This is a genomic window from Micromonospora saelicesensis (genome assembly GCF_900091575.1).
GTDB classification, from domain to species: Bacteria; Actinomycetota; Actinomycetes; order Mycobacteriales; family Micromonosporaceae; genus Micromonospora; species Micromonospora saelicesensis.
Map to the genome: position 1 here is coordinate 286,325 of NZ_FMCR01000003.1, position 112,304 is coordinate 398,628.

103 protein-coding genes, 5 tRNA genes and 1 pseudogene (2 of these 109 running past the window's edge) are annotated in these 112,304 nt (G+C 72.0%); 48 read left to right on the top strand and 61 right to left on the bottom strand.

Features of this window, described 5'->3' with window-relative positions; all coding sequences use genetic code 11:
• Together GA0070561_RS14330 and GA0070561_RS14335 are read left to right on the top strand one after the other, a co-directional pair.
• Positions 1–379, top strand: partial view of an ABC transporter ATP-binding protein gene (locus GA0070561_RS14330; protein WP_091400684.1) — the end only. Its footprint begins 617 nt before the window's first position; 379 of the gene's 996 nt are visible here — the last part of the coding sequence; its start codon lies beyond the left edge, outside the window; the stop codon is at positions 377–379.
• A gap of 11 nt (positions 380–390) precedes the next feature.
• Positions 391–1,116 (top strand): ABC transporter ATP-binding protein, encoded by a 726-nt coding sequence (locus GA0070561_RS14335; protein ID WP_091402086.1) that lies wholly within the window; start codon positions 391–393, stop codon positions 1,114–1,116.
• Between the two features lie 185 nt (positions 1,117–1,301).
• On the opposite strand, the gene GA0070561_RS14340 is transcribed toward GA0070561_RS14335, so the two are convergent.
• Complete coding sequence (locus GA0070561_RS14340; RefSeq protein WP_141710372.1) at positions 1,302–1,805, bottom strand: hypothetical protein; 504 nt, start codon at positions 1,803–1,805, stop codon at positions 1,302–1,304.
• A gap of 64 nt (positions 1,806–1,869) precedes the next feature.
• A complete protein-coding gene (locus GA0070561_RS14345) occupies positions 1,870–2,322 on the bottom strand; it encodes a GNAT family N-acetyltransferase (protein ID WP_091400686.1) in 453 nt (150 codons plus the stop codon).
• A 74-nt stretch (positions 2,323–2,396) separates the two neighbouring features.
• Here GA0070561_RS14345 and GA0070561_RS14350 point away from each other — a divergent pair, with 74 nt between their 5' ends.
• Positions 2,397–2,909 carry a potassium channel family protein gene (locus GA0070561_RS14350; protein WP_091400687.1) on the top strand — a complete coding sequence of 171 codons (513 nt, stop codon included), beginning with the start codon at positions 2,397–2,399 and terminating at the stop codon, positions 2,907–2,909.
• Here the strand turns inward: GA0070561_RS14350 and GA0070561_RS14355 are convergent.
• Both GA0070561_RS14355 and GA0070561_RS14360 read right to left on the bottom strand, forming a co-directional pair.
• The gene (locus tag GA0070561_RS14355; RefSeq protein WP_091402088.1) at positions 2,836–4,407 is read right to left on the bottom strand and encodes an alpha/beta hydrolase; all 1,572 of its coding nucleotides are present in this window, start codon (positions 4,405–4,407) and stop codon (positions 2,836–2,838) included. The two genes, GA0070561_RS14350 and GA0070561_RS14355, sit on opposite strands and share 74 nt — an antisense overlap.
• 58 nt (positions 4,408–4,465) lie before the next feature.
• Positions 4,466–5,581 carry an ATP-dependent DNA ligase gene (locus GA0070561_RS14360; RefSeq protein ID WP_091400688.1) on the bottom strand — a complete coding sequence of 372 codons (1,116 nt, stop codon included), beginning with the start codon at positions 5,579–5,581 and terminating at the stop codon, positions 4,466–4,468.
• A gap of 135 nt (positions 5,582–5,716) precedes the next feature.
• Between GA0070561_RS14360 and GA0070561_RS14365 the strand changes: the two genes are divergently transcribed.
• On the top strand, positions 5,717–5,929 hold the full coding sequence (locus GA0070561_RS14365) for a hypothetical protein (protein WP_091400689.1): 213 nt from the start codon (positions 5,717–5,719) through the stop codon (positions 5,927–5,929).
• Positions 5,930–6,098: 169 nt separating this feature from the next.
• Positions 6,099–6,521 (top strand): SRPBCC family protein, encoded by a 423-nt coding sequence (locus GA0070561_RS14370; protein WP_091400690.1) that lies wholly within the window; start codon positions 6,099–6,101, stop codon positions 6,519–6,521.
• Here GA0070561_RS14370 and GA0070561_RS14375 read toward each other — a convergent pair.
• The gene (locus GA0070561_RS14375; RefSeq protein ID WP_091400691.1) at positions 6,496–6,990 is read right to left on the bottom strand and encodes a GNAT family N-acetyltransferase; all 495 of its coding nucleotides are present in this window, start codon (positions 6,988–6,990) and stop codon (positions 6,496–6,498) included. The two genes, GA0070561_RS14370 and GA0070561_RS14375, sit on opposite strands and share 26 nt — an antisense overlap.
• A gap of 97 nt (positions 6,991–7,087) precedes the next feature.
• On the opposite strand from GA0070561_RS14375, the gene GA0070561_RS14380 reads away from it, so the two are divergent.
• Positions 7,088–7,591 (top strand): DUF1990 family protein, encoded by a 504-nt coding sequence (locus GA0070561_RS14380; RefSeq protein WP_181539321.1) that lies wholly within the window; start codon positions 7,088–7,090, stop codon positions 7,589–7,591.
• Between the two features lie 18 nt (positions 7,592–7,609).
• On the opposite strand, the gene GA0070561_RS14385 is transcribed toward GA0070561_RS14380, so the two are convergent.
• The 9 genes from GA0070561_RS14385 to GA0070561_RS14425 form a co-directional block, all read right to left on the bottom strand.
• Positions 7,610–8,530: a DNA-3-methyladenine glycosylase family protein gene (locus tag GA0070561_RS14385; protein WP_091400693.1), complete on the bottom strand. Its 921-nt coding sequence runs from the start codon at positions 8,528–8,530 to the stop codon at positions 7,610–7,612.
• A 139-nt stretch (positions 8,531–8,669) separates the two neighbouring features.
• The gene (locus GA0070561_RS14390; RefSeq protein WP_091400694.1) at positions 8,670–9,320 is read right to left on the bottom strand and encodes a hypothetical protein; all 651 of its coding nucleotides are present in this window, start codon (positions 9,318–9,320) and stop codon (positions 8,670–8,672) included.
• Between the two features lie 202 nt (positions 9,321–9,522).
• Positions 9,523–10,305: an anti-sigma factor family protein gene (locus GA0070561_RS14395; protein ID WP_091400695.1), complete on the bottom strand. Its 783-nt coding sequence runs from the start codon at positions 10,303–10,305 to the stop codon at positions 9,523–9,525.
• Positions 10,302–10,994 (bottom strand): sigma-70 family RNA polymerase sigma factor, encoded by a 693-nt coding sequence (locus GA0070561_RS14400; RefSeq protein WP_091400696.1) that lies wholly within the window; start codon positions 10,992–10,994, stop codon positions 10,302–10,304. Before GA0070561_RS14400 ends, GA0070561_RS14395 begins: the two co-directional genes overlap by 4 nt.
• A 125-nt stretch (positions 10,995–11,119) precedes the next feature.
• Positions 11,120–11,977: a spermidine synthase gene (locus tag GA0070561_RS14405; RefSeq protein WP_091400697.1), complete on the bottom strand. Its 858-nt coding sequence runs from the start codon at positions 11,975–11,977 to the stop codon at positions 11,120–11,122.
• An 18-nt stretch (positions 11,978–11,995) separates the two neighbouring features.
• Positions 11,996–12,955: a hypothetical protein gene (locus GA0070561_RS14410; RefSeq protein WP_091400698.1), complete on the bottom strand. Its 960-nt coding sequence runs from the start codon at positions 12,953–12,955 to the stop codon at positions 11,996–11,998.
• Positions 12,952–15,426 carry an AAA family ATPase gene (locus GA0070561_RS14415; RefSeq protein ID WP_091400699.1) on the bottom strand — a complete coding sequence of 825 codons (2,475 nt, stop codon included), beginning with the start codon at positions 15,424–15,426 and terminating at the stop codon, positions 12,952–12,954. Before GA0070561_RS14415 ends, GA0070561_RS14410 begins: the two co-directional genes overlap by 4 nt.
• Entirely contained in the window at positions 15,426–16,574 is a 1,149-nt protein-coding gene (locus tag GA0070561_RS14420) for an exonuclease SbcCD subunit D (RefSeq protein WP_091400700.1), read from the bottom strand. The genes GA0070561_RS14415 and GA0070561_RS14420 overlap by 1 nt, the downstream gene beginning before the upstream one ends.
• Before the next feature lie 18 nt (positions 16,575–16,592).
• Positions 16,593–18,344 (bottom strand): ATP-binding protein, encoded by a 1,752-nt coding sequence (locus GA0070561_RS14425; RefSeq protein WP_091400701.1) that lies wholly within the window; start codon positions 18,342–18,344, stop codon positions 16,593–16,595.
• Between the two features lie 233 nt (positions 18,345–18,577).
• On the opposite strand from GA0070561_RS14425, the gene GA0070561_RS33940 reads away from it, so the two are divergent.
• Entirely contained in the window at positions 18,578–19,012 is a 435-nt protein-coding gene (locus GA0070561_RS33940) for a sigma factor (protein WP_091400702.1), read from the top strand.
• A gap of 4 nt (positions 19,013–19,016) precedes the next feature.
• Here GA0070561_RS33940 and GA0070561_RS14435 read toward each other — a convergent pair whose 3' ends face one another.
• Complete coding sequence (locus GA0070561_RS14435; RefSeq protein ID WP_091400703.1) at positions 19,017–19,763, bottom strand: pyrimidine reductase family protein; 747 nt, start codon at positions 19,761–19,763, stop codon at positions 19,017–19,019.
• Positions 19,764–19,913: 150 nt separating this feature from the next.
• On the opposite strand from GA0070561_RS14435, the gene GA0070561_RS14440 reads away from it, so the two are divergent.
• The 6 genes from GA0070561_RS14440 (at position 19,914) to GA0070561_RS14465 (ending at position 26,568) form a co-directional block, all read left to right on the top strand.
• Positions 19,914–20,477, top strand: a complete 564-nt coding sequence (locus tag GA0070561_RS14440) for a plasmid pRiA4b ORF-3 family protein (protein WP_091400704.1) — start codon at positions 19,914–19,916, stop codon at positions 20,475–20,477.
• Between the two features lie 320 nt (positions 20,478–20,797).
• On the top strand, positions 20,798–22,087 hold the full coding sequence (locus GA0070561_RS14445; protein WP_091400705.1) for an ABC transporter substrate-binding protein: 1,290 nt from the start codon (positions 20,798–20,800) through the stop codon (positions 22,085–22,087).
• Between the two features lie 109 nt (positions 22,088–22,196).
• Complete coding sequence (locus GA0070561_RS14450) at positions 22,197–23,168, top strand: carbohydrate ABC transporter permease (RefSeq protein WP_091400706.1); 972 nt, start codon at positions 22,197–22,199, stop codon at positions 23,166–23,168.
• Positions 23,169–23,178: 10 nt separating this feature from the next.
• Complete coding sequence (locus tag GA0070561_RS14455; protein WP_091400707.1) at positions 23,179–24,021, top strand: carbohydrate ABC transporter permease; 843 nt, start codon at positions 23,179–23,181, stop codon at positions 24,019–24,021.
• Positions 24,018–25,439 (top strand): GH1 family beta-glucosidase, encoded by a 1,422-nt coding sequence (locus tag GA0070561_RS14460; protein ID WP_091400708.1) that lies wholly within the window; start codon positions 24,018–24,020, stop codon positions 25,437–25,439. Before GA0070561_RS14455 ends, GA0070561_RS14460 begins: the two co-directional genes overlap by 4 nt.
• 82 nt (positions 25,440–25,521) lie before the next feature.
• Positions 25,522–26,568, top strand: coding sequence for a LacI family DNA-binding transcriptional regulator (locus GA0070561_RS14465; protein ID WP_091400709.1), 1,047 nt, complete (start codon positions 25,522–25,524; stop codon positions 26,566–26,568).
• Between the two features lie 156 nt (positions 26,569–26,724).
• Here the strand turns inward: GA0070561_RS14465 and GA0070561_RS14470 are convergent, their stop codons facing one another.
• On the bottom strand, positions 26,725–27,936 hold the full coding sequence (locus GA0070561_RS14470) for an acyl-CoA dehydrogenase family protein (RefSeq protein ID WP_091400711.1): 1,212 nt from the start codon (positions 27,934–27,936) through the stop codon (positions 26,725–26,727).
• A complete protein-coding gene (locus GA0070561_RS14475) occupies positions 27,936–29,015 on the bottom strand; it encodes a phosphotransferase family protein (protein ID WP_091400714.1) in 1,080 nt (359 codons plus the stop codon). Before GA0070561_RS14475 ends, GA0070561_RS14470 begins: the two co-directional genes overlap by 1 nt.
• A 150-nt stretch (positions 29,016–29,165) precedes the next feature.
• Here GA0070561_RS14475 and GA0070561_RS14480 point away from each other — a divergent pair, with 150 nt between their 5' ends.
• Positions 29,166–29,867, top strand: coding sequence for an ACT domain-containing protein (locus GA0070561_RS14480; protein ID WP_091400717.1), 702 nt, complete (start codon positions 29,166–29,168; stop codon positions 29,865–29,867).
• Between the two features lie 89 nt (positions 29,868–29,956).
• Positions 29,957–31,033 carry a GNAT family N-acetyltransferase gene (locus GA0070561_RS14485; RefSeq protein ID WP_091400719.1) on the top strand — a complete coding sequence of 359 codons (1,077 nt, stop codon included), beginning with the start codon at positions 29,957–29,959 and terminating at the stop codon, positions 31,031–31,033.
• Between the two features lie 35 nt (positions 31,034–31,068).
• Here GA0070561_RS14485 and GA0070561_RS14490 read toward each other — a convergent pair whose 3' ends face one another.
• Complete coding sequence (locus GA0070561_RS14490) at positions 31,069–31,467, bottom strand: VOC family protein (protein WP_091400722.1); 399 nt, start codon at positions 31,465–31,467, stop codon at positions 31,069–31,071.
• A gap of 76 nt (positions 31,468–31,543) precedes the next feature.
• Positions 31,544–33,109, bottom strand: a complete 1,566-nt coding sequence (locus GA0070561_RS14495) for an aldehyde dehydrogenase family protein (RefSeq protein WP_091400724.1) — start codon at positions 33,107–33,109, stop codon at positions 31,544–31,546.
• Positions 33,110–33,541: 432 nt separating this feature from the next.
• On the opposite strand from GA0070561_RS14495, the gene GA0070561_RS14500 reads away from it, so the two are divergent.
• Both GA0070561_RS14500 and GA0070561_RS14505 read left to right on the top strand, forming a co-directional pair.
• A complete protein-coding gene (locus GA0070561_RS14500) occupies positions 33,542–36,445 on the top strand; it encodes a glycoside hydrolase family 9 protein (RefSeq protein ID WP_244166229.1) in 2,904 nt (967 codons plus the stop codon).
• 149 nt (positions 36,446–36,594) lie between these two features.
• On the top strand, positions 36,595–37,107 hold the full coding sequence (locus tag GA0070561_RS14505) for a DUF488 domain-containing protein (RefSeq protein WP_244166286.1): 513 nt from the start codon (positions 36,595–36,597) through the stop codon (positions 37,105–37,107).
• Between the two features lies 1 nt (position 37,108).
• Here the strand turns inward: GA0070561_RS14505 and GA0070561_RS14510 are convergent, their stop codons facing one another.
• Genes GA0070561_RS14510 through bioB form a run of 3 tightly spaced genes read right to left on the bottom strand, consistent with a single transcriptional unit; the run spans position 37,109 to position 38,812 of the window.
• Positions 37,109–37,615, bottom strand: a complete 507-nt coding sequence (locus GA0070561_RS14510; protein ID WP_091400729.1) for a GNAT family N-acetyltransferase — start codon at positions 37,613–37,615, stop codon at positions 37,109–37,111.
• Positions 37,616–37,619: 4 nt separating this feature from the next.
• The gene (gene bsaP / locus GA0070561_RS14515) at positions 37,620–37,811 is read right to left on the bottom strand and encodes a biotin synthase auxiliary protein BsaP (protein ID WP_091400731.1); all 192 of its coding nucleotides are present in this window, start codon (positions 37,809–37,811) and stop codon (positions 37,620–37,622) included.
• Positions 37,812–37,816: 5 nt separating this feature from the next.
• The gene (gene bioB / locus GA0070561_RS14520; protein WP_091400734.1) at positions 37,817–38,812 is read right to left on the bottom strand and encodes a biotin synthase BioB; all 996 of its coding nucleotides are present in this window, start codon (positions 38,810–38,812) and stop codon (positions 37,817–37,819) included.
• A 156-nt stretch (positions 38,813–38,968) separates the two neighbouring features.
• Between bioB and GA0070561_RS14525 the strand changes: the two genes are divergently transcribed.
• The 4 genes from GA0070561_RS14525 to GA0070561_RS14540 are packed head-to-tail and all read left to right on the top strand — an operon-like array spanning position 38,969 to position 43,130.
• Positions 38,969–40,105 (top strand): 8-amino-7-oxononanoate synthase, encoded by a 1,137-nt coding sequence (locus tag GA0070561_RS14525; protein WP_091402092.1) that lies wholly within the window; start codon positions 38,969–38,971, stop codon positions 40,103–40,105.
• On the top strand, positions 40,102–40,827 hold the full coding sequence (gene bioD / locus GA0070561_RS14530) for a dethiobiotin synthase (RefSeq protein WP_091400737.1): 726 nt from the start codon (positions 40,102–40,104) through the stop codon (positions 40,825–40,827). Before GA0070561_RS14525 ends, bioD begins: the two co-directional genes overlap by 4 nt.
• A 54-nt stretch (positions 40,828–40,881) precedes the next feature.
• Positions 40,882–42,453, top strand: a complete 1,572-nt coding sequence (locus GA0070561_RS14535; RefSeq protein WP_244166231.1) for a sensor histidine kinase — start codon at positions 40,882–40,884, stop codon at positions 42,451–42,453.
• Entirely contained in the window at positions 42,453–43,130 is a 678-nt protein-coding gene (locus GA0070561_RS14540; RefSeq protein WP_091400742.1) for a response regulator transcription factor, read from the top strand. The genes GA0070561_RS14535 and GA0070561_RS14540 overlap by 1 nt, the downstream gene beginning before the upstream one ends.
• Positions 43,131–43,166: 36 nt before the next feature.
• Here GA0070561_RS14540 and GA0070561_RS14545 read toward each other — a convergent pair whose 3' ends face one another.
• From GA0070561_RS14545 to GA0070561_RS14565, 5 genes are all read right to left on the bottom strand, one after another.
• Positions 43,167–43,943, bottom strand: coding sequence for an ABC transporter permease subunit (locus GA0070561_RS14545; protein ID WP_112640070.1), 777 nt, complete (start codon positions 43,941–43,943; stop codon positions 43,167–43,169).
• Positions 43,940–44,872 carry an ABC transporter ATP-binding protein gene (locus tag GA0070561_RS14550; RefSeq protein WP_091400745.1) on the bottom strand — a complete coding sequence of 311 codons (933 nt, stop codon included), beginning with the start codon at positions 44,870–44,872 and terminating at the stop codon, positions 43,940–43,942. The genes GA0070561_RS14545 and GA0070561_RS14550 overlap by 4 nt, the downstream gene beginning before the upstream one ends.
• Before the next feature lie 89 nt (positions 44,873–44,961).
• Positions 44,962–45,810, bottom strand: a complete 849-nt coding sequence (locus GA0070561_RS14555) for a polysaccharide deacetylase family protein (RefSeq protein ID WP_244166232.1) — start codon at positions 45,808–45,810, stop codon at positions 44,962–44,964.
• Between the two features lie 33 nt (positions 45,811–45,843).
• Positions 45,844–47,022, bottom strand: a complete 1,179-nt coding sequence (locus GA0070561_RS14560; protein WP_091400749.1) for a cytochrome P450 — start codon at positions 47,020–47,022, stop codon at positions 45,844–45,846.
• Between the two features lie 9 nt (positions 47,023–47,031).
• Positions 47,032–47,700 carry a class I SAM-dependent methyltransferase gene (locus GA0070561_RS14565; protein ID WP_091400752.1) on the bottom strand — a complete coding sequence of 223 codons (669 nt, stop codon included), beginning with the start codon at positions 47,698–47,700 and terminating at the stop codon, positions 47,032–47,034.
• A 150-nt stretch (positions 47,701–47,850) separates the two neighbouring features.
• On the opposite strand from GA0070561_RS14565, the gene GA0070561_RS14570 reads away from it, so the two are divergent.
• Positions 47,851–48,756: a hypothetical protein gene (locus tag GA0070561_RS14570; RefSeq protein ID WP_258395540.1), complete on the top strand. Its 906-nt coding sequence runs from the start codon at positions 47,851–47,853 to the stop codon at positions 48,754–48,756.
• A 99-nt stretch (positions 48,757–48,855) separates the two neighbouring features.
• On the opposite strand, the gene GA0070561_RS34525 is transcribed toward GA0070561_RS14570, so the two are convergent.
• The 3 genes from GA0070561_RS34525 to GA0070561_RS14585 form a co-directional block, all read right to left on the bottom strand.
• Positions 48,856–51,786, bottom strand: a complete 2,931-nt coding sequence (locus GA0070561_RS34525; protein WP_208603768.1) for a M36 family metallopeptidase — start codon at positions 51,784–51,786, stop codon at positions 48,856–48,858.
• A 140-nt stretch (positions 51,787–51,926) separates the two neighbouring features.
• Complete coding sequence (locus tag GA0070561_RS14580) at positions 51,927–52,508, bottom strand: TIGR03086 family metal-binding protein (RefSeq protein ID WP_091400756.1); 582 nt, start codon at positions 52,506–52,508, stop codon at positions 51,927–51,929.
• Between the two features lie 82 nt (positions 52,509–52,590).
• Positions 52,591–53,193, bottom strand: a complete 603-nt coding sequence (locus tag GA0070561_RS14585) for a TetR/AcrR family transcriptional regulator (RefSeq protein WP_091400759.1) — start codon at positions 53,191–53,193, stop codon at positions 52,591–52,593.
• A gap of 387 nt (positions 53,194–53,580) precedes the next feature.
• Here GA0070561_RS14585 and GA0070561_RS14590 point away from each other — a divergent pair.
• The 3 genes from GA0070561_RS14590 (at position 53,581) to GA0070561_RS14600 (ending at position 53,846) form a co-directional block, all read left to right on the top strand.
• Positions 53,581–53,653 (top strand) — tRNA-Gly (locus tag GA0070561_RS14590).
• Positions 53,654–53,687: 34 nt separating this feature from the next.
• Positions 53,688–53,758 (top strand) — tRNA-Cys (locus GA0070561_RS14595).
• Between the two features lie 13 nt (positions 53,759–53,771).
• Positions 53,772–53,846, top strand: a tRNA-Val gene (locus GA0070561_RS14600).
• Between the two features lie 63 nt (positions 53,847–53,909).
• Here GA0070561_RS14600 and GA0070561_RS14605 read toward each other — a convergent pair.
• Both GA0070561_RS14605 and GA0070561_RS14610 read right to left on the bottom strand, forming a co-directional pair.
• Positions 53,910–54,383 (bottom strand): winged helix-turn-helix domain-containing protein, encoded by a 474-nt coding sequence (locus tag GA0070561_RS14605; protein ID WP_091402095.1) that lies wholly within the window; start codon positions 54,381–54,383, stop codon positions 53,910–53,912.
• A 177-nt stretch (positions 54,384–54,560) separates the two neighbouring features.
• Positions 54,561–55,295, bottom strand: a complete 735-nt coding sequence (locus tag GA0070561_RS14610; RefSeq protein ID WP_091400761.1) for a GNAT family N-acetyltransferase — start codon at positions 55,293–55,295, stop codon at positions 54,561–54,563.
• A gap of 116 nt (positions 55,296–55,411) precedes the next feature.
• Here GA0070561_RS14610 and GA0070561_RS14615 point away from each other — a divergent pair, with 116 nt between their 5' ends.
• Both GA0070561_RS14615 and GA0070561_RS14620 read left to right on the top strand, forming a co-directional pair.
• A complete protein-coding gene (locus tag GA0070561_RS14615) occupies positions 55,412–55,993 on the top strand; it encodes a TetR/AcrR family transcriptional regulator (protein ID WP_091400764.1) in 582 nt (193 codons plus the stop codon).
• 47 nt (positions 55,994–56,040) lie between these two features.
• Positions 56,041–56,997 carry an NADP-dependent oxidoreductase gene (locus GA0070561_RS14620; protein WP_091400766.1) on the top strand — a complete coding sequence of 319 codons (957 nt, stop codon included), beginning with the start codon at positions 56,041–56,043 and terminating at the stop codon, positions 56,995–56,997.
• A gap of 170 nt (positions 56,998–57,167) precedes the next feature.
• On the opposite strand, the gene GA0070561_RS14625 is transcribed toward GA0070561_RS14620, so the two are convergent.
• Positions 57,168–57,410: a DUF6458 family protein gene (locus GA0070561_RS14625; RefSeq protein WP_091400768.1), complete on the bottom strand. Its 243-nt coding sequence runs from the start codon at positions 57,408–57,410 to the stop codon at positions 57,168–57,170.
• A 147-nt stretch (positions 57,411–57,557) separates the two neighbouring features.
• Here GA0070561_RS14625 and GA0070561_RS14630 point away from each other — a divergent pair.
• Positions 57,558–57,630 (top strand) — tRNA-Gly (locus tag GA0070561_RS14630).
• Positions 57,631–57,656: 26 nt separating this feature from the next.
• A tRNA-Val gene (locus GA0070561_RS14635) sits at positions 57,657–57,731 on the top strand.
• Positions 57,732–57,817: 86 nt separating this feature from the next.
• Here the strand turns inward: GA0070561_RS14635 and GA0070561_RS14640 are convergent.
• The 4 genes from GA0070561_RS14640 to GA0070561_RS14655 are packed head-to-tail and all read right to left on the bottom strand — an operon-like array spanning position 57,818 to position 65,394.
• On the bottom strand, positions 57,818–60,577 hold the full coding sequence (locus GA0070561_RS14640; RefSeq protein WP_091400770.1) for an FtsX-like permease family protein: 2,760 nt from the start codon (positions 60,575–60,577) through the stop codon (positions 57,818–57,820).
• The gene (locus tag GA0070561_RS14645) at positions 60,574–63,735 is read right to left on the bottom strand and encodes a permease (protein ID WP_091400772.1); all 3,162 of its coding nucleotides are present in this window, start codon (positions 63,733–63,735) and stop codon (positions 60,574–60,576) included. The genes GA0070561_RS14640 and GA0070561_RS14645 overlap by 4 nt, the downstream gene beginning before the upstream one ends.
• Positions 63,736–63,742: 7 nt before the next feature.
• Positions 63,743–64,465, bottom strand: coding sequence for an ABC transporter ATP-binding protein (locus GA0070561_RS14650; RefSeq protein ID WP_091400774.1), 723 nt, complete (start codon positions 64,463–64,465; stop codon positions 63,743–63,745).
• Positions 64,462–65,394, bottom strand: a complete 933-nt coding sequence (locus GA0070561_RS14655; protein WP_091400776.1) for an ABC transporter ATP-binding protein — start codon at positions 65,392–65,394, stop codon at positions 64,462–64,464. The genes GA0070561_RS14650 and GA0070561_RS14655 overlap by 4 nt, the downstream gene beginning before the upstream one ends.
• A 239-nt stretch (positions 65,395–65,633) precedes the next feature.
• Between GA0070561_RS14655 and GA0070561_RS14660 the strand changes: the two genes are divergently transcribed.
• The gene (locus GA0070561_RS14660; protein ID WP_091400778.1) at positions 65,634–66,626 is read left to right on the top strand and encodes a Rossmann-fold NAD(P)-binding domain-containing protein; all 993 of its coding nucleotides are present in this window, start codon (positions 65,634–65,636) and stop codon (positions 66,624–66,626) included.
• 15 nt (positions 66,627–66,641) lie between these two features.
• Here the strand turns inward: GA0070561_RS14660 and GA0070561_RS14665 are convergent, their stop codons facing one another.
• On the bottom strand, positions 66,642–67,616 hold the full coding sequence (locus GA0070561_RS14665; RefSeq protein ID WP_091400781.1) for an Acg family FMN-binding oxidoreductase: 975 nt from the start codon (positions 67,614–67,616) through the stop codon (positions 66,642–66,644).
• Between the two features lie 194 nt (positions 67,617–67,810).
• On the opposite strand from GA0070561_RS14665, the gene GA0070561_RS14670 reads away from it, so the two are divergent.
• Positions 67,811–68,449, top strand: a complete 639-nt coding sequence (locus GA0070561_RS14670; protein WP_030488585.1) for a response regulator — start codon at positions 67,811–67,813, stop codon at positions 68,447–68,449.
• A 16-nt stretch (positions 68,450–68,465) separates the two neighbouring features.
• Here the strand turns inward: GA0070561_RS14670 and GA0070561_RS14675 are convergent, their stop codons facing one another.
• Positions 68,466–70,139 (bottom strand): sensor histidine kinase, encoded by a 1,674-nt coding sequence (locus GA0070561_RS14675; protein ID WP_425255902.1) that lies wholly within the window; start codon positions 70,137–70,139, stop codon positions 68,466–68,468.
• Between the two features lie 97 nt (positions 70,140–70,236).
• Positions 70,237–71,220: an Acg family FMN-binding oxidoreductase gene (locus GA0070561_RS14680; protein WP_091402099.1), complete on the bottom strand. Its 984-nt coding sequence runs from the start codon at positions 71,218–71,220 to the stop codon at positions 70,237–70,239.
• 231 nt (positions 71,221–71,451) lie between these two features.
• On the opposite strand from GA0070561_RS14680, the gene GA0070561_RS14685 reads away from it, so the two are divergent.
• Positions 71,452–73,797, top strand: coding sequence for a heavy metal translocating P-type ATPase (locus tag GA0070561_RS14685; RefSeq protein WP_091402101.1), 2,346 nt, complete (start codon positions 71,452–71,454; stop codon positions 73,795–73,797).
• A gap of 48 nt (positions 73,798–73,845) precedes the next feature.
• On the opposite strand, the gene GA0070561_RS14690 is transcribed toward GA0070561_RS14685, so the two are convergent.
• The 6 genes from GA0070561_RS14690 to GA0070561_RS14715 form a co-directional block, all read right to left on the bottom strand.
• Positions 73,846–74,754: a universal stress protein gene (locus GA0070561_RS14690; protein ID WP_425255897.1), complete on the bottom strand. Its 909-nt coding sequence runs from the start codon at positions 74,752–74,754 to the stop codon at positions 73,846–73,848.
• Complete coding sequence (locus GA0070561_RS14695; RefSeq protein ID WP_091402103.1) at positions 74,715–77,108, bottom strand: phosphoketolase family protein; 2,394 nt, start codon at positions 77,106–77,108, stop codon at positions 74,715–74,717. Before GA0070561_RS14695 ends, GA0070561_RS14690 begins: the two co-directional genes overlap by 40 nt.
• Before the next feature lie 67 nt (positions 77,109–77,175).
• Positions 77,176–78,036, bottom strand: a complete 861-nt coding sequence (locus GA0070561_RS14700; protein ID WP_091400783.1) for a universal stress protein — start codon at positions 78,034–78,036, stop codon at positions 77,176–77,178.
• Positions 78,037–78,139: 103 nt separating this feature from the next.
• Positions 78,140–79,903 carry an FtsX-like permease family protein gene (locus GA0070561_RS14705; protein WP_091400785.1) on the bottom strand — a complete coding sequence of 588 codons (1,764 nt, stop codon included), beginning with the start codon at positions 79,901–79,903 and terminating at the stop codon, positions 78,140–78,142.
• A gap of 1 nt (position 79,904) precedes the next feature.
• Positions 79,905–80,633, bottom strand: a complete 729-nt coding sequence (locus GA0070561_RS14710; RefSeq protein ID WP_244166233.1) for an ABC transporter ATP-binding protein — start codon at positions 80,631–80,633, stop codon at positions 79,905–79,907.
• Positions 80,630–81,169 carry a PadR family transcriptional regulator gene (locus GA0070561_RS14715; RefSeq protein WP_091400790.1) on the bottom strand — a complete coding sequence of 180 codons (540 nt, stop codon included), beginning with the start codon at positions 81,167–81,169 and terminating at the stop codon, positions 80,630–80,632. Before GA0070561_RS14715 ends, GA0070561_RS14710 begins: the two co-directional genes overlap by 4 nt.
• A gap of 145 nt (positions 81,170–81,314) precedes the next feature.
• Between GA0070561_RS14715 and GA0070561_RS14720 the strand changes: the two genes are divergently transcribed.
• The 7 genes from GA0070561_RS14720 (at position 81,315) to GA0070561_RS14750 (ending at position 87,496) form a co-directional block, all read left to right on the top strand.
• The gene (locus GA0070561_RS14720) at positions 81,315–81,551 is read left to right on the top strand and encodes an HTH domain-containing protein (protein ID WP_007457155.1); all 237 of its coding nucleotides are present in this window, start codon (positions 81,315–81,317) and stop codon (positions 81,549–81,551) included.
• Positions 81,551–82,129, top strand: coding sequence for a Clp protease N-terminal domain-containing protein (locus GA0070561_RS14725; protein ID WP_091400793.1), 579 nt, complete (start codon positions 81,551–81,553; stop codon positions 82,127–82,129). The genes GA0070561_RS14720 and GA0070561_RS14725 overlap by 1 nt, the downstream gene beginning before the upstream one ends.
• 93 nt (positions 82,130–82,222) lie before the next feature.
• The gene (locus GA0070561_RS14730; RefSeq protein ID WP_091402108.1) at positions 82,223–83,227 is read left to right on the top strand and encodes a diacylglycerol/lipid kinase family protein; all 1,005 of its coding nucleotides are present in this window, start codon (positions 82,223–82,225) and stop codon (positions 83,225–83,227) included.
• Positions 83,220–84,221: a YihY/virulence factor BrkB family protein gene (locus GA0070561_RS14735; RefSeq protein WP_091400795.1), complete on the top strand. Its 1,002-nt coding sequence runs from the start codon at positions 83,220–83,222 to the stop codon at positions 84,219–84,221. Before GA0070561_RS14730 ends, GA0070561_RS14735 begins: the two co-directional genes overlap by 8 nt.
• A 70-nt stretch (positions 84,222–84,291) precedes the next feature.
• On the top strand, positions 84,292–85,782 hold the full coding sequence (locus GA0070561_RS14740; protein ID WP_091400797.1) for a phosphatase PAP2 family protein: 1,491 nt from the start codon (positions 84,292–84,294) through the stop codon (positions 85,780–85,782).
• Between the two features lie 11 nt (positions 85,783–85,793).
• Positions 85,794–86,603: an endonuclease/exonuclease/phosphatase family protein gene (locus GA0070561_RS14745; RefSeq protein ID WP_091400799.1), complete on the top strand. Its 810-nt coding sequence runs from the start codon at positions 85,794–85,796 to the stop codon at positions 86,601–86,603.
• 65 nt (positions 86,604–86,668) lie between these two features.
• Complete coding sequence (locus GA0070561_RS14750) at positions 86,669–87,496, top strand: hypothetical protein (RefSeq protein ID WP_141710374.1); 828 nt, start codon at positions 86,669–86,671, stop codon at positions 87,494–87,496.
• 137 nt (positions 87,497–87,633) lie between these two features.
• Here GA0070561_RS14750 and GA0070561_RS14755 read toward each other — a convergent pair whose 3' ends face one another.
• Positions 87,634–88,509, bottom strand: a complete 876-nt coding sequence (locus GA0070561_RS14755; protein WP_244166234.1) for an alpha/beta fold hydrolase — start codon at positions 88,507–88,509, stop codon at positions 87,634–87,636.
• On the bottom strand, positions 88,506–89,468 hold the full coding sequence (locus GA0070561_RS14760) for a TIGR03557 family F420-dependent LLM class oxidoreductase (protein WP_091400804.1): 963 nt from the start codon (positions 89,466–89,468) through the stop codon (positions 88,506–88,508). The genes GA0070561_RS14755 and GA0070561_RS14760 overlap by 4 nt, the downstream gene beginning before the upstream one ends.
• Before the next feature lie 374 nt (positions 89,469–89,842).
• Here GA0070561_RS14760 and GA0070561_RS14765 point away from each other — a divergent pair, with 374 nt between their 5' ends.
• Positions 89,843–91,219, top strand: a complete 1,377-nt coding sequence (locus tag GA0070561_RS14765) for a cellulase family glycosylhydrolase (protein WP_091400806.1) — start codon at positions 89,843–89,845, stop codon at positions 91,217–91,219.
• A gap of 108 nt (positions 91,220–91,327) precedes the next feature.
• Here GA0070561_RS14765 and GA0070561_RS14770 read toward each other — a convergent pair.
• From GA0070561_RS14770 to GA0070561_RS14800, 7 genes and pseudogenes are all read right to left on the bottom strand, one after another.
• Positions 91,328–91,696 (bottom strand): annotated as a pseudogene (locus GA0070561_RS14770) (SMR family transporter); the annotation flags it as partial.
• A gap of 184 nt (positions 91,697–91,880) precedes the next feature.
• The gene (locus tag GA0070561_RS14775) at positions 91,881–93,143 is read right to left on the bottom strand and encodes an RNA polymerase sigma factor (protein ID WP_091400808.1); all 1,263 of its coding nucleotides are present in this window, start codon (positions 93,141–93,143) and stop codon (positions 91,881–91,883) included.
• A 4-nt stretch (positions 93,144–93,147) separates the two neighbouring features.
• Positions 93,148–93,549: a YciI family protein gene (locus GA0070561_RS14780; RefSeq protein ID WP_091400810.1), complete on the bottom strand. Its 402-nt coding sequence runs from the start codon at positions 93,547–93,549 to the stop codon at positions 93,148–93,150.
• A 104-nt stretch (positions 93,550–93,653) separates the two neighbouring features.
• Complete coding sequence (locus GA0070561_RS14785; RefSeq protein ID WP_091400812.1) at positions 93,654–95,792, bottom strand: alpha-galactosidase; 2,139 nt, start codon at positions 95,790–95,792, stop codon at positions 93,654–93,656.
• Entirely contained in the window at positions 95,789–96,706 is a 918-nt protein-coding gene (locus tag GA0070561_RS14790) for a carbohydrate ABC transporter permease (RefSeq protein ID WP_091400814.1), read from the bottom strand. Before GA0070561_RS14790 ends, GA0070561_RS14785 begins: the two co-directional genes overlap by 4 nt.
• Positions 96,703–97,659 (bottom strand): carbohydrate ABC transporter permease, encoded by a 957-nt coding sequence (locus GA0070561_RS14795; RefSeq protein ID WP_091400816.1) that lies wholly within the window; start codon positions 97,657–97,659, stop codon positions 96,703–96,705. Before GA0070561_RS14795 ends, GA0070561_RS14790 begins: the two co-directional genes overlap by 4 nt.
• Positions 97,660–97,680: 21 nt before the next feature.
• Complete coding sequence (locus GA0070561_RS14800; protein ID WP_091400818.1) at positions 97,681–99,009, bottom strand: ABC transporter substrate-binding protein; 1,329 nt, start codon at positions 99,007–99,009, stop codon at positions 97,681–97,683.
• A 283-nt stretch (positions 99,010–99,292) separates the two neighbouring features.
• On the opposite strand from GA0070561_RS14800, the gene GA0070561_RS14805 reads away from it, so the two are divergent.
• From GA0070561_RS14805 to GA0070561_RS14820, 4 genes are all read left to right on the top strand, one after another.
• Entirely contained in the window at positions 99,293–101,284 is a 1,992-nt protein-coding gene (locus GA0070561_RS14805; RefSeq protein ID WP_091400821.1) for a beta-galactosidase, read from the top strand.
• Positions 101,285–101,321: 37 nt separating this feature from the next.
• A complete protein-coding gene (locus tag GA0070561_RS14810) occupies positions 101,322–102,098 on the top strand; it encodes a DeoR/GlpR family DNA-binding transcription regulator (RefSeq protein ID WP_091400823.1) in 777 nt (258 codons plus the stop codon).
• Between the two features lie 669 nt (positions 102,099–102,767).
• Entirely contained in the window at positions 102,768–104,312 is a 1,545-nt protein-coding gene (locus GA0070561_RS14815; protein ID WP_091400826.1) for a chymotrypsin family serine protease, read from the top strand.
• Between the two features lie 78 nt (positions 104,313–104,390).
• A complete protein-coding gene (locus tag GA0070561_RS14820; protein ID WP_091400828.1) occupies positions 104,391–104,891 on the top strand; it encodes a hypothetical protein in 501 nt (166 codons plus the stop codon).
• Positions 104,892–104,905: 14 nt separating this feature from the next.
• Here GA0070561_RS14820 and GA0070561_RS14825 read toward each other — a convergent pair whose 3' ends face one another.
• From GA0070561_RS14825 to GA0070561_RS14835, 3 genes are all read right to left on the bottom strand, one after another.
• Positions 104,906–105,439, bottom strand: coding sequence for a hypothetical protein (locus tag GA0070561_RS14825; RefSeq protein WP_141710375.1), 534 nt, complete (start codon positions 105,437–105,439; stop codon positions 104,906–104,908).
• Between the two features lie 20 nt (positions 105,440–105,459).
• Positions 105,460–105,708, bottom strand: a complete 249-nt coding sequence (locus GA0070561_RS14830; protein WP_091402112.1) for a hypothetical protein — start codon at positions 105,706–105,708, stop codon at positions 105,460–105,462.
• Between the two features lie 74 nt (positions 105,709–105,782).
• Positions 105,783–106,055, bottom strand: a complete 273-nt coding sequence (locus GA0070561_RS14835) for a DivIVA domain-containing protein (protein WP_091400832.1) — start codon at positions 106,053–106,055, stop codon at positions 105,783–105,785.
• Between the two features lie 335 nt (positions 106,056–106,390).
• Between GA0070561_RS14835 and GA0070561_RS14840 the strand changes: the two genes are divergently transcribed.
• The 3 genes from GA0070561_RS14840 to GA0070561_RS14850 all read left to right on the top strand — a co-directional run bounded on the left by GA0070561_RS14840 (position 106,391) and on the right by GA0070561_RS14850 (position 108,819).
• Positions 106,391–107,260, top strand: a complete 870-nt coding sequence (locus GA0070561_RS14840; RefSeq protein WP_091402114.1) for a helix-turn-helix domain-containing protein — start codon at positions 106,391–106,393, stop codon at positions 107,258–107,260.
• Positions 107,257–107,469, top strand: coding sequence for a DUF397 domain-containing protein (locus GA0070561_RS14845; protein WP_091400834.1), 213 nt, complete (start codon positions 107,257–107,259; stop codon positions 107,467–107,469). The genes GA0070561_RS14840 and GA0070561_RS14845 overlap by 4 nt, the downstream gene beginning before the upstream one ends.
• Positions 107,470–107,871: 402 nt before the next feature.
• Complete coding sequence (locus GA0070561_RS14850) at positions 107,872–108,819, top strand: sporulation protein (protein WP_091400837.1); 948 nt, start codon at positions 107,872–107,874, stop codon at positions 108,817–108,819.
• Positions 108,820–108,884: 65 nt separating this feature from the next.
• Here the strand turns inward: GA0070561_RS14850 and GA0070561_RS14855 are convergent, their stop codons facing one another.
• Both GA0070561_RS14855 and GA0070561_RS14860 read right to left on the bottom strand, forming a co-directional pair.
• Positions 108,885–109,169 carry a hypothetical protein gene (locus tag GA0070561_RS14855; RefSeq protein WP_373861193.1) on the bottom strand — a complete coding sequence of 95 codons (285 nt, stop codon included), beginning with the start codon at positions 109,167–109,169 and terminating at the stop codon, positions 108,885–108,887.
• Between the two features lie 269 nt (positions 109,170–109,438).
• Positions 109,439–111,481, bottom strand: a complete 2,043-nt coding sequence (locus GA0070561_RS14860; protein ID WP_091400840.1) for a glycerophosphodiester phosphodiesterase family protein — start codon at positions 111,479–111,481, stop codon at positions 109,439–109,441.
• Positions 111,482–111,672: 191 nt separating this feature from the next.
• Between GA0070561_RS14860 and GA0070561_RS14865 the strand changes: the two genes are divergently transcribed.
• Complete coding sequence (locus GA0070561_RS14865) at positions 111,673–112,092, top strand: hypothetical protein (RefSeq protein ID WP_091402116.1); 420 nt, start codon at positions 111,673–111,675, stop codon at positions 112,090–112,092.
• An 86-nt stretch (positions 112,093–112,178) separates the two neighbouring features.
• Here the strand turns inward: GA0070561_RS14865 and GA0070561_RS14870 are convergent, their stop codons facing one another.
• Positions 112,179–112,304, bottom strand: partial view of a HelD family protein gene (locus GA0070561_RS14870; RefSeq protein WP_091400843.1) — the final stretch only. 2,175 nt of this gene lie beyond the right edge of the window; only the last 126 of its 2,301 coding nucleotides appear in the window; the start codon falls outside the window, past its right edge — the gene reads right to left on this strand; its stop codon occupies positions 112,179–112,181.

Sequence of the window (112,304 nt, forward strand, 5' to 3'; positions counted from 1 at the left end):
GCCGACCGGTGAGCTGGACGAGGCGACCGGCGCGGAGGTCTTCGCGGCGCTGCGCACCATCAACGCGGAACTGGGCGTGACCATCGTGGTCGTCACCCACGACCACGCCGTGGCCACACAGGTCCGCCGGACCGTCGCGATCCGCGACGGCCGGACCGCCTCCGAGGTACGCCGGACCGCGCGAACCGACGCGGACGGCAACACCGAGCTGGTCAGCGAGGAGTACGCGGTGCTGGACCGCAACGGCCGGATGCAGCTGCCCGCCGCGTTCGTCGACGCGCTCTCGCTGAAGGAGCGGGTCCGGCTCGACCTGGAGCCGGACCATGTGCAGGTACGGCCCGGCAACCGGGCCTCGGACGAGCGGGGGGCGCGGGCATGAGCCGGCAGAACATGGTGGTGACCGGCGCGGCCGGTGTCGGCGGTGCGCCCTCGGCGCACCCCGACGAGGTGGTCCGGGTCAGTGGGGTCAGCCGGACCTTCGGCCGTGGTGAGCACGCCGTGTACGCGGTGCGGGACGTGTCGTTCACCGCCAACCGGGGCGAGTTGGTCGCCATCCGAGGTCGGTCCGGGGCCGGCAAGACCACGCTGCTGAACCTGATCGGTGGGCTGGACCGGCCGGACAGCGGTCAGGTGGTGGTGGCCGGGCACGAGGTCACCTCGGCCGGGGAGGCGGAGCTGCTGCGGCTGCGCCGAGGCACCGTCGGGTTCGTGTTCCAGACCTTCGGGCTGGTGCCGATCCTCTCCGCCGCCGAGAACGTGGGCGTGCCGTTGCGGCTGGCCCAGGTGCCGGCCGCGGAGCGGGAGGAGCGCGTCGCGGTGCTGCTGGAACTGGTCGGCCTGGGCGGGCACGCCGCGCAGCGCCCGTACGAACTCTCCGGTGGCCAGCAGCAGCGGGTCGCGGTGGCCCGGGCGTTGGCCAACGAGCCGGACCTGCTCATCGCCGACGAGCCAACCGGTCAGCTCGACTCGGAGACCGGCCGGTCCATCATGGACCTGCTGCGCGCGGTGGTGCACGCCCGCGGCATGACGGCCCTGGTGGCCACGCACGACCCGGCCCTGATCGACCTCGCCGACCGGGTGCTCGTCCTGCGCGACGGCCGCCTGGTCGACGGCTGACCCATCGAACTGCTGCCCGACGCTGTCCCACGCCTCCCGTGCGGAGGTTGGGCGGCGGGTGGCTGAGCGGCGGATGGTGGTCCGCGTTCGCTGTGGAGCTGATGTCGTCAACGAACTGCCGGACGGTGACTCGTCCACGACATCAGCTCCACAGCCCTCGTACGGCGGTGGGGCGGGGGAGTTCCCTACTGCCTCTGGCCATGGCCGGGCCGGTCGTTTCTGGGTTGGGCGGTGCGCTGCTGGCCGTCAGGAAGGGACCCAGCGAGCGGGATCAGCAGGTAGCCCAGCAGGGCGAGGAGAAGACCGGCGCCCGGCCCGCTCGAGATCAACTCGTGTTTGGCGTAGGGGTCCTCGGCTTCGAAATACCAGTACGCCCCGGTGAGGCTGCCGCAGGCGAGCACGTTGGAGATGAGCATTCCCAGGCTGGCCTGCCGCCAGACCCAGCGGGCCGGGCCGGTGTTGGCGAGCGACAGCACCGCGAACACGGCGGCGGTCACCGCGAACGGGAGCGCCCAGCCGAGCACCCTCGAACCCGCGGTGGTTTCCGTCCGGTCCAGGTAGACGCTGCGCCAGGCGGGCAGCCAGAACGCGACGACGACCAGGAGAACGCCGACCGCCAACAGCGCCGAGCCGGTCCGCCGCCATGGCGGGCGCGACGGTGCGGCGCCGGGCATCGTCGGCCTGCTCATGGCAGCGAACGTAACCCGGTCGGGGCGACTCCCACTGCCCCGCCAGGCGAAACGCGACGCCGGGTCAGAGCGCGAGCTTCATGCCCTCGTGGCTGGCCACGAAGCCGAGGCCCAGGTAGAAGCGGTGCGCGTCCTCGCGGGTCTTGTCGGTGGTGAGCTGCACCAGCGCGCAGCCACGCTGCCGGGCCTGGTCGACCGCCCAGGTCATCAGGTCCCGGCCCAGCCCCTGGCCACGCCGGTCGGAGCGGACCCGGACCGACTCGATCAGCGAGCGCTCGCTGCCGTGCCGGCCCAGGCCCGGGATGTAGGTGATCTGCAGGCAGCCGACCAGTTCGCCGGCCTGCTCGGCCACGATCAGCTGGTTGCGCGGGTCCGCGTCGATGGCCGCGAACGCCCTCTCGTACGCCTCGTCGACCTCGGTGAAGTCGCGGGCCTTGCCCAGGACGTCGTCGGCGAGCAGGGCGATGACGGCGGGCAGGTCAGCCCGGACCGCCTCCCGGTAGATCACGTCGCTCATGCTGGCGATCCTGGCACAGCGAAACTGGCGAATGGGTCTGTGCCGGTTGCGGGCAACGGGCAGCATGGGGCGGCATGGAGCTAGTGCTGCTGCCGTTCCGCTGGATATACCGGGCGTTGGTGTGGTTCGCGAACTCGCCCCGCACGCTGATCACCTCGTACCTGTTGATGATCGTGGTGGCCGGGGTCATCTACGGGGAGGTCGAGCAGCGCAGCCCGGCCGACGCCGTCTGGTGGGCCGTGGTGACCGCCTCCACCGTCGGGTACGGCGACATCTCGCCGACCACCTGGGCGGGCCGCACACTGGCCGCGCTGCTCATCTCGACCATGGTGCTGCTGGTCATCCCGCTGATCACCGCGCACTTCGCGAGCCGGCTCATCGTCGACGACGACGCCTTCGAGCATGAGGAGCAGGAGCAGCTCAAGGCCGACGTGCGCCGGATGCGGGCGCTGCTGGAGGAGTTGGCCACCCGGCAGGGGATCGATCTGCCCCCACTGCCGCCGACCCCGCCCGTCAGCGGGCCGGGCAGCGCTGCCCCTCCGGTGGCACGGCCAGGTCGATCAGGTAGGCGTCGACCGCGTCGGTGATGCAGGACGTCTGCGGGTAGGCGGTGTGCCCCTCGCCCTCCCAGGTCAGCACCCGACCGACGCCCAGCATCGACGCGAGCCGTGGGGTCTGCTCGTACGGCGTCGCCGGGTCGCCGGTGGTGCCGACCACCACGATCGGCGGCGCGCCGTTCGCCTTCCCGGTCGGGTACGGGTCACGCCCGCCCGGCCACTCGACGCAGCTCAGCATGCCGACCGCCAACGCCGGCCCGAACAGCGGGTATTTCCCGCGCCACTCGGACTGCAACTGCCGGATCTGCGCCCGGCTCGGCTTCTCCGTCTCGTCGGCGCAGTTGATGGCCAGGTTGGCGTCGAACAGGTTCGAGTAGTGCCCGTCGTCCGCCCGGCCGGCGTACGCGTCGGCGAGCCGGAACACGTCCTTCGGGTCGCCCTCGGCGAGCTTGTCGATCGCCTGGGCCAGCTCCTGCCAGCCGGATTCGGTGTAGAGCGACGAGATGACGGCGTAGAACACCCAGCCGGCGGTGGCCTCCCGCCCGTCGGCGCCGCGTACCGGGGAGACCTTGGCCTTGTCGATGGCCGAGGTGACCGCGGCGCGGGCGTCCGGGGCGATCGGGCAGCGGCCGGCGTTCGCCGCGCACCAGCGGGTGAAGTTGGTGAAGGCCCGCTCGAAGCCACGGGCCTGGCTCTCCGAGCCCTCGACCAGCCGCTGCTGTGGGTCGACTGCGCCGTCGAGCACCAGCGCCCGCACCCGCTGCGGGTAGAGCTGGGCGTACGTGGCACCGAGCAGGGTGCCGTACGAGTAGCCCAGGTAGGTGAGCTTGTCGTCGCCCACTGCGGCGCGTACCGCGTCCATGTCGCGGGCGGCCTGCTCGGTGCCGTACAACGGCAACTGGTCGCCGTAGCGGTCGCCGCAGCCGCGCCCGATCCGCTGGCTCAGGCCGACGAAGCCGTCGAATGCCGACTGGCTCGCCGGGTCCGGGTCGAAACCGAAGCTGGCGTCCAGGTCGGCGTCGGAGATGCACTTCACCGGGCTGGACCGGGAGACCCCACGCGGGTCGAAGCCGACGATGTCGAACCGCTCGGTGATCGAGGCGGGCAGCCCGCCGAACTGGGGGCCGAACGAGAGGTAGACGGCGGTGTCGACACCGGAACCGCCCGGGCCGCCCGGGTTGATCACCAACGAGCCCACCCGGTCGCGCTGCTTGGTGGACCGGGCACGCAGCAGGGCGATCTCGAAGGTCTGCCCGGCGCCCGGGCCGGCGCTCGCCCCGCCGCCGGTGCCCCAGTCACGGGGCACCGCGATCCGGGTGCACTCGTAGCGCATGTTCGGTGCGCTCCGCCCGACCAACTCGTCGGGCACCTCCGGGCAGGGCCGCCAGTTCGGTGCGCTGCCGGTCGGGGCGGCCGCGCCCTCCACCTCGGTGCGCGGCGCGAACGCCGGCAGCGTGCAACCGGCGGTGAGCAGCGCGGCGACGACGAAGGCGGCCAGAGTGCGACGGACCCGGCGGCTGGACGCCATCCGAGGCTGGTCGGCGGTGCGGGTCACGTGGTCCTCCGGAATCGGGTCGACGGCCAGGCTACGCCGAGCCGGTGGCGGCTCGGTCCACGGTGGCCGTCGGGTCGCCGCGCAGCACCTGGTCCACGTCGAAGCGGATCGGCCGGTCGAGCTGGTCGTAGCGGCAGGACCGGGGGTCGCGGTCCGGGCGCCACCGGACGAACTGGGCGGTGTGCCGGAACCGCTCGCCCTCCATGGCGTCGTAGCCGACCTCGACCACCAGCTCGGGGCGCACCGGCTCCCACTCCAGGTTCTTCGTGCCGGTCCACCGGCTGACCCCACCGGGGATGCGTTGGCCACGCTCGTGGTCGCCGTGCACCCACGGGTGCTCGCCGCCGATGTCCCGATAGGGCGCCAGCTCGTCGAGCAACTCGGCGCGGCGGGCCATGCTGAACGACGCGCTCACGCCCACGTGGTGCAGGACGCCGGCGTCGTCGTACAGACCGAGCAGCAGCGAGCCCACCACCGGGCCGGACTTGTGCCAGCGGAAGCCGGCCACCACCGCGTCCGCCGTGCGGGCATGCTTGACCTTGAACATCAGTCGCTTGCCCGGCTCGTACGGCAGGTCGGCCGGCTTGACGATCAGGCCGTCCAGCCCGGCGCCCTCGAAGACGTCGAACCAGCGCCGCGCGGTGTCCGGATCGGTGGTGACCTGGGTGACGTGCACCGGCGGGCGCACCCCGGCCAGCGCTTCGACCAGCCGCTCCCGGCGGCGCGGGTAGGGCTGGTCGAGCAGGGCCTCGTCACCGATCGCCAGCAGGTCGAACGCGACGAAGTCGGCCGGGGTGGTCTCGGCCAGCATCTTCACCCGGGACGCGGCCGGGTGGACCCGCTGGGCCAGCAGCTCGAAATCCAGCCGGGGCTGGCCGCTCGGCCCGTCGCGCCGAATCACGATCAACTCCCCGTCGACCGCGCACCGCTCCGGCAGCTGCCGGCGGGCCTGCTCGACCACCTCGGGGAAGTAGCGGGTCATCGACTTGCCGCCCCGGCTGGCCAACTCGACCTCGTCGCCGTCGCGGAACACGATGCACCGGAACCCGTCCCACTTGGGCTCGTAGGTCACCCCTGGCGTGGTGGGCAGTTTGGGAACGCTCTTGGCCAGCATCGGCTCGACCGGCGGGTTGATCGGCAGGTCCACGCCGACCAGTCAATCAGACGGTGCCGACAGTCGTGAGGCAGATCACCGTGGACGGCGGGGCGGCGTGTCCGCCTGCGCGCCGCTCGTCCCCGCCGGGCGAATCGAATAACCCCAGGTCAGAGCTACTTTCGCGAGGTGTCCGAGTGGGTCTGTGGCTGCTGCGGGCGGTGGCGGGTGAGCGTCGAGCTGATCCGGGGCCGCTACCGCTTCCGGCTGACCCGCCGCTACCCGGAGCGGTTCGGCGGCGGCCGGAACGTGCTCGGCGAGGTCGGCTCGGTGCCCGAGCTGGAGGAGCTGTTGCGTCGGCGTACCCCGCTCACCCTGGCCGACCTGCACGAGGCCGCCTGATCCGCGGCGGCCGAGGACGGTGTGTGCGGCCGGGAACCACCGGGTGCCAGGCCCGGTCTGCCTCCACTGCGGAGGGACGGACGGGGTCGAGCGTCGGTGTCACAATCCTTTCGGCGGCCTCGTCTACATCCGTGGCGGTGCCGACCGGCGTCGCCGGGGAGGGGACACCATGCGGTTCGAGGCCGACACCGAGATCGCCGCGGATGCCGAGCAGGTCTGGGCGGTGCTGGTCGACGTGCCCCGCTGGCCCGAGTGGACGGACTCGGTGACCCGGGCCGAGCGGGGGGAGCCGGGGTCGCTGACCGTCGGCGCGACCGCACGACTGACCCAGCCGAAGCTGCGGCCGGCGGTCTGGCGGGTCACCGAGCTGACCGAGCGGCGGGAGTTCGTCTGGGTCTCCGACGCGCCGGGTGTACGGACCACGGGGGAGCACCGGCTGCTGCCGCTGCCCGACGGACGTACGCACGTCGAACTGGTCATCAACCAGTCCGGCCCGCTGGCCGGCCTGATCGGCTGGCTGTACGGCGGGCTGTTCCGCCGCTACGTGCGGATGGAGGCCGACGGGCTCAGGCGTCGCTGCGAGCGGGGCTGACGGCCGGCTTCTCCAGCACGGCCAACGAGATGCCGTTTGGGTCCGGGCGGTGCGCCACGATCCGGTAGCCGTGCCGCTGGTACAGCCGCAGGTTGCGCGCGCTGTCCGCGCCGGTGAACAGGGTGAACCGGGCCGCCCGGCCGGCGCAGGCCCGCTCGACGGCGGTGAGCAGTTGCGCCCCGAGGCCCCGCCCCTGCTGGTCCGGGGCGACCGAGAGGCGGCCGACGTGCGCGGTGTCCCCGTCCAGGTGGGCCCGCACCGAGCCGACCAGCCGGTGGCCCAACCGGGCGGCGAGCACGATGCTCGGGCCGGCCAGCACCGCCGCGACCTCGTCCAACGTCTCGGTCAGCGGAGGCAGGAACGGATCGGTGTAGTGCTGCGCCTCGGTCAGGTACGCGGCCCGCTGCACGGTGAGGATCTCGCCGGCGTCCACGACACCGGCCGGGACGATGCTCGCCTCTGCGTTCATCGAGGCAGCACACCACAGCCGCCGTCGCCATCGACGGGCGACCCGACCACACCGGCCGTACCCTGGCCCGTGTCCGGTCGAGGTCGAGGGGGCAACGGTGGCCGAGCTGACGTACCCGGAGGTGGGGTCGACCCGGCACGGGCCGCTGCCCGGCGGGTACCACCACCTGCGCCACCGGTATCCGTTGCCCGGCGGCTGCTTCGAGACCGCCGCCGACGCGGTGCTGAGCTGGCGACTGCACCGTGCCGCCGGCGTCCGGATGCGCACCGACGCGACGCGGGCCACCGACGGTGTGCTGGTGACCGCCGGCCTCGGGGTCGGCCCGGCCCGCCTCTGGGGGCCGTGCCAGGTGGTCTGGAGCGTGGACTCGCCCACGCTCGCCGGTTTCGGCTACGGCACCCTGCCCGGGCACCCGGAGCGGGGCGAGGAGGCGTTCGAGGTCGTCCGCGACGCCACCGGCGCGGTCTGGTTCGAGGTCCGCGCGTTCAGCCTTCCGGACCGCTGGTTCACCCGCACCGGAGGGCCGGCGGTTCGGGCCGTGCAGCACGCGTACGCCTGGTGGCTCGGCCGTACCCTGCGTCGGCTCTGCGTCGGTCGCTGACCGCCGTACCGGCGAGACTCAGAAGCGGGCGAACGAGCGGATCGGGGCGCGCGGGCCGTACTTCGGTGCCCGGATGCCGGCTGCCTCCAGCAGCAGACACACCCGGCCCCGGTGACCTCTGAACGGCTCCAGCAGGGCCATCATCCGGGCGTCGTCGCCCCTCGGTTCGCCGGCGAGCGCCCAGGCCACCGTGTTCGGGATGTGGTAGTCGCCGACGCTGACCGCGTCCGGGTCGCCGTACGCGATCCGGACCACCTCGGCGGCTGTCCACGGCCCGATGCCGGGGATCGCGGTCAGCCGGCGGGTGGCGTCGGTGGCGTCGGTGCTGCGCTCCAGGCGGTCGGCGAGCGCGGCGGCGCGACGGAGCGTGTCGGCTCGGCGCTGCTCCACCCCGAACGGGTGGAACACCCAGTACGGGGCCGCGGCCACGGTGGCTGCCTCGGGCGGCAGGAGCAGCGGCTGCAACGGGCCGGGAGCCGGCTCCCGGAAGTGCCGCACCATCGCCGAGTACGCCCGGTAGGCCTCCTTGCCGGTGACCTTCTGCTCGAAGACCGCGCGCAGCAGTCGGGGGAAGACCTCCCCGGTGGCGGGCATCCGGAGGCCCCGGTGCTCCCGGGCCAGCCGGGCGACCAACGGGTGTGCCGCAGCCAGTTCGGTGAAGCCGGTCAGGTCGTCGCGCAGCCCGGCGATCGCGTCGGCGCGGGCGAGGACGTGCTCGGCGCCGGGCCCGTACCCCTCGGCGAGCAACTCGCCGCCAGCCGGTCGCAGCGCGAGCGTCGCCGGACCGTCCGGGGTGCGGGTGGCCCACCAGAAGGTGCCGGCCGCCACCCGGGCGCACGGATCGTACGGGCTGAAGGTGAGCGCGCGGACCGAGGCGGTCAGCCGGTAGCCGACCGGTGGGTGCAGCACCCTGGTCGCGGCGGGTCCGGTCTCGGTCACCCCGCTACTCTGCCAGGTCACGGTGGGGGCTGACGACCGCCGTACCGGTCCGGCCCGGGAACCCACCCCGGACACGACGGTGGCCGGTCGCGCCCTCCCCGGCGACGACCGACCACCGTGCCCTCGTGGGCGACCAGGCTCAGTACGAGTAGCCCGAGCCGCCGGCGTCGTTCGAGCCGCTGTCCGCCGGCGGTGCGACCGCCTTCGGCGTGCCCTTGGGCAGGCAGCTCAGGTTCTTCTTGCCGTCCGGCTGGACCACGAACCAGGTGCCACCGACGGCCTGGCCCTTCCACTGGCCGGGCTTCTTGTCACCGATGTAGCGGTAGACCGGCCAGCCAGCGATGGTGAGCTGACGGGTGCCGTCCTGCCGGGTCACGCTGCCGACCTTGTCGTCCGAGACGCCGGTGAGCGCCGGGTTGCCGTCGGTCAGTGCCGGGGGCCACACCTCGGCGCACTTGTCGACGCAGTTCGACGACGGCGGGTCGGCGGTGTCCTTGTCGAAGCGGTACAGGATCCAGCCGTCCTGGTCGGTGACCACCTTGCCCATCCGGGCGACACTCTTACCGACCAACTTCTCGGTCAGGTCGACGTCCGCGGGGGGCGGGGCGTCGGCGGCGGGCGCCTCCGGGGAAGCCGAGGCCTCAGGTTCAACCGTCGCGGTGGGCTCGGCCGCGGCGACGGCGACCGGCTCGGCCGCGCTCGAGTTCGCCCCGTCGTAACCCGCGGGAGCGCAGGCCGTTAGTGCGACCATCGCGCTCGCGACGATGACGGTCCGCTTCATCTGTGCCACGTGCCCTCCTCATTCTTGACAGTTCACCCATAGGTACGGCGGGCGGGCTGTCAAGGTTGAAGTAGTAACAGTGGTCAATTTCACGTAAACCGATTGAACCGTTTCCGGCCGCCATGCGTACGCCCCCGCGAGGGACCCCTCGCGCAACGACAGATCGGCGCCGGTCATTGTGAAATGACCGGCGCCGATGCGGTAGGCGCGCTTACATGGGTACGGTGACCAGCGGACTCGCCACGCCGTTGGCATCCACCGACTGCACCTGGAGCTGCTTGATGTCCTTCGGCAGAGCCGATGTCGAGGCGCTTAGTTCGAGACCCTGCGGTCGGGTGTTGGTGCCATAGCCGCCATCCGGCACCGACCAGGTCGAGATGACCTCGGTGGTGGCGTTCTTGCGTACCACCACGAGTCGGCAGATGCGTGGGCCGGGCAGCTTGCGCAGGCTGAAATTGATCCGGGTGCCGTAGTCCTTGGTCACCAGGAACATGGTGGTCTGCACACCGGTGGTCGGGTCGGTCGCCTCGACCTGGTCGCCCTCCACCTCGGTGCCGCCCACACCCGGGCCGCTCGGCGCGGCCGTCGGCACGCTCGTCGGCGGGTCGTTGGGCGGGCTCGGCGTCGACTCGGCGAGCACTCCCGGCGGTTGGTCGTTGCCGGTCACGCTGACGAAGCCGTACCCGCTCAGACCGCCGAAGACCACCACCGCGGCGGCCGTCGCGAGCATGTGACGAAACCGGGTACGCCGCCGGTCGGCCCGGACCGCGCCGAGTGTCCGGTCCAGCAGGGCCGGATCGGTCGCCGTCTGCTCCAGCGCCATCATCGTCTCGCCGTCGATGTCGGAGAGCAGCCCGACGACCGGCACCATCGTCTCCAACTCGGCCGCGCACGCCCAGCAGGTGGCGAGATGCTCCTCGAACCGCTCAGTGTCCTGCTCGTCGAGCACACCGAGCGCGTACGCCGCGACGTCCATGTGGTCCGGCCGGCTCATTCTGTCACCCCCCGCTCCTGCAGAGCCGTGCGCAGCGCGCGCAGCGCGTAGTAGACCCTCGACTTGGCGGTGCCGAGCGGCAGGCCCAACTCCTCGGCGGCCTCCGGCACCGTCCGCCCCCGGAAGTACGTCGAGATCAGGATCTCCCGGTGCGACTGACTGAGCGTACGCAGCGCGTCCGCCACCGTCATGGTGCGCAGCACCCGGTCGGTGCTGTCCGCCTCGGCGAACGCGGTGAGGTCCCGGTCGTACGTCTCCGGCGGCCGGGCCTCCTGGCTGCGGTGCTCGTCGATGGCGATGCGGCGGGCCACCGTGACCAACCACGGCCGCAGCGAACCCTGCCCCTGGGTGCCCAGACGGTGCGCGTTGCGCCAGGCCCGCAGCAGCGTCTCCTGGACGATGTCCTCCGCGCGCTGCCGGTCCCCCCCGGTGAGACGCATGACGAACATCAGCAACGGGCCGGCGTGCTCGGCATAGAGCTGACGGATCAACTGGTCGGAGTGGCTGGCCTCGGTTGTCGTCGCCTGATGGCGCCCGGGCGCCGGTCGCGGCGTCACCGGACCATTCTGGCGAGGCGTCGCCCGCGCGTCGACCCCTCGGGCAGACGAGGTTGACCGTGACGAGGGTCGCGCCGACAACCAGTCAGCGCGTACCGCGTCGCCATGCCAACCGGCCGCCACCGCGTGCATGCAGACCTCCGGGATGTCCGTGACCAACGCCGGCCCACGAGGTGGGCCGCCCGGTGGTACGCAACGCCCGCCCCAGCGGATCAACAAACGACGAAAAAACTTCCCCGCCGCTGTCGAGTGGACGGTCAGCGTCGTACCGAGAACAGCCCCGGCGGTGGCGGATCGGAGCCGGTCGCGTCGGCGTCCCGTACGACCTGCGCGCCACCGACGAAGCGGTCCAGCTCGTCGCCGGCCACCACCCGGCCGGGGAACCAGTCGCCGGCGGCGCGTCTGGTCAGCTCCGGCACCGGCGGTGTGGACCGCCCGGCGACCAGCACCAGATTCCCGTACCGGCGCCCACGCAGCACCGCCGCGTCCCCGACCAGACAGGCCTGCGGCAGCACCGATCGGACCGTGGCGACCTGCCCACGGGCGTGCCGCAGCGGCGGGCCGTCGGCGAGGTTCGCCAGGTACCAACCGGCGGGGCGGAGCACCCGGGCCACCTCGGCGGCGTACTCCACCGACGTGAGGTGGGCCGGCGTACGCGCACCGGCGAACACGTCGGCGACCACCACGTCGTAGCTGGCCTCCCGGGTGGACGCCAGCACCGCCCGGGCGTCCTCCACCCGGACCCGCAACCGGGTGTCCGACGGCCACGGCAACGCCCGACGGACCAGCTCCACCAGCGCACCGTCCACCTCGGATACCCGCTGGGTCGACCCGGGTCGGGTGGCGGAGACGTACCGGGGCAGGGTCAGTGCGCCGCCACCCAGATGCAGCACCCGCAGCGGCTCACCGGCCGGTGCGATCAGATCCACGGCGGCGGCCAACCGCCGCACGTACTCGAACTCGAGGTGGGTGGGGTCGGTCAGGTCGACGTGCGACTGCGGCGCGCCGTCCAGCAGCAGCGTCCACGAGCCGGCCCGGTCCGGAGCCGGGACGAGCTCCGCCAACCCGGTGTCCACCTGCTCGACCACCCGGTCGCCCGTCCGTTTACGCCCCACCGGAACCAGTATCCGCGCTCATCGGGCGGCGCGGGCCGCAGCGGTCAACGCGCGGTGCAGCAGCCGGGAATCGCCGAGCAGGGCCCGCAGCCGGCGCTCCAGGCCGGCGATCGGGATCAGGTTCTGCGGAGCCCGCGGATCCTTGTACGGGGTGGACGCGAAGCGCGGCAGGGTCACCAGCGACAGGTCGGCCAGCTCGATCGCCGCCTCGACGGGCAGGTCGGCGGAGCACTCCACCCGAACGACGCCCGCCCACGGCGCGCCGATCGCCACCGGCAGCCGCAAATACCACGACCAACCACCCCAGGCGGTGCCGAGCCGGAACACCGGGGACCGCTCACCCGACGCCATCCCCGTCACCACCGCGGTCAGCCGGGCATCCAGGTACTGACTGTGCTGCGTCTTGATGTAGCCCAGGGTGCGCGGCAACTGCCGACGACTGCGCAGCGGGCCGTCCACCACCAACAGGTCACCGTCGACCCGGGCGGCGTCGGACACCGCCACCTCCAACGCGGTCAGCGGGCCCTGCACGGCGGCCGGCAACTTCGCCAGCTCACCGGTGCCACCCACCCGGTGCACCGGGTAACGGATCGCACCCGCCACCACATCCTGCGCCGACGGGCTCGCGGTGAACAGGCCCCGACCAACCCGGGTGCCCGCCAACTGCGCCGCACCCCGCCCCAGGTCACACCGGACCACCCCGGCCGCGTACGAGGCGGCCAACCCGGGGAACGACAGGCCGTCGGTCTCCGCCGTCCAGATGCTCGCGTCGATGCGGCGAACCCCGTCGACCAGCAACACCACGTCGGGTGCCCGCACCCCGGGGCGTACCCCGATCGCCCGCCAGTCCACGGCGGGCAACTCCACGTCCGCGTCGACCTGTGCGCTGCTCGGCGCGGCCGGCCCGGCAGCGGACGCCTCGAACGACGCCCCGTACGCCGGATCCCACGAATCCACGAAGAACGCGGCGTCACTCACCGGCCGGTCCGCTCCACGCGCGCGGACCGGGCATCCTTGCGCACCTCGAAGCGGACCGGGATCCGCTCGGCCAACGCCGGCACGTGGGTGACCACGCCGACCATCCGATCGCCCCGGGCCGCCAGGTTTTCCAGGGTGGCCGCCACGGTGTCCAGGGTGGCGGCGTCGAGCGTGCCGAAACCCTCGTCCAGGACGATCGACTCCAGGCTCGCCGCCGTGGTGGACATCCCGGCCAACTGCTCGGAGAGCGCCAACGCCAGCGCCAGCGACGCCTGGAACGTCTCACCCCCGGACAGGGTGCGCACGCCGCGACGCAGCCCCGCGTCGTGGTGGTCGACCACCACGAACTCGCCCTTGTCGTGCACCAGCTCGTACTGCCCGGAGGACAACTCGCGCAGAATCCCCGACGCGCCGTCGACCAGCAGGTCCAACGCCTCCGCCAGCAACCACCGCTCGAAGTTGTTGGCCCGCAGGTGCCCGGCGAGCGCGCGCGCCACCTGCGCCTCCCGCTCGTGCCCCGCCCGCTGCTCGCGCAACGTCCCGGCCTGCTCGCGACGCTCGTGCAGCCGCCGACGGTCGGCGTCGGCCCGCTCCACCGCCACTGTCGCCGCGTGCACCGGGTCGTCCCCGACCGGCACGTCGGCGGCGGCGAAGATGCCCGCGATGGCCCGCTGCACCCCGTCGGCCATCGACTCGGCCTCCGCTACGGCGGCGGCCCGACCGGCCCGCTCTGCGCGGCGGCGGTCCGCCTCTGTGGTCGCCCACTCGGTCAGCGCCGCCCACGCGGCAGCCACGTCGTCCCGATCGGTCGCCGGTGGGCCGAACCGGGCCAACCCGTCACGGGCGGTGTCGAAGGCCCGCCACGCCGCCCGCAGCCGCTCCTCGGCGGCGTCCACCCCGGCCCGGGCCTGCCGAGCGGTCTCGCGGCCGGCCCGGACCGCGGTCGCCGCCTCCTCCAGCGCGCGCCGCAACCGGGCGTGCTCGGCCAACTCCCGGCGCAGCACGGCCGGCTCGGCCGCGCCGGAGAGCTGCCCGTCCAGCTCGGCCAGCCGGGCCTCCATCTGCTCCTGCCGGGCTCGCGCCTGCACCAGCAGCCGCTCCAGCTCCCGTGCCGCCGTGTCCCGCTCCTGAACTGTCGCCTGCGCGGCCTTGGTAGCGGCCCGCGCGGCCTTGCCCGCCGCCGTCGCGGCGGCCACCGCCGAATCGGCCGGGACGGCCGGCACCGCGGCCACCGGCTGCTCGCACACCGGGCACGCCGCACCGGCATGCAGGTGCACGCGCAGGCTCACCGCCAGGTCGGTGGCCTTCGCCTCCTCGTGCGCCCGGAAGGCCGCCTCCAGCTCGACATCGGCCCGCTCGGCGACCACCCGTGCCGCGGCCAGCGCCGCCACCGCGGCGGCGTGCTCGTCATTCGCCGCGCGCACCGTCGCCCGGACCGTGTCGGCCTCGCCGGACAGCCGATCCCGATCGTCGTACGCCCGCAGTTGCAGTCGCAGCGCGCTCTCGTCACCGGCGGCGGCCAGCTCGCCGCGCAGCTTGTCCTCCCGCTCCTCGGCCAGAGACACCCCGGTCGCCGCCGCCTCAGCGTCTGCCCGCGCAGCGGCGACCGCGCGAGCGACAGCGGCCACCCCAGCCGGCGCGCGCACCCCGGTCAGCACGGTCAGCTCGTCGTCCAGCGCGGTCAGCGCCGCCGCGGCCTCCCGTGCGGTGAGCCGGGCCGCCGCCAGCTCCGGCACCGCCTCGGCCACCGCGGCCGCCAGCTCGGCCATCCGCTCCACCCGGGCGTCGGCCTCGGCCAACGCCTCGTCGTCCACGCCGGTCAACCCGGCGAGCACCTGGTCGACCGCCTCCAGCCGGGCCTCCGCCTGCGCGGCGCGCGCCGTCGCCTTCTTCTGCACGTCCTCGTAGACGCCGAGGCCCAGCAGGTTGACCAGGATCTGTTGCCGCGTCGCCGGCTTGGCGTGCAGGAAGTCGGCGAACTGCCCCTGTGGCAGCACCACACAGCTGGTGAACTGCTCGTACGGCAGCCCCACCGCCTCCAGCACCGCCTGCTCCATCTCGGCGGGGGTGCCGGCCACCACCTCGCCGAGGTCGTCCGGGCTCAGACCGGTGTCCAGCTTGGTCACGTCGAAGCCGGCCGGCATCAGCTGCAACCCGGCGTTCGCGGTCTTCACGTTGCCCCGGCCGTCCCGGCGGACCACCCGGGTCGCCACGTAACGGGCGCCGCCGGACTCGAAGACCAACCGCACCCGCGCCTCGGTCGCCGACGGTGCGAGCGCGTTCGCCAACCCTCGGGCGCCACCCCAGCGGGGCACCATGCCGTAGAGGGCGAAGCAGATCGCGTCCAGCACTGTCGACTTGCCCGAACCGGTCGGACCGATCAGCGCGAAGAAGTCGGCGTCGGTGAAGTCGACTGTGGTCTCGTCCCGGAAGACCGTGAACCCGGCCATGTCCAACCGCATCGGACGCATCAGTGCTCGACCTCCTCGAAAAGCTCGTCGAAGAGCTCCCGGACACCCTCGTCGGCGTGGCCCCGGCTGTCCAGGTAGTCGGCGAACAACTCCCGGGGCGAACGCCCCGACCGCTGGGCGATGCGCGCGCCGCTGCCCGGCGCGGCCAGCAGCTCCGGGTCGATCCGGATCTCCAGGGCCCGGGGGAGCAGCTCCTGGACCTCCTCGCGCAGGCCGGCGCGAGGCTGCTCCCGCACGTACACCCGCAGCCACGCGTCCGGTGCCTCGATCTCGGCGAGCTGGGCCAGCGTGCCCCGCACCGTGCGCAGCGCGCTCGCCGCCGTCACCGGCACCTCCCGCACCCGGGCGGCGGTGCTGGCGGTCACCTCGACCATCGTCACCGAGGGGATGTTCTCCTGCTCACCGAAGTCCACAGCGAGCGGACTGCCGCTGTACCGCACCGGGCAGGGGCCGGCGACCCGCTGCGCCCGGTGCAGGTGACCCAGCGCCACGTAGTGCGCTGTGGCCGGGAAGACGGTGGCCGGAACGGCGTAGCCCAACACGGTGTGCGCGTCGCGCTCTCCACCACCGGTGGCCGCGCCGGTCACCGTCAGATGCGCGGTGACCAGGTGCACCCGGTCCGGTTCGGTGAAACCCTCGGTCAGCCGCCCCAGCACCCGGCCCAGGTGGTCGGCGTACGTCTGGTTGGTCTCCGCGGCGGTCAGGTCGTACATCTCCAACGCGCGTACCGCGTACCGCTGGGACAGGAACGGCAACGCGGCCAGCCGCCACCGCTCGCCACCGGCGGTGGTGCCGTCGATGACGTGCTCGTCCGGGTTCTCCCGCACCCCGCCGCGCAGCGTGATGCCGGCGGCATCGGCCCACGGGCGCAACGCGTCCAGCGCCGGGCCGTTGTCGTGGTTGCCGCCGATCGCCACCACGTCCGCGCCGGTCCGCCGTAGCGCCGTCAACGCCCTGGTGACCAGGCGGGTCGCCTCCGAGCTGGGCGCGGCGGTGTCGTAGAGGTCACCGGCGACGATCACCAGATCCGGCTGTTCGGCACGGGCGATCTCGATCACCCCGGCCAGCACGGCCTTGTGCTCGTCGGCCCGGGACTGCCCCTTGAGCACCTTTCCCACGTGCCAGTCGGAGGTGTGCAGGATCTTCATGGCTGTGCCGGCCCCTAGCTAGAACGGGATGTCGTCGTCGGTGCCGCCGCCGGAGCCCACCACGGCGAACGGGTCGGCGGACTGGGTGATCGAGCGCAGCGTCTCCGATGGTGCCCGGCCCGCCTCGGAGACCCGGGTGGCCCAAGCCGGGAACGGGAACTCCAGGCAGAGCGGCACCGGGATGTCCGGCTGGTTGACGAACATGGTGCCCGGCTTGGCCAGCAACGCCCGCTGGCGCTGCGCGGGCGGCAGAAAGCCGTACTCCGGGCGGGACGCCTCGGCCGGGTCGAGCCGGCCGACCACCCGGATCGCCGAGTTGGTGACGATCCGCCGCTCCACCTCGCTCGCCGTCTGCTGCGCGCCGATCAGGATCACCCCGAGCGAGCGGCCCCGCTCGGCGATGTCCAGCAGGACCTCCTTGATCGGCGAGGAGCCCTCCCGGGGGGCGTACTTGTTGAGCTCGTCGAGGACGACGAAGAGCAGCGGCTTGGCGGTGCCGGACTTCTCCTTGCGCTCGAACTCGCTCTTGAGCGTCACACCGACCACGAACCGCTGCGCGCGGTCGGGAAGGTTGTGCAGGTCGACCACAGTGACCTGGGCCGACTCGCTCGTGTTGATCGAGTGCGGGCGGCGGGTGGCGAGGTCGCCACGGATCAGCCGGGCCAGGTCCTTCTTACTGCCGATCAACCGCCGGGCGAACGCGTTGACGGTGCCCAGCCCCACCGCGCTACCCGCCCAGTCGGAGCGGGTCTCATCGTCGTTGAGCTGATCGACGATGTGGTCGACCAGATCGCCGTAGGAGCCGAGGCGCACCCCGTCGATGCTCACCCCGCCGTCGGCGGGCTGGGCGTAGCGGGCCAGGTGCGCGGCCACCGAGTGGACCACCATCGTGTACTGCTGGCGCTCGTCGTCGGCGTCGGCGAAGACGTACGGCAGCAGGCGGTCGGTGCAGAACTCGCTCAGCGTCCAGTAGAACGAATCCACCCCGGTGAGCCGGCTGCTCACATCCGGCGTGCCGGCCGAGTCGCCGACCCGGGGTGGGGCGTACACCCGCACGTCGGGGAAGGCGCCAGCGCTCAACCCGAGCTTCGCGTACGCCGCGCGGGTGGGCTCGTCGAGGCGGGTGTTGGGGTGGTCCAGGAAGAGCAGATCCTCACCCTTGACGTTGAAGATCAGCGCCTTGGCGTTGACCGCGTCGCCGCCCAGCACGCCGGAGCGGAACACCGAGTAGAGCAGGAAGGTGGCGAAGCTGGTCTTGGTGGCCACCCCGGAGATGCCGGAGATGGAGACGTGCGCGCCCCGACTGCCGTCGAGGAAGTCGGCGTTGAGGTAGACCGGGACCCCGTCCCGACCCATCCCCATCGGGATGCGCCGCTCCATCCGGTCGAAGTGCAGCGCGCGCGCCCGGGCGTCACCCTCGGCCCGGTGCACCACAGCGCCCGGGGTCGGTGGCACGTACAGCTCGGGATCGACCCGGGTGGTGGTCACCTCGGCCGCCTCCTGCACCTGCGCGGGCAGCGTGCCGTCGGCGATGGCGAACACGTCGGAGTCGAACTGGGCGCCCTCGTGCCGAGCGCGGACCTGGGTGACCACCCCGGCGATCGTCACCGGCTCCCGGTCCGGCAGCTCCCGTCGCGTGACCACCACGTCGTCGAGCTGGAGGTAACTGCCGGGCGCCACGGCCGTCCAGAACTGCAACGGGGTGGCGTCGGCGGTGCCGAGCACCCGCCCGACCGCCTCGCCAGGGCTGTCGAGGTCGGCGTCGGTCATCGGGCGACTCGGGTCGGTCGGGCATCACGGTCGGGGCGCATGCCCTGCATCCTGCCCGAGGAGTACGACAGGTCGCCACGCGACGCGTCGGACGACACCATGCGCCGTCACACTCATGACGCTGGGTGCTCGACCGAGCGCATGAGGTGGGCGGAAGTCGTGTAGGCGTGCACCGCGCGAGGTCGGACTCAACTCCCGGGGCGCCGGTCGCGTTACCTAGGCATGGAGCACGTATGAATGACGACTTCGGCGCCTTCGTCGCGACGAGCGGCCCGCGACTGCTCCGCTTCGCCGTACTGATCACCGGGCAGCGGGCGGACGCCGAGGACCTGCTGCAGGAGGTGCTGGAGCAGGCGTACCCGCGCTGGCACGTAATCCGGCAACGGCAGCCGGAGGCCTACCTGCGTCGCGCGATGACCAACAGGTTGGTCAGCCGGTGGCGCTCACCCTGGAACCGACGTCGGGTCGCCGGTCTTCCGGACGCGATGCGGCGTACCGTCGAGGTCGTCGCCAATGGCGTGCCGCATCCGCTCGGCGCGGCGCCGCGGGGCGCGGTGGTCGAGGTGGTCGCCGCCGAGCCGTACGAAGAGGTGCAGGTCTGGGCGAGCACCGAGGACGGCCGGCGATACCAGATCCCGTGGGCACCCGGGGCGGTGCTCATCGACTGAGATCTCACGGACGGGCGTGGCGGAGCAGGAGGACGCCGTCCTCGGCGGCGAGCACGTGGCGCAGTGGCAGATGCCGGGGTGGTGCCGCGTCGCCGGCGGTGATCCGCCCGGGGCCGGGCCCGGCCAGCAGCGGCGAGACGGTGAGGCACAGCTCGTCCACCAGGTCGGCGGCGGTGAGCGCGCCGAACAGGTGTGGGCCGCCCTCGCAGAGCAGTTGGGTGAGCCCGCGGCGGTGCAGCTCGGCGAGACCGGCGGCCAGGTCGACCCGCTCGGCGCCGCAGCGCAGCACGTCTGCGACGTCGGTCAGCCCGGGCGGCGGATCGGCGTCGGCGTGGGTGAGCACCACCGGGCGGGTCGGCGCGTCGGCGAAGGCGGCCTGCGCCGGATCGAGGTCGAGCGAACCGGAGACGACCACCAGGGTCGGGTACTCGGCCAGCCCGTTGGCACGGCGCCAGGCGCGGCGGCGCTCGTTGAGCCGGACCGCCCGGTACTCCTCGTGGCGCAGCGTGCCGGCGGCCACGACCAATGCGTCGCAGACCATCCGCAGCAGGCCGAACACCCGCTTGTCCGGCTCGCCGGAGAGCCCGGCGGAGTAGCCGTCCACGGTGACCGCGCCGTCCAGGCTGGCCACGAAGTTCATCCGCAGGCGGGGCTTGTCGGCGCGGCCGTAGAGGGCGGTCAGCGCGGCGTCGTCGAGCGGCTGCGTCGACGGCTCGGGCCAGAGCCGTCGGATCGGAATTCCGACGGTCATTCGCCGGCCGGACCGGTGACCGGAGGGGTGGGTTCGGCGGTACGGTGCTGGCAGTCGCACCAGTTCCGGCCCGGGCAGTCGTCGTGTCGCCGGGCCCGGCACGCTCGGCAGATCATGCTCGCAGCCTAAGCCGCGGGAGGACAGGACAGCATGTCGCGTCAGATCTTCCAGCTGAAGATGTCCCTCACCGGGACCCGCCCGCCGGTGTGGCGTCGGGTGCTCGTGCCGGCCGGCTACACGCTGGACCGGCTGCACCGGGTGGTGCAGCACGCGATGGGTTGGCGGGACTGCCACCTGCACTCCTTCGAGATCGACTCGATGCAGTACGGCGAGCCGGACCCGGACGGGGAGTTGGCGTTGCACGACGAGCTGGACGTGCGGCTCGACGCGGTGCTCGGCAAGGGCAGCCGGTTCTCCTACACGTACGACTTCGGTGACTGGTGGGAGCACGACCTGGTCGTGGAGGACGCGTTGACCGCCGACCCCGACGAGCGGTACCCGGTCTGCCTGGCGGGCGAGCGAGCCTGCCCGCCGGAGGGTGTCGGCGGGCCGTTGGGTTACCAGGCGCTCCTGGAAGCCCTGGACGACCAGAGCGCCACGGCCGACCCCGTCAGTTCCCGCCACGCGATGCTGCGCGACTGGGCCGGTCCGACCTTCGACCCGTCCCGGTTCGACCCGACTCGCGCAACCACCCTCCTCCGCCACTTCTGCTGACCCGCGTCCTCCCACCCCACGCCCTCGGGCCCCGCGTTGTTGATCAAGAAGTTTGCGTCAGCAGGGCTCCGTCTCCTGACCGAAACCTCTTGATCACCAGGGGTGGGGCGGGGGGAGTGGCTGGGGTGGGCGGGGTGGGAGTAGATAGCGGTAACGATCTGGGAACGCTCCCAACGTCCTATTGACACTCCCGTTACCCGCCGGCAATCTCATGGGAGCGCTCCCGGAGGTGGTGTGTGTCACTCACGGACCCCGGCCCGGCGCGATGAGCACCCCCCACCACACACATCAGCCTCACCACCGGAAAGAGGGGTCAGCGAATGAGTGTCACCACGCGGCGTACCCGCCTGGCGGCCGCTGCCCTGGCCGCGATCACCGCGGTCAGCGGTCTCGCAGCCTGCGGCAACGACGACGACAAGCCGGCGGCCGGCGAGAAGCCTGCCAAGCTGGTCGTCGACACCTTCGGCGAGATGGGCTACGACGAGCTCGTCAAGCAGTACGAGAAGGACACCGGCATCAAGGTCGAGCTGCGCAAGACCGCGCAGCTCGGTGAGTACCGGCCGAAGCTGGTCCGCTACCTGGCCACCGGCAAGGGCGCGGCGGACGTCACCGCCCTGGAAGAGGGCATCCTCAACGAGTTCAAGCCCAACGCGCGCAACTGGGCCGACCTCAGCCCGCTGGTTGCCGACCACTCGAAGGAATACCTGCCCTGGAAGTGGGAGCTGGGCAAGGCGCCGGACGGCCGGCTGATCGGCCTGCCGACCGACGTCGGCAGCCTCGCCGTCTGCTACCGCAAGGACCTGTTCCAGGCGGCCGGCCTGCCCGCCGAGCGCGACCAGGTGTCGGCGCTCTGGCCGGACTGGAAGGGCTTCCACGACGCCGGTCTGAAGTACAAGCAGGGCAGCGGCGGCAAGGCGTTCATCGACTCGATCACCGCCGTCTCCAACGGTGTGCTCTTTCAGGGCAACGGTGACCTGTTCTACGACAAGGAAGACAACATCATCGCGGACACCAGCCCCGCGGTGAAGAACGCGTGGGACACCGCCACCTCGATGGCGGACATCTCCGCCAAGGCGTCCACCTGGTCGCCGGAGTGGTCGGGTGGCTTCAAGCAGGGCACCTTCGCGGCCACCTTCTGCCCGTCCTGGATGCTCGGCATCGTGTCGGACAACTCCGGTCCGGCCAACAAGGGCAAGTGGGATGTCGCGTCCGTTCCGGGTGGCGGCGGTAACTGGGGCGGCTCCTGGCTCGCGGTTCCGGCGCAGAGCAAGTACCCGAAGGAGGCGGCGAAGCTCGCCGAGTACCTGACCAACGCGAAGAGCCAGGTCGAGGCCTTCAAGCTCAAGGGCCCGCTGCCCACCAACCTGGAGGCGCTGAAGAACGACGCGTTCCTCAGCTACACCAACGAGTACTTCAGCAACGCGCCGACCGGCAAGATCTTCGGGGAGAGCGTCGCCAAGATCCAGCCGATCCACCTGGGTCCGAAGCACCAGGCGGTGAAGGAGAACGCGCTCGAGCCGGCCCTGCGGGCGTTCGAGAACGGGCAGGCCGACAAGGCGAAGGCCTGGGAGCAGTTCACGAAGGACGCAAAGACTCAGGGTGCCTTCTGAGTGATTCCCTGCCGGTGGCGTTCGGGGTTTCCCGGACGCCACCGGCCGGTCCCCTCCGCGTAGCGCCCTGCGCGAGGGCCCCCGGGCCTCGCCGGAAAAGGAAATTCGCATGAGCCTGTCGGCCACGACGGCACGGCCGTCGCCAGCAGCACCGCCTTCTCCCGACGTCGATCGCCGACGTCGACGGGGAAGGTTACTCAACCGCCTCGATGTCAAGTACTCGCCGTACCTCTACATCGCCCCGTTCTTCCTGATCTTCGGCATATTCGGGCTGTACCCGATGCTGCGTACCGCCTGGATGTCGCTGCACGACTGGGACATGATCGGCGAGCACACGTTCATCGGCTTCGACAACTACACCCGGCTGGTGTCCGACGAGTACTTCTGGAACGCGCTGGTCAACACGTTCGGCATCTTCGCCCTGTCGACCATCCCGCAGTTGTTGCTCGCCCTCTTCCTGGCGAACCTGCTCAACCGGAGCCTCCTGCGCGCCAAGACCTTCTTCCGGATGGCCATCTTCATGCCGAACGTGGTGTCGGTGGCCGCGGTCGCGATCGTCTTCGGGATGCTGTTCCAGCGGGAGTTCGGCCTGTTCAACTGGCTGCTCAGCTTCGTCGGTGTCGACCCGGTCGACTGGGACGGGCACCGGTGGAGTTCCTGGACGGCCATCTCCTCCATGGTCAACTGGCGGTGGACCGGGTACAACACCCTGATCCTGCTCGCCGGCATGCAGGCGATCCCGAAGGACCTCTACGAGGCCGCGGAGATCGACGGCGCCAGTCCGTGGCGACAGTTCTGGCAGATCACCCTGCCCATGCTCAAGCCCACCTTCATCTTCGTGGTCATCCTGTCCACGATCGGCGGCATGCAGCTCTTCACCGAGCCCCTGCTCTTCGGCAACGGCAACATCATCGGCGGCAACCAGCGGGAGTTCCAGACGCTGGCCATGTACATGTACGAGATGGGCATCGTGAACCTGAACACCGCCGGCTACGGAGCCGCGGTCGCCTGGGCGATCTTCATGATCATCATCGTGGTGTCGCTGTTCAACTTCCTACTCGTCCGCCGCTCGGCGAAGTGAGGAGAGATCGATGATCTCGGCTTCCCAGCGCCTGTGGCGCACCAGCCCGTTGACCTACCTGGCGCTCGTCCTGGCGGCGCTGCTGTCGATCTACCCGTTCTACTACATGCTGGTGATCGGCAGTCGCAGCCTGGACAACATCAACGACGTGCCGCCGCCGCTGACCCCCGGTGGCGCGTTCGGTGACAACTTCGGGCGGGTGCTCGACAACGACGCCGCCAACTTCCTCACCGGCATGATGAACTCGATCATCGTCTCCTCGGTGGTCACCCTGTCGGTGGTGCTCACCGGTTCGCTGGCCGGGTTCGCCTTCGCCAAGCTGAAGTTCCGCGGCAGCAACGCCCTCCTGCTGGCGATCATCGTCACCATGATGATCCCGACCCAGATGGGGCTCATCCCGCTCTGGGGCATGATGCAGGACCTGGGGTGGTACGACACCCTCTACGCGGTCACCGTGCCGTTCCTCGTCACCGCCTTCGGCGTGTTCATGATGCGGCAGTACGCCAGCCAGGCGATCTCCGACGAGCTGATCGAGGCCGGCCGCGTCGACGGCGCGAGCACGTTCCGGATCTACTGGAGCATCGTGCTGCCCGCGCTGCGTCCCGCCGCCGGCGTCCTCGGTCTGCTGACCTTCATGGAGACCTGGAACTCGTTCCTCTGGCCGTACGCCATCCTCACCCCGGAGAACCCGACCCTGCAGGTCTCGCTCTCCTTCCTCTCGTACGCCTACTACACCGACTACTCCCAGGTGTTCGCCGCCACGGCGATCGGCACCATCCCCCTGGTAATCGTCTTTCTCGTGTTCGGCCGCCAGATCATCGGCGGGATCATGGAAGGTGCCGTCAAGTCGTGAGCAACCCCGCCAGCCCACCCGCCGTCGACGTCCTCGACGAGCGCCCCGGGCTGACCTTTCCACCCGGATTCCTCTGGGGGGCCGCGACGGCGGCGTACCAGATCGAGGGGGCGGCGGCCGTGGACGGCCGCGCCCCGTCGATCTGGGACACCTTCAGCCACACCGAGGGTCGGGTCGTCGCCGGGCACACCGGGGACGTCGCGTGCGACCACTACCACCGCCTCGGCGACGACGTCGCGCTGATGGCCGAGCTGGGCCTGAAGTCGTACCGTTTCTCGGTCTCCTGGTCCCGGGTGCAGCCCACCGGCACCGGCGCGGCAAACCCGGGCGGCCTGGACTTCTACCGGCGCCTGGTGGACGAGTTGCTGGCCAACGGCATCGAGCCGTGGCTCACGCTCTACCACTGGGACCTGCCGCAGCCGTTGGAGGACGCCGGCGGCTGGCCGGCGCGGGACACCGCGGCCCGCTTCGCCGACTACACCACCCTGGTGGCTGACGCGCTCGGTGACCGGGTGCGCTACTGGACCACGCTGAACGAGCCGTGGTGCTCCGCGTTCCTCGGCTACGGCTCCGGCGTGCACGCCCCCGGCCGCACCAACGGGGCGGACGCGGTGCGCGCCGGGCACCACCTGATGCTCGGTCACGGCCTGGCCGTGCAGGCACTGCGGGCCGCCCGGCCGGCCGCCGAGGTGGGCGTGACCGTCAACCTCTACCCGGTCGACCCGGCCAGTGACAGTCCCGCGGACTCCGACGCCGCCCGGCGGATCGACGGGTTGGCCAACCGGTTCTTCCTGGACCCGCTGCTGCGCGGGTCGTACCCGGAGGACCTGGTGGCCGACCTCAGCACGGTGACCGACTTCGAGCACGTGCGCGACGGCGACCTGGCGACCATCTCCACGCCGCTGGACCTGGTCGGGGTCAACTACTACAGCCGGCACGTGGTCGCCGCGCCGGTCGAGGGAGTGGAGGCCGACCCGGCCCCCTCGTGCTGGCCGGGCAGCGAGGACGTCCGGTTCGTCACCCGCGGCGTCCCGGTCACCGACATGGGCTGGGAGATCGACGCCCCGGGCCTGACCGAGACGCTGCGCCGCGTGAACGGCTACACCGATCTGCCCCTGTACGTCACCGAAAACGGCTCCGCGTTCGTCGACTCGGTGGTCGACGGGCAGGTCGACGACGTCGATCGGCTGGCCTACTTCGACGCCCACCTGCGCGCCGCCCACGAGGCGATCGACGCCGGAGTGCCTCTGCGGGGATACTTTGCCTGGTCGCTGATGGATAATTTCGAATGGGCCTGGGGTTACACCAAGCGGTTCGGCATGATCCACGTCGACTACGACAGTCAGGTCCGCACCCCCAAGTCCAGCGCCAAGTGGTACGCCTCGGTGATCCGGCGCAACGGTCTGGCCGCACAATAGGCTCGGGCCAGCCATCAGGACGGCCCCGGCGTCCACCTCTCGCAGGTGGCGCCGGGTCCGCCCGCCGTCGGAGGAGCAGACGATGACAACGCAGCGCACCCGGTCGCTCGGGCGCCCGACCCTCGACGCGGTCGCGGCGCGTGCCGGCGTCGGTCGGGGCACGGTCTCCCGCGTGGTCAACGGCTCGCCCCAGGTCAGCCCGGAGGCCCGGGCCGCGGTCCAACAGGCCATCGCAGAGCTGGGGTACGTGCCGAACCGGGCCGCCCGTGCGCTCGTCACCCAGCGGACCGACTCCGTCGCGCTGGTGGTCTCTGAATCCGGCGAGCGGGTCTTCACCGAGCCGTTCTTCGCCAGCATCGTGCGGGGGATCAGCTCCGGGCTGCTGGAGACGCCGATGCAGCTCTGGCTGGCCATGGCGCAGTCGCCGGTGGAGCGGGAGCGGGTCGAGCACCACCTCACCAACCAGCACGTCGACGGCGTACTGCTGCTGTCGTTGCACGACTCCGACCCGCTGCCGACGCTGTTGGAGGAGCGCGGCCTGCCCGCCGTGCTCGGCGGTCGGCCCGCCCGGATGCTGCAACCCGGCGCCCAACCGGCCTGGTTTGTCGACGTGGACAACGTTGGCGGGGCCCGGCAGGCGGTGGAGTACCTGGCGAGGCAGGGGCGGCGACGTGTCGCCACCATCGCCGGTCCGCAGGACATGGGTGCCGGCCTGGCCCGGTTGGCCGGCTATACCGACGCGGTCAAGGCCACCGGCGCCAGCGTCAACCCCGACCTGATCGCGTACGGCGACTTCAGCGAGGGCAGCGGCGCGGCGGGAATGCGCCGGCTGCTGGAGGTCTGCCCGGACCTGGACGCGGTCTTCGTCGCGTCCGACCTGATGGCGTTCGGCGCACTGCGTACCCTGCGCGAGGCCGGCCGCCGCGTGCCGCAGGATGTCGCGGTGATCGGCTTCGACGACGCGACCATCGCCCGACAGGCCGAACCGCCGTTGACCACTGTCTTCCAGCCGGTGGAGGAGATGGGCCGGCAGATGGCCCGCCTGCTGGTGGCCCGGATCCGTGGCGAGGAGCTACCCGCCTCCCACATCCTCCTGGACACCCAACTGGTCCACCGAGCCTCCGCCTAACCCCCCACCCCCCAGAAACCCACACCCGGGCACCCCCAGACCTTCCCTCGGTTGATCATGAAGTTATTGCCATAACACGCCGATGCGGAGGGCAATAACTTCATGATCAACCGGGGGCGGGTGGGTGGGCGGGTGGGGGTGGGGGTTAGGGCCGGGTTAGGGGGCCCAGCGGCGGAGTTCGCGCTTGGCCAGGGAGTTGCGGTGCACCTCGTCGGGACCGTCGGCGAGGCGCAGGGTGCGGGTTTGCGCCCAGAGGGCGGCCAGTGGCGTGTCCTGGCTGACGCCGGCGCCGCCGTAGGCCTGGATGGCCTTGTCGATCACCCATTCCGCCATCGCCGGCGTGCCGATCTTGATGGCCTGGATCTCGGTGTGCGCGCCCTTGTTGCCGACGGTGTCCATCAGCCAGGCCGTCTTGAGCACCAGCAGTCGGGCCTGCTCGATGCGGACCCGGGACTCGGCGATCCACTCCCGGACCACGCCCTGCTCGGCCAGCGGTCGGCCGAACGCGATCCGTTCGTTCGCGCGGCGGCAGAGCAGCTCCAATGCCCGCTCAGCCATTCCGATCAATCGCATGCAGTGGTGAATCCGGCCCGGTCCCAGCCGGGCCTGGGCGATGGCGAAGCCGGTGCCCTCGGCGCCGATCAGATTCTCCGCGGGCACTCGGACGTCGGTGAAGTCGATCTCGGCGTGCCCGCCGTGGGAACCGTCGGTGTAGCCGAAGACGGTCATGCCCCGGCGCACTGTCACCCCGGGGGTGTCCCGGGGGACCAGCACCATGCTCTGCTGGCGGTGCCGGTCGGCGGTGGGGTCGGTCTTGCCCATCACGATGAAGATCTCGCAGCGCGGGTCCATGGCCCCGGACGACCACCACTTACGTCCGTTGATCACGTACTCGTCGCCGTCGCGGGTGATCCGGGTGGCGATGTTGGTGGCGTCGGACGACGCGACGTCCGGCTCGGTCATGCAGAACGCCGAGCGGATCTCACCCTCCAGCAGCGGCATCAGCCAGCGCTGCTGCTGCGCCTCCGAGCCGAACTCGGCCAGCAGCTCCATGTTGCCGGTGTCCGGTGCCGCGCAGTTGACCGCCTCCGGCGCGAGGTGCGGGCTGCGCCCGGTCAGCTCGGCCAGTGGGGCGTACTGGAGGTTGGTCAGGCCGGCGCCGTAGCGCGGGTCGGGCAGGAAGAGGTTCCACAGGCCGCGCTTGCGGGCCTCCGCCTTCAGCTCGCCCAATACCGGGGTACGCGACCACGGGTCCCCGGCGGCCACCTGCTCGGCGTGCACGGCCTCGGCCGGGTAGACGTGCTCGGTCAGGAACCGGGTCAGCTCGTCGCGCAGCTCCTCGGTCCGGCTGTCGTATGAGAAGTCCATCACCGCTCCCTGGCGGCGGTCAGCCCGTGCGCGACCAGCGGTGCCACCATCTCGCCGATCCGGTCGAAGCCCTCGCCGAGCGTCTGCCCGAGCGTGTGGCGGTAGTGGATGCCCTCGCAGATCACCGCGAGCTTGAAACAGCCCAGCGCCACGTGCCAGTGCAGCGGCCCGACGTCGACATCGCTGCGTCCGGCGTACCTGTCGATCAGCTCGCTGCCGGTGGGGAAGCCGGCGCGCGGGCCGAGCCCGTCGGCGACGGGGTTGCCCGCGGCGGAGTCGCTGCCGCCGAGCACGTCCCAGTACGTCAGCAGCAGCCCCAGGTCGGCGAGGGGGTCGCCGAGGGTGGCCATCTCCCAGTCGAGCACCGCGTGCACGGCGACCGGGTCCGCCGAGGCGAGGAGGTTGTCCAGCCGGTAGTCGCCGTGCACGATCCGGCCGGCGTTCGCGCCCTCCGGGGCGGTCGCCGCGAGCAGGTCACGCAGCTCGTCGATGCCGGGCAGCGGCCGGCTGCGGGAGCGGTCGAGCTGCCCGGCCCAGCGGCGGACCTGCCGGGCGAGGTAGCCCTCGGGGCGGCCGAAGTCGGCCAACCCGACGCTGGACGGCTCGACGCTGTGCAGCGCGGCGAGCGTGTCCATCATCGCCATGGCGAGGGCCCGGCGGCGTTCGTCGCCCAGCGGGTCGGTCTGCGCGCGGGTGCGGAACACCTCGCCGGGCATCCGCTCCATCAGGTAGAACGGTGCGCCGATCACCTCCGGGTCGGTGCAGAGCAGCAGCGCGCCCGGGACCGGCACATCGGTCGGTGCCAGCGCCGAGATGACCCGGAACTCGCGCGCCATGTCGTGCGCGGTCGCCAGCACGTGGCCCAGCGGTGGGCGGCGCAGCACCACCTCGCGGTCGCCGAGACGCAGCAGGTAGGTGAGGTTGGACTTGCCGCCCGCGATCAGCGTGGCACGCAGCGGCCCGACGGCCAGCTCGGGTCGGTGCGTTGCCAGATAGTCGGCGAGACGGTCCAGGGCCAGCCCTGCCGGGGAGACGGGAACGGCCTCCGGCCGGGACGCGTCGACGGCCGGATCGCTCATCCGACTAGTTGATGGCAGCCCGCTCACGTTGTCAAGGTCAGAATTTCCGCTCGGGACATGCCCCTGCAACAGGGACGAAATGGTCAACTACCAGGCTGGGATCAGCCTGCCGGCCGCTCTCCTGCCGGCCCGCCGAGCGGAGGGACAGACATGTTGCTGCGAGTTCGGGTCACCCTGCCGGACCGTCCGGGCACCCTCGGTCAGGTCGCCCGCACCTTGGGCGTCTCCGGGGCGGACATCGTCCAGGTGGTGGTCCTCGAACGGCTCGGCGGGCGCGCGGTGGACGACTTCACTGTCGTCTGGCCGGGCGCGGCGCGGGTGGAGCGGCTGCTGGCCGGCCTCGCGGCGATACCGGGGGTGCGGGTGGACGGTGTGTGGCGGGCGATCGGCGCGCCCACCACCACCGGGCAGGACGCGGAGCTGTTGGCCCAGGTCGCGGCCAACCCGGCCGACGGGTTGGCCACCCTGGTCGACGCGGTGCCGGGGCTGCTGGCCGCCGACTGGGCAGTGGCCGCCGTGGTGCCGGTCGACTGGGCCTCGCGGAGCGGGGGCGGCGGGGCGACAGTGGGGTACGCGAGCTGGCGTGCCCCCGTACCCCCGCGGTTGCCGGAGGTGACCCCGCTGCGCGGTCGGTCGATGACCACGCCCGACGGCACCCACCACGCGATCGCGCCGTTCGGCCGGGCGGGCCTGGTGCTGGTGGTGGCTCGTGAGCGCAGCGAGACCCTTTCCGCCGCGGCGTTCCACAGCACCGAGGTGGATCGGCTCACCCAGCTCGTCCGCGCCTGCGCGGTGATCCTCGGTGACCGGCTCGATCTCGTCGGGGCGCCGCCGGTGGTCGCCGGCCCCTGAGCGGCCCGAGGAGTTCCCGGGCCGACACCGCCGGGCAACCGGGCGGCAACAGGCGGGGGTGAGGCTCTTACCGGGGAAGGGAGCCAACCATGACGTTGTGGCGGATCCGAGCGACGGTGGACGACCGACCGGGTTACTTGTCGGTGCTCACGGCGAGCCTCGCGCTGCGTGGGGTCAACATCCTCACCGTGCAGGTGCAGCCCACCGAGCAGGGCGCGGTGGACGATTTCCTGGTCGACGCGCCGGACGCGCTCGACGAGGCCGAGCTGATCGCCGCCGTCGAGCGTGGTCGGGGTCGGGACTGCTGGGTGGCGCGCAGCGAGGCGCGGGGTCTGGCCGACCAGCCCACCCGGGTGCTCGGGCTGGCCAACCGGCTGGTGCGTGACCCGGACGCGACGGGCGAGGCGTTGCGGGCCCTGCTCGCTGCCGACGTCGTCAGCTGGCGACCAGCGTCGGTCGGCGGCGAACGGGGGATCACCGGGGCCGACATGCTGTTGGCCGACCCGGCGGGCGGTTCGTTCGCGCTGCGCCGGGCCGCGCCCGACTTCACCCCGGCGGAGTACGCGCGGGCGCAGGCCCTGGTCGAGCTGGCCGCCACCGTGGCGCGCCGGGCCGCCGAACAGGTCACAGTGGTGCTGCCCGACGGCGCGGAGGTGGCCGTCCGGCCGGCCAGCGGCCACGATCTGCCCGGCGTGGTGGAGTTGCACGAGGCGTGCTCACCGCGTAGCCGACAGCGGCGTTACCTGGGCGGGGCGGCGCTGCCGCAGCCGGCCCGCCTGCGTCGACTGCTGGAGCCGAGCCGAGGGCTGACGCTGATCGCCAGCACCACCGGCTCCGACGGCACGGCCGAGTCGGTGGTCGCCATGGCGAACCTGCTCGGCGAGGGCGACGAGGCCGAGGTGGCGCTGCTGGTGCGGGACGACTGGCAGCGGCGTGGGCTCGGCTCGGCGTTGCTGCGCCGGGTGGTCCAGCACGCCGACCGGTCCGGGTACGCGGCGCTGGTGCTGCACGTGCAGGCCACCAACGACCCGATGCTGCGTACGCTGCACCGGCTGGGCCGGCCCGCTGCGGCGGAGCGCGACGGCGGGCTGCTCACCCTCACCGTCCCGCTCGCCGTCGCCGTGAGGGCGGACCGGAAGGGCGCGTTCTCCACGCCGGGCGTCTAGGGCCTGTTTCATAAGAGCTGGCCCTGGGACCCTGCTCAGGGTCGGGACGGCTCGCGGCGGCCCGAGACGCAGAACCGGTTGCCCTCCGGGTCGGCGAGCACCACGTACGGCGGCTCCGTCGGGTGTGGATCGGTGGGATAGTGCCGCCAGTCGACGATCCGCGCGCCGAGGGCGAGCAGTCGGTCGAGTTCCTCGTCGAGGGGTCGGTCGCCGGCGTCCAGATCCAGGTGGAGCCTGGGGAACTCCCGCACGGGGCTCTCGCTGAGGTCCATCGCGAGGGCCGCTCCCGACACCCCCGGCGGCGGCTCCAGCACGATCCACTCGTCGCCGGTGAATCGGGGCTCGCGGCGACGGTAGCCGAGGGCAGCGGCCCAGAACGTTCCTGCCCGCTCGGCGTCGGACACGCCCAGGGAGAGCTGCGCGATCAATGCCATCTCCCGACGGTACGCGCCGACGAGGGCCCCTTGTGCGCGGCGAGCGTCCACAAGGGGGCCTCTCCGGTTCCGGTGCTCAGGTGGTGGGGTAGCTGTTGTAGTCGGGGAAGTTGCCGTAGAGCCGGCTGTCTCCGCCGACGGTGACGGCCTGCACCAGCAGGTCGCCGCCGACGAACGCGCCCTTCCAGGAGGCGCCCCGGCCGCCGAACGGTTCGTCGCGGTCGCCGCGTGAGCGCGGTTTGTTGATGCCCACCTTGAACGCCTGCAGGTCCACGGCGAGCTTGCCGGCCTCGTCGGTGTCGTCGCAGGCCAGCGAGGCCACCAGCGCGCCGTTGGAGGCGTTCATGGCGGCCAGCAGCTCGTCGGTGGTGTCCACCACGACGATCGTGTCGACCGGCCCGAACGGCTCGGCGTGCATCAGCCGGGACCGTCCGGGCGGGGCGAGGAGCACCGACGGCGCCACGTACGCCGAGGTGTCCTGCCCGGGCAGGAACGGCGCGCCGGTGAGCTTGCCCCGGTGCAGTGGGATCGCGCCGCCGCGGACCGCCTCGTCGACAGTGCGGCGTAGCTCGTCGGCCTTGGCGGCGCTGATCAGCGGCCCGAAGTCCAGCTCGGGCAGCGGGTCACCGGCGGCCCAGTCGTTGCCGACGGCGAGCGGGTGACCGAAGCGGACCGAGCGGACGACCGGCAGGTACATGTCGAGGAACTCGTCGACCAGGTCGCGCTGCACGACGAACCGGGGGTACGCGGTGCAGCGCTGCTTGCCGTACTCGAAGCCCTTTCTGAGGTGCGTGGCGAGCAGGTCCCACTGGGAGAAGTTCCAGATGCCCCAGGCGTTGAGACCCTCCTGCTCGATGAGGTGCCGCTTGTCGCTGTCGAGCAGCGCGGCGGCCACCTTGCCGCCGTTGGACCGGCCGCCGACGAACGCCACCGCGCCGATCTCGGGTGCCCGGACGAGCACCTCGGACAGCTCCCCGCCGCTGCCGGAGAGGAGCGTGGCGGGCAGCCCGGCCCGGCGCATCAGCGCGTGCGCGACGGTCAGGCACACCCCGCCGCCCTGGGACGGGGTCTTGGCGATGACCGCGTTGCCGGCCAGGAGCTGCACCAACTCGGCGTGCACCAGCACACTCATCGGGTAGTTCCACGACGCGATGTTGCTGACCGGGCCGGGCAGTGGCTCGCGGCCGTCGGCGAGCATCCGGTCGATCTCGCCCGCGTACCAGCGGACGCCGTCGAGCGCCCGGTCCACGTCGGCGCAGGCCAGCCGCCACGGCTTGCCGATCTCCCACACCAGCAGCAGGGCGAGCAGGTCGCGGTGGGCGGTGAGCGAGTCCACCGCCTCGGCGACCCGGGCCTTGCGGTCGGTCAGCGGGGTCTGGGCCCAGGCCCGGTGCGCGGCGGCGGCGTGGGCGACCGCGGCGCGCGCGGTGGTCGCGTCGACCCGGGGGAGGTTGATGAGGACGGTGTTGTCCACCGGGGTGCGGACCGGTGCGGGCTGGCCGACCGCCCGCCATTCGCCCTCGACCAGGTTGTGCACTGTGGTGACGCCATCGACCTCGGCGCCGAACGCCTCCGGGGTGGCGGCCACCGCGCGGGCCAGGATGTCGGTCCAGCCGGTGTCGTCTGCGAGTCGTAGTGCCATCGCTTCTCCTCAGGGTTGACCAGGGAGCGGCGGCGTCGACGGCACCGCTGGTGAGCGGTACTGTCTCGCGCTTGGTAGCGGGTCAGCAACAGTACGTTTGTCTGGCTGGCCGCCGAAGCGCTCGAACGGCGCGGTGATCTTTCCCGGCGCTTCCTGCTTGAGCTGCGTAAACGGCGAGCATCAATCGACATGCATCGATGGTGTGAAATGCTCCGCAATGTTACTCACGGGTACGGAAGCGCTGCCGCGCGCGTCCGCCCTGGTCGGCAGGCTTCCCAACCGACGACCCGCCCATTACATTGTCGGTTATCCATGGGAGCGCTTCCATGACCCATGGTCACACCGCCACCCCGCTGTCGCCGGTGGCCGTGCCGCCCGTACGCCGTCCCGCGTCGGTGCGACCGCCGGCGGCGCCTCCGACAGGAGTCCGCCATGCGCCACCTGACCCGGCCGTTCAGCGGCCAGCCCGGCCGGTCGCCGGCCGCCGACCAGCCCTGGCCGCGGCGGCTGCTGGCCCTCGGCGTCGCGCTGCTCACCGGCGCGTCCCTCGCGGTGACCGCGCCGCCATCCGGGCCCGCCTCCGCCGCGCCGGCGGCGACCTACAACTACGCCGAGGCGTTGCAGAAGTCGCTGCTCTTCTACGAGGCGCAGCAGTCCGGTCGACTGCCCGACTGGAACCGGGTCTCCTGGCGCGGAGACAGCGCGCTCACCGACGGCGCCAGCGCGGGCGTGGACCTCACCGGCGGCTGGTACGACGCCGGCGACCACGTCAAGTTCGGTTTCCCGATGGCGTTCAGCGCCACCATGCTCGCCTGGGGCGCGGTCGAGTACCGCAGCGGCTACACCTCGTCCGGGCAACTGCCGCACCTGCTCAACAACCTGCGCTTCGTCAACGACTACTTCATCAAGGCGCACCCGTCGGCCAACGTCCTCTACGGACAGGTCGGCAAGGGCGACGACGACCACAAGTGGTGGGGTCCGGCCGAGGTGATGCCGATGGCGCGGCCCGCGTACAAGATCGATGCGAGCTGTGGCGGCGCGGACCTGGCGGGGGAGACGGCGGCCGCGATGGCCGCCTCCTCGATGGTGTTCCGGCCCACCGACGCCGCCTACGCGGACAAGCTGCTCGGCCACGCCCGGCAGCTCTACACCTTCGCCGACACGGTGCGGAAGGCCTACCACGAGTGCATCACCGACGCCACGAGCTTCTACCGCTCGTGGAGCGGCTGGCAGGACGAGCTGGTCTGGGCCGCGATCTGGCTGCACCGGGCCACCGGCGAGGCCAGCTACCTGACCAAGGCCGAGAGTGAGTACGACAAGCTCGGCACCGAGAACCAGTCCACCACCCGCTCCTACAAGTGGACCATCGCCTGGGACAACAAGCAGTTCGGCGCGTACGTGCTGCTGGCCAACCTGACCGGCAAGCAGAAGTACGTCGACGACGCCAACAGGTGGCTGGACTACTGGACCGTCGGGGTGAACGGGCAGCGGGTGCCCTACTCGCCGGGCGGGATGGCGGTGCTCGACTCCTGGGGCGCGCTGCGCTACGCCGCGAACACCTCCTTCGCCGCACTGGTCTACAGCGACAAGACCACCGACACCACCCGCAAGGCGCGCTACCACGACTTCGCCGTCCGGCAGATCAACTACGCGCTCGGCGACAACCCCCGTAACTCCAGCTACGTCATCGGGTTCGGCGCCAACTCGCCGAAGAACCCGCACCACCGCACCGCACACGGCTCCTGGTGGGACAGCCAGACCGTGCCTGTCGAGACCCGGCACACCCTCTACGGCGCTCTGGTCGGCGGCCCGTCCTCGGCCAACGACGCGTACAGCGACAGCCGCTCGGACTACGTGATGAACGAGGTGGCCACCGACTACAACGCCGGCTTCACGTCCGCGCTGGTCCGGCTGACCTCCGAGTACGGCGGCACGCCGCTGGCGAACTTCCCGGTCGCCGAGACGCCGGACATCGACGAGTTGACAGTGGAGACCACTGTGACGCAGGCCGAACCTCGGGCCACCGGGCTCAAGGTGATGGTCTACAACAAGTCGGCGTTCCCGGCCCGCGCGCTGACCGACGGCCGGTTCCGCTACTACTTCCGGCCCGACGGCACCGGCCCGGTGCAGGTCACCGCCGGCTACACCCAGGGCTGCCCGTCCCCGACCACTGCCAAGCAGTTCAGCGGCGACATCTGGTACGTCGAGGTGGACTGCGCCGGGCACACCATCGCACCGGCGGGTCAGTCGCAGCACCGGATGGAGGTCCAGTTCAAGATCGGCGTGCCGGAGGGCGGCACCTGGGACCCGACCAACGACCCGTCGTACCAGGCCACCGCCGGGCCCAACCGGAAGGTCCCGCTCTACTCCGGCGCCACCCGCGTCTGGGGCGAGGAGCCGGGCCCGGTCGTACCGGACACCACCAAGCCGACCGTCCCGGGTACTCCCGTGGCGTCCAACCTCGGCCCCCGCACGGTCACCCTGACCTGGGCGCCGTCCACCGACAGCGGCGGCAGCGGCCTCGCCGGGTACGACGTCCGCGAGTTCATGGTCGGTAACGACGTGGTGGCGACCCGACGGGTCACCGAGAACTCGATCACCATCACCACGCTGCTGCCGGAGCGGACGTTCGAGTACACCATCGTGGCGCACGACGGCGCGGGCAACGAGTCGGCCGCCTCGCCGAAGCTCAGCGTGACCACGCCACCGGCCGGCACCGCCGACACCACAGCGCCGAGCACCCCCGGCACGCCGGTCGCCTCGGCCGTCACCGCCACCGGGCTCACCCTGGCCTGGACCCCGTCGACCGACAACGTGGGCGTCACCGGTTACCGGGTCTACCGCGAGGCCGGCGCCACCGACGCGCTGGTCGGCTCGCCGACCGGCACCACCCAGGCGGTGTCCGGGCTGACCGCCTCGACGGCGTACCAGTTCTACGTGGTGGCCGTGGACGCGGCGGGCAACACCTCCGCGGCGTCCACGCCGGTCGCGGTGACCACCGCGGCCCCGCCGGTCGGCGGCACCTGCACGGTGGGGTACGCCACCACCGACTGGGGCGGCGGCTTCACCGCCAACGTGTCGATCACCAACACCGGCACCACCGCGATCAACGGCTGGACCCTGCGGTTCAGCTTCCCCGCCGGGCAGAGCGTCAGTCAGGGCTGGTCGGCGGCGATCAGCCAGAGCGGCGCTGCGGTCACCGCCACGAACCTCTCCTACAACGGCACGATCGCGGCGGGAGCGTCGGTGAGCTTCGGCTTCAACGGCACGTACAGCGGCGCCAACCCGAAACCGACCGCCATCACCGTCAACAACACCCCCTGCACCATCGCCTGACCGGCACCGCGACGAGATCTTGGACAGTTACCGTTCCGCGCGAACGGTAACTGTCCAAGATCTGCGGCGCCCGGCCCTCGCGGGCGGACCCGGGTGGGATAGGTCGGCGGGATTCCGGGCAAGCCACGGTGGTGCGAGAGTTGCTGACCGTGGGACACGGCGCGGCCGATCGGGGCCGGCTGGGAGAGTTGCTGACCGGGGCCGGGATCGCCCAGGTGGTGGACGTGCGGCGATACCCAGCCAGCCGCACCAACCCGGACGTCCGCCGCGAGGAACTCGAACGGTGGCTGCCCGAGTGCGGCATCGACTACCGCTGGGAGCCGCGGCTCGGCGGACGACGGCACGTCCCGGCCGGGGAGCCGGAGCCGGACACCTGGTGGACGGTCGCGGCGTTCCGGGCGTACGCCGCCCACACGCGGACGGCCGAGTTCGACGACGCGCTCGCCGAGGTGCTCGCCGAGGCGGATCGTCGGACCACAGCGATCATGTGCAGCGAGAGCGTGTGGTGGCGCTGCCACCGGCGGTTGATCGCCGACGTCGCGACGCTGGGCAACGGAGTCCCCGTGGCGCACCTGATGCCGGACGGCCGCCTCAGCCCACACCGGCCGGCCGAGGGCGCCCGCCGACTGCCCGACGGTCACCTGCTGTGGGACGACGCCTGAGTCACTCCACCAGGTCGTCGGCGAGCAGGTCCATCAACAGGCCGTCGTGCCAGCGGCCGTCCGCGCCGCGCTCGTAGCGGCGCAGCACCCCCACCGGGCGAAAACCAACCTTCGCGTACGCCCGGATGGCGGCGCTGTTCGCCGCGGCCGGGTCGATGGTGAAGCGGTGGTGGCCGTACTCGTCGATCAGGTGCCGGGCCAGGGTGCGGATGGCGTCACCGCCGAGGCCGGCGCCGCGCTCCGCCGGGTCGAGGAAGACGTCCAGGCTGGCGTGCCGGTAGTCCGGGTCCGCCTCGGCGTACCACTGGATCGCGCCGATCACCCTACCGTCGTGCTCGATGGCGTACACGTGCAGGTCGTCGTCGGCGAGGTCGGCGCGCACGGAGTCGGCCAGGTCGTCGCCGCCCCGCCACCACCGGCGTACCTCCGGGTCGGCCCGGATCGCGGCGAGGGCCGGCACGTCCGCGACCGTCGCCGGTCGTAGTGTCACCGCCCGCCCTCGCAGCACCGGCTCAGCCCCGGATCTCGCCGTGCTCGACGCAGACCGCCGACCAGCCCACCGGCAGCACCTGCACCTTCATCCGGCGACGGCAGTGGGGGCAGAACCGGGGCGGCTCCAACTGGCGGGCCGACGCGCAGGCCGGGTGGGCGGTGGCCGTCGCCGGCTCACCGCACCGGTCGCACCACAGCTCCGTCGTCGTCATTGTCGTCACAGCGTGGCGGAGAGCGCCTTGACCGGCATCTTCAACTCGTCCAGCAGCTCCAGGTCGGCGGTCGCCGGTCGGCCCAGCGTGGTCAGGTAGTTGCCGACGATCACCGCGTTGATGCCGCCGAGCAGACCATCACGGGTGCCGAGGTCGCCGAGGGTGATCTCGCGCCCACCGGCGTACCGCAGGATGGTGCGCGGCATGGCCAGCCGGAACGCGGCGATGGCCCGCAGCGCGTCCTTGCCCTCCACCACCGGACGGTCACCCAGCGGGGTGCCGGGACGCGGGTTGAGGAAGTTGAGCGGCACCTCGTGCGGGTTCAGCTCGGCGAGCTGCGCGGCGAACTCGGCCCGCTGCTCGACGGTCTCACCGAGGCCGAGGATGCCACCGCAGCACACCTCCATGCCGGAGTCGCGCACCATCCGCAGCGTCTCCCAGCGCTCCTCCCACGAGTGCGTGGTGACCACGTTGGGGAAGTACGACCGGCAGGTCTCCAGATTGTGGTTGTAGCGGTGCACGCCCATGTCGACCAGGTCGTCGACCTGCTCCTTGCTGAGCATGCCCAGCGACGCGGCCACCTGGATGTCGACAGCCGCCTTGATGGCGGCGACGCCCTCACGCATCTGCTTCATCAGCCGGGCGTCCGGCCCGCGGACCGCGGCCACGATGCAGAACTCGGTGGCCCCGGTCGCGGCGGTCTGCTTCGCCGCCTCGACCAGCGACGGGATGTCCAGCCAGACCGAGCGCACCGGCGAGGTGAACAGGCCCGACTGCGAGCAGAAGTGGCAGTCTTCCGGGCAGCCGCCGGTCTTGAGCGAGACGATCCCCTCGACCTCGACCTCCGGGCCGCACCAGCGCATCCGCACGTCGTGAGCGAGCTGGAGGGCGGCGGGCAGGTGCTCGTCGGGCAGGTTCAGCACGGCGAGGACGCCGGCCTGATCGAGGCCGACACCGTCACCCAGGACCTGGGTCCGGGCCTGGTCGAGGATCTCTGGCATGGCTCGTACCCTACAAGGCTCTCCGATCAGCCGGAATGGCCTGGCAGCCCGGTCGGCACCTTGCACCGAGTGGAATCGTCGGGCCGGTGGCGGCGGGTGGTAATTTCGCCCGGCGGGTGTCGGGCTGACCGGCACGCACAGCGGGGGAGGGTGACGGTGGCGGACTGGCTGGCGGCGCTCGACCGCCGCGCGGAGCTGCGGGCGAAGGCCGGGCTCACCAGGCGACTGCATCCGCGTCCGGCCGACGATCAGATGACCGATCTGGCCGGCAACGACTACCTCGGTCTGGCCACCCACCCGGACGTCATCGCCGCGGCCACGGCGGCCCTGTCGGCGTACGGGCTGGGGGCGACCGGGTCGCGCCTGGTCCGGGGCTCCACCGACGCGCACCGGGCGCTGGAGGAGGATCTGGCCCGCTGGCTGGGCACCGACGGTGCCCTGGTCTTCTCCTCCGGCTACCTGGCCAACATCGGCGCGCTGCGGGCGCTCGTCCAACCTCGGACGCTGCTCGTCTCCGACGCGCACAACCACGCGTCGCTGATCGACGGCTGCCGCATCTCCGGTGCGGAGACGGTGGTCACCCCGCACGCCGACGTCGACGCGGTAGCCGCCGCGCTCGGGGCCGCTCCCGGCCGCCCGGCGGTGGTGGTGACCGAGTCGGTCTTCTCGGTCGACGGTGATCTCGCCCCGCTGGCTCGGCTGCACGCCGTGGCCCGCCGTCACGGCGCGCTGCTGCTGGTCGACGACGCGCACGCGCTGGGCCTGACCGGCCCGGCCGGCGCGGGCGCGGTGGCGGCCACCGGGCTGGCCGGCGAGCCGGACGTGGTGGTGACCGCCACCCTGTCCAAGGCGCTCGGTGGCGCCGGTGGCGTTGTCGCCGGCCCGGCCGAGTTCGTCCGGCATCTGGTCGAGACCGGGCGCACGTTCATCTTCGACACGGCACTGCCGCCGGCGGTCGCCGCCGGTGTGCACGCCGCGCTGCGGCTCGCCCGGGCCGGCGACGACCTGCGCACCGAACTCTCCGTCCGGGTGGGGCTGGCGGTCGGTCGACTGCGGGCAGCCGGGCTGACCGTCTCCGCCCCGGACGCGGCGGTGATCTCGGTGACCGCCCCGGGGCCGGAGGCGGCGACGGCCTGGGCCGCGGACTGCCGGGACCGGGGTGTCGCGGTGGGCTGTTTCCGGCCACCATCCACCCCGGACAGCCGCTCCCGCCTGCGCCTCACGGTGAGCGCGGGGGTGCCCCGGGCGGCGTTCGAGCGGGCGCTGGACGTCATCGTGGACACCGCCCCATGACCGGCTGGGCGGGGTCGGTGCTGGTCACCGGGACGGACACCGAGGTCGGCAAGACGGTGGTGACCGCGGCGATCGCGGCCGCCGCACAGGCCGCCGGGCTGCGGGTGGCGGTGGTCAAACCGGGTCAGACCGGTACGGCCGGTGGTGAGCCCGGCGACGTGGACGCGGTGAACCGGCTGGCTGCGCCGCTGACCGGCCGGACCCTGGCCAGCTACCCGGATCCGCTCGCCCCGTTGGCCGCCGCGCGGGTCGCCGACCTGCCGCCGCTGGAGTTGTACGCGGCGGTGGACGCCGTCCGTGCGGAGGCCGACAAGCACGACCTCGTGCTGATCGAGGGCGCGGGTGGGTTGCTGGTCCCGATGGGGCTGCGGCCGTCGGGGGAGCCGTGGACGATGGCCGACCTGGCGGTGTCGCTCGGCGCGCCCGCTGTGGTGGTCGCCCGCGCCGGGTTGGGCACGCTCAACCACACCGCGTTGACCCTGGAGGCGCTGGACCGTAGGGCGGTGCCGGCCGGTGTGGTGATCGGCGCCTGGCCGGCCCGGCCGGAGCTGGTGCACTGGACGAACCTCACCGACCTGGTGCCGAACCTGCTCGGCGCGCTGCCCGACGGCGCCGGCGCGATGGACCCGGGCGTGTTCCGGCGGTCCGCGCCGGGTTGGCTCACCCCGGCCCTGCACGGCGTGCTCGACGACTGGCGGGTCTGGGCCGAGGAGAGCGGCTGAACACCTGACTTTCGTCGGTGTCCGCGCAGGTCGGGCGTGGGTAGCCTGACCGCCGTGCGGATCCTCGACTTCCCGCCGCCGGGTTGGCTGCACCGGCGGCGTCGCCTGCTGCTGGACGTGCTGCTCTTTGCGGTGGTGGCCGCACCGGTCGGCTACGCCGAGGCCAGCCCGCCCTACACGCGGTACACGCTGCCGCTGTTGGTCGGCAAGCTGCTGCTGCTCACTGTCGCGGTGGTGGCGAGTCGACGTCAGCCGTTGGTCGCCCTGGTGCTGGCGGTGCTCGGGTCGTTGGTCGATGGCAACTTCGTGTTCGCCATTCCGGTCTTCAGCTATCTCGCCGGGCGGCGCAGCGCCGCCGTGGGTCCAGCGATCATGGTCTTCCTGCTGATCACGGCCGGTGGTACGGCTCTCAACCTGGGGCTGCTCGGCGCCGGCGCGGCCACCTGGTTCCTGCTCGCCTCGGTGCTGCTCTTCGCCGCCGTGTTCCCCTGGTTGGTCGGCCGGTACCGCCGCCAGCAGCAGGAGTTGACCGACGCCGGTCGCCGGCACGTCGACGCGCTGACCCGCGAGCAGCGGGGTGCCGCCGAGCGGAGCCGGCTGCGTGAGCGGGCCCGGATCGCCGGAGAGATGCACGACTCGCTCGGTCACGACCTCAGCCTGATCGCGTTGCGCGCCGCCGCCCTGGAGGTCGCCGCCGACCTGGACGACCGGCACCGGGCCGCGGCGGGGGAGTTGCGGGCCAGCGTCTCCGCCGCCACCGAGCGACTGCACGAGATCATCGGGGTGCTCCGCGAGGAGGCTGGCGCGTCGCTGCGTCCGAGCGGGGAGACCGTGGCCGACCTGGTCGAGGGCGCCCGGGAGGCCGGCATGGCGGTACGGCTGGACACCGCCCCGGTGGTCGCGGACCTACCGGCGATGACCGGTCACGCGGCGCACCGGATCGTGCGGGAGGCGCTGACCAACGCGGCCCGGTACGCGCCGGGTGCCCCGGTCGACGTGCGCCTCACCCGCGACGGTGACCGGATCGAGGTGACAGTCGTCAACGACGCTCCGCCGGCCGGGCCGCTGCCCGCCCCGCCGTCGCAGGGCAGTGGGCTGCTCGCCCTCGCCGAGCGGGTCCGCCTCGCCGGCGGGACCCTCGACGCCGGCCACCGGGCCGACGGCGGGTTCGCGGTACGAGCGGTGCTGCCGGCCACCGCGGCGCCGCCCGAGCCGATCGGGTCGGCGGCCGAGGCCGGGCCGACGTCCTGGTCCGACGAGCGACAGGGTCCGGCGGAGCGGCCGCTGGACGCCGAGCGGCGGCTGCACGACGCCAGGCGGCGGGTTCGCCGCAGCCTGCTGGTGGCGCTCGTCGCCCCGGTCGGGTTCGCCCTGGTGCTCTCGTTCGTCTACTACCCGGTGGCGACCGCCGGGACGGTGCTGGACCGGGCCACCTTCGACCAGATGCGCGTCGGTGCGGCCCGGTCCGAGCTGGTCGGGCTGCCCCGGCGGCAGTTGGAACGCCCGACACCGGTCGACCGGGCCGGCTGCGAGTACTACACCGACGGCAACTTCCCCCTCGCCGCGCCGACCTGGCGGCTCTGCTTCACCGACGGCCGACTGGTCAGCAAGGAGTGGATCGCGTAGTGGACACCGACACGACGGGGGCACCGCCGATCCGGGTGGTACTGGCCGACGACGAGGCGATGATCCGGGCCGGTGTCCGGGCCATCCTCGCCAGTGATCCCGGCATCGAAGTGGTCGCCGAGGCCGGCGACGGGCACGCGGCGGTGGAGCTGGTCCGGGCCCACCGACCCCGGGTCGCGCTGCTGGACATCCGGATGCCGCGGCTGGACGGGCTGGCCGCCGCCGCCGAGATCCGCCGGATCGTGCCGGACACCGCGACGATCATGCTGACCACGTTCGGCGAGGACGACCACGTGGCCCGGGCGCTCGGGCACGGTGCCAGCGGGTTCCTGCTCAAGGCCGGCGACCCGCGTGAGCTGATCGCCGGTGTGCACGCCGTCGCCGACGGTGGGGCGTACCTGTCGCCGAGGGTGGCCCGCCGGGTGATCGAGCTGGGGGCCGACCGGCTGGCCCGCCGACCCGCCGCCCGGGAGCGTGCGGCCGGGCTGACCGAGCGGGAACGGGAGGTGCTGGCCCTGGTCGGGGCGGGCCTCTCCAACGCCGAGATCGCCCGCCGGCTGCACCTCGTGGAGGGCACCGTGAAGAGCTACCTGACCAGCATCTTCACCCGGCTGGACGTACGCAACCGGGTGCAGGCGGCGATCCTGGCGTACGAGGCGGGGTTGGTCGACGGCTGAGCGGGGGTCGGGGAACCCCCGCTCAACCGACATCCCTTACGCGTCGCGACGGCGCAGTGCGGCCCGGCCCAGCAGCAGCGCGGCGGCGGCCCACCCGGCGAGCAGGAGCAGCCCGACCAGGCGCGGGTACGGCTCGGTGTCGCCGGCCAGGAAGTGTCCGCCGGCCACGCCGGGGAACACGTCGGCGATCCGGTTCAGCACGTCGATGTCCGGCTCCTGAAGCGACAGCGGCACGATCATGAGGGTGGCGAGGAGGACGGTGAGCGTGAGCACCGCACTGCGCAACGCGGCGCCGAGGCCCAGGGCGAGCACACCGATCAGCGCCAGGTAGGTCGCCACCGCCACGATGTCGCCGATCGTGTCGGCGGCCGGGGCGCTGCCCCACTCGCCGAGTACCGGCCGGGCGATCAGGGCGCCGACGCCGCCGAGCAGCAGCCCGAGCGCGAAGGTGACCGCCCCGGCGACCGCGGCCTTGGCCAGCAGTACGCGACCACGGGACGGGGTGCACTGCAACGTCGTGCGGATGGTGCCACTGGTGAACTCGGCGGTGATCGCGAGCAGGCCCAGCGCCAGCACCACGTACTGGGTCAGCTCCACCGAGTCGATCAGCACGCTGCCGACGGTGACGATCCCCCGGTCGTCGGTCGGGTCGTCGTTGGTGTTGTCGTTCGCCGCGTAGATGGCCAGCTGGCCGGCGCTCGCGGCCATCACCAGCAGCCCGGCCAGCGCCGTCCACCAGGTGCTCCGCACCGAGGAGAGCTTGGTCCACTCGGCGGCCACGGCGCCGTGACGGGTGCTGGTGCTGGTGCTCATCGCGCCCCACCTCCGGTCGGGCCACCGGCGTACTCGACGCTGTCGGCGGTCAGCTCCATGAACGCCTGCTCCAGCGACGCGGCGTGCGCGCTCAGCTCGTGCAGTCGTACCCCCAGTTCGTGGGCCAGGTCGCCGACCTGGTCGGCGGTGGCGCCGGTGACGGTCAGCTCGTTCCGGTCGGCCGCCTCGACGCTCGCCCCGGCGGCGGTGAGGCGCGCGGCGAGCGCGGCCAGCCCGTCCGGGTGCGGGCTGCGGACCCGGACCGCGACGGTGCTGCGGGCGATCACCTCGCCGATCGGCTCGTCGGCGAGCAGTCGGCCCCGGCCGATCACCACGAGCTGGTCGGCGGTGAGCTGCATCTCGCTCATCAGGTGGCTGGAGACGAAGATCGTCCGCCCCTCGTCGGCCAGCGAGCGCATTAGCTGCCGCACCCAGCGCACCCCGTCCGGGTCGAGGCCGTTCACCGGCTCGTCGAACATCAGCACCGGCGGGTCGCCGAGCAGCGCGCCGGCGATGCCGAGCCGTTGGCCCATGCCGAGCGAGAGCGTCCGCCCCGGCTTGGCGGCGGCCCGTCCGTCGAGCCCGACGGTGTCCAACACCTCGTCGACCCGGCGGGTCGGGATGCCGTTGCTGTGCGCCATGGCTCGCAGGTGTGCCCGGCCGGACCGGGCCGGGTGGATGGCCCGGGCGTCGAGCAGCGCGCCCACCTCGTGCAGCGGCCGGCGCAACTCCCGGTACGCGCGCCCGCCCACCAGGGCCTGCCCGGCGGTGGGACGGTCCAGCCCGAGGATCATCCGCATGGTGGTGGACTTGCCGGCGCCGTTGGGGCCGAGGAAGCCGGTGACCCGGCCGGGCGCGATGTCGACGGTCAACGCGTCGACCGCGACGGTCGACCCGAACCGTTTCGTCAACCCACGTAATGTGATCATGCGCTGACGCTAGGCGAGCGGCCCGCCGCTTCGCCGCGCCCGAACGGCACCACCCACCCCTGACTTTCGTCAGGCCGGTTACGGGCTGCTCACTGTACGTACTGCTCCAGCAGCGCCGGGGTGAGCCCCGCCCGGTGGATCGCCTTCAACGCCGCGAGCAGGTCGTCCATCAGCGCCGGTCGGAAGTGCATCAGCAGCACGTCGCCGGGTTGGACCACCTTCTCCGGGGTCTGGTAGCGCACCTTCCCCTCGTGGACGGTCTCGGTCCAGTGGAAGACCGCCTTCGCGCCGCAGTCGTGCGCGGCCTTCAGCGTGGTGCTGTCATGCTCACCGAACGGTGGCCGGAACAGGGTGGGCCGCTTGCCGAACAGCTCCTCCAGCCTGTCGGCGGCACCGCAGATCTCCTGCTTCTGGTAGTCGTACGACCGGCCGGCCAGCGAGTTGTGCGTGATGGTGTGGTTCTCCACGACCCCGCCCACCGCCTCGATCTGCCGGAAGTAGTCGGTGTGCTCCGCCGCCGCCGGCGAGTTGAGGAACATCGTCACCGGGATGCGCGCCTCCCAGATGAAGTCGATCACTCCCGGCGGGCGGGCCAACCCACCGTCGTCGATGGTGATGAAGGCGACCTTCTGGTCGGTCGGCAGGCGGTGCCAGAACGCCGCCGAACCGGTCGTGGGTAACGCCACCGGTTGCGGTTGCGGGGCCTCGGGAAACGTCGGCACCTGGGACACGTACCAGGCCAGGCTCTTGAACGCGGGTTTCGCGGTCGGGGACGGCGAGGCCGAGGGGGTCGGCGCCGGTGCGGACGGAGTCGGCTGGGCCGCGGTGATCTGCCGAGCGTGCGCCGGGTGGCTGGGACCGACTGTGCAGGCAGTCAACGCCAGCAGGGCCAGAAGCGTTACGACGACAGGGATCCGACGGGTGGTGATGGCTGACACGCCCGGAAACATACCGAGCGGATCAGGATCCGGTCAGCCCGGCGACCCCGGCGAGCGGCGGACCACGAACGCGTCCGGCATCCGGAAGGTGAGATTGTCCGGGCACCAGGGCGGACGGAGCACCGTCACCCCGTCCAGCAGCGGCGCGGCCTCGGCCACCACCACGGCCGCCTCCATCCGGGCCAGCACGTCCCCGACGCACCGGTGCGCGCCCGCCCCGAACGCCAGGTGTCGGCGTGATCCACGCTGGCCCGGACGGAACTCGTCGGGCGACTCCACGACCGCCGGGTCCCGACCGGCGCGGCCCAGCCACAGCACCAGGCTGCTGCCCGCCGGGACCTGCGTGCCGCCCAGCGTGCTCTCCGTCGTCGCCACCCGCCGCCAGGTCACGATCGGTGGTTCCAGCCGCAACCCCTCCTCCACCACGTCGGCCACCGCGACCTCGCCGGTGCGCAGGCCGGCCCGGACCACGGGCTCGTTGGCCAGCCGGTGCAGTAGCAGGGTGAGGAACTGCGAGGTGGTCTCCTGCCCGGCGACCAACAGGAAGAAGAGCGCGCCGACCACCACGTCCGGCGGGTGCCCGGCCGCGCGCAGCTCGGCGGCCAGACCGCCACCGACGGCCGCGAAGTCACGCAGTACCCGGTGGAACCGGCCCACCTCGGCGGCGAGCGCCACCTGCCGGTCGGCGTCCAATGGCGCCCAGAACAACTCCAACGCGGCGCGGGCGAACTCCTTGACCGCGCCGACCGGCGCGTCCGGCAACTCGACCAGCCGGGCCAGCACCAGCAGCGGCAGGTCGGCGGCGAGGTCCGCGTACAGGTCGACCGGCGTACCGGCGTCGAGCACGGCGCCGATCCGGGCGACCCGGTCCCGGACCAGCGCGGTGAGCCACTGCCGCTGTGCGGCCACCCGGGCGGGGTGCAACGCCTCCGCGACGATCGCCCGGATCTGCGGATGGCTGACGCCCGAGTTGTTCGCCAGGGTCGGCGGCAGCCGGAACCGGTGCCCGGCGAGCACCCGCAGCGCGGTCACCGGCATCGGTGTCACCGCGTCCAGCGCGTTGTCCGGCTGGTAGGTGACCGGGTCGGCGAGGACCTGGCGGACCAGCGCGTTCCGGGTCACGACCAGGTGGGTGCCGCCGACGTGGTCCGGCACCCGGGCCACGTCCGGCCATGCGGGGTCGGCCACCTGCGCCCAGCTGCGGAACAGCACCCGGACACGCTAGCCGGAGGCCCCCGGCAGCCCGGCCCGCAGCCGCCAGACGGTGGTGCGCTTCACCCGCACACTCTCCAGCGCCTCCGGCACCGGCACGTCGTACCCGGCCACCTCGTCGAAGCGGTCCCGGGGCAGGAACGCCCGGCCGGGGTCACCGACCAGCGCCGGCGCGCCGGCCCGGGCGGCGCGCAACAGGAACCGCAGCACCCGGCGGGCCATCGCCTCGCTGTAGAAGACGTCTCCGGCGAGCACCACCTCGGCGTCCCCGGCGTCACCGTCGAGGATGTCGCCGAACTCGGCGTCGACGCGTACCCCGTTGGCCTCGGCGTTGAGGGCGACCGCCGCCACCGCCAGCTCGTCCACCTCGACGGCCCGCACGGACGCCGCGCCGGCGCGGGCGGCGGCGATGGCCACCAGGCCGGAGCCGGAGGCGAGGTCGAGCACCCGCCGGCCGGCGACCAGCTCCGGGTGGTCGGTGACGTGGCGGGCGAGGGCCTGCCCACCGGCCCAGGCGAACGCCCAGAACGGCGGCGGCCGGTCGCTGGAGAACTCGCCCTCGGTCAGCTCCCACAGGCCGATCGGCTCGTCCGCCTGGTGCAGCCGCACCTCGGGAACGAAGGGGACCGGGGCCAGCCGGGCGTGCAGCCGGACGAACGTGCTGGAGAGCTCGGACACGGAGTGATTCTCCCAGCGGCCCGGCTGCCGGCGTGTCGCGGGGGAGTGGTGACCGGTTCACCACGGTCGGTGAAAACCCACCCCGTCCTTGCCGTCCGGTGCGAACACACCCGTCTGGTCGGCGCGGTGCCCCGCTTCTAGCGTTGCGGGGTGGAGGCAACCGAACGGAGGACGGCGGTGGTGACGGTGTGGCGGTATGCGCTGAGGGCAGGGGTGGTGCTGGCCTGTCTGAGCGGGGTGGAGCTGGCGGTGGCCGCCCCGGCACAGGCGGCCTTCACCACCGAGATGAGCGGCCTGCCGGGACGGTTCACGGCGGGCGAGCAGGTGCGGACGATCTCCGCGGTGGTCTCCCAGACGGATCGGCGCGCCAGGTGCGCGAAGGTGCGCTGGTCGATGGTGCTCAGCGTGCAGGGGGGCCTCCGGCTCGACCAGGTGAAGATGGACCGGGTGGAGGAGAACGGCGACTTTCCGCTGGAGATCCGCACCGAGGGCGACGTGGCCCGGTTGACCGACCGGCAGCTCGACCCGGGCACGCTTTGCCCGGGCCGCACTGTCACGGCCCGCTACCGGGTGGCCTTCGCCGAGGACGTCACCCAGGGGCGGGTCACCCTCGCGGCCGAGGCGTACGACGCCAACCTGCGCCTGCTGGCCCGGCAGACCGCCACCCGCTCGGTGGTGGGGGTGGGCGGCGCTCCGACCAGTACGCCGAAGCCGACGGCGACCCCGCCGGAGCCCACCGAATCCGCGAGCGCGCCGGCCGACGGCGAGAGTACGGCGACGGAGGAGCCGGTCGCGGAGTACCCGGCCGAGGCCGTGCCACCGGCGGCCAACCGCCCGGTCTCGCAGTCCGGCGCGTTCGGCGTGGTGCAGGTCGCCTTCCTGCTCGGCGGGCTGCTGCTCTTCCTCGGGGTGGGGCTGCTGCTGAGGCTGCGGCACCTGACCCGGGCCGCGGCCGGGGACGCCGACGGGGGCGCCGACGGGGGCGAGGGTCCCCCGGTGGACCGGCGCTGGGAGCGCCCAGCCGTCGCCGACCCCTGGCGTCGAGCGCACCGTTGATCGAGGGCCCGCGCTGGGACCGGTCCGGCGGTCGCCGACCCCTGGCGTACCGCTGATCGAGGACCGTGGGGCCGGCGGACATCCGCCGGCCCCACTGTGTCACTTCGAGAACGCCTGGAACTCGGCGATCCTGACCTGGCTGCGGGCCGGGCTGGCGGTCGCGCAGTCCGTCGTCGTGGCCGGGTCGTCGTCCTGCTCGCCCGCGTAGTGCGGGCCACCGGTGCACTGGCTCGCCAGCACCTCGAGGCGCAGGTGGGTGGCGAGGGTGGTGGGTACCGCGAACGTCCGGAGGTTGATGTCGCGGCTGTACGCCCGGTACGCCCCGCCGGGGAACGCGTCCCCCGCGCTGGTGTAGATGCGCTGCCAACGCGTCGGATCCGCGCAGTCGGTGGTCGTCGCGTTGCACGCGGACACCGCGAACGAGCGCAGGGCGGTGAGCGCGTTCTGGGCGCCGGTGTCGGCGTCGCCGGTGATGGCCGGGCGCAGCATCGTGCTGACGTTCACCCGCTTGACCGTCTGCGGGGCGTCGCCCGGCAGCGCCACGGTGAGCTGCCGGCCGGCGACACCGTCCAGGGAGGCCCAGTTCGTCGCCTCGGTGTCGTCGACGACCCGGTCCAGGTTGACCCCGTCGCCGGTGACCGTGGCGCCGGACGCCGTGGAGGCGAGGTTGCGGCTCATCCGCAGGTCGATGTACCCGTCCTGACCGGCCTTGGCGACCACGCTGAGCCGCTGGTGCCCGAACCCGGGGGCCACGGCGAGCAGGTCGTACGTGCCGGCCACCATCTCCACGGTGTCCGGGATCGGCGTCGCCGGGTCGGTGTCCGCCACCGGCACGGCCCGCGCCTCGTACGCCCCCACGTACACCCGGATCGGCGCCTCGGCGCTGTCCCCGCGCGGACGCAGGGTGAGCGTCGCGTTGCCACCGCCCGGCGAGGCGAAACTCGGCGTCGGGTCGGTGTCGCCGGCACCGTTGGTGGCAGCGTCCCGGCCCATCCCGGAGCGCGCGAACTCGGCCCAGATCAGGTCCTGGTTCGCGCCGCCGAAGCGGAGCAGGTCGGCGGTGAGCATGTTGTCGCGCATGTCGAGCATGCTGACCTGGCTGGCGGCCTGGAGCAGGAACGAGTCGAAGACCAGCTGTGACCAGCGCCGGTTACCCGGGCACTGATCTGCCGCGACCTTGCCCAGCGCGCAGTCGAGCTGCCGTTGCGGGGTGCCGAGGCCGTACCGCTTCGCCAGGGCGGAGCGGACCCGGAAGTTGGTGGCGCCCCAGATCTCCCCGTCGGCGTGCACGGCCGGGCCGGCGGTGTTGTAGCCGATGTCGGAGTAGTTGAGCGGGCTGCGGCTCAGGTCGTAGTTGCGGATGCCGCTGACCAGGTTGCCCGTGACGTAGCCGCCGGTGATGAAGGGCGTCTCGCCGGGCGCGCGCAGCCCGTGCTGGAAGAGGTACTCGGCGGCGAGCAGGTCGCCCCAGGACTCACCCATCGACCCGCCCTGGTGGCCGCTGATCCCGCTGTCCGGGCCGGCGATCATCCGGTTGGTGATCGCGTGGGTGTACTCGTGACCGATCACCGTCATGTCGTAGTCGCCGTCCACGCACGGCGGGTACGGCCCGCCGGCCTGTGGCTGCCAGAGGTACATGTTGGTGGTCGGCGGCAGCCCGTCGCGCGGGGTGCCCTGGTTGGCGTTGTTCCGGTTACCGCTCAGCGCGCCCTGCTGGGCGCGGCCCTGCTCGGCGTCACCGCCCAGGCCGGACGGGGTGAGGTTGACCGCCTGGAGGTTCCACGCCGACTCGGTGAAGCCCAGCTGGTACGACCAGTCGTGCATCCGGTTGTGCATGGCGAAGAGGTTGGCGATCGACGCGTCCGCGTCGTTGCGCTGTGCGGAGGTGAACACCGCCGGGTTGCACCGGGCCTGGTGCCACTGATCGGTGAAGGGGTACTCGTAGCGGCGTTCCGGGCTGGTGGGGGCCGGTACGACCGGGGTGTTCGCACCCCAGGACAACACCGTGTTGGCCGAGTTGCCGCGCGAGGTGAAGGTCGGCGTGCCGGTGGCCGCGTCGACGTCCCACGGTTGGCCGGTGGCCGGGTCCCGGAAGGCGGCCTGGCAGCCGGGGGCCGGGTCGCCGCACCAGCGCACCCGGGGGTCCTGCCCGGGGCCGAGGTCGCGAGGCGGGGTGGCGGGGAAGACCGCCCAGCTCGGGTTGTCGGAGTCGAAGTCGACGAGGTCCTCGCGGACCAGCACCTGCCCGGTGCTGCCGTCCACGTAGCTGGTGAACGCGGCCGGGTGCTCGGTGTCCGCGCCGATCATGGTCACCTCGTAGGCGGCCCGTGGCCCGTCCAGCGGGGTGGGTACGGCCACCGACCGGATGGTGTGGCTGGCCACCGCGTCGGGGGTCAGCTTGGCGTCGGCGAGCGCGGCGGCGTACGCCTGCTCGGCGGTGCGGGTGGCCGGTGCTGGCGTGCCGGTGTTGCGGGCCAGCGAGGAGCTGACCGAGAGCACCGCGCCGTCGGCGACCGCGAGGGTGACGAGGCCGTCCGGCCCGGCGGGCAGGTCACCGAAGCGTTGCCGGAGGGTGACCACGGTGCCGCTGCCGATCGGTCGGACCAGCACCCGTTCCATGCTGGCCACAGTGGCGGCGTCCATGCCGAACAGGTCGTGGTTGGCGGCCAGGTAGGCGCGGGCGGCGGCCTCCGGGTCGGAGGGCAGCCCGCTGGCCAGCGGGGTGCGGCCGGGGCCGAGTGCCTGCGGGGTGCCGAGCCGGTTCCACCGGACGTCGGGGTCGACGGCGCGGGCCAGGCCGCGTTGACGGGCGTCGGGTGCCGCCGTACCGGTGCGGTTGTCGGCGTCGGCGGGCGCGTGTCCCTCGGCGAACGGCCCGGACCGGCGCTCGGCGGACGCCGCGCCGCCGGTGGGGGCCGCGGTACTCACGCCGGTGGGGAGCAGCGCGGCGACCGTCGCCGTCGTCGCCAGGATGGCGATGAGCCGGCGTCGACGCCGGCTCATCGGGGGTGACCAGTCCGGTTGTGGCACGGGACCTCCTCGTGGGAGCGAGATGGCCGGCCAGTCGCCGACCACAGATGCGCGGTGACGCATGCGCATCTGTGGATATCAGTCTCCCGAGGTCACGGCAAGGTCCCGAGCCGCTGTCGCACGAACAGATCGAGATTTGCTCAGTCGCTCGGCGCCCAGTCGGGGTCGCGGCCGAACGCGGCCAGCAGGTGGTCCTGCTCGTCGGCGTCGTCGGGCACCTGCACGCCGGTGTGGACCAGGTTGTTGCGCCGGTAGCTGTCGATCTGGCCGGCGAACCACTGCGCGGCGGCGTGCACCGCGTCCGGGTCGAGCCGTGGCTGCGCGCCGATCGCCACCGCCACGTCCCAGCCGTGCACGAGGTGCTCGGCGAGGAGTTGCTGGAGGTACTCCACGGCCGGGGTGTCGCCGCTGGAGAGGTGCACGGTGCGATCGATGGTGCCGGGGTGGGCGGCGGCGACCTCGGCCTGCGCGGCGGCCTCCCGGGCCGTCGCGATCGGGTCGGCGCCGAGTTGGTCACCGTCGAGCCGGTCGCCGACCTCGGCGATGGTCCGGCCGGCGAGCAGTGGAACGCTCCACCGGTCCTCGGTCACCACGTGGTTGACGAGCGTGCGGACGTCCCAGTCCGAGCAGGGTGTCGGGTCGGACCACTGGCCGGGCTCGATCTGATCCACCCGGTCGATGAATTCGGCCAGGCTCCGGCGGTACGCCTCCAGGAGATCCATGCTGCCGATTGTTCCGGTCGACGGGGCGGACTGAGCCCGTTTTGCCCGGCCCGGTGTGGGGGATCGGTGCTGGCTACCCAGCTCAGTCCAGGTCGGCCGGGTCCAGGCCGAGCTCTCGGGAGGTGACCAGCCGGACCCACTCGCCGAACTGGCGGCGGGAGATCACCCGGTCGTGCACGGCGAGTTGGACGGCGAGGCCGTCCATCACCGCGCTGATCCGCCAGGCGGCCCCGTCGGGGTCGGCGCACTGGAAGGTGCCGTCGGCCACCCCGGCGGTGATCACCGCGGCCAGGTCCTGCCGCCAGCGCAGGTCGAGTCGCCGGGAGACCTTCTCCAACTCCGGGGTACGCAGCGACTCGGACCAGCCGTCGATCCACATCGACCAGGAGGTCGCCCGCCCGGCCGGGGTGTAGAGCTTGAGGATCCGGCGGAGCTTGGTCAGCGGTGCGGCCGAGGAGCGGGTCACCGCGTCGAGCCGGGCCAGATCCTGCTCGACCGCGTACGCGAAGGCCTGCGCGAGCAGCCGTTCCTTGGTGGCAAAGTGGTAGAAGACCAACGCCTGACTCACGCCCGCGGCATTCGCCACGTCCGCCGTCCGGGTGTTGGCCAGACCGCGCTCCACGATCACGTCGCAGGCGGTGCGCAGCAGGGCATCCAGGCGGATCTCGGCCGCACGTCTCGTCACGACCGTTACCGTAGCCCATCCGACTGAACACGAACAGTTACCACCACGCGTCGATCGACGCGGTGACAGTCGGAAGCCGGACACTTCTTTCGGGTGTCGTCGGTCGTTCCACGGAGAGTGTTCACCGAGGTCCGCTGGCCAGTGTCGAGTCACGGAGACGTCGATCGTCGGGCATGCGACGCGATGATGACGATCATTGCCGAGGAATGTCGGAGTGTGACGGTCCGTGCTGGATCCAGACACCGGGTCAGCCCCCTAGGAAGCCCGCCGAGGGTGACTCCGCTCCAGCCCCGGCCACCCGGGACGCGCCGAGGCGACCCCGAGTTGGCAGTCAAACACCCACTCGGCTAAAGTTCTCATCCGTCACCCGGGAACGTCCGGGGGCGTGCGGACGTAGCGCAGCTGGTAGCGCATCACCTTGCCAAGGTGAGGGTCGCGGGTTCGAATCCCGTCGTCCGCTCGGAGCTGCCGCCACGTATGACGGGGGCAACCTCGGTGGGGTGGCCGAGAGGCGAGGCAACGGCCTGCAAAGCCGTGTACGCGGGTTCAAATCCCGTCCCCACCTCGGCAACAAGCACGGGCGATTGGCGCAGTGGGAGCGCGCTTCCTTGACACGGAAGAGGTCACTGGTTCAAACCCAGTATCGCCCACCAGAGGAGAACGGCTCGTTACCGGAAGACCCGGTGACGAGCCGTTTCGCTTGTGGCGCCACGTCATCAGTCGACGCTGAGCCGGTACCCGATGCCCCGGACGGTGTGCACGCGCAGGGCATCGTCGACGGCGTGCAGTTTGCGACGTAATCGCTTCACGGCTGAGTGCAGGACCGACGTGTCGCCGAGGAACGCGCAGCCCCAGACCGATTCGAAGAGCCTCTGGTACGTCCAGACTCCGACCGGTGCGGTGGCGAGTTGGGTCAGCAGGTTGCGCTCGAGTCGGGTCAGGGCCAGCGGTTCTCCGCGCCACGTCACCCGATGGTCGAGCGGGTCGATGGTGAGGTCGCCGAGGTTGATCTGGCCGGCCACGGCCGCGGCTGGAGCGGCTGCGACTACGGCCGGAGCGGGGGCGGACGCGGTGGTGGGGGTGGGGAGCCGGGCCGGCCCGCTGATGACCGGCCCGCCGATCATCGCCTGCAACTCCGCGAGGTCGGTGCAGATCACCAGGGTGCCGAGTCCGTCCAGGCGCCGCACCATCCGCTCGCGCACCGACACGTCGGCGGTCACGCAGAACACGAGGGACACATCGTCGATCACTGTCGTACCTCCCCAGGCGCCAGTAAAAGACAACGCTGTCTGAACCCCGTAGTCAATGGTTTCCGGCGGGCGGCCACCCCGTGATCCACTCGGGCTCGCCGGGTCGGGCGCTCGCTTTCAGAAGGTCAACAGGCGGAACTCGCCCACCGGCCGGAAGCCGAGGCCGCGGTAGACCGACTCGCCGACGGCCGACGAGGTGAGGGCCGCGGTGCGCGCGCCCCGCTCGCCAGCCAGCTCGATGGCGGCCCTGGTCATGGCCGCGCCGATACCCCTGCGGCGCTGCTCCGGCTGGGTGCCGATGAAGTAGAGGGTGACCAGACCGTGGCTGATCCAGGCGACGGCCGTCGCGACGATCCGGCCGTCATCGAGGCGGCCGGCCAATCGGAGCACGGTGCCGTCGCCGGTGAACGCCTTCTCCCGTTCGATCGTCGCCGCCACACCGTCCGCCGGGATTCCGGACACCCGGGCATAGGCGGGGACGAACGTGGCGAGGTCGGTGGTCTCGGCGATCTGCACGCCGGCGGGAGGCGGCACCTCGGCCACCGCCCCGATCCCCACCGTCATGATCGGCATGCGGGCGACCTGCACCGCGCCGAGGGAGACCAGGCCGTCCGCGGTGCCGGCGTCGCTGTCCGGGCCAACCCACCAGATCCGGGGTACGCCGTGCAGGCGCTTCCGGGCCTCGGTGAGCGCGTCCTGCGGTGTGCGCCCGAGCACTCGCAGCACTCCGTTGAGGGGTGCGTGCGGCACGTCACTGCGGTAGGTCGGGAGGTCCGGCCCCCCGGCGACACCGATGTTCCAGCCGAGCAGGTACGCCCGGTGCGCGGCCAGCACCGTGTCGAGAGACTCCATGATCTGGATCGTAACGCGAGGACTGCACACCTCTCGGCCAGCGGAAACGGCTCGGATCGGCGGCTGTGACCGGCGGTACTTTGTCGATCGTTCCAGATAGCGGGTAGCGTTCAGCCATGGCCCGCACCCGTGAGTTCGACCTCGACGCCGCGGTCGACGCTGCCATGGACGTGTTCCGGAGCAAGGGCTACGAGGGCACCTCCATGCGGGACCTCTCCGAGGCGACCGGCCTGGGCAGCGGCTCGATCTACGCGGCGTTCGGCAGCAAGGACGGCCTCTACCTGGCGGTGCTCGACCTGTACCGGCAGCGCTACGCCACACCGATGGTCGATCTGCTGCGCTCGGGCAACGACGCGCGGGCGGTCATCCGTGAGGTGTTCATCGGCACGGTGGACGACATCACCGGCGACGGCCGGCACCTCTCCTGCCTCATCGTCGGAGCGTCGATGGAACGGGCGCACCAGGATGTGCGGGTCGCCGAGCGGCTTCGCTCAACCACCCAGTCCCTGGAGTTGGCGCTCTACGACCTGCTCGCCGAGGCGCAGTTGCGGGGTCAGATCACCACCGATCGCAGCGCTACCGACCTGGCCGGCTTCCTGGTCACCAGCCTTCAGGGCCTGCGGGTGATGGGTGCCATCAACCCGGACCGGGCGGCGCTGACGCGTTACGCCGAGGTCGCGCTCACCTGCCTGGACTGAACCGCCGGACCCGGTGGTCGGACGGTCACCCGAATGAGGAGTCGAGCATGAGAGCGGTCGGACTGCTGCGCTACGGCGGGCCCGAGGTACTGCGGGTGGTCGACCTTCCGACGCCGCACGCCGGCCCGGGCGAGGTCCGCATCCGGGTACGCGCCGCAGCGGTCAACCCCGCGGACACGCTGATCCGGGCCGGTATGACGCCGGTGCGACTGCGCGGCGACGACCCGCTGCTGCCCGGCCAGGACATCGCCGGCACCATCGACGAGGTGGGCTCCGGCACCAGTGGCGCACTCGCCCCCGGTGACCCGGTGATGGCAATGGTCAACCCGACCCGGGCGGCCGGCGGCGGGTACGCCGAATGGGTGGTGCTCCCGGAGGCCTGGGTGGTGCCTGCTCCGGCGGGCGCGTCACCCGCCGAGGCGGCCACTCTGCCGTTGAACGGGTTGACCGCCCTGCACGCCCTGGACCAGTTGCGGCTGCCGCCCGGCAGCACCCTCGCGGTGACCGGCGCGGCCGGTGCCGTCGGCGGGTACGCGGTACAGCTCGCCAAGGCCGCCGGTCACCGGGTGTTGGCCGACGCGGCGCCGGGTGACGTCGAACTGGTCGCCGCGCTCGGCGCCGACGTGACGGTGACCCGAGGTCCGGGTGTCGCCGACCGCTTCCGGGAGCATGCGCCGGACGGGGTGGACGCCGCTGTCGACGCCGCGTTGCTCGGTGGTGCGTTGCTGCCTGCGGTGCGCGAGGGCGGTGTCGTGGCGCTGCTGCGCGGCGGGCCCGATCCGGTGCTGCGGGCGCAGGCCGACCTGCGGAGGATCGCCATGGTGTCCGCGTACGTGCATGAGTACGACGGGCGCCGCGACAAGCTCGACCTGCTTCGGCGACTCGCCGAGGAGGGCGCGTTGACCCTGCGGGTCGCTGGCCGGTTTCCGCCGCAGGAGGCGGCCCGCGCGCATCAGCTCCTGGAAGCCGGAGGGGTGCGCGGCCGGTTGGTCATCGACTTCTGATTCCGCCGCCGGCACCAATGGAGCATGGCGGTCCACTCACCGGCCGGGGCACCTACCCGACGTCTGCTGCGGCGCGGGGTCGCCGGTGCGACAGGCCGGCCGCCTTCAACGGGGCGGCCGGCCGAAAACTCCGTGATCTGGCGGCTCCGCCAGCGGTGGAGCTGGCCGGGTCACAGCGGCGGCGCGATGTCCCGCCGCTCCTCGACCTGGCGGTACTCCACCGGCTGCTCGGTGGTGGTGACGACCTGGCGGCGGCGACCCCAGATCAGCGTGGTCATGATCAGGCCGAGCACGCCGGCGCCCATCAGGATCCAGCCGACAACGTCGAGGTTGATGCCGCCGACGCTCGCGTCCAGTGCGAAGGTGAGGATCGCGCCGAGCGCGATCAGGAAGATGCTGGTGCCGATACCCACGACAGCCTCCTTAAGGGGGTGTGGTGCGCTGTCGAGCCCTTCAGTACCCCGGCCGAGACCAGCGCAACCGCGACCGGCCAGGGTGCCGTGCCAAGCGATCTTGGCATCGGGTAGAGTTCACCTGTCGCCGGCGCTTGCCGGAGACGTGCGGACGTAGCGCAGCTGGTAGCGCATCACCTTGCCAAGGTGAGGGTCGCGGGTTCGAATCCCGTCGTCCGCTCGCGATGCGCCCCACGGGGCCGCCACGGGCGATTGGCGCAGTGGGAGCGCGCTTCCTTGACACGGAAGAGGTCACTGGTTCAAACCCAGTATCGCCCACCATCCATACAAGCGGATCAGATGACCCGTCACCGGATATCCGGTGACGGGTCTCGTCGTTTCTGCTTCCGGCATGGGGAGACCATCGGTCACTCACCCGCGCGGAGCACCTCACTCAGCCGGTCGCGTCGCCGCAGCGCCGACTCGACAGGTACGACAGTGGCGGCCGTCGCCAGCAGCGCCACGCTGACCAGGCCCAGCAGCCACCACGGCAGGACCGCCGCCGGGTCGACGGCCTGACCGGTGAGCAGCCGCAGGTCGAGCGGGCCGAGCGTCAGGCGTGCGAGCAGGGCCCCGAGTAGCGGCCCGCACACCGCGGTGACCACGACCGGCGGCAGCAGTTCTCCGGCGGCGACCCAGCGGGCGTCACGTGGCCGCAGTCCGAGGGTCCGCAGCCGGGTCAGGGTCTGCCACCGCTCCGACGCACCGGCGGCGGCGGCGAGCGTGAGGCCGAGCAGTCCCAGCGCCAGCAGCACCGCGGCGGCCGTCCACGCCAGCCGTACCAGCCCTGCCGTCAGCGGCGCCACCCGCTGCGCCCGCAGGACGTCCGCACGCAGCACGACGTCGGAGGCGACCCCGGTGTTCGACACGGCCCGCCCCGCACCGGGGCCGGTCACCCAGACGGTATTCGGAACGGCGGGCAGCCCGGCGTCGGCGAGGGCTGCGGCGTCCACGATGACGACGTCGTTGGTGCCGGCGATGGCGGGAGCGGTACCGACGGCGGCGAGACGGATCGCCGGGGCGTCGTCCCGGGGTAGCTGCAGCCGCGTACCGGTCCGCAGATCGCCGTCAGTCGAGCGGACCAGCGCTGGGACCTCCCCGGGGCCAGGGCCGGGTGCCGTGAGCCGGGCCAGCGCCGGCGCGTCGGGCAGCGGGGTGGTGGCCAGCAGACGCCGGAACGCTGCGGTGTCCACGATGACCAGGCGTGGGGTGAGCAGCGTCGATTCGGTGAAGACGCGTGCCGAGTCGGTCACCTGCGCGACGACGACCTGCTCCACCCCGGGTGCGGCGGCGATGCGCTCGGCGAGTGCGGGCGTGGCCGCCTCGGCGTCGCCGCCCACGTCGAGGCGGGCGTCGGCGCCGACGGTGCTCCACGCGCCGTCGGTCAGGCCCCGGGTGACGGTGGCACCGAGGATGAGCGCGAACGACGCGAGCGCCGTGGTGCTGACCAGAACCAGCAGCGGCAGCGCACGCCCGGCCGTTGTGGCCGCCTGGGCGGCACTGAACACGGCCAGCGGCCGGCGCGAGCGCAGGGCCTGTCGGAGCGCGAACCGCGCCCCGAGGGGCAGGAGCCGGAGCAGGACGAGCGCGCCGACGAGCGCGCCCAGAGCGAGGGCGCTGATCGGCAGGATGAGGTCGCCGGTCAGCTCACCGGTGTCGCCGTCGGAGGCGACGGGCAGGAGCCCGCGCTGATGCAGTGTGACGAAGGCGGCGACCGCGGCGATCAGGACAGCGGCCTCCACGGCGGCGCGGCGCAACTGGCCGGTGGCCCGGAGCCAGCGCCGAGCGGCCGGGTTGGCGGGTTGGCGCCGATCACGGCTGGCGCGGGCGGCGGCGAGGGTGCCGAACGCCGGCCCGGCGACGGCACCGGCCAGGACCACAGGAACGGACCAGGTCCAGGAGACGCCCGGAGCGACCGCGCGCGCGAGCGCGAGCCCGACGGCGGCGGCCGACAGGGACACCACTGTGGACTCGATGATCAGTTCCGCACCGAGGTCGGGTAGCGCCGCCCCGCGCTGCCGGGCGGCGCTCAGCACCGGGGTACGGCGGCGGACCAGCAGGTCGGCGGCGAGCAGCAGGACCAGCACCGTGGCGGTCAGTACCCCTGCGAGCAGGACGGCGGCCTGTGTGGAAGCGGCACTGTTCCGCGCACGGGCGTCACGCAGGGCGGTGTCGAGCTGCGATTCCCACTTCAGGGATTGCTCGCGGTCGCTTGATGAGCCGGAGGTCGCCTTGAGCTTGACCACCTGGCTGGCGAGCGCCGCGGTGGCGTCCCAGGTGAGCGCGTCGGGAACGGGTGCGAAGTGGACGGTGCGCCGCAGTTGGTCCTCGTCGACGGCGAGCCGGGCGTCCGGTAACGACTCACGCGACAGGAGCCCGGCGAACCGGGTGGTCCCCACGCCGTCGGCGCCGGGTACGGGGCGCAGTAGCGCCGGGGCGAGCCGCCAGGCTGGGTCGGCGCTGTCCGCGGGGCGGTAGATCCCGCTGATCCGGACGTCCTTGTCGCGACCCTGGCCGTCCCGGACCGGGATTCGAGCACCGGGGCCGAGGTCGAGTGCGGCGGCGTCCGCCTCGGAGAGGCCGACCTGCACCGGCCAGGGCGGCCCGTCGTAGGGGGTCTCGACGTACTGGTCGGAGACGGCGGAGCCGGGCGGGCTGCCGGCCACCCAGGTCACGTCCGGGCCGCCGAGGTCACCGGCCAGGTAGGTGAACTGGAAGGTACGCGGCACGTTGCCGCCGGTGATGCTGAGGATCGGGCCGTCGACAGCGGCGACGGGCGGAAGCAGCGCGGCGTCCAGGTCGGGCCCGAGCGCGTTTGTCGCCCGGGCTCGGAAGTTGTCGAGTTCCTCGGCGAGGCTGGGCATCCGGACCCGCCCGCCGGTCGGCCCGTCGTCGCGTTCCCAGTTGGCGTGTACGAGGACGTTCGAGTCGTTGCCGGCGCGGCGGACCGTGTCCTGGACGGCGTTGTCGGCGGCGGCGCGGAGCAGCGCCGGCGCGGCCCCGGCGAGCAGCGCGACGGCCGCGATGACGGTGGCAGTGAGCAGCAGCGCTCCGGCGTCGGTACGGCCACGGCCGCGGATGCTGGGCCAGTGCAGCGCCGGCCACCGGCGGGTCAGCCACCGGTTCACGGGGCCACCCGCAGGTGCGCGGCGTCGGCCCGGCGGACCTGGACGGTGACCACAACGGCGACCGCCAGCATGCATCCGGCCAGCAGTACGGCGAGCAGTGCGGCCTCGGCCGGCCACGGCCAGTGTGGCTGGGTGGCCGGGACGGGCGCGGCGCCGGTCTCGGAGCGTACGAGCAGGGGAGCGACGACGCGGGTGGCGAGCGCGCCGACGGCCGCGCCCACCGCGAGCAGGGGCAGCAGAACGCCGGCGTGCTGGCCGAGCAGCACGGCCCGGATGCCGCGCCGCGACATCCCCAGGCCACGAAGCCGCGTCACCTCGACGGCGCGGACCTGGAGATCACAGGTGACGTGCAGGACGACGCCGGCGAGCAGCAGCAGGGCCGCGGCCGGGACGATGAGGCGGAGCGCGGCCGGCAGCCCGGCGTGCAGCGGGCCGCCGGTGAGGCGGGCGGTCTCCGCCTCGCGGGTCGCGACGGTGCCCAGGTGCAGGGCGGTGGCCCGCTCGACGGCACCGGGGCCGGCTGGGTGGCCGACCCACCAGGCGTCGACCGGGAACGTCAGGTCGCCGGTGACGGCACGGGCGCGGGACAGCGTGTCCAGGTCGGCCAGGACGGCGACGGCGCCGGGGGCGGACGGTACGGTCGGCACGACCTCGGTGACGACGACCGGGACGGGCGTGATGCCGACCGTGACGCTGAGCTGACTGCCGCTCTCGGCACCGACCTCGCTGGCAAAGCGGGCGGAGACGGCGACGGGCACTGCGCCGGGGTCCGGGAAGGCGGTGGCGACGAGGGTCCGGGCGGCGTCCTCGGCGCCGCCGAGATCGACGGTCGCGGCCATCCGCAGGGTGGTTCCCGTCGGGGTGGCGGACACCATGACGGTCGGGTCGCTCAACCTGCTCGGGACCGGCGGCGCGGACGTGGCGGTCCAATCCGATCCGTCGGTGGGCCTCTCCGCCGATTCGGCCGGCGGCACGGTGAGTGTGACGGCTACGGTGACGCGTCCGCCGACGGAGTCGGCGGTGACCGGCAGGACGACCGCGACGAGGCGCAGCCCGTCAGCCGCCGCGCAGGCGGGCAGCCGGAACTCCTGGCCGTCGAGCGGTACGGCCGGACCGGTGCAGGACGTGCGGAGGCCGGTGGCGTCCTGCAGCATCAGCCGGGGCGTCACGGCGAGCGGGGTGTCGCCGGCGGTCCCGCTCAGGACGAGCGGGGCGCCAGCCGGAATGGCGAGGCCGGTGACCCGGGTGCGTGGTGCCAGCGTGGCGCCCACGTCCGCCCATCCGCGGTCGTTGTCCAGCCGACCGCGCAGCAGCGCGTCGGCGCGGGTGGTGTCGACGGCGACCAGGCGCGGCGCGTCGCCGGCGCCGCCGAGCCACTGACCGACGGCGGTACCCCGGTCGAGGGCCGGACTCACGGCCCCCGCGGTGGCCGCGCTGACGACCGCGCCGTCTCCGGCCACCGGCGCCGTGCCGAGGGTGAGTGCCAGGTCGGTGCCGACGGCGAGCGCGGCCTGGTCGCGCTGCGACTGGTGCCACGTGTCGTCGAAGGCGAGGCCGAAGGTTCCGGCCGCGCAGGCCAGTCCGACGAGCAGCCCGGCGGCGACCGCTCGTGGCCGGCGGGCGGCCTCGGAGACCGCCAGCGGGAGCGCCAGCCCGCGGGCGCGGTACGCCAGCCGGTCGGCGCCGCGAAGGGCGGGCAGTACCACCCGGAGAGCCAGGGCGACGCCTGCGGTGAGCAGCAGCGCCGGCGCGACAACCCGGACCACGTCGGCGCGTGGGCTGGCGGCGGTGGGCTGCGCGTACAGCTGCCACCATCCGGCGGCGGCGAATACCGCGAGCATCAGGTCGGCGCCGGATCGGGCCAGCAGTTCGCGGCGGGTGCGCTGGTCGCCGGCTGCCGGGACGGGCCGGATCGCCAGGGCGATGAGGACGGCGGCGAGCACCAGTGCGCCGCCGACGACCGCGAGGACCTGGGCACCGGCGATGGCCGGCCGGACGGTCAGGCCGGCGCCGTCCAGCGGTGGCAGGTGGGTCAGGCCGGCGTGCAGGGCCGACGAGGCCGGTATCGCGAGCGCGGCGGCGACGGCGGCGACGAGCCCGGCCTCGAGTGTCGCGGTGGCGGCGAGTTGGCCACGGCTGGTGCCCAGGGCGGATCGCAGTGCGGTCTCGTCGGCCCGTATGCCCGTGGTGAGTCGGCCGGCGAGGACGAGTGCCGTCGCGGCCAGGACACCGCCGAGGACGGCGATGGCGAGCACGACGGCGGCGGTGACGTGCCGTTGGTCGTCGGCGGCCCGCAGGGTCAGCGGCAGTTCGGAGGCGACACGTGCGAGCCGGACGCGGTCGCCGAGGGTGCCCGCCAGCCGGCGGTCGGCACCGCCGACGGCCGCGGCCACGGTCTCCAGGTCGTGGCGGTTGCTGTGGGACAGGTCCGGATGGGCGGTGACCTCCAGCCGGTCGACTGTGGCACCGGTGGTGACCAGGTCGGCGAGGTCGACGAGGAACGGGCCGTAGGCGTTGACCGGCTGCTGGAAGCGGCCGTCCCGGTAGCCGGTGGCGGAGCCGGCCGCGGCCAGCGGGTCGCGGTCCCAGCCGCGCCCGGGCAGCGGGCGTACCACACCGACGACGACCACGTCGATGGCCGGGACGGGCGCGTGGGCCAGCTCGGCGCCGAGGCGTACCCGGTGACCGGGGGTGAGGCCGAGCAGTTGTGCGGTGGACTCCAGCAGCACCGCGTCGCCGGGGTGCTGTGGCCAGCGCCCGGTGACCAGCTCGCCTCGGGTCGGCAGGTCGTCCAGCCCTGACAGGTACGCCTGGGCTCCGACGGTGGTGCCCTTGGCGAGCGCGGGCGGCAGCGCCCGCAGCACCGTCGACGCCCGCGCGGTTGTCGTCACCGGGAACGGTGCGAGCGTGGAGGCCACCACGGTGCGGGTGTCGGCGGCGACGGACGGCGTGTCCCGGCCCTCGACGGTGCCGGTGTAGACGGTCACGTCGACGGTGGCGGGGGCGGCGCGGGCCATGGCGACCTCCAGCGCCCGCTCGGCGGTGCGGGTGGTCAGCAGGGTGCAGGTGCCCAGCAGTGTCGCGCCGATCGTGACGACCCCGAGCAGGGCTGCCAGCAACGGCCACTGCGCGCGGGCGCGCCGGCTGACCAGCCTCATCGTCGCGTCACCCGGCGTCCGGCACGGGAGCGTACGGCTGCCCGGCCGCCTGTTCGTCGAGGTGTCCGTCGTGGATCCGGATCACCCGGTCGGCCAGGGCCATCATCACCGCGTCGTGCGTCGACACCAGTACGGTGACGCCCTCGGATTCCACTATCCCGCGCAGCAGGGCCATCACCGACAGGCCGGTCTCGGCGTCCAGTTGCCCGGTGGGCTCGTCGGCGAGCAGAAGCTGGGGCGAGGCGGCCAGCGCGCGGGCGATCGCCACCCGCTGCTGCTGGCCGCCGGACAGCTCGGCCGGGCGTTGCCGGGCGTGGTCGGCCAGGCCGATCAGCTCCAGCAGCAACTCGACCCGCCGCTCGCGCTCGGTCGGGGCGACGCGGGCCATCCGCAGCGGGGCCGCGACGTTCTCCGCGGCCGACAGCACCGGGATCAACCCGAAGCTCTGGAAGACGTACGACACCTTCTCGCGCCGCAGCCGGGACAGGCCGTCCTCGTCGAGCGCGGTGACGTCGGTGCCGTCGACGTGCACGGTGCCGGCGTCCGGGCGGTCCAGACCGCCGATGACGTTGAGCAGGGTGGTCTTTCCCGAGCCGGACCGGCCGACCAGCGCCACCATCGAACCGGCGGCCACGTCGAACGACACCCCGTTCAGGGCGTGTACGACGGTCGGCCCGGTGCGGAAGCGCCGGTGTACTCCGCGCACGCTCAGCAGCGGTTCGCTGCTCATTCGCCGCTGCCCGAGTCGGGGCGGATCGTGATGTGGTCGGGTTCCAGGGCCAGCCGGACCCGTCGGGTCAGCGCCAGCGCCTGGCGGAACTCGCGGGGCACCTGGACCCGCCCGGCCCGGTCCATCACGGCGTACTCCTCGGCGATCATCTGCGTGTCGCCCTCCGCGTCGGTGGTGCTGCGGCGCAGCACCTCGCTGCTGGTGCGCCCATCCCGGATCGCGACGGTCCGTTCGACCTGGCCGCTGACCTCGGGATCGTGGGTCACCACGACCACGGTGACGCCGTAGCGCCGGTTGACGTCCCGCAGCACGCCGAAGACCTCCGCGGACGTGGCGGCGTCCAACTCGCCGGTCGGCTCGTCGGCGAGCAGGACCCGCGGCTGGTTGGCCAGCGCCACCGCGATCGCGACCCGCATCTGCTGCCCTCCGGAGAGTTGCCCGGGGCGGCGATCGGCGCAGTCGGCGACACCGAGGCTGTCCAGCAGTTCGGCCGCGCGCTCCCGGCGCTCCTTTTTCGCGGTGCGGGCCGCCGTCATCGGCAGGTCCACCATCTCCCGTGCGGTCAGGTAGGGGATCAGGTTGCTCGCCGTCTGCTGCCGTACGAACCCGACGGTGTGCCGCCGGTAGTCGACCCGGTCCGCGCGGGACATCGTCAGCAGATTCCACCGGTCGACCCGGACCCGCCCGGCGGTGGGGGCGTCGATGCCGGCCAGGATGGAGAGCAGTGTCGACTTGCCCGATCCGGAGGCACCGACGACGGCGACCAGCTCACCGCTCTCCACGGCCAGGTCCAGGCCCTGCAGTGCCTGCACCTCGATCGAACCGGTCTGGTAGATCCGCACCAGGTTCTCGCAGACGATGAGCGCGTCCCGGCCGAACTCGGGTGCCCGCGCGGATGGCTGCGGCAGGGTCAGCGGTGTGCTGGGCATTCCCTACTCCGTCCGGGTTGTGCGCCTCGGTTGCCCGTGCTGACGCAGATTGAAGCAGTTTCGCAATCGGTGGCTTCGTTGACCATGCCCTGGCCGGCTTTCCTGCATGGTGGACGAGGGCCGATGTGAACGACCCGAGCGGTGTCTCCCGAGCACCGGACCCGGGTTCTGCCACGGGCAGATCCGCTGCCGGTGAACAGGGGTGCCCTTCGCCGGCCGTTGCCGGCAGGGTGGAGCGCATGAGACTGCTGGTGCTGGGCGGTACGGGCTTCGTGGGCGGGGCCACTGTCACCGAGGCCGTGCGCCGTGGCTGGTCGGTGACGGTGTTCAACCGGGGGCTGCACGGCACGGTGCCGTCCGGCGTACACCGGTTGCGGGGTGACCGCACCGCGCCGGACGGTCTGGCGGCGCTGACCGGCGGCGAGTGGGACGTCGCGGTGGACACCTGGGACGGTGCGCCGCGGGCCGCCGGGGACGCCGCCCGCGCCCTGGTCGACACGGTCGGCCACTACGTGTACGTGTCCAGCGGCTCGGTCTACACCGACCATGCCGCGGCGGGGTTGCAGGAGGACTCCCCGGTGGTGGACGCCGACCCGGGCTCCGTCGACGGCGACTATCCGCAGCTCAAGGCCGGTGCCGAGCGCGCCGTGCGGGAGGTGTTCGGTCAGCGCACGCTGGTCGCGCGGGCCGGCCTGATCCTGGGCCCGGGCGAGGACATCGGTCGGCTGCCCTGGTGGCTACGGCGCGTCGAGGGGGGCGGGGACGTGCTCGCCCCCGCGCCGGCCGACCTGCCGGTCCAGTACGTCGACGTCCGCGACCTGGCGGGGTGGATGCTCGACGCGGGCGCCCGGCGGGTGGGTGGCACGTTCAACGCGGTCGGTCCTCCGGCGCAGACCACGATGGGCGAGCTGCTCGACGCGTGCGTGACCGCGACCGGTGCGGACGCCCGCCTGCGGTGGACCGATCCGGCGTCGATCCTCGCCGCCGGGGTGCAGCCGTGGAGCGACCTGCCGATCTGGCTGCCGCGCGGGCACCCGTACCGGGGATTGCTGGAGCAGGACGTGACCCGGGCGCAAGCCGCCGGGTTGACCTGCCGACCGGTGGCCGAGACCGTCGGGGACACCTGGCGCTGGCTGCGCGAGGTCGGCGCGGTTCCGCCGCGCGCCGGGCGACCGCGGCGCAGCTCGATCGGGCTGGACCCGACAGTGGAGGCCGCCGTGCTCGCCGCCTGACCGTGCTCCGGCGGGTCAGGCGGACACCACCGGCAGGTCCAGCACCTCGTCGACGCCACGTCGGGGGGTCGGCCGACCCGGCTGGCCGTACCCGATCCGCAAAGCCATCTGCGGTGTGCCGAACCGGCCCAGGGACAGCCGCAGTTGTTCCCGCGCCGTGGGCACCTCGATGGGCTGCGAGAGCATCGACACGCTGAGTCCGGCGTCCGTGGCGGTGAGCAGCAGGCGTTGCAGGGCCTGCCCGGCGATCACCTGGTCCACAGCGGTGTTGCCCATCGAGCCCAGCACCCCCACCAGGGGTTCCGGTTCGAAGTCCCGTCCGGGGGCGCGGTCGCGCCCACCGTAGCTGCGCGTCGGGAGGACGTCCTGCGGCTCGCCCTGCGGACCTCCGGCCGAGCCGGGCACACCGTCCGGGGTCGACTCCCGGCGCAGCCATCCTTCCCGTTCGGCCCGGTACGCGGGGTCGCGCTCCAGCACCCGGTGCGCGCTGCGCGCGATCTCCCCGAACGCGGAGACCGCGCTCACCCCGATCAGCAGCTCCAACCAGCACTGCTCGGCACGGGCCGCCTCGCCGAGGCGCCACCGGGCGTCGGCCGGCACCGGGTCCGGCCAGAACGGCAGGCGGTTGCTGAACCGGCGCGGGATGGCCCCGTACAGGCTCTGCTCGGCGGGGGTGGGTCGGCGCGGAAGGTCCGGTACCAGCCGGGCCAGCAGGTCCGGCTCGGCCGGGTCGGGGCGCAGCCGCACCCGGGCCGGGACGCCGGCCACGGCCAGGGCGATCCGCAGATTGAACAACGCGGCGCCGCAGGCGATCCGGACACCCCACCCGCTCGGGTCGGTCGCCGGCAGCCGGCGGGCCGGGTCGGCCAGCACCTCGATGCCGCCGTCGCGCAGCCGAAGCCGCCACGGTTGGGTGTTGTGCAACGACGGTGCCCGGACCGCGTCCACGGCGGCGGTCCGCAACTGGGCTGCGGTGTAGCCGATGTCCATGTCGGTGCTCCTCTCCCGCTGGGCCGGTGGCTGGTGGTGCCGCGGTGGCCGGCGTACCTTCACGGTCCATCGTCCGGTGGTCACCGAGCAGGGCCGGACGTCCCGACCAGTCGGGTCCGAGCGCCCGCGCGCCGCCTGCCGATCGGGACTTTCGGCCCGTGCGGTGGGCCGTGGGTAGCGGGTAGAAACGAGGGATGATCCGTGTGTTCCTCCTCGACGACCATGAGGTCGTCCGCCGTGGCCTGGCCGACCTGTTGCAGAGCAGCGGCGACATCGAGGTGGTCGGCGAGTCCGGCTCGGCGCAGGAGGCGGCCCGCCGCATCCCGGCGTTGCGGCCCGACGTGGCGATCCTCGACGCGCGGCTGCCCGACGGCAACGGCATCGACGTGTGCCGTGACGTCCGCGCCGTCGACTCGTCCATCAAGGGCCTGATCCTCACCTCGTACGAGGACGACGAGGCGCTGTTCGCGGCGATCATGGCGGGTGCCGCCGGGTACGTGCTCAAGCAGATCCGTGGCACCGACCTGGTCGACGCGGTGCGCCGCGTCGCGGCCGGGCAGTCGCTGCTCGACCCGGCGATCACCACCCGGGTGCTGGAGCGCATCCGCAACGGCGTCGAGCAGCCGCGCGAGCTGAGGTCGCTCACCGAGCAGGAGCGGCGGATCCTGGAGTACGTGGCCGAGGGGCTGACCAACCGGGAGATCGCCGGGCGGATGTTCCTGGCGGAGAAGACGGTGAAGAACTACGTCTCCAGCGTGCTGGCCAAGCTCGGCCTGGAGCGCCGTACGCAGGCCGCCGTTCTGGCCACGCGCCTGCTCGGCAAAACGCCCTGACCCAGGGTCGCAGGGGTCAGTCGCGCAGCGGCACGGTCCAGCGCACCTCGGTGCCGTGCGGCTCGCCCGGGGCGATCGTGAAGGTGCCGTCGAGGCGGCTGGCGCGTTCGCCCAGGTTGACCAGGCCGCCCCGGGCGGCTGCCGGGTCGCAGCCCACCCCGTTGTCGGTGACCACCACGGTGACCTGGCCGGCGTCGACGCGTACGACGACGTCGACGCGGGTGCACTGCGCGTGGCGGACCACGTTCGACAGCGCCTCGCGCAGCACTGCGGTGAGGTCCGGGCGGATGGCGTCCGGCACGGCGCTGTCCACCGGCCCGGTCAGCTCCAGGTGCGGCTTGAAGCCCAGCGCTTCGGCGGACGCCTCGATCTCCGCACGGATCTCGGTGCGCAGCTCCGAGGTCATCGGCGTACGCAGCTCGAAGATCGTCCGGCGGATGTCCCGGATGGTGGCGTCCAGGTCGTCGACGGCTGCGTTGATCCGCTTGGCCACCTCTGGGCGGGCCATCGGTGCGGCGCTCTGGAGTTGAAGGCCGGTGGCGAAGAGCCGTTGGATCACCACGTCGTGCAGGTCGCGGGCGATCCGCTCGCGGTCCTCGAGGACCACCAGCAGTTCCCGTTCCTCCTGGCCGCGCGCCCGTTCCATCGCCAGCGCGGCCTGCCCGGCGAAGCTGCCCAGCAGCGTCAGGTCCTCCTCGCTGGCGCCACCGCCGCGCTCCGGCCGGTGCGCCACGATCAGCACACCGTGCAGCGTTTCGGCGGTGGCGAGTGGTGAGATCATCGCCGGGCCGGTGTGCAGCAGCGCGGGCCACGGCGCGGCGTGCGCCAGGTCGTCCACCTGGTCGTGCCGGCCCTCGGCGACCGCCGCGCCGAAGCTGGTGTCGACGGCGGGAAGGACCGCGCCGATGAGCGCGAGGGCCTGCTCGTCGGCGCCGTCGACCACCTCAACGGAGAACTGCTCGGTGTCGCTGTCGTAGAGCAGCACCAGTGCCAGCTCGGCCTCGGAGACCTCGCGGGCTCGGCGGGCGACCAACGCCAACGCGTCGGTACGGCGTACCTCGCCCAGCAGCACCGTGGTGATCTCGGCGGTGGCGGCGAGCCAGCGTTCCCGCCGGTGCGCCAGGGCGTACAGGCGGGCGTTCTCGATGGCCACGCCGGCGGCGGCGGCGAGCGCGACGACGATCTCCTCGTCGTCCTCGGTGAACTCCGCGCCGCCCTGCTTCTCCGCCAGGTAGAGGTTGCCGAAGATCTGGTCGCGGATGAGGACCGGCACGCCCAGGAAGCTGTGCATGGGCGGGTGGTTGGCCGGGAACCCGTAGGAGCGGGGGTGCTGGGTGATGTCGGGCATCCGCAGCGGCCGGGGATCGTCGATGAGCAGACCGAGCACGCCCCGCCCGTGCGGCAGGTCGCCGATCCGCTCGTGCTGCTCGGGCGTGATGCCGTGGACGATGAAGTCGTGCAACAGCCGGTCCGGGCCGACCACGCCGAGCGCGCCGTACCGGGCGCCGACCAACTCGCAGGCCGCCTGCACGATGCGTTGCAGGGTGGTGCGCAGATCCAGGTTGGTGCCGATACCGACCACCGCGTCGAGCAGGGCCCGCAGGCGCTCCCGGCTGGTCACCACCTCACCGACCCGGACCAGCATCTCCTGCAACAACTCGTCGAGACGGACCCGCGACAACGGGCTCAGCCCGAGCGACGGTGCCGGGGATGGTTCCGGACGGGGCGACGGCACGCTGCTGGTCACCGGGGGATGGTAGCGCCGGTGCCGCTCGTCGCCAGACCCGTCAGCCGACGGCTGAGGTGTCGACCACCTGCGCGGTGCTCAACCGCGGCGTGTGCGGCGGGCCGGAGTGTGCCGGGTCCGCGATGCCCAACCGCAGCACGAGGTACGGGAAGCCGATCCCGGAGAGCAGCTGCCGCAGGGTCTGCCGGGTGCCCGGCACCTCCACCACCGCGCTGAGCGGCACCACTGACACGCCGAGGCGGGTGGCGGTCAGCCAACCGGCGGAGAGTGCCTCGCCGGCACGCAACCAGCTGTCCCGTTCGTCCTCGTCGCCGTGCAGCATCGCGTACACCGCCATCCTGTCGTGGCCCGGGCCAATCGGCAGGCTGCCGGGACGACCGAAGTCCCGGCCCGGCACGGTGGTCTGCGCGGGCTGCTCGGGCAGCACCTCCGCCGGCAGGCCGGTGCCCGAGCCGGCCCGGCTGGTCCAGTACGCCAGCTCGGTGCGCAGCTCCGGGTCCTCGGCCTCGACGGTGTCGGCGTGCGCGGCCGTGGCGGCCAGCTCCAGCACCTGGTCACGGTCGAGGACCTGCAACCGGCAGCCCTCCGCGTTGACCGCCCGGGTGATCTCCTCGATCGCCGTGGGCGGAACCGGCTCGTCGCTGAGCGGCCGCCGGTCGGTGTGTCGCACCTGCATGCACTGCACCATGCGCATGGCGTCCGGGTCGGCCCCGGTGTGGCTGAGGTCGGTCAGCCGGGCCAGCAGCTCGCTGTCGCCCGGGTCGGGCAGCCGCTCCACCACGGCGCGCCATCCCTCGGCGGCCAGCGCCAGTCGGGCGTGGTGCAGGGCGGTGCCGCAGCTGACCGCGAGCAGTCTCCCGTCGGGGTCGCTGGCGGCGAGCTGTCGGTCGGCGACCGAGCGCAGCTCCAACGCGTCGGGCAGCACCCGCCAGCGCCACGGCTGGGTGTTGTGCACCGAGGGGGCGTGGCCGGCGGTGGCGGCGGCCTCCGCCAGCGCGGTGGTCAGCTGACTTTCCTGACTCATGGTCACGACCTTTCCGTCTCTGCTCATCGTGCCGTACGGCACGTCGCTGTGTCGGGCGTTGCGGCCTCATCCTGTGTCATCCGGTGGTCTGCCCGCAGGGGCCGCAGGTCCCGACCTCGCCGGGCCGTTACGCCCGCCGGACCAGGTCCGGCCCACGCCACAGGGTCCGTCCACCGGGCGAAACGCCCGGTGTCCGACCGCTGGCAGCCCACCGGCTGCGACGATGCGCAGGTGGGGGCCGAGCCGACCGAGTGCGTACCGGAGCAGCCGGTTCGCGGCCGCGTCCGACGGTGGTGGGCGTGGGCGCCGCTGTTCGGGCTCGGCCTCGGGGTGCTGGCTGGCGCGGCGCTGCGGATCGCCGGCCGAGCGGATGCGGCCAACCTGATCTGGGCGGCCGTCACGGTGGCCGCGCTGCTGCCGGCCGCCTGGTCGATGCTGCGCTCGCTGTGGCACCGGCACTTCGGCGTGGACGTGATCGCCGTGCTGGCCCTGGCCGGTGCGCTCGGCGTCGGAGAGTACCTGGCCGGGGCGGTCATCGCCGTGATGCTGGCGACCGGGCGGTCGTTGGAGTCGTACGCGCAGCGCCGGGCGACCCGCGACCTGCGGGCGTTGCTGGCGCGCGCTCCGCGTACCGCCCGTCGGCGTGGACCCGACGGCGCGATCGAGGTGGTGCCGCTGGACCAGGTGGCGGCGGCGGACCGGTTACTGGTCGGCCCGGGGGACGTGGTGCCGGTCGACGGGACCGTCGACGAGGCGGCCACGCTGGACGAGTCGGTGGTGACCGGGGAGTCGCGGCTGGTCCAGCGGGCCGCCGGGGAGGCGGTGGCCAGCGGTGTGGTCAACGCCGGCGCTGGGTTCGGCATGCGGGCGACGAAGAACGCGGCGCAGAGCACGTACGCCGGGATCGTCCGGTTGGCCCAGGAGGCGACCGCCCGCAAGGCCCCGATGGTGCGGCTGGCCGACCGCTACGCCGCCGCGTTCGTGCCGTTCACGCTGGTCCTGGCCGGGCTGGGCTGGCTGCTCTCCGGCGACGTGGTCCGGGCGGTGGCGGTGCTGGTGGTTGCCACCCCCTGCCCGCTGCTGCTGGCCACCCCGATCGCGATCGTGTCCGGCCTGTCCCGGGTGGCCCGGCGCGGGGTCCTGGTCCGCGACGGTGGCGCGCTGGAGCTGCTCGGCCGGGCGCGGACGCTGCTGGTGGACAAGACCGGCACGCTGACCGCTGGCCGCCCGCGCGCCGCCGACACGGTCGTCGCACCGGGTGGTGACCGTGACGAGGTCCTGCGCCTCGCGGCCTCGGTCGAGCAGTTGTCTCCGCACGTGCTGGCCACCGCGCTGGTTCGGCAGGCTCGCGATCGAGGGCTGACACTGACCGAGCCGACCGGCGTCACCGAGGAACCGGGACGGGGAGTCAGCGGCCGGGTCGACGGGCGCCTGGTCCGGGTCGGTCAGTTCACCGGGGAGCTGCCTGAGTGGGCGGACCGGGCGCGGGCCCGCACTGAGCTGGCCGGTTGGTCCGCAGTGTGGGTCAGCGACGAGGGTGGACCGCTCGGCGCGATCCTGCTGGAGGATCCGGTGCGCCCCGACGCTCGCCGGACCGTACGCCGACTGCGTGCGGCGGGGCTGCGGCGGATCGTGCTGGTCACGGGCGACCAAGCAGCCACCGCCGCGCAGGTCGCGGCGATGGTCGGGGTGGACGACGTGCTTGCCCGCTGTACGCCGCAGGAGAAGGTGGCCCGGGTCCGGGCGGAGGCCGACCGGGCGGTCACCGTGATGGTCGGTGACGGGGTGAACGACGCTCCTGCCCTGGCTGAGGCGCACGTGGGTGTGGCGATGGGTGCGACCGGCGCGAGCGCCTCGGCGGACGTGGCGGACGCGGTGCTTACCGTGGACCGGCTGGACCGGCTCGCCGACGCGGTGGAGATCGCCCGGTACGCCCGGCGGATCGCCGTGCAGAGCGCGACCGTCGGGATGGGGTTGGCCGTGCTGGCGATGTTCGTGGCGGCGGTCGGTCGGCTGCCCCCGGTCGCTGGCGCGTTCCTCCAGGAGGGCATCGACGTACTGGTGATCCTCAACGCGCTGCGGGCACTGCGCGGAGGACTGCGCCGGCGCGACGTCCCGCCGCGTACCCGGGAGTTGCTCGCCCATTACGCGGCGGAACACCAGGCGGTCCGCGACGTACTGGCCGGGTTGCGGGACACCGCCGACCTGGTCGCCACCGATCCGGCCTCGCCGAGGTGCCTGCCGGCGGTACGCGAGACGCACCGCCGGCTGACCGTGCGGGTGCTGCCGCACGAGGCTGCCGAGGAGCGACAGCTGTACCCGGCGCTGGCCGACCCGCTGGGCAGCGGCGAGGCGACCTCGACGATGAGCCGGGCGCAGGTGGAGATCCACCGCCAGGTGGACCTGCTCGACGCCCAGCTCGCCCAGACCGCCGACGGCCGGCTACGCCCGGACCAGGTCCCCGACCTGCTGGCCACCCTCTACGGCTTGGACGCGGTGCTCCGCCTGCACCTGGCTCAGGAGGAGGAGGAATTCTTCTCCCTCGACCCGTCCGACCCGGCGCCCGCGCGCCGGTAACCCCGGCCGGGCCGCTCTGCCTACGGGTGCGGCCCGGCCCGGTGGATCTCAGCGTTCGCGGACCACGGCGACCGGGCAGGCGGCGTGTTGGATGAGCTGTTGACTGACCGAGCCGAGCAGCATGCCGGCCAGCCCGCCCCGGCCCCGGCTGCCCACCACGACCAGCCGCGCGTCCCGACTCGCCTCGATCAGCATCGCCGACGGGCTTGTCGACTCCAGGTCGACGGTCACCGCCAGCTGGGGGAATGTTCGCCGCCACGGCTCCAGCGCCTGCTCCACGGCGGCCCGCTCGTCGGGCACCCCGGCCGCCCCGCCGGGGCCCGGTGTCCAGGCGTGCAGGACGCGCAGCGGCAGCTGCCGCTGCGCCGCCCGTTCGGCCGCGAAGCCGAGCGCCACCAGCGACGGTTCCGAGCCGTCCACCCCGACCGCCACCGGGCGGCTCGACGTGTCGGTAGCGGCGCTGCCGGCCCCGTCCCGGACCACCACGACCGGGCAGTGTGCGTGCGCGGCGACGGAGACCGCCGTCGACCCGGCCAGCAGGCCGCCGAAGCCGCCGTGACCCCGGCTGCCCAGCACCAGCAACCCGGCCTCCGCCGAGCGTTCCTGCAACACCAGCGCGGGCGGCCCGTCGTACACCTCGCCGGTGATCCGCAGCCCGGGGTTTGCCCCGGCGGCGTCCGCCGCGGCCCTGCGGACCAGGTCCTCGACCTGCCGGCGGGCGGTGTCGTCCGGCCACACGCCGGGCGCGATGCCCGGGCCGACCCAACTGGCCACGGTCAACCATTCGAAGACGTACGCCAGCCGCACCGGCTGGCCGCTGTGCCGCGCCTCCTCCACGGCCCAGTTCAGGGCCACCGAGGCGTCGGTGGAGCCGTCGTAGCCGACCAGGATCTCCGCGTCGCGCACGTCGTCCTCCTTCAGGGGGTGGTCGGGTCGGTTTCGCGGATCCAGCGCCATTCGGCGACCTGTGGGTCGTCCTCGCCGTACTGGCGGGTGTAGTCGCGGGCCGCCTGTCGGGCGTCGACCATCCGTTGGCGCAGGTGCGCGGCGCTGGCGGCCAGCCCGGGCACTCGGTCGATGACGTCGATGACCAGGTGGAAGCGGTCCAGGTCGTTGAGCATCACCATGTCGAAGGGAGTGGTGGTGGTGCCCTCCTCCTTGTAACCGCGCACGTGCAGGTTCTCGTGGTTGGTGCGGCGGTAGGTGAGACGGTGGATCAGCCACGGATATCCGTGGTACGCGAAGATGATCGGCCGGTCCTCGGTGAAGATGGTGTCGAACTCGTTGTCGGTCAGGCCGTGCGGGTGCTCGGTGTCCGGCTGGAGTCGCATCAGGTCGACCACGTTGACCAGGCGCACCTTCAACGTCGGCAGGTTCTGACGCAGCAGCTCGACGGCGGCCAACGTCTCCAGGGTGGGCACGTCTCCGCAGCAGGCGAGCACCACGTCCGGTTCGGTGCCGCCGTCGTTGCTGGCCCATTCCCAGATGCCCAGGCCACGCCGGGTGTGCTGGATCGCCTCGGTCATCGTCAACCAGTTCGGGGCGGCCTGCTTACCGGCCACCACCACGTTGATGTAGTGCCGGCTGCGCAGGCAGTGGTCCATCGTGGCGAGCAGCGTGTTGGCGTCCGGCGGCAGATAGACCCGCACCACCTCGGCCTTCTTGTTGACGACGTGGTCGATGAAGCCCGGGTCCTGGTGGGAGAAGCCGTTGTGGTCCTGCCGCCAGACGTGGCTGGAGAGCAGGTAGTTCAGCGAGGCGATCGGCTGCCGCCAGGGGATGGCCCGGGTCACCTTCAGCCACTTGGCGTGCTGGTTGAGCATCGAGTCGACGATGTGGATGAACGCCTCGTAGCTGGTGAACACGCCGTGCCGGCCGGTCAGCAGGTAGCCCTCCAGCCAGCCCTGGCACAGGTGCTCGGAGAGCACCTCCATGACCCGCCCGTCGGGGGAGAGGTGGTCGTCGCCGGGCACTGTGGCGGCCACCCAGGCCCGGTCGGTCACCTCGAACGCCGCACCCAGCCGGTTGGACGCGACCTCGTCCGGGCCGAACAGCCGGAACGTCTCCGGGTTGGCGCTGATGACGTCGCGGATCCACGGGCCGAGCACCCCGGTCGCGCCGGCGATCGGCGTACCCGGTTCGGGAACCTCCACGCCGTAGTCGCGGAAGTCCGGAAGGGTCAGGTCGCGCAGCACCACGCCGCCGTTGGTGACCGGGTTGGCGCTCATCCGCCGGTCACCGCGCGGCGGCAGCGTCAGCAGCTCCTCCACCGGGGCGCCGGTCGCGTCGAACAGCTCCTCCGGCCGGTAGCTGCGCAGCCAGTGCTCCAGCTCGGCCCGGTGCGCCGGGTTGTCGCGTACGCCCGACAGCGGCACCTGGTGGGCGCGGTAGGTGCCCTCCACCTGGGTGCCGTCGACCTCACTCGGGCCGGTCCAGCCCTTCGGCGTCCGCAGAATGATCATCGGCCAGCGGGGGCGGTCGACGACGCCTCCGGAGCGGGCCCGCCGCTGGATCTCGGCGATCTCGCTCAGCACACGGTCCAGCGTCGCGGCGAGGGTCCGGTGCACCCGGTCGGGCTCGTCACCGGCCACCACGTACGGCTGGTAGCCGGATCCGCGCATGAGGTCGAGCAGGTCGGCCTCGGGGATCCGGGACAGCACGGTCGGGTTGGCGATCTTGTAGCCGTTGAGGTGCAGGATGGGCAGCACCGCGCCGTCGCGCGCCGGATTGAGGAACACGTCGGACAGCCAACTGCCGGCCAGCGGCCCGGTCTCCGCCTCGCCGTCGCCGATCACGCAGGCCACCAGCAGGTCCGGGTGGTCGAACGCGGCGCCGTAGGCGTGGCTCAACGCGTACCCGAGCTCGCCGCCCTCGTGGATCGAACCCGGCACGTCCGCCGCGACATGGCTGGGGATGCCGCCCGGGAAGGAGAACTGGCGGAAGAGCCGGGACATCCCGGCCTCGTCGCGGGCCACGTCGTGGTAGCGCTCGGACCAGGTGCCCTCCAGCCAGGTGTTGGCCACGATGGCCGGCCCGCCGTGACCGGGGCCGGTGACCAGCATGGCGTTGAGGTCGCGCGCCACGATCACCCGGTTGAGGTGGGCGTAGATCAGGTTGAGGCCGGGGCTGGTGCCCCAGTGCCCGAGCAGCCGGGGTTTGATGTCGTCGGGGGTCAGCGGCTCGCGCAGCAGCGGATTGCCCAACAGGTAGATCTGCCCGACGGTGAGGTAGTTCGCGGCGCGCCAGTAGGCGTCCAGCCGGCGCAGCTCGTCGTCGGTGAGGGCGCGGTGCACGTCGAGAGCGGTCTCCATCATGCTGCCTCTCGCGGGTAGGAGTGGGGCGTCCGGCGTCCAGCCTGGTCACTGCGGACGCCCCGGGTCAGGGCCGTTGGTCCCCCGTCGGGCGGGCACCAGGCCCGGTCAGCGGCGCCTCGGCCAGGCCGCGGACGACGACCACCGGGGCCGGGGAGTGGTAGAGCAGGGACTGGGCGACCGCGCCCAGCATGGCCCGGCCCGGTTCGTCGCCGCGGGCGGCGACCAGCGCCACCTGCGCGTTGCGGGAGGTGTCGATCAGCACCTCGGCGGGGTCGCCGCGTACCACGCGACACTCGGTCGGCACGGTGTTGTCGCGGCCGGTGTGCCGGGCCAGTGCCTCGGTGAGCTGCTCGGCGACCGCGTCGGTGTCCTCGTCGTACTCCACCACCCGCAGGGCCAGCAGTCGGGCGTCGCGGCGGGCCGCGCACTCCACGGCCCACTGCAGGGCGAGGTGTGAGCTGGGCGAGCCGTCCACGCCCACCAGCACCGGGCCCTGCGGTGGCGGCTCACGCCGGACCACCAACAGGGGGCAGCCGGCCCGGGCGGCCAACTGCACGGCTGTCGTCTCGGCCGGAACGCACTGACCGCTGCCCGCCATGCCGCTGTCGCCGACGGCCAGCAGGAAGGTGCCCTCCGAGCGGCGGATGAGGGTGGGCAGCATGGAGCTCTCGACGATCTCCCCGCGTACGGTCAGCCCCGGCTCGGTCTGGTGGGCGAGCTGGGCGGCGCGGGTGATCAGTTTCTCGGCCTGGTCGCGGGGTGCGGCGACGGTGTCCGCGGCGAAGGCCGCGCTCCAGTCGAAGGTGTGCAGCAGGTGCAGTGCCCGGCCGTGGTCGGCGGCCTCCTGCGCGGCCTGCTCGACGACCGGGAGGTCGAGTTCCGACCCGAGGCCGACCAGCACCGCTGCGTCGGCGGGTGCGGCCATCCGATATCACCTCCCGGGCGTCGCGCCCGGCACGACCAAGCTGTCCCTGACCGAGGGTAGTCGGATGAACGTGGCGGCGGGCGGGATCGGATGGCTCGGCCGGTCAGGTCGGTGCGGACCTGAGTGTGTCCACAACCGGACGCCGTGCGGCAACCATCGCGGGGATGGCGGTGAGCGCGGCGATGGCGAGCAGGACTCCGAGCGCGGTGGCGAGCAGGGAGGAATCGGGTGGGTACTGGACCTCGCCGGTGCTGACCAACGTAACGAGCCCGACGCCGGCCGGGATCCCCACGGCGACGCCGGGTATGGCTGGAAGCAGTTGCGCTGCCGCCAGCCCCAGGCCGGCCTGCGCGGGCGTCGCGCCGAGCGTCCGCGCGACGGCCAGTGGCTGCCGGGCGTCGAGGACTGCGGTCCAGGCGCTCACGACGGCGTTGATGAGCGCGAGAATGCACAGCACGACGGTGAGCACGAGCGTGGCCTGCTCGCCCCGTTCCACCCGGGGATTGGCGAGTTCGGTGTAGCCGAGGTCGAAGTGCACCGCCTGGGTGTTGACCATGAGAATGCCGACGAGCGTGGTCGTGGTGATCAGGGTGTTCACGGTGACCAGGCGGGCGCGGCGCGGTCGGCGCGCGTTGATACGCACCCCGATCAGCAGGGGGGTGGGCAGCCGCCGCGACAGCCAGATGCGCCACCGCCGGCGCCGCGGGGGCGTTGCGGCGTCGACCAGCGCGTGAACGGTGCTGGTGGTGGCGGCGCGCAACACCGGCACCAGAGTCGCCGCCACAGCGATCGCGAGGGCAAGGACCATGACGGCGATCACCATGCGCAGCGCAGGTGGCTGGGCGTTGACGGAGCCGATGAGTCCGGCGCTGGGGCGGATCAGCGCGGGCGCGGCGAGCCAGCCCGCGACCAGGCCAGCGCCGGCGGCCGCAAGCCCGATCGCGAGGTACTCAGCGAGGTGGACGGCGGCGATCATGGCCGGTCCGGCGCCGACGGCCTTGAGCAGGCCCACCCGGCGACGCTGGCCGATGATCCGGCCCGCGACAATGCCAGCGACGCCGGCCAGCGCTAGGCCGTTGAGTAGCCAGCTGCCGACGAGCAGGGCGATCTGCGCGTCGCTGTACAGCCGACCGTTGAGGTAGCTGATCGCCTGCCAGGTGGTGAGCTGGTCGCCGATGGGGTACGTGCTGCTGGCCGCCGGGTCGGCGAGTTTGAGGTTGAGGGTGTACGACAGCGGCTGGCTGCCGGCGAGCGTGGCGATGTCGCTGTGGTCGACCCAGACCAGGCCGCCGCGCTCGACCAGGACGCTGCCGGGGTAGTGCCACCCGGCGTACGGGTACGTCGCTCTCGCGGCGGTGACCGCGGTCCCGATCACGCGCAGCGGATGGCCGCCGATGTTGACCGTGTCGCCGATGCGGATGCCGAGGGCGTCGGCGAAGGCGCGCTCGACGACCACGCCGCCGGGGCGTACCCAGGTGCCGTCGGTCACGGCGGGCCGGTCGATCGATGCGGGCATGGTGTCCCGGCCCGCTACGACGGTGTGCGCGGACTTGCCACGGGCCTTCATCGTCAGGTAGGCGATCGGGAAGGGGCCGCTGTGATCGGTGACGGCCGCGCCGGTGGTCACCGATGCGAGCTCGTCCAATGCCGCCTGGCCGGTGGCCCGGGGTGTCACGATCACATCCGGGCCGGCGGTGGCGGTCCGGGTCTGCTGGTACGGCCGGTCGGCGATTTCGTTGAGGGTGAGGCCGATGGTCAGTGTGGCGGTGGCGGCGGTGATCGCGGTCAGGAGCAGAATGGTTTCGGTTCGGCGGCGGCGCAGGTCCCGCATCAGCAGCCGGCAGACGAGCAGGAGGCGGCCGGCCATGTCAGCGCCGCCCGTCGTAGAGGGTGCCGGGGGCGGTGCTGGCAAGTCGGCTGTCGTCGACGAACGCGCCGTCACGCATGGCGATCACCCGGTCGGCGACCGCGGCGATGCGGGGGTCATGGGTAACCACCACGAGGGTCTGTCCTGCGGTGCGCAGCTCTTCGAACAGCCGCAGCACGTCCAGGGTGGCGGCGCTGTCCAGGTTGCCGGTGGGTTCGTCGGCCAGCACGACCAGCGGCTCGTTGCTCAACGCGCGAGCGATGGCGACCCGCTGGCGCTGCCCACCGGACAGCGCCGAGGGCAGGTGCGTGGCGCGGTCGGCCAGCCCCACCCGGTCCAGCAGATACATCGCCCGCTTGCGAGCCCGCCCCGGTGACTGGCCGGCCAGCAGCGCGGCCAGCTCCACATTCTCCACCGCGGTGAGCTCGTCCATGAGGTGGAACGACTGGAAGACGAACCCGAGGCTGTCACGCCGCAGCCGGGCCAGGGCCCGTTCGCTCATCGTGTCGATCCGACGGTCGGCCAGCCACACCTCACCGCCGGTCGGGCGTTGCAGCCCGCCGAGCAGGTACAGCAGGGTGGACTTGCCGCAGCCGCTGGGCCCCATCACCGCCAGCGACTGCCCGGCCGGCACGTTCAGGGCGACCTCGTCGACCGCGCGGACCAGCGCGTGCTCGTCGCCGTAAAGCATGCTCAGGCCATGCGCCTGCAATACCGTCGACTCGGTCACGCCCCCGCCTTCCGTCCGGTCGGATCAAGTTCAGCCCACAGGCGTTCACACGCCTCCAGCCATTCCAGGTCGGCGCGCAGCCGCAGTACGACACCCTCCAGCAGCAGCCCGGCAACCGGATCCATCGACCGCTCCAACGCGGCCCGTTGGGCGTCGCGCAGCCGGCGCAGCACCTCACGCCGCTGCGCGTCGACCAGGGCCACCGGATCGGCCAGCCGGGCTGTCGCGGCAGCCACCAATTTGAGGTGAAACTCCGCGAGGTCCGGCTTCGGCCAGTTCACTTCGGCCAGCCAGGTGGCGACTCGCTGCTGCCCCTCCGGGGTCAGCGCGTACACCCGGCGTTCGGGCCGGTCCGGCAAGCCCTCGGCCCGCTGCGAGGTCACCAGCCCTGCCTTGCCCAGGCGGGTCAGCGTCACGTAAATCTGGCCGGCGTTCATCGCCTCGCCCAGCGGGCCCAGCGCGGCGCGCAGCCGACCGCGCAGCTCGTATCCGTGCGCCGGCTCCTTGGCCAGCATGGCCAGCACCACGTCCTGCACCAGGCACGTCCTTCGTCTAGATCGTTAATGGATAACGGCTAGCTATAGCGCTGTCAAGTCGATGGGTGGGGTGCGGCGGACGGAACAGGCAAGCGTTCGTCAACCAGGGTTGACACGAGACACGCTGTCAACGTATGTTGACGACATGAGTCAGGCGACAGAACTCGCGGCGGCAGCCGGCAGCACCGACCCCCGGGTCGGGCTGCGCGCCGTCCGCGCGCTACGCCGGCTCCTCGAGCGGCTCGAGGTGGTCCAGGTGGACAACGCCCGACGACAGGGCTGGTCCTGGCAGGAGATCGCCGACGCGCTCGAGGTCAGCCGGCAGGCAGTGCACAAGAAGCACGCCGGGCGACCGGCGGTCAACTCATCCTGGGAGGCGTGATGTTCGAACGATTCACCGACCGGGCGCGCGACGTGGTGCGACGGGCGCTGGAGGAGGCGCGGGTCGAGGGCCAGCGCCCGGTCGGCACCGAGCACCTGCTGCTCGCCCTGCTCGCCGACGAGGCCGGGCTGGCCAGCCGGGTGCTCGCCGACGCCGGGGTACGCGCCGACGACCTGCGCGAACGCGTCCGCCGGCACACCGCCAACGGCGGCGCGGGCCTCGGTGACGCGGACGCGGCGGCGCTGCGGGAGATCGGCATCGACCTGGCCGCGATCGTGGCCCGCATCGAGCAGTCCTTCGGCCCGGACGCGCTCCGGGAGGCGGTGCCGGCGCCGCGCCGCCGCTGGGGGCGTAAGCGGTACCTCGGCGGCCCGTTCTCGCCCCGCTCGAAGAAGGTGCTGGAGCTGTCCCTGCGGGAGGCCCTGCGCCTGCGCCACCGCCACATCGGCACCGAGCACATCCTGCTCGGGGTGCTCCGGGAGGGCAACGGGCTGGGGGCGTTGGTGCTCACCGAGTCCGGGGTCGACCTCGACGATCTGCGCCGGCGGGTGGAGCTCGCACTGCGGGCGGCGGCCTGACGGGTGAGGCCGGGTTGAAACCTGTCTGTGGCACTTCCGACGCGCGCCGGTCGCCGGGTCGCTGAAGCCGTCCGGGTGCTGCACACTGGCGCCGTGGATGCTGGACAGGACAGGCGGCCCTCGGGCGGCGACGGCGGGTTGCGCTCCGCTGTGGTGGTCAACCCGGTCAAGGTCGACGATCTCGACGAGTTGCGTCGTACCGTCGACGACGCCCTGACCGCGGCCGGCTGGCCCGCGCCGCAGTGGTACGAGACGACCGTCGACGACCCGGGTCGCGGCCAGACCGAGCAGGCCGTCAAGGCCGGCGTCGACCTGGTCTTCGCCTGCGGGGGCGACGGCACCGTGATGTCCTGCGTCAGCGGGTTGGTCGGCACCGATGTGGCCCTCGCCGTGCTGCCGCAGGGCACCGGCAACCTGCTCGCCGCCAACCTGGGGCTCTCCACCGACCTGGCCGCCGGGTTGCAGGTCGCCGTCGAACGCGGCCGACGGCTGCTCGACGTCGGAGCTGTCGAGGACAAGTACTTCACAGTGATGGCCGGCATGGGCTTCGACGCCCAGATGCTCGAAGCCACCAACGAGACCACCAAGGCCCGCATCGGCTGGCCGGCGTACGTGATGGGTGCCGCCCGCCACCTACGGGACCGGCCGATGCGGGTGCAGATCCGCATCGACGACCGGCCGCCGGTGCGCCGCCGAGCCCGTTCGGTCCTGATCGCCAACGTCGGCCGCCTGCAGGGCGGCGTCACACTGCTGACCGAGGCCGAGCCCGACGACGGCTGGCTCGACGTTGCCGTGCTCACCCCGCGCAACCTGCGGCACTGGCTCGCGCTCGGCTGGGCGGTGATCCGCCGCAGCGGCCAGGTGCCGCAGCTGGAGGTTTTCCGGGGCCGGCGGGTGGTGGTCACCAGCAACCGGGCGCAACCTCGGGAGTTGGACGGCGACCTGATCTCCCCGGGCCGCCAGCTGCGGGCGGAGGTCCGGCCGCAGGCCCTCTGGCTCTGCGTCCCCCAGCCCGAGGGCGCCCCCGACCTGGCCGTCGACGCGCAAGGTGCCGGGGAGCGGGGCGAGCAGCTGATCGAGGAAGCCCGCCGTGAGTAGTACCCGGATCGTGCCGGAGACCCGGCTGATGGCCGACGAGGAGCTGTCCGCCGACGACGCCTGGCACACACTGCGCGGGCAGGGTGGCTGGCACCTGCTGCGGGACGCGTTCATCCGGTTCCGCTACGGCGACGGGTTCAGCCACTCCCGGGCCTTCGCGCTGCAACTCTGCCTCGCCGTGGTGCCCTTCCTGATCGCCCTCACCGGCCTGATCAGCGAGCTGGGCGTCGAGGAGGGCGGCCAGGTGGTCGCCGACACCGTCCTGGCGCTCACCCCCGGCCAGAGCTCGCAGATGGTCTCCGAGCTGCTCGGCGAGGGCGAACGCGTCGAGGACGCCGGGGAGCTGGCGCTCACCCTCGGTCTGCTCACCGGCCTGTTCGCGCTCACCACCACGATGGCCCAGATCGAGCGGGGCGCCAACCGCATCTACGGCGTCGAGCGGGACCGCCCGGCGCTGCGCAAGTACCTGCGGGCCGCCGTGCTGGCCGTCACCGCCGGCCTGCCCGCGCTCGCCGGCTTCCTGATCCTGGTCGGCGGCGGCGCGATGGGCGACTCGGTCCGCGAACACTACGAGTGGGGCGAACTCGCCAACGGGATCTGGGACGTGATCCGGTTCCCGCTGAGCCTCGCGCTGACCGTCGTCGCCGTCGCCGTGCTGTTCCGACACGCGCCGCGCCGCAACCAGCCCGGCCTGTCCTGGCTGCTGTTCGGCGCCGGCATCGCCACCGCGCTGTGGTGGCTGGCCAGCCTGCTGCTCGCCGCGTACGTGCGGTTCAGTGACGGTTTCGGGCAGACCTACGGCGCCCTGACCGGCATGATGGCGCTGCTGCTCTGGGCCAACCTGACCGGGATGGCGCTCTTCGGCGGGCTGTCCTTCGCCGCCCAGTTGGAGGCGCTGCGCATCGGTGTGCAGGAGCCCGCCCAACCGGATCTGTGGGAGCCCGACCCGGACCGCGCCGAGCTGTACGACACCGGGGACATGTCGGCGCTCTAGCGGCACCGGCGTGTACGACGGACGCGGATCGGGTAAAGCGCCTCGCCAGAGGCGACAAGGGAGGTGCGGAGTGACCGCGGTCAAAGAGGTGGCTCGCCGTCCGATCGGTCATTTCGCCGAGCGGAGCATTGCCGGTCTGGTGGCCGTCACCGGTGCCGGGGTGGCCTTCGGGCTGCTGTTGTTGCTCGTCCGGGTGCAGTGGAGCCCGTTGCAGGATGTCGACCACGGGCTCGCCGAGTGGTTCAACGGGCTCGTCGCCCCGCACCACGCGCTGGTCACCGTGCTCCAGGCGGTGACGGACCTGGGCGGTCGGCCGATCCTCATCTGGCTGGTCACCATCGCCGTGGTCGGGCTGCTGATCCGGCGGCAGCCCCGACTCGCCGTCTACCTGATCATCACGGGGGTCGGTGGCCTGATCCTCGACCCGTCACTGAAGACGCTTGTCGGCCGGCTCCGCCCGGTCGTGGACGTGCCGATCGCCAGCGCGCCCGGCAACAGCTTCCCGAGCGGGCACGCCCTCGGCTCGTTCGTCGCGTACGGAGCGCTGCTGCTGGTGTTCCTGCCGGCGATGGCGCCCCGCTGGCGCAAGCCGGCCATCGTCGGGGTCGGTGTGCTGGTGGTACTGGTCGGGCTGACCCGGATCGCGCTGGGCGTGCACTTCGTCTCCGACGTGCTGGCCGCCTGGCTGCTCGGGGCCGCCTGGCTGGGCGTCACCGCGTACGCCTTCCGACTGTGGCGGCGGGAGCGGGGGCGGCCGGTGCCTCCGCTGACCGAGGGCCTGGAGCCGGAGGCGGGGCACGACATCGCCCCCGCCCCGGCCGAGGAACACGTGCTGGCCCACCCCCGCTCGGCGGTGGCCGAGCTGCTGGTCGGCTGGGTGATCGTGTTCGGAGCGCTGTACGCCTTCGGCACCTACGTCAGCTACCACGCCAAGGGCACCTTCTTCGACACCCTCGACACCAAGGTGCCGCAGTGGTTCGCCGAGCGGCACACCGAGGTGTTGACCAACGTCAGTTGGTGGTGGAGCAAGTTCGGTGACACCCATGCCATCCTGCTGATCTCGCTGGTGTTCTGCCCGCTGGTGCTGGCGGTGTGGCGGCGCTGGCGCCCGGTGCTCTTCGTGGCGCTGGCGATGGTGGGGGAGTTGACCCTCTTCCTCGCGTCGGCCCGTGCGGTCGACCGGCCGCGTCCGCCGGTGGAGAACCTGGACGGGCAGATGCCCACCTCGTCGTTCCCGTCCGGGCACATCGCGGCCACGATCTGCGTCTGGCTGGCCATCACCCTCGTCGTCTTCCCGCGTACCGACCGGTGGTGGCGTTGGATCTTCGTGGCGCTGGCCGTGCTCATGCCGGTCGGGGTGGCCACCTCCCGGATGTACCGGGGGATGCACCACCCGACCGACTTCATGGGCGCGATCCTGCTCTCCGCGCTCTGGATCGGTTTGCTCTACCTGGTGATCCGACCGAACGAGGACCTGAAGGAAGGCAACCGACCGGCCATCGAGTCGGAGGACGTGGACACCCTCGACGACGAGCTGGCGCGGGCCGGCCGAGCCGACTAGGCGCCGCCGTCGTGCTGCGGGTGATGACCTGGAACATCCGCACCGGCGGCCGGGATCGTGGCGGCCTCGACCGGCTGGATCAGGTGGTCCAGGTCGTCGACGAGCAGGCACCGGACGTGCTGGCCCTGCAGGAGTTGCGCGGCTTCGACCGGGACGGGCTGATGGCCGCCATGGCGGGCCGGGTGGGGATGACGCCCCACCTGGCCCGGTCCTGCTTCGGGCAGCCGGTGGCCGTGCTGGTCCGGCCGCCGTACCGGGTCGTCGACGCGGGGTCGGTGCGTCGCCCGTTCCACCACGCCGCCGCCCGCGTCGTGGTGGCCACGTCCGCCGGCCCGTTCACCGTGCTCGGCACCCACCTCTACCCGTACTCCGGGGGCCGGCGGCGGATGGAGGTCGACTGGTTGGTCGCCGCGATGCGCCGCGACCGGGGGCAGCTGACACTGGTCACCGGTGATCTCAACTCGCTCGACCCGACCGTCGACCACACGGCCCGGCTGGCCGGCATGCCCACCCTCTACCGGCGGCGGCACCTGCGTCGCTGCGGCGGCGCCGTGGACACCCGCGCGATCGCCCGGCTGCTCGCGGCCGGCCTGGTCGACCTCTGGCCGTCGGGCAACATCGACGCGCCGGAGGCCGCCGGCCACACCGTGCCCACCCGGCTCGGCGGGGCCGAGTTCGCCGGGATGCGGTTGGACTACCTGCTCGGCAGTCCGGCGGTGGCGCAACGCGTGCACGACTGTCGGGTGATCCGCGACGGCGCGGCGGCCACCGCCTCCGACCACTATCCGCTGCTCGCCACGCTGGAGCTGTCTCCCGGCTGACGCCGCCGTCGGCTCGCGCGGCCGGTGCCACCCGGGGCGTGGCGCGGGCCGATTACCGTGCCACCGTGACCGACCGCCGTACCCTCCGCTCGCCGCTGCCCGGTCCGCCGAACGATCACCGGGCCGCGCTGGCGAGGATTCGTCCGGCCGCCGACCCGTCGGTCTCGGGCAGGGCGCAGCCGGCCGCCGTCGCGCCTCCGCTCGTCGCGGCCGTCGCGCGTGGTGTGGCGCTGGTCGTGGTGTTGCCGGTACGCCTGCTCTGGGAGCTGATCGTGGCTGCCGGCCGACTGCTGCACCGGTACCTGCTCCGCCCGGCGGGCCGGTTCCTGCGTCGCTGGCTGCTGGCCCCACTGGCCTGGCTGCTGCACCGGCTGGTCTGGCTTCCGCTGGTCTGGTGCGCCCGGCACCTGCTGTGGCTCCCGCTGGTGTGGGTCGTCCGCACGCTGATCTGGCCCGCGCTGGTCTGGTTGACCCGTCATGGGCTGCGTCCGGCCCTCGTGGTCCTGGGGCGCGTGCTGGTCTGGCTCGCCAGGTACCTGGTCCTGTGGCCGCTGCGATGGTTGGGCGCGGTGCTCACGCCCGCCGGTCGGCTGGTCGTCGCCGCGGTGGTCGGTGCGTGGCGGACGGCCGGCCGGGTGCTGCGCCTGCTCCACCGACTGCTGCTGCGCCCGCTCGGGCGAGGGTTGCGCTGGCTGTGGCGGCACACCGTACGCCCGCTGCTGTCCGGAGTCCGGTGGATCTGGTCGGTGACGGTCGTGCCGGTGGCGCGGGGCCTCAGGGCGGTGTGGCGGGCCACCGTCGCCCCCACGGCCAGATGGGCCCGCCGTTCGGTGCTCGACCCGGGCCGGCTGGCCGTCCGGGAGATGCTCAGCGCCCTGGGCCTGCGCCGTTGAGACGTACGGGGCCTAGAGCACCAGATTCAGCAGGACGGTCAGCACCACCGACGCCACGATCGAGAAAAGGATCATCAGGAGGCAGCCGAGGCCCCCGCCGAGCGGGCGGATCTCCGTGTTGCCGAAGCGCATGATGTTCACCTGTCCGTGAGTGCGGGATGAGGGGCGAGCAGGTGCCGGATCGCGTCCGCGACGGCAGTTGGGGCGGTCGTGACCACGTTGTGCGCGGCACCGGGAACGACCACCAGGGCCGCCTCCGGCACCAGCCGCGTCGCCTCGTCCCGCCACCGTTGCGGCACGACCGGGTCGCGGTCGCCGGTCACGACGGCGGTCGGCGCGCTGACCCGGACGAGGTCCGCCTCGATCGCATTCCGCACCGAGTGCGACAGCGTGGCGAGGACCCGCCAGGGCCGGGCGTTCCAGACGTCCCGCACCAGGATCGGGGCCTGCAACGGCGCCTCGCGCAGGCTGTCCACCATCCAACGACCGAACTGGCCCCGTCGGGACCGCGCCGCCGGGTCACTTGTCGGCCCGGCCAGCACCAGCGCGCGTACCGCGTCGGGCTGGGTCGCGGCGACCGCGGCGGCCACCTCCGCGCCGAACGAGTGCCCCAGCAGGCAGACCGGCGGCAGTTGGTACGCGGCCAGCCAGGCAGCCAGGTGGTCGCCGTGCCGGCGGACGTCGTACGCGCCCCGGGGGTGTTCGGTGAGCCCGAAGCCGGGCAGGTCCGGCACGTACACCTGATGGGTGGTGGCGAGTGCGACGGCCAGCGGGGTGAGATACCGGTGCGAGACCGCCAGGCCGTGCACGAGCACCACGGGTGGCGCCCCGGTCCCCGGGTCGGCGCTGCGCCGGGTGTGGGTGCGCAGTCCGTCGACGACCCGCCACTCGCTGGTCAGCCCGCCGGCTGGCCGGGGCGCGGCCATGGCGAGCCGCAGCTCGGCCGGCCCGAACCGGCCGACGGCACTGCGGCGGGTCGACCCGGGCGGCCGGGTTGCCGCGCCCTGGCTCACAGCTCGCGCAACCGGGGCAGCAGTTGCTCCTGCGCCCAGTCCAGGAACATCGGCTGGGTCTCCCCGCCCACCTGGATGATCGCCACGTGGGTGAAGCCGGCGTCGACGAACTTGCGGAACGCCTCGACGTGCGCGTCCACGTCGGGACCGCAGGAGATGCCCTCGGCGACGTCCTCCTCGCGGACGAACTGGGTGGCGGCGGCGAAGGACTCCGGACCGGGCAGGTCGGCGTTGACCTTCCACCCCATTCCGAACCAGCGGAACTGGTCGTGCACGATCTTGCGGCACTCCGCCTCGTCGGGGCCGTAGCAGATGGCCACCTGGCCGTAGCGGGGTTGACCGGCGCCCCCGGCGTCGTCGTACATCTCGATGATGTGCCGGTCGGGTTCGGTGGAGATGAGGCCGTTGCCGTACTCGGCGGCCAGTGTCGCCGACTGTCGACCGGACGCGGCGATGGCCATCGGCACCGGCTGGTCCGGGCGGTCCCAGACGTAGGCGTCGGGCACGTCGAAGTGGTTGCCGGAGAAGGTCAGCGTCTCCCCGTTGAGCAACGGCCGGATGATCTGCAACGCCTCCTCGAACATCTCGTGCCGCTGCTGGACGTGCGGCCAGCCGCCGACCACGTGCTCGTTCAGGTTCTCCCCGGCGCCCAGGCCGAGGGTGAAACGACCATCGGAGAGCGCCCCGATGGTGCTGGCCTTCTGCGCGACCACGGCCGGGTGGTAGCGGCGGATCGGGCAGGTCACGAAGGACATCAGCTCCGCGCGGGAGGTGGCGTGGGCGACCGCGCCGAGCACCGACCAGGCGTACGGGGAGTGGCCCTGGGAGTCCAGCCAGGGGTAGTAGTGGTCGGACATCACCAGTAGGTCGAAACCAGCCGCCTCGGCCCGTACCGCATGGTCCACCAGCTGCTTGGGCCCGGCCTGCTCGCTCATCAGGGTGTAGCCGACGCTGACCATCCTGGTATCCCCTCTCGCTGACGGATCGTTCCCGGGATACCCCGGTGCACGGCGGTCAACCCTCCCGTCCGGTTCGGCTGCCGCAGTGCTTGACGGATCCCGGCCGTCTGCCTACCGTCGGTCTTAACCGGTTAAGAGCCGGGTGTGGCGCACATCCTGTGGTGGGGATGACCGCCCCGTGACGGCCCGCGTCCGCGTGGGCCGTTGCGGCTGTCCGGGCTGCGGGCCCGTCAACTGAACCGGTTGCGAGGACCAATCCATCGTCCTACGCTGATGCCTGCGCCGGGAGCCAGGCGCGGCTGCCGGGCTGCAGCCGCCTTCCCTGTCACGTCCCCACCCCTGTCGGGCACCGGGGGTCCTCCCTGAGGAAGGCCATGAAGACTCGACTCTCCGCCGCCGGCGCGACAGTGCTCGCGTTGCTCGTCACCGTGCTGGCGTTCGGCCAGCCGGCACACGCCGCGGCTGGTTTCTCCGTCGCTGGCGGCAAGTTGTACGACGCCAACGGCGCCGAATTCATCATGCGCGGCGTCAACCACGCGCACACCTGGTACCCGCAGCAGACCAGCTCGTTCGCCGACGTCAAGGCGCTCGGCGCGAACACCGTGCGGGTGGTGCTCTCCAGCGGCGACCGGTGGACCCGCAACACCAACGCCGACGTCGCCAACGTCATCTCGCTCTGCAAGGCCAACCGACTGATCTGCGTGCTGGAGGTGCACGACACCACCGGGTACGGCGAGCAGAGCGGCGCGATCACCCTCGACCGCGCCGTCGACTACTGGCTCAGCCTCGCCGACGTCCTCGCCGGTCAGGAGAGGTACGTCATCGTCAACATCGGCAACGAGCCGTACGGCAACCAGAACTACGCCTCGTGGGCCACCGACAACGCCAATGCGATCAAGCGCCTGCGGGCCGGCGGGTTGACCCACACGATCATGGTGGACGCGCCGAACTGGGGGCAGGACTGGTCGTTCACCATGCGCGACAACGCCGCGTCGGTCTTCGCCGCCGACCCGGCCCGCAACACCGTGTTCTCCATCCACATGTACGGGGTGTTCGACACCGCCGCGGAGATCAGCGACTACCTGGGTCGGTTCCGCGCCGCCGGGCTGCCCATCGTGGTCGGTGAGTTCGGCTTCAACCACTCCGACGGGAACCCGGACGAGGACGCCATCCTCGCGTACAGCCAGGCCAACGGGATCGGCTGGCTGGGCTGGTCGTGGAGCGGCAACGGCGGCGGCGTCGAGTATCTCGACCTGGCGACCAACTTCAATCCGGCGAGCCTGACCGACTGGGGTCAGCGCCTCTTCAACGGCGTCAACGGCATCCGGCAGACCGCCCGCGAGGCCAGCGTCTTCGGCGGCACCCCACCGCCGACGACGCCCCCGCCGACCACCCCACCCCCGACGACGCCCCCGCCGACCACGCCGCCACCGACGACGCCCCCGCCGAACGGTGGCTGCACGGCGACGTACACGGTGACCAACCAGTGGCAGGGAGGCTTCCAGGGTGAGGTACGGGTGACCGCCGGCACGAGGGCGATCACCGGCTGGACCGCCGGGTGGACCTTCGCCAACGGCCAGCGCGTCACCCAGTCCTGGAATGTGGCCCTCACCGGCAGCGGAACCACGGTGACCGCCCGCAACACGGACTACAACGGACGGCTGGCCGCCGGGGCCAGTGCCAGCTTCGGCTTCCTCGGCAGTTGGACCGGCACCAACAGCCTGCCAGTGGTGAGCTGCACGGCGAGTTGACCGTCGGACCGGTGGCCGGGTCCGCGCCGGACCCGGCCACCGGAAACCGTCCCGGTCAGTGCTCCCGGCCAGGTTCACGACGACCACCCCGGCAATGATCAGTGCGATGCCGGTGAGCTTGGCGAGCCCCACCGACTCACCCAGGAACACCGCCCCGATCGCCACGATGGCTGCGGTGCCCAGACCCGACCAGAGGGCGTACGCCACCCCCACGGGGATCTCCTTGACGGCCTGGGCCAGCAGGAGGAACGCCAGCGCGTAGCCGCCGAGGCACGCCACCGTCGGCCAGAGCCGACTGAACCCGGCGGTGCTCTTGATCAGGCTGGTCGCCACCACCTCGGCGAGGATGGCGATCCCCAGCAGCACGTACGCCATTCGTCCCCTTGGTCCTTCGTGGTCGATCAACCCGTCGCCATCCAGGCTAGTGCCAGCGTTGTCCCCGCCCGGCCTGTCGACGTCGGATCGATCCGTGGGCATCCGGCCGACCCGTCGCGTGACGTCGTGCGGCCCGTGGGGTGGCGTCCTTGCGGCCTCGGGAGAGGCTCGCAGGGTAGATCTTGGACACTTTCCGTTCCGCGCTAACGGAAACTGTCCAAGATTGCCAGCTGTGGCGGGTGAAGCTGCGTGGGTCTCGCCGCGGAGGACCAGTTGATCTCTGTCTTCACGGGAGATCAACGGGCTGGGCGGCCAGTCGGGCAGCTCGCATGGTCAGGTAGAGCTGTTCCGGGCGGCTGCTCGTGCGGGCGGCGGCGATCCGGTAGTCGGCGATCGCCTGGGCCTGGTCGCCGGCCATCTCGTGCAGGTGGGCGCGGGCGGCGGCCAGCCGGTGGTGTCCGGCCAACTGCGGGTCGTGGGTCAACGCGTCGAGGGCGGCCAGGCCGGCGGCGGGTCCGTGCACCATGGCCGTCGCCACGGCCCGGTTGAGGGCCACCACCGGGCTGCCGGCGATGCGTTCCAGCACCTCGTAGAGCGCCAGGATCTGCGGCCAGTCGGTCTGCTCGGTGCTGGGTGCCTCGTCGTGCAGGGCGGCGATGGCGGCCTGTACCTGGTACGGACCGACCGGCCCGCGCGGCAGGGCCCGGGTGACCAGTGCGATGCCCTCGGCGATCGCCGTTGCGTCCCAGCGGCTGCGGTCCTGATCGGCCAGTGAGATCAGTTCGCCGGAGGGCCCGGTCCGCGCCGGGCCGCGTGCCTCGGTGAGCAGCATCAACGCCAGCAGCCCGGCCGATTCGCTGTCGTTCGGCAGCAGCGTGTGCAGCGCGCGGGTCAGCCGGATCGCCTCCGCCGCGAGGTCGACGCGGCGCAGGTCCGGGCCGGTGCTGCTGGTGTGCCCCTCGGTGAAGACCAGGTACAGCACCTGTCGTACGGCGATCAACCGGTCCGCCCGCTCCGCCGGCTCGGGCATCCGGAACGGCAGCCCCGACGCCCGGATGCGCTGCTTGGCCCGGCTGATCCGCTGCGCCATCGTCGCTTCGGGCACCAGGAACGCGCGGGCGATCTCGGCGGTGCTCAACCCACCGACGGCGCGCAGTGTCAGTGCCACCGCCGACGTCGGCGCGAGCGCCGGGTGGCAGCAGAGGAAGAGCAGGACCAGCGTGTCGTCCCGTTCGGCGGTCAACTCCTCGTCCGGGGCTGGCGTGTACCGCTGGTCGTCCGGATCCCGGCGGGCGACCAGGTCCTCCCGTCGGCGTCGGGCCTGCTCACCGCGGACCAGCTCGATCATCCGCCGGTAACCGACCTGGATCAGCCAGCCACGGGGGTTCGCCGGTAGGCCCTCGGTCGGCCACTGGGTGGCGGCGCCCAGCAGTGCCTCCTGCACCGCGTCCTCCGCCGTGGCGAAGTCACCGAAGCGGCGGCTGAGCACGCCGAGGACCTGCGGCGCCAACTCGCGCAGCAGGTCCTCGATGCGGGGATCGGTGTTCAGCCCCTCACAGCTCCTGTGCCGGGGCGGACATCACCGGGTGCACCTCGATCGGCATGTTCAGCGGCCGGCCGCCGGGGCCGGGTGCCGTGGAGATGTGCGCGGCCAGCTCCACGGCCCGCTGCGGGCTCTCGCAGTCGACGATCCAGAAGCCGGCCAGGAACTCCTTCGTCTCGGCGAACGGCCCCTCGGTGACCACCGGCGCCCCGCCCTCACCGGCGCGGACGATCCGGGCCTGCTGCGGGCCACCGAGACCCTGCGCGTCGACCCACTCACCGGCCGCGGTCAGCTTGGCGTTGACCTCGCCCATGAAGGCGATGTGCGCCCGGACCTCGTCCTGGGTCCAGGTGTCGATGCTCGGGAAGTCGGTCCCGGCGGCGCTGAACTGCATCAACAGCATGTACTTCATGGTTGGCTCCTCACACCTGCGCACCCTCGTCGGTGCTCTCACCCTGAGGTAGAAGCAGGCCCCGCCGTTCTCGACACCCCGGCCGAAGATTCTCCAGAATCTTTTCAGTCGACGGCGTCGACCTCCAGCACCAGGCTCTGCTCGGGGTGCAGGGCGGGCAGTTGCACACCCACCCGGGCCAGCGCCGCCCCGCTGAGGGTGAGACCACCCGCCAGCCAGGTGGGCGGGGACAGGTCGATGCTCGCCGGGGCGGGTACGCCCGACACCTGTCGCACCCGGTACCGCCGGCCCGGGTCGAGGCCGGGCAGCCGCACCGCGCCGGGCACCTGCGTCACCGAGGTGGTCAGCCGGGCGACCGCGTACACCGCTCGGGTGTTGTCGTGATCGACCACGCCGTGCGCCCAGACGGCCGGGTCCGGGTGATCGACCCGGACCACCCGACCGGCGTGCAGCAGCGGGCGCAGCCGCTTGTGCAGCGCCACCCAGGCGGCCAGCTCGGTCTGCTCGGCAGCGCTGATCGACGCGATGTCCCACTCGATGCCGTGGTGGCCGAAGAGCGCGGTCGCCGCCCGGAAACCCAGGTCGTGTACGCGGTTGGTGGTGTGCGAGCGTTCCGGGCCGACGTGGGTGCCGATCAGCTCCGGTGGCAGCAGCAGCCCCGTCCAGCGTTGGATGCTGAGCCGCTCCAGGGCGTCGTTGCAGTCGCTGGCCCAGACCCGGTCGGTACGCGCCAGGATGGCCAGGTCCACCCGGGCCCCGCCGGACGAGCAGCTCTCGATCTCCACACCCGGGTGCCGATTGCGCAACTCGTCGAACAGCCGGTAGACCGCCAGGGTCTGCCCGTGCACCCCGGGGCGGCCATGGTGCCCGGCCTCGGTGAGGTCCCGGTTCTGGTCCCACTTGAGGTACCGGATGCCAGGGTGGTCGGTGAGCAGCGTGTCGAGTCGTTCCAGCACATAGTCGTACGCCTCGGGGCGGCCCAGGTCGAGCACCTGCTGGTGACGCCAGGCCGGCGGCAGCCGCCCCGGCACGGCGAGGACCCAGTCGGGGTGCGCGCGGAACACGTCCGAGTCGGGGTTGACCATCTCCGGCTCGACCCAGAGGCCGAACTGGAGGCCCTGGCCGGTGACGTGCTCGATCAGCGGTTGCAGGCCGTCCGGCCAGACGCCCTCGTCGACGTACCAGTCGCCGAGCCCGGCGGTGTCGTCGCGCCGGCCGCGGAACCAGCCGTCGTCGAGCACGAACCGCTCCACGCCGATCTGCGCGGCCCGGTCGGCGAGCGCCCGCAGCCGGTCCAGGTCGTGGTCGAAGTACACCGCCTCCCAGACGTTGAGGGTCACCGGGCGGGGGGAGCGCGGGTGCCCGGGGCGGGCCCGGAGGTGGGTGTGCAGCACGTCGCTGAGCCCGTCCAGCCCGGCGTCGGACCAGACCGCGTAGAGCAGGGGAGTCTCGTACGACTCGCCGGGACCGAGCCGGACCTCGCCGGGGGCCAGCAGCTCGCCGCCACCGAGGGTCGACTCGCCGGTGGGCCGACGTTCGGCGAACGTGACGTGGTCGCCGCTCCAGGCGGTGTGCACCGCCCAGACCTCGCCGTGGCCGAAGCCGAACCCGGTGGTGCCGGCCACCAGCAGCAGAGTGGCGTCGTGCCCGGTACGGCCGTGCCGCCCCTCGCGGACCCAGGCGCCGTGCTGCCACGGGTGCCGCTGCGGGGACCGTTCCCGACACCACCGACCGGTCAGGTCGAGCAGCTCGGTGGCGACCGCCGGAACCGGCAGCACCGGCGTCAGCTCCCGCAGCTCGTACGCGCTGTCGCCGTCGTTGCGCAGCCGGTGTCGAACTGTCAGCAGGCCGTACGGGTCGAGCGTGATCTCGATGGTCACTGTCAGCCCGGCGGCCGGGTCCGACGCCCGGACGGCCACCCGTGCCGGTTCGTCGGCGGCGGACTGGTCGACGTCGAGACCGTCCAGCCGGAACGCTGTGGACCAGCCGGCACCGTCGCGGTGCCCGGCCAGGCCGGGCCGCCCGCTCCAGCCGGCGCTCGCCTCCGGCAGCACTGACAGCACGGTCGGCTCGTCGAAGCTGCTCGGCACCACCGGCGGTACGGTCGCGTCGGTGAGCTGGCGCAGGCCGTCGTCGTCGAGGTCGCCGACGTCGCCGCCCCAGTGCACGACCCGGGGCAGCCCCGGGCCGCGCGCGTCGAGCACCAGGCTGGTCCGCGCGCGGCGCAGGTGCAGGATCGTCATCCTTTGGAGGCTCCCAAGGTCAGGCCCCGAACGAAGTGCCGCTGGAGCATAAAGAAGATCACCAGGGTGGGGATCGCGACGAGCACGCTGCCCGCCGAGACCAGGTTGTTGTCGGTGAAGAACTCACCGCGCAGGTTGTTGAGCGAGCTGGTCACCGGGAACTTGTCGCCGGTGCGCATGAGGACGGTGGCCCAGAAGAACTCGTTGTAGATCCAGGTCACCTCCAGCGTCGCCAGCGCGGCCAGGGCCGGCCGGCACAGCGGCATGGTGACCTGCCAGTACTGCCGCCAGATGCTCGCCCCGTCGACCATCGCCGCCTCGTACAGGTCACGGGGCAGCGCCTTCATGTAGTTGCTGAGCACGAAGACACAGAAACCGCACTGGAAGGCCACGTTGATCAGGATCAGGCCCCAGTAGCTGTCGTAGAGCAGCTCCGAGTCACTCATGAACTCCGGCAGCGGCACCTCGGTGAACAGCCGGAACAGCGGGATGAGCAGCGCCTGCTGCGGCAGCAGGTTGGCCGCGGTGAAGATCCCGAGCAGGACGAGGTTGAGCTTCCAACTGAACCGGGCGATGACGAATGCCACGCAGGAGGCGAGGAAGAGGGTCAGCAGCACCGCCGGCACGGTGATGTACACCGAGTTGAGGAAGTGCTGCCCGAACTCCGCCGTCCGCCAGGCGGTCACGTAGTTGTCGAAGGTCCAGCCGCCGAAGGAGACGTAGCCGTTCGCGGCGGTGTAGTCGTACGAGCGCAGCGAGGTCAGCACCGCCCAGGCGATCGGGAAGAGCCAGGCCAGCGAGACGACGATGAGGAAGCCGTGCAGCAGGATCCGTAACGGGGTCAGCTTGCGGCGGCGCGGCGGCGGCGCGTCGGCCTCGCCCTCGGTACGCCGGGTGACGGTCGCGGTGCTCATTCCCGGTTCTCCCTCATCACGGTCGCCAGGTAGATGGTGATGAAGACCAGCGAGACGACCAGCATGATCGTTGCCAGTGCCGAGCCGAAGCCGATCCGGCTCGCCTCACCCACCACGTTCTGGGTGACCAGCGCGGAGATCAGCTCCAGCCCGTTGCGGCCCTTGTTGACCACCCAGACCAGGTCGAACGCGCGCAGCGACTCGATCACGGTCACCACCAGCACGATGATGTTGATGGGTCGCATGACCGGGAACACGACCCGGAAGAACGCCCGGCTCTCCGAGGCGCCGTCGACCGCCGCGGCCTCGCGCAGCGACGGATCGACGCCCTTCAGGCCGGCCAGGTAGAGCAGCATGATGTACCCGACGTGCCGCCACCCGGAGGCGACCATCACCGCCCAGATGTTGACGTTCGAGTCGCCGTACCAGTCGATGCTGCTGCCGAAGACGGCGTTGATCAGCCCCTGGTCCCGGGAGTAGAGCAGCTGCCAGACGAAGCCGATCAGCGCCAGCGAGAGCACCACCGGCAGGTAGAGCGCGGTCTGGTAGAAGCGGCTGCCGCGCAGCTCCTTGTCCAACAGCACGGCCAGGAACATGCCGAACGGGGTGGCGACCACGAACAGCGCCGCCAGCCAGAGCAGGTTGTGCTGGATCGCCGGCACGAACGGCGGGTAGATGTTCACCACGTCGCTGTAGTTGCGGACGCCGACGAACTCGATCTCGTTGAAAGGGCCGATGCCGTCCCAGTTGGTGCCGGAGAGCAGCACGGTGGCCGCCGCCGGCAACCAGACGAACCCGGTGACGAGCAGCAGCGGGACGAGCACCATCAGCGTGATGACCACGCGGTCGGTGCGGGACAGGAGCCGTAGCCGTCGGCGACGACCACCCGTGGAGGTGGTCGTCGCCGGCGGCGGCACGGCGCGATCCGCTTGGATCAGGGGCAGGTCGGACACGATGTCCTCCCCCTTCCGCCGTCAGTCAGTGAAGATCGACTTTTTCTGGTTCTCGATGGACGAGGTCAGGCCGCCGATGTCCTTGGGGTTCTTGATGAACTGCTGGAGCGCCGGGATGATCACCGTCGAGGCGAAGTCCGGCCGGGTGTCCCGGTCGAGGAACTGGGCGATCTCGGTGGCCGACCCGACCAGCTCGGCGGCCTTCTTCTGCAGGGCGGTGTAGCCGCCGACGTCCGCGCCACTGTTAGCGACGAGGACGGCCGGGTCGTTCTTGAGGTTGATGTCCGCGGCGGCCTTGCCACCGAAGTACTCCAGCAGCTTGCGCGCGTTGTCCTCGTTCTTGGGCTTGCGGGCCATCATGTAGCCGTCGATCGGGGCGTCCAGCGCCTTCGCGCCGATGGCCGGGTCGATCTCGGGGAAGGTGAAGAAGTCGAGATCGTCCTGCTCGTCGTTGCTGAACTGCTGACCGACGAAGAGGCCGAGCAGGTACATCCCGCTCTTCTTCTGCTGCAACGACTGCGCGGCCTCCTGCCAGGTGCGGCCGAGGCTGTCCGGCTGGTGCAGGGGGAGCAGACCGGCCCAGGTGTCGAAGACCTTCTTGACCTTGTCGGAGGTCCAGGCCTCCTTGCCGGCCATCAGGTCGATGTGGAACTGGTAGCCGTTGATGCGCAGGTTGAGGATGTCGAAGGTGCCCATCGCCGGCCAGCCGTCCTTGTCGGCGAAGGCGATGGGGATGAGGCCGTCCTTCTTCATCTGCGCGCTGAGCGCGGTGAACTGGTCCATGGTGGTGGGCACCTGGTAGCCGTGCTGCTGCCACACCGACTTGCGGTAGAAGACCGCCCACGGGTAGTACGTCGCCGGTACGAAGTACTGTTTGCCGTCGTCGCCGGTGGATGCCTTCTTGAAGGCGTCGGAGTAGCCGGAGAGCTTGCTCCACACGTCACTGATGTCGCTGGCCAGGCCCTTCTGCGCGAAGAAGCGCATCCGGTAGCCGGCGAACCAGGTGAACACGTCGTCGGGCTTGCCCTGTAGGTAATTGTTGATGTTCTCCTGGAACGTGTTGTGGTCGACGGTATTGACCGCGACCTGCACGCCGGAGGAGGTCTTGAAGCCGTCGGTGACCTTGACCAGGACGTCCTTCGGCTTCGGGTCGGACTGGTTCGAGCCGAGCGACACGTCCTTGCTGGACCCGCCGGAGCCGGAGTCGTCGCCGCAGCCGGCGAGCAGGCCGGTGCCGAGCAGCGCGCCCGTGCCGGCCGCGCCGGCCAGCAACGATCGTCGGTTGATGCCGGCGACTGAGGGCGGTACGAGCCGAGCCAGGTACTCGGCTTGGGATTGGGGACGGGACATCTGTGCCTCCTGCGGATGAGAAGGAGCTACGCCCAAGGGCCTCAGGGGTGGTGAAGGCAGGTCCAGCGTTGTGATCACACATTGAGATCCACCGAGAATCCACATTGGCGAACACGAACGGCCATTGGGGCCTCAAGCTACTCTGCGGTCGGGCGCTGTCAAGAGGGCAGTTCGCCTCTGATAACCCAGTCGTGACACGGCCGTTACCTGGTAAACGTTGGAAAGAAGCTCGATGTTGGAACCTGTTGACTTCAGTGGTCTGGCGGGTGCACCCTCAGCTGTCATGCGGCGATGGCAGGGTGACAGCATCTATTTCGGCGGCGACTACAACCCCGAGCAGTGGCCCGAGGAAACCTGGTCCGAGGACGTCGACCTGATGCGCCGGGCCGGGGTCAACCTGGTATCCGTCGGCATCTTCTCCTGGGCGTTGCTGGAGCCCACCCCGGGGCGGTTCGAGTTCGGCTGGCTGGACCGGGTGCTGGACCTGCTGCACGACGGCGGCATCCAGGTCGACCTGGCGACCGCCACGGCCAGCCCACCGCCGTGGTTGACCCGCGAGCACCCGGAGACGCTGCCCCGCCGGGCCGATGGCGCGATCCTCTGGCCGGGGGGACGACAGGCGTACTGCCCCAGCTCACCGGTGTTCCGCGAGCGGTCGCTGGAGCTGGTGCGCGCGGTCGCCGGCCGGTACGCAGAGCATCCCGCCGTGGTCATGTGGCACATCTCCAACGAGCTGGGTTGCCACAACGTGCACTGTTACTGCGATGTCAGCGCCGAGGCGTTCCGCGGCTGGCTGCGCGAGCGCTACGGCGACCTGGACCGGCTCAACGACGCCTGGGGCACCGCGTTCTGGAGCCAGCGCTACGGCGACTGGGCCGAGATCAACCCGCCGCGTACCGCACTGACCTTCGCCAACCCGACGCAGCAGCTGGACTTCCTGCGGTTCTCCTCCGACGAGCAGCGCGCCCAACTGCGCGCCGAGCGCGAGGTGTTGCAGACGCTGGTCCGGCAGCCGATCACCACCAACTTCATGATCGGCTTCGGCATCAAGCACATGGACTACCACTCCTGGTCGCCCGACGTGGACCTCGTCTCCAACGACCACTACCTGACCGCGGCCGACCCGCAGGCGCACCTCGGTCTGTCGCTCGCCGCCGACCACACCCGGGGCGTCGCCGGCGGCGACCCGTGGCTGCTGATGGAGCACTCCACCAGCGCCGTCCAATGGCAGCCGCGCAACGTGGCCAAGCTGCCCGGGCAACTGCGCCGCAACAGCCTCGCGCACGTCGCCCGCGGCGCCGACGGAGTGCTCTTCTTCCAGTGGCGTGCCTCCCGGGCCGGCGCGGAGAAGTTCCACTCCGCGCTGGTGCCGCACGCCGGGCCGGACACCAAGGTGTTCCGCGAGGTCTGCCAGCTCGGCGCGGACCTCAAGGCCCTCGCGGAGGTACGCGGCAGTCGGGTGGACGCCGACGTGGCGATCCTGTTCGACTGGGAGGCGTGGTGGGGTGTCGAGTTGGATTCGCACCCCAGCGTCGACGTCACCTACACCGACCGGCTCAAGGCCCTGTATGACTCCCTCTGGCGGGCCGGCGTGACCGCCGACATCGTCCACCCGTCGGCCGACCTCAGCGGCTACCGGCTGGTCCTGGTGCCGACCCTCTACCTGGTCCGGGACTCCGACGTCGACGCGCTGCACCGGTACGTCGCGGCCGGTGGCACGGCGGCGGTCACCTACTTCAGCGGCATCGTCGACGCCGACGACCACATCCGGTTGGGCGGCTACCCGGGCGCGTTCCGGGAGTTGCTCGGCGTCCGGACCGAGGAGTTCTTCCCGCTGCGCGAGGGCGAGCAGGTCCACCTCGACGACGGCAGTACCGCCGACGTGTGGACCGAGTGGGTGCACCCCGACGGCGCCGAGGTGCTCGCCTCGTACACCGATGGGCCCTTGCCGGGCGTGCCGGCGCTGACCCGGCACCGGGTGGGCGACGGCGTCGCGTGGTATGTCGGCACCCGGCTGGACGAGCCGGCCACCGATCGACTGGTGGCTCGGCTGCTCGCCGAGGCCGGTGTCCGCCCGACGGTGTCAGCGCCGTCCGGGGTGGAGGTGGTCCGCCGCCGTGACGGCGACCGGACCTGGCTGTTCGCGATCAACCACACCGACACCGAGGTACGCGTGCCGGTGCACGGCGTCGAGCTGTTGACCGGAGGACACTGCGCCGGTGAGCTGGCACTGCCGGCCGGTGAGGTGGCGGTGGTCCGTGAGGATCGGACCTGATTCTGACGACAGTCACGGCGCGAAGGAGGTTCCCCACATGCTCGCCCAGCAGCGGCAGACCGCCATCCTCGATCTGATCCGCCAACGTGGCGGGGTGCGGGTGAGTCACCTGGTCAGTCGATTCGGCGTGTCCGACATGACGATCCGGCGCGACCTGGAGGTGTTGGCCGAGCGCGGCCTGGTCGACAAGGTGCACGGCGGCGCGACCCTCGCCGGGCCCGGCTCGGCCGAGGAACCCGGATTCGCCGCGAAGTCGATCCGCCAGCAGGCGGAGAAGCGGGCCATCGCCGAGCGGGCGGCGACGATGGTGGAGCCGGGGATGGCCATCGCGCTCTCCGCCGGCACCACCACCGCCGCGCTGGCCACGCTGCTGTCCGACGTACGCGGGCTGACCGTGGTGACCAACTCGATCCCGGTGGCCGACGCGCTCTACCAGAACCCGCGCGCCGACCAGACCGTCGTGTTGACCGGGGGCATCCGCACCCCGTCGGACGCGTTGACCGGGCCGGTGGCCGAGGCGGCGATCAGCGCGCTCAACGTTGACCTGCTGTTCCTCGGTGTGCACGGCCTCAGCCCACGGACCGGCTTCACCACGCCCAACCTGCTGGAGGCCGGCGTCAACCGTTGCCTCATCGGCGCGGCCCGCCGGCTCGTGGTGCTCGCCGACCACACAAAGTGGGAGACGATCGGCATCGCCACCATCGCCCCGCTGGAGGCCGCCGACGTGCTGATCACCGACCGGGGGTTGCCGGCCGAGGCGCGCACGACGATCGGCGAACAGGTCGGGGAACTGGTGATTGTGGAACCTGATTAGTGGTGAGGGTCCACCAGAGCGTGTGTCGAAGTCGGCTGTGGGTGCCCGAGGGTGGGAAGCGGGGCACCGGTGGAAGTTCCATCAGCCAGCACGCCGGACAGGTTCCCGACGCCCCGAAGTCGCCGTAGCGCCCCTCGACGCCCACCCTGCTCAGCGGAGGCCATGACACCGTTCCCCGCCTCGGTCGGGCGGTGGCGTGGGTTTGTCCGTCTCGCCGGTGACAGCAACAACCGGCCCTGCGCCATCAAGCGGCATAGATGCCTGCCGCTGGCCGGACCGGATGTCACCCACCGTGACCGACGGTGCTGCCACTCGTCACGCCGCCCGATCCGGCTGGCACACCACGGCTGATCACCGTATTCGCGGTGTGGAGATCACCTCGGCCGTCATCGTGAACGCCCGTTCAGGCCGCGCGCCCATGTCGTTTGAGTGACCCCGTTCCTACCGTGGCGCTCCAACGGTCGCCTTCGGGGCAGCGCGACGCAACGCATCCGTCAATACTCATTTTTGCCAATGATCATTGGCACGAGAAGTGGTGGGCGCCGCGCTCGGAACGCGGCGCCCGTGGCCCCACCTCAACCCACTGGAGGATGCATGCAGGTCCATCGAAAAGCGTACCCTCTACCCGGTCCACGAAATCGGCGACGCCCTGGCGTACGCAGGCTCGCGGTGGCGATGGCGGTCTGCCTCGCACCGGGAGCTGCGGTCTTCGTGCCGACGGTCTCGTTCGCGGCGGTGCCGTCCTTCCACACCTCGCTCGACCCGAGCAAGGTGAAGGAGTCGATGCAGTACCTGGTCAAGACCTTCGGCGTGTCGGAGGCCGAGGCGCTGCGGCGGCTTGAGCTCCAGAACGACGCTCAGGCCCTGCATGCCATGCTCAGCGAGCAGAGCGCCGCGTCGTACGGTGGCATGTCGCTGGACCACGACAACGGTGGTGTGCTCGTCCTCTCGACGACCAGGCCTGCCGACGTGGAGGCCTACGTCGCGTCCATGCCCGACCGGGCGCACGTGCGGACCAGGACCGTCAAGCGCTCCCTCCAGGCGTTGGAGCAGACCCGCGAGACGCTCGCCAAGCAGGTCGGCGAAGGAGCCGACTCGGTCTACGTGACCTCGGTTGACACCGAGAACAACTCGGTTGTCATGTGGGAGCGGGGCTGGGTCGCCGAGAGCAAGAGCAACGGCACCTGGGCCGAAAAGTCGGGCAGGAACCGGCCGACGACAGCCGTACCCGGCGACCAGCGCCTGGCGGTGTCGGCGGAAAAGTCCAAGGCTGACGCGGCCGTCAAGATGGTGCCGACCGCCGTCGAGCGGCGCGTCCTGCCGGAGCCGAAGCAGTCCTACACGCCCTACATCGACTGGGGGACCTGCCATCCGCTCTACTGCAAGTCGGTCTACGGCGGCATGCGGGGTGGTCTTCGTCTGAACATCAGGCGCGACAACGGCACGACGGGCGGCTGCACGGCAGGGTTCAACGTCCGGTCGGGCGGCGGCGACGTGAACGGCTGGGGATGGGTGTTGACGGCCGGTCACTGCGTCGTCGGCAAGACCAACACCGTCAAGGTGCACCATAACGGGTACAACATCCTGAACCCGCACGGTGTCGCCGGCGGTTACTACATGGAGGTCAACTCCTACCCGTACGACTTCGCGTTCCTCAACTACATCAGTGGCACCGAGTCGGGTGCCTGGCTGGAGAACTGGGGCGGTACGGGTTACCGGAACAGCGTGCTGAAGTACTGCCGCAACGGCGGTCAGGACAGCAACGCCGACACACCGTGCGGCAACCAGGCAACCGAGGCACGGGTGACCATCAACGGTTACCACGCGCTGAGCGCGATCGGTTCCGGGTGGATCGTCTGCGCGTCCGGGAGCGGGTCCGACACCGCCAACTACCCTGAGTCGTACGATTCGGGCGCCGGCGATGGCTATCTGGTCGGCACACGTTGCGGCCGGGTCCTGTCGAAGGACGTCGGGATCAACACCGACGTGTGTGCCCGAGCGGGCGACAGCGGGGGGCCGTTGTTCAGCCAGCTCGACAACAAGGCCTACGGCATTCTCGAAGGCGACCAGCAGAGTCGTAGCGGTCCATGCGCCTCGGGTGAGAAGAACAACTACACGGCCATCAGCAAGATCTACGAGCTGATGGAGACCTGGAGGACGAGCGGCTACACCGGCGGCGCGATCTTCCGACTCATCACGGGCACCAACGGCTGACGACTGGTGCGGGCCGTCCTCGTCGGACGGCCCGCACGCCTATCCGGCAGACCAGGACTCGAACAAGGGAGCAGGGCCATGATTGCGGTCAAGGTGCGAATCACGGCGATCGTCGTCGTGGGCCTGGCCCTCGTCGGGATGCTGAGTTGGGTGGCCGGCTCGTGGCCCGCCGACCAGACCCGGGCGACCGTCGATCACTGCTATGTGACCCACGATCGGCTGGAGGCCATGCACAGCCGGTGCGTCGGCAACTGGACCCGCGGCGGCCGCGGGCAGCAGGGGCCGATCCACGGCGTCGACGTCCAGGAGTCCTGGAAGATCATCGACGAGGAACCCAGCAGCGCGTACGAGTGGGAGGTGGCCGTCCCGGCCTCGGCTCGACAGCCACGCGTACTCGCCGACACCCGGCAGGCATGGACGTTGTCGCCGCGTGCCCTGCCCTGGGGCCTGGTCCCTGCCGGCCTCGTGGCGCTGCTGGCCGCGCTCGCCTGGTTGATCACCGCTACGGTCAGGGCACCGAGGCCGGCGCCGAGGCCGGCGCCGAACGCGCCGGCCGAGTCGGCCGCCACGCCCGCCTGACAACACGGATGCCGCTAGTGGTCGTTGAGCATGAACAGGAGCGTTCGATGCTCCAGGTCCAGGAACGCCACCCGCCAACGTGTCGACGGCAGTGTCTCGTTGTAGATCTCACTGTGCAGCCAGCGGGGCTTGGCCGGGACGAACGGTACGAGGTCCGGTCGCACGTCCGTCGGCGTGTGCGAGTGGAGAAGCTCAGCCGGGTCGATGGATGCGAACGGCACGAACGCGAACTGCTCGGCCAACCTGTGCGCGTCCTGCGGACGCAGGACGATGACGCCCTGGTACTCCCAGTCCGTTGGACCCGGCACCCGTGAGCACGGATCGCCCAACGCGCGCGCCTGCCAGTGAATCTCCGAGTACTCACCGACATGAGGAAGGTCCTCCGGTGGGTCCCAGCGGCTGACCCGGACCTTCGCCTCGTCGGCCTGTCGTTGCTCCTGGCATCCACGCGTCTCGTCCACGGCAGCCGTGTTGCATCCCGCCAGCACCAGCACCAGCCCTGCCGCCGCAGCCAGCACGGCCGGACGTGCCCGTCTCCCCGTCGTCATCGCCCAGATCGTAGATCGGTCTACGGATCGTCGTCGGGCAGGCAGGCGCCGACGTGGTCGGCCTCCCGCGCGCATCGGCGGCGATCGGGCATGATCCGGTCGCAGAAAACCCAATGTCGTACGTGCTGCGCGTCCTCGGCCGAGACGGTCGTGCCGCTGACGTCGACCTGCGGCGTGGAGGCCAGGGAACGGGCGAGTGTCCGCGCCAGGTCCAGTGCCTCGGCCAGGTCGGTGATGCCCACCGGCAGGTGGATCACATAGCGAGGCATCTCCGTGTACGCCTCGACGGCGAAGCGCGGCAACGGCGTGAAAAGCCCGCTGTACTGGTGCTCCCATCCCGGGCTCACGGCCGACGCCGCTCGGACCAGGCGCTCTGCCAATCGCGCAGCGCGCGCTTGACACGAGCGTTCTCCTCGCTGAGCCGAGCCACATCGTGGTGCAGCGTCGCCAGGTCGAGCGCGACGCGGTGCAGGAACCGCCGTACCTCCCTGGCGTCCAGGCCTCGTCGGCTGAAACCGACGACGGTGAACTGCCGGTCGCGGACCTGGCTCGGGTGCAGCCGAGCCAACCGAGCGCCGCCGTGGAGTGTGCCGTCGTAGAGAGTGCCTCGGGTCATTCATCACCTCGCGCGTCGTCGACAGATGGGCGGGTCAGGGTCGCGAAGGCGCCCTTCGCCGTGGTAGTTATTCGTCAAGTCGGTTCGGAGTCGGGATTCGCACATCCCGACGCTCTAGTTGAGACCCGACGAGAGCCGGTATGCGCCTGCCACTCGCGAGGCTGTCTCTCGTCACCTTCTCGGCTGTTGGCACAGCCGCGGTTGCCGTGTTTGCACCGGGAGTCCCCGGGGGCCGGCGATCACCCTCACCCGCAGGCCACGTTTCCAGTGGCCTCGGTGTTGGTGCAACGACACCAACGGAATTTGTCTTGAGGGTCCGCGAGGAGAGGGGCACCATGCCCGCCAGGCGTGAATCGTTCGTGCAGACATTGCGTGCCCAATGGCTCGGTCAGCAGATGCGGCAGTTACGGGAGCAACGCGGCATCACTCTCAAGCAGGCCGCCGAGTTCCTGGAGCGCGACTTTTCGTCCATCGCCCGCTGGGAGCGCGCCGAGTGGCCGTTCCGGCGCGGCGTTGTCGTGTCGCTGCTTGACCTCTACGGCGAGCACGACGGGCGCGAGCGGAACCGCTTCATCCAGCTCGCCGAGGATGCTTGGCGAACGGATCGGTGGGACGACGACTATGACGAGTTGGTGGACGCCTCATTCATCGATTTCCCCTGGCTGGAAAGCAGGGCTGAGCGCATCTACTCGTGGGATGCCTTCCTCATGCCAGGCCTCATGCAGACGCCGGCTTACGCGGAGGCAGTGATCCGTAACGCGGAAGGGGAGGGCGCGACAGATTTCTCGGTCGGTAAGTGGCTACAACTCAGGATTGACCGTCAACGTGTGCTTACGCGGGACCCGACTGTCCGCGTGGCGGCGATCATCGACGAAAGCATACTGCGCCGACCCGTCGGTGGCCCTGCCATCATGCGCGGCCAACTCCACCACCTGGGCGAGTTGATCGGGCAGCCGAACATCGATGTCCGCGTGTTGCCATCAAGGGTAGGGCTGCACGCCGGTCTCGATGGCTCGTTCGTACTCTTCGGGATGCCCAAGCCATACCCAGAGGTTGCCTATGCCGAGACACTGGGCGGGCGCCGTTTCATGGAATCTCCAACGTCGAAGCGCTACGCCCTTGCGTACGATCGGCTTCGTGCTGTCGCGTTGAATCGGCGCGAGGCGGCCGAGCTGATCGCGGAGATCAAGGAGGAACTGCCATGAGTGAAGCCTTGCCTGCGGTGGCATGGCATGTCAGCACCCGGAGCAATAGCAACGGCGGTAGCTGTGTCGAGGCGGGGCCGGTCCTGGATGGTTCCGGCCGAGTGGCGGTGCGCGACAGCAAGGATCGCGCGGCAGCGACGCTCGTCTACCCGGCAGGCGGCTGGATGGCCTTCGTCAATGGGGTGAAGGGCGGCGATTTCGCGCCCTGATGCATGATCCACTCGGGTTGCAGGAAGTCGGGGTGTCACCGCGACCAGGACACCCCGACTTCCGTGAACCCGAGTCGATCACCTCCGCTGGTGCCATCTCTCGGCGTGCGGCAGTGCGGAAGTTCCGTCTGGGGCTGCGTTCGGCGGCCCGCGTCGCCGTCGACGCTCTGACCAGTCGCCAGACTGGTGGGCTGTGCAGCGGAAGGCCGTACGCCTGATTCGTTTGCGACATCAGCTCCAAAGGCTCGTCGACGGACGTCCCGCCCTCCGCTGACGCTGAACGGGAGGCGGGCATCGAGCGGCCGGCGCTTCACAGCCACCTCACAGGGGTGCTGGATAGGGTGCCGTTCGAGTCAACGTCCGACTCCAACCTGGAGCGGTCGGCGTCGCACAGGAGTTCCGATGGTCTTCAAGAAGATGTTGAGCGCGTTCGGTGTGGGCGGTCCCAGCGTGGACACCGTGCTGACCAACCCCAACACCCGGCCCGGCCTGACCCTCGACGGGCAGGTCAACCTCGTCGGTGGCGACGCTGAGGCAGCCATCGAGCAGGTGGTGATCGGCCTGGTCACCCGGGTCGAGGTCGAGGGACACGACACCGAGTACGCGGGCACGATGGAGTTCCACCGCATGGCGGTCAGCGGTGCGCTCCAGCTCGCCCCGAAGCAGCAACTCTCGATCCCGTTCCAGCTGCCAGTGCCGTGGGAGACCCCGATCACCGACGTGTACGGCCAGCGCCTGCACGGCATGACGATGGGTCTGCGTACCGAGTTGGCGATCGCCCGCGCGGTCGACAAGAGCGACCTGGACCAGGTGGCGGTGCACCCGCTGCCGGTGCACGAACGGATCCTGGAGGCGTTCCAGCGGCTCGGCTTCCGGTTCAAGCACGCCGACCTGGAGCGTGGTCACATCCGGGGCGTGCAGCAGACGCTGCCGTTCTACCAGGAGATCGAGTTCTTCGCCTCCCCGCAGTACGCGAGCACCATCCGGGAGGTCGAGCTGACCTTCGTGACCAGCCAGCGTGGTGTGGAGGTCATCCTGGAGTGCGACAAGCGCGGTGGGTTCCTCAGCGCCGGGCACGACGCGTTCGGCCGCTACCAGGTGTCGCACACCGACGTTGACCGGGTGGACTGGGCGCAGGTCGTCGACGGTTGGCTGCGCGAGACCACGTCCCGCTACGGCAGCCTGCGCTCCCAGTACGGCCCGAGTCACGGCCACGGTCACAGCCGTGGGCACGGCATGGGCGGCATGGTGGCCGGCGCCGCGCTGGGTGTCGCTGGCGGCATGATCGCCGGCGAGATGATCGAGGAATCGTTCGAGGGTGACTTCGGCGACTTCGGCGGCGACGAGTAGCCGTTACAGACATGGCGGTGGCCTCCGGGAGGATCTCCCGGAGGCCACCGTGCACTGTGAACCGGTCAGTGCCGGGCCTTGCGCTCCTCGCCGCTGCGCCAGTTGCTGCCGGCCTTCGCGAGGCCACGGCTACCGAGGTAGCCAAGCGTCAGCAGGGTGATCAGGAACCAGGCGTTGTCGGCCCGGAAGATGTCCACCCCAGCGGAGTTCTGACCAACGACCTGCGACGCGCCCAGTACGGCGGCCACCGCGATCAGGTAGATCCAGAACTCGGTGGTCTTGAACGCCTGCTTGGTCTCCGTACCGGGTGCCTGCATGTCGTTGCGGCGCCCGTCATGCATCACCGGCATCTGCTGGGTCTGCATGTCCCGCATCTGAGCGGGATTCTGCGGGTCGTTCATGGGCCGGTTCATCGGCCGGGTGGAAGCAGCCTGCGTGCTCATCTGGTCCTCCTCAGGATGCGATGAGTCGTACCTGCATTCCCTCGCCCCGCTACCGCGTTTCGGCCACGGCACGGTTCGCTTTCGTGGCGGGGACAACCCCCGACTACCCGAGGCCCCCGAGCAGGTAACACCGATCGCCGGCCGGAAATCCGGCCGGCGATCGGGTGGTCGAAGGGTCAGCGCAGGCCGTTGCGGATCGCCACGCTCACCAGAAGGTCCGGGTCGTCGGTGATGATGCCGTTGACGCCCAGGTCGATGACCCGCTGCATGATCGTCGCGTCATCCACGGTGTACGGGATCACCTTCAGGTCGTACCGCGTCTGCAGGGTCCGAACGTCCGGTCCGTGGAAGTATGCCGGGTTCTCCCGCAGGTACCAGTCGGTCGAGGCGACGGTGCCCTGCTTCGGGTCGTGCACCTGCCAGTTGGCGGAGACCGTGCCAGCGCCCGCGGCCCGGGTCAGCTTGCCCAGGTCCTGGTACTTCCACCAGTCCAGTCCGCCGGTCCACGGGCTCTTCACCGACGGGTTGCCGTAGACCGCCTCCAGCGAGCACTCGTCGGCGAGGGTCGCGCACTCGTCCGGGCCGTACTGCCAGACCAGGCCGACCGTGCCGATCCGCCGGTCGAGCTGCCGGGCGTAGGTGATGGTGCGCCAGTCGAACGACTGGATGGTGGCCCGGCTGGTGAAGCCGGCCCGCTGGATCGCGTCGACGAGCTTGCGGGTGAAGCTGCGGTACGGCTCGGTGTCGTTCACCACCGGACTGATCTTCGTTTCGATGTTCATTCCGATGTCGGTGCGGCCACTCGACTTCACCAGGGCGAATACCTCGTCCAGGGTCGGGATCCGGGCACCGGGCGTGGGCACCTGGGCGGGCAGCTCGGGCAGCGTCTTCGTGCCGCAGTCCACGGTCTTGAGCTGCGCCAGGGTCAACTCGTGCACCGGCTTGCCCACGTACGGGAACTTCCGGTCTCCCGGGCGCACCGGGGCGGTGTCGACGCAGTGCGACCCGTTGACGGTGCGATCGTGCAGCACCACGAGCTTGCCGTCGGCCGTCACGTTGGTGTCCAGCTCAAGGGTGGAGACGGCCCGGTTGGACAGCGCGTTCGCGAACGCCGGCAGTGTGTTCTCCGGCCGGGTGGCCCGACCACCCCGGTGCGCCTGGATGTCGAACGGCGCGGTGTACGCCTTCGGCAGCCGGTAACCACGCTGCGCCAGCACGCCGCGCAACCGGTCCGGGTAGTCGGTGATCATGCCGTCCACGCCGTCGTCGATCAGCTTGGTCATGGTCGGCACGTCGTCGACCGTCCACGGGATCACCTTGATCCCGTAGCGGTGTGCGTGGGCGACCATCTCCTTCGTGACGTACGGCTTGTAGCCCGGGTCGGTGACAGTGCCGTTCTGCGGGGAGCCGTGCACCGGCGAGAAGGCGCTGGCGCCGAAGCTTCGGATCGCCTTGATCGGGTCGCCGCCGAAGTCGTCGATGTCCAGCCCGCCCAGCCACGGCGACGCACCCGGCTGACCGGTCTGCAGGAAGTCGTAGTTGGTCAGGGCGACCAGCGGCAGCTTCGGCTCGACCTGGCGCATGCGCATCAGCGCGCCCCAGTCGAAGCTCTGGATGGTGACCTGCTCGAGCAGCCCGGCGGCGCGGATCTCGGCCGCGGTGACCCGGACGAACTGCTCGCGGGGGGCGGTCTCGGTCGGCGCGCCAGCCTCGACCTTGGTCTCGACGTTGAGCTTCACGTCCTTCGCCCGGTAGCGGTTGACCAGCGCGAAGACCTCACGCAGCAGCGGCATCCGGGCACCCGGGACGGCGAGCTGGCCGGGCTTGTCCGTCAGCGTCCTGGAGCCGCAGTCGAGCGAGCGCACCTGGGCCAGGCTGAGCGTGTTGATGTACTTCCCGACGTACGGGAACTCCGGGTCGCCGGGCGTCACCGGGGTGGTGTCGACGCACTTGGTGCCGGTGACCTTGCGGTCGTGGGTGACGACGGCCTGGCCGTCCTCGGTGATCTGCACGTCCAGTTCGAGGGTGCTCACCCCGAGCTGGAGGGCGTTGCCGAAGGAGGCGAGGGTGTTCTCCACCCGCAACCCGAGGCCACCTCGGTGGGCCTGCACGTCGAATGTCCGGTCCGGTCGTGGCTTCGCCTGGGCGGGCACCGCGAGCCCGGTCGTCACCGTCGCGGCCACCAGGGCCGCGACGGCGGTACGGCGTACTGTGCGCACGCTGTCATCCCCTCCTGCCGGCGGGCATCTCCCACCGGTCGCGGGACAGCATGGACATCTCGGGCTGCGGGCAGGCGGCCAGCGGGCGGCGTGACGGTGAACCGCCGTGGACGACCTCCCGGTCACGCCGGGTTTGGTCGGCCGGTGGCCGGGCACCCAGTCAGTTCCACAGCTTCTGCGAGGTGATGGACGTGCGTGAGGACGACATGCGGCAGGACGCCGCCCGCGAGGCCGAGGATCGGATCGCCGGTGGCGTGTACGGCAAGGGCGCCCTCGACGAGGTGACGGTGCCCCGCACCGATGTGGAGAGTCAGATCCAGCGCGATGACCCGTTCGATCCGGCGAAGGAACGGATCGACCCGCAGGTGCTGCGCGACGGTGGCCCCGTCGGCGGGCAGGGCGCGGTGACCACCACCGGTGGCACCGCCGGGCCGGCGAGCGTACGCCGGGTGGCCCGACAGCCGGAGCGACACCCGGGCAAGGTAGCGCCGACCACCACCGGTGATGCCACCACCGGCGGCCTGAGCACCCCGATGGGCGGTGGCACCAGCGACCAGTCCACGTCGGCGACCGGCCCGGCAAAGTCCATCAGGGACAAGTCCAACGACTGACCCCGCCCACCCGCCCCCTTGGCGGCGTGATCATGAGGTTGACGTGGCTGACGGAGATCACAGTCCACGTCAACCTCATGATCGACTCAGCGGGCGGGGGTTGGGCGGAGGACGCCCAGGCGTTGGGTGGCGCGGGTCAGGGCCACGTACAGGTCGCTGCGTCCGCGGGGGGACTCGGCCACCATCCGGTCCGGGTCGACCACCAGCACCGA

What these genes read in the sequence shown, in the direction of transcription:
- GA0070561_RS14335 (WP_091402086.1), top strand. Translation starts at nt 391, where the DNA reads ATGGTGGTGACCGGCGCGGCCGGTGTCGGCGGTGCGCCCTCGGCGCAC.
- GA0070561_RS14340 (WP_141710372.1), bottom strand. Translation starts at nt 1,805, where the DNA reads ATGAGCAGGCCGACGATGCCCGGCGCCGCACCGTCGCGCCCGCCATGG.
- GA0070561_RS14345 (WP_091400686.1), bottom strand. Translation starts at nt 2,322, where the DNA reads ATGAGCGACGTGATCTACCGGGAGGCGGTCCGGGCTGACCTGCCCGCC.
- GA0070561_RS14350 (WP_091400687.1), top strand. Translation starts at nt 2,397, where the DNA reads ATGGAGCTAGTGCTGCTGCCGTTCCGCTGGATATACCGGGCGTTGGTG.
- GA0070561_RS14355 (WP_091402088.1), bottom strand. Translation starts at nt 4,407, where the DNA reads ATGGCGTCCAGCCGCCGGGTCCGTCGCACTCTGGCCGCCTTCGTCGTC.
- GA0070561_RS14370 (WP_091400690.1), top strand. Translation starts at nt 6,099, where the DNA reads ATGCGGTTCGAGGCCGACACCGAGATCGCCGCGGATGCCGAGCAGGTC.
- GA0070561_RS14375 (WP_091400691.1), bottom strand. Translation starts at nt 6,990, where the DNA reads ATGAACGCAGAGGCGAGCATCGTCCCGGCCGGTGTCGTGGACGCCGGC.
- GA0070561_RS14395 (WP_091400695.1), bottom strand. Translation starts at nt 10,305, where the DNA reads ATGAGCCGGCCGGACCACATGGACGTCGCGGCGTACGCGCTCGGTGTG.
- GA0070561_RS14400 (WP_091400696.1), bottom strand. Translation starts at nt 10,994, where the DNA reads ATGCACGCGGTGGCGGCCGGTTGGCATGGCGACGCGGTACGCGCTGAC.
- GA0070561_RS14415 (WP_091400699.1), bottom strand. Translation starts at nt 15,426, where the DNA reads ATGCGTCCGATGCGGTTGGACATGGCCGGGTTCACGGTCTTCCGGGAC.
- GA0070561_RS14420 (WP_091400700.1), bottom strand. Translation starts at nt 16,574, where the DNA reads ATGAAGATCCTGCACACCTCCGACTGGCACGTGGGAAAGGTGCTCAAG.
- GA0070561_RS14425 (WP_091400701.1), bottom strand. Translation starts at nt 18,344, where the DNA reads ATGACCGACGCCGACCTCGACAGCCCTGGCGAGGCGGTCGGGCGGGTG.
- GA0070561_RS33940 (WP_091400702.1), top strand. Translation starts at nt 18,578, where the DNA reads ATGAATGACGACTTCGGCGCCTTCGTCGCGACGAGCGGCCCGCGACTG.
- GA0070561_RS14435 (WP_091400703.1), bottom strand. Translation starts at nt 19,763, where the DNA reads ATGACCGTCGGAATTCCGATCCGACGGCTCTGGCCCGAGCCGTCGACG.
- GA0070561_RS14440 (WP_091400704.1), top strand. Translation starts at nt 19,914, where the DNA reads ATGTCGCGTCAGATCTTCCAGCTGAAGATGTCCCTCACCGGGACCCGC.
- GA0070561_RS14445 (WP_091400705.1), top strand. Translation starts at nt 20,798, where the DNA reads ATGAGTGTCACCACGCGGCGTACCCGCCTGGCGGCCGCTGCCCTGGCC.
- GA0070561_RS14450 (WP_091400706.1), top strand. Translation starts at nt 22,197, where the DNA reads ATGAGCCTGTCGGCCACGACGGCACGGCCGTCGCCAGCAGCACCGCCT.
- GA0070561_RS14455 (WP_091400707.1), top strand. Translation starts at nt 23,179, where the DNA reads ATGATCTCGGCTTCCCAGCGCCTGTGGCGCACCAGCCCGTTGACCTAC.
- GA0070561_RS14465 (WP_091400709.1), top strand. Translation starts at nt 25,522, where the DNA reads ATGACAACGCAGCGCACCCGGTCGCTCGGGCGCCCGACCCTCGACGCG.
- GA0070561_RS14470 (WP_091400711.1), bottom strand. Translation starts at nt 27,936, where the DNA reads ATGGACTTCTCATACGACAGCCGGACCGAGGAGCTGCGCGACGAGCTG.
- GA0070561_RS14475 (WP_091400714.1), bottom strand. Translation starts at nt 29,015, where the DNA reads ATGAGCGATCCGGCCGTCGACGCGTCCCGGCCGGAGGCCGTTCCCGTC.
- GA0070561_RS14480 (WP_091400717.1), top strand. Translation starts at nt 29,166, where the DNA reads ATGTTGCTGCGAGTTCGGGTCACCCTGCCGGACCGTCCGGGCACCCTC.
- GA0070561_RS14485 (WP_091400719.1), top strand. Translation starts at nt 29,957, where the DNA reads ATGACGTTGTGGCGGATCCGAGCGACGGTGGACGACCGACCGGGTTAC.
- GA0070561_RS14490 (WP_091400722.1), bottom strand. Translation starts at nt 31,467, where the DNA reads ATGGCATTGATCGCGCAGCTCTCCCTGGGCGTGTCCGACGCCGAGCGG.
- GA0070561_RS14495 (WP_091400724.1), bottom strand. Translation starts at nt 33,109, where the DNA reads ATGGCACTACGACTCGCAGACGACACCGGCTGGACCGACATCCTGGCC.
- GA0070561_RS14500 (WP_244166229.1), top strand. Translation starts at nt 33,542, where the DNA reads ATGCGCCACCTGACCCGGCCGTTCAGCGGCCAGCCCGGCCGGTCGCCG.
- bsaP (WP_091400731.1), bottom strand. Translation starts at nt 37,811, where the DNA reads ATGACGACGACGGAGCTGTGGTGCGACCGGTGCGGTGAGCCGGCGACG.
- bioB (WP_091400734.1), bottom strand. Translation starts at nt 38,812, where the DNA reads ATGCCAGAGATCCTCGACCAGGCCCGGACCCAGGTCCTGGGTGACGGT.
- bioD (WP_091400737.1), top strand. Translation starts at nt 40,102, where the DNA reads ATGACCGGCTGGGCGGGGTCGGTGCTGGTCACCGGGACGGACACCGAG.
- GA0070561_RS14545 (WP_112640070.1), bottom strand. Translation starts at nt 43,943, where the DNA reads ATGAGCACCAGCACCAGCACCCGTCACGGCGCCGTGGCCGCCGAGTGG.
- GA0070561_RS14550 (WP_091400745.1), bottom strand. Translation starts at nt 44,872, where the DNA reads ATGATCACATTACGTGGGTTGACGAAACGGTTCGGGTCGACCGTCGCG.
- GA0070561_RS14580 (WP_091400756.1), bottom strand. Translation starts at nt 52,508, where the DNA reads ATGGATCTCCTGGAGGCGTACCGCCGGAGCCTGGCCGAATTCATCGAC.
- GA0070561_RS14605 (WP_091402095.1), bottom strand. Translation starts at nt 54,383, where the DNA reads ATGGTGCGGCGCCTGGACGGACTCGGCACCCTGGTGATCTGCACCGAC.
- GA0070561_RS14610 (WP_091400761.1), bottom strand. Translation starts at nt 55,295, where the DNA reads ATGGAGTCTCTCGACACGGTGCTGGCCGCGCACCGGGCGTACCTGCTC.
- GA0070561_RS14615 (WP_091400764.1), top strand. Translation starts at nt 55,412, where the DNA reads ATGGCCCGCACCCGTGAGTTCGACCTCGACGCCGCGGTCGACGCTGCC.
- GA0070561_RS14620 (WP_091400766.1), top strand. Translation starts at nt 56,041, where the DNA reads ATGAGAGCGGTCGGACTGCTGCGCTACGGCGGGCCCGAGGTACTGCGG.
- GA0070561_RS14645 (WP_091400772.1), bottom strand. Translation starts at nt 63,735, where the DNA reads ATGAGGCTGGTCAGCCGGCGCGCCCGCGCGCAGTGGCCGTTGCTGGCA.
- GA0070561_RS14650 (WP_091400774.1), bottom strand. Translation starts at nt 64,465, where the DNA reads ATGAGCAGCGAACCGCTGCTGAGCGTGCGCGGAGTACACCGGCGCTTC.
- GA0070561_RS14655 (WP_091400776.1), bottom strand. Translation starts at nt 65,394, where the DNA reads ATGCCCAGCACACCGCTGACCCTGCCGCAGCCATCCGCGCGGGCACCC.
- GA0070561_RS14660 (WP_091400778.1), top strand. Translation starts at nt 65,634, where the DNA reads ATGAGACTGCTGGTGCTGGGCGGTACGGGCTTCGTGGGCGGGGCCACT.
- GA0070561_RS14665 (WP_091400781.1), bottom strand. Translation starts at nt 67,616, where the DNA reads ATGGACATCGGCTACACCGCAGCCCAGTTGCGGACCGCCGCCGTGGAC.
- GA0070561_RS14670 (WP_030488585.1), top strand. Translation starts at nt 67,811, where the DNA reads ATGATCCGTGTGTTCCTCCTCGACGACCATGAGGTCGTCCGCCGTGGC.
- GA0070561_RS14680 (WP_091402099.1), bottom strand. Translation starts at nt 71,220, where the DNA reads ATGAGTCAGGAAAGTCAGCTGACCACCGCGCTGGCGGAGGCCGCCGCC.
- GA0070561_RS14690 (WP_425255897.1), bottom strand. Translation starts at nt 74,754, where the DNA reads ATGGCGCTGGATCCGCGAAACCGACCCGACCACCCCCTGAAGGAGGAC.
- GA0070561_RS14695 (WP_091402103.1), bottom strand. Translation starts at nt 77,108, where the DNA reads ATGGAGACCGCTCTCGACGTGCACCGCGCCCTCACCGACGACGAGCTG.
- GA0070561_RS14700 (WP_091400783.1), bottom strand. Translation starts at nt 78,036, where the DNA reads ATGGCCGCACCCGCCGACGCAGCGGTGCTGGTCGGCCTCGGGTCGGAA.
- GA0070561_RS14705 (WP_091400785.1), bottom strand. Translation starts at nt 79,903, where the DNA reads ATGGCCGGCCGCCTCCTGCTCGTCTGCCGGCTGCTGATGCGGGACCTG.
- GA0070561_RS14720 (WP_007457155.1), top strand. Translation starts at nt 81,315, where the DNA reads ATGAGTCAGGCGACAGAACTCGCGGCGGCAGCCGGCAGCACCGACCCC.
- GA0070561_RS14725 (WP_091400793.1), top strand. Translation starts at nt 81,551, where the DNA reads ATGTTCGAACGATTCACCGACCGGGCGCGCGACGTGGTGCGACGGGCG.
- GA0070561_RS14760 (WP_091400804.1), bottom strand. Translation starts at nt 89,468, where the DNA reads ATGGTCAGCGTCGGCTACACCCTGATGAGCGAGCAGGCCGGGCCCAAG.
- GA0070561_RS14765 (WP_091400806.1), top strand. Translation starts at nt 89,843, where the DNA reads ATGAAGACTCGACTCTCCGCCGCCGGCGCGACAGTGCTCGCGTTGCTC.
- GA0070561_RS14780 (WP_091400810.1), bottom strand. Translation starts at nt 93,549, where the DNA reads ATGAAGTACATGCTGTTGATGCAGTTCAGCGCCGCCGGGACCGACTTC.
- GA0070561_RS14785 (WP_091400812.1), bottom strand. Translation starts at nt 95,792, where the DNA reads ATGACGATCCTGCACCTGCGCCGCGCGCGGACCAGCCTGGTGCTCGAC.
- GA0070561_RS14790 (WP_091400814.1), bottom strand. Translation starts at nt 96,706, where the DNA reads ATGAGCACCGCGACCGTCACCCGGCGTACCGAGGGCGAGGCCGACGCG.
- GA0070561_RS14800 (WP_091400818.1), bottom strand. Translation starts at nt 99,009, where the DNA reads ATGTCCCGTCCCCAATCCCAAGCCGAGTACCTGGCTCGGCTCGTACCG.
- GA0070561_RS14805 (WP_091400821.1), top strand. Translation starts at nt 99,293, where the DNA reads ATGCGGCGATGGCAGGGTGACAGCATCTATTTCGGCGGCGACTACAAC.
- GA0070561_RS14810 (WP_091400823.1), top strand. Translation starts at nt 101,322, where the DNA reads ATGCTCGCCCAGCAGCGGCAGACCGCCATCCTCGATCTGATCCGCCAA.
- GA0070561_RS14820 (WP_091400828.1), top strand. Translation starts at nt 104,391, where the DNA reads ATGATTGCGGTCAAGGTGCGAATCACGGCGATCGTCGTCGTGGGCCTG.
- GA0070561_RS14825 (WP_141710375.1), bottom strand. Translation starts at nt 105,439, where the DNA reads ATGACGACGGGGAGACGGGCACGTCCGGCCGTGCTGGCTGCGGCGGCA.
- GA0070561_RS14830 (WP_091402112.1), bottom strand. Translation starts at nt 105,708, where the DNA reads ATGCCTCGCTATGTGATCCACCTGCCGGTGGGCATCACCGACCTGGCC.
- GA0070561_RS14835 (WP_091400832.1), bottom strand. Translation starts at nt 106,055, where the DNA reads ATGACCCGAGGCACTCTCTACGACGGCACACTCCACGGCGGCGCTCGG.
- GA0070561_RS14840 (WP_091402114.1), top strand. Translation starts at nt 106,391, where the DNA reads ATGCCCGCCAGGCGTGAATCGTTCGTGCAGACATTGCGTGCCCAATGG.
- GA0070561_RS14845 (WP_091400834.1), top strand. Translation starts at nt 107,257, where the DNA reads ATGAGTGAAGCCTTGCCTGCGGTGGCATGGCATGTCAGCACCCGGAGC.
- GA0070561_RS14850 (WP_091400837.1), top strand. Translation starts at nt 107,872, where the DNA reads ATGGTCTTCAAGAAGATGTTGAGCGCGTTCGGTGTGGGCGGTCCCAGC.
- GA0070561_RS14855 (WP_373861193.1), bottom strand. Translation starts at nt 109,169, where the DNA reads ATGCCGGTGATGCATGACGGGCGCCGCAACGACATGCAGGCACCCGGT.